Annotated in this window: 106 protein-coding genes (2 of these 106 running past the window's edge); 40 read left to right on the forward strand and 66 right to left on the reverse strand. The window is 69.3% G+C overall.

Annotated features, from left to right (window positions below; translation table 11 throughout):
- Positions 1–685 carry the 3' portion of an alpha-amylase gene (locus C8D87_RS06825; protein ID WP_112225934.1) on the forward strand. Its footprint begins 680 nt before the window's first position, so only the last 685 of its 1,365 coding nucleotides appear in the window; the start codon falls outside the window, past its left edge; its stop codon occupies positions 683–685.
- Positions 686–692: 7 nt separating this feature from the next.
- Here C8D87_RS06825 and C8D87_RS06830 read toward each other — a convergent pair whose 3' ends face one another.
- Together C8D87_RS06830 and C8D87_RS06835 are read right to left on the reverse strand one after the other, a co-directional pair.
- Complete coding sequence (locus C8D87_RS06830) at positions 693–1,124, reverse strand: MarR family winged helix-turn-helix transcriptional regulator (RefSeq protein WP_112225935.1); 432 nt, start codon at positions 1,122–1,124, stop codon at positions 693–695.
- A gap of 68 nt (positions 1,125–1,192) precedes the next feature.
- Positions 1,193–1,729: a class I SAM-dependent methyltransferase gene (locus C8D87_RS06835; RefSeq protein WP_233441934.1), complete on the reverse strand. Its 537-nt coding sequence runs from the start codon at positions 1,727–1,729 to the stop codon at positions 1,193–1,195.
- Between the two features lie 67 nt (positions 1,730–1,796).
- On the opposite strand from C8D87_RS06835, the gene C8D87_RS06840 reads away from it, so the two are divergent.
- On the forward strand, positions 1,797–2,972 hold the full coding sequence (locus C8D87_RS06840) for an SGNH/GDSL hydrolase family protein (RefSeq protein ID WP_112225937.1): 1,176 nt from the start codon (positions 1,797–1,799) through the stop codon (positions 2,970–2,972).
- A 164-nt stretch (positions 2,973–3,136) separates the two neighbouring features.
- Here the strand turns inward: C8D87_RS06840 and C8D87_RS06845 are convergent, their stop codons facing one another.
- The 12 genes from C8D87_RS06845 to C8D87_RS06900 all read right to left on the reverse strand — a co-directional run bounded on the left by C8D87_RS06845 (position 3,137) and on the right by C8D87_RS06900 (position 16,781).
- The gene (locus C8D87_RS06845) at positions 3,137–4,000 is read right to left on the reverse strand and encodes a hypothetical protein (RefSeq protein ID WP_112225938.1); all 864 of its coding nucleotides are present in this window, start codon (positions 3,998–4,000) and stop codon (positions 3,137–3,139) included.
- Positions 3,997–6,039 carry a PQQ-dependent sugar dehydrogenase gene (locus C8D87_RS06850; protein WP_233441936.1) on the reverse strand — a complete coding sequence of 681 codons (2,043 nt, stop codon included), beginning with the start codon at positions 6,037–6,039 and terminating at the stop codon, positions 3,997–3,999. Before C8D87_RS06850 ends, C8D87_RS06845 begins: the two co-directional genes overlap by 4 nt.
- 125 nt (positions 6,040–6,164) lie before the next feature.
- Positions 6,165–7,103: a LamG-like jellyroll fold domain-containing protein gene (locus C8D87_RS06855; protein ID WP_112225940.1), complete on the reverse strand. Its 939-nt coding sequence runs from the start codon at positions 7,101–7,103 to the stop codon at positions 6,165–6,167.
- Complete coding sequence (locus C8D87_RS06860) at positions 7,103–9,133, reverse strand: PQQ-dependent sugar dehydrogenase (protein ID WP_112225941.1); 2,031 nt, start codon at positions 9,131–9,133, stop codon at positions 7,103–7,105. The genes C8D87_RS06855 and C8D87_RS06860 overlap by 1 nt, the downstream gene beginning before the upstream one ends.
- A 188-nt stretch (positions 9,134–9,321) precedes the next feature.
- Positions 9,322–10,101, reverse strand: coding sequence for an ABC transporter ATP-binding protein (locus C8D87_RS06865; protein ID WP_233439454.1), 780 nt, complete (start codon positions 10,099–10,101; stop codon positions 9,322–9,324).
- A 23-nt stretch (positions 10,102–10,124) separates the two neighbouring features.
- Entirely contained in the window at positions 10,125–11,132 is a 1,008-nt protein-coding gene (locus C8D87_RS06870) for an ABC transporter substrate-binding protein (protein WP_112225942.1), read from the reverse strand.
- On the reverse strand, positions 11,129–11,950 hold the full coding sequence (locus C8D87_RS06875; protein WP_233441940.1) for an ABC transporter permease: 822 nt from the start codon (positions 11,948–11,950) through the stop codon (positions 11,129–11,131). The genes C8D87_RS06870 and C8D87_RS06875 overlap by 4 nt, the downstream gene beginning before the upstream one ends.
- A gap of 100 nt (positions 11,951–12,050) precedes the next feature.
- Complete coding sequence (locus C8D87_RS06880) at positions 12,051–12,737, reverse strand: phytanoyl-CoA dioxygenase family protein (protein WP_112225944.1); 687 nt, start codon at positions 12,735–12,737, stop codon at positions 12,051–12,053.
- Positions 12,738–12,741: 4 nt separating this feature from the next.
- The gene (locus C8D87_RS06885; RefSeq protein ID WP_112225945.1) at positions 12,742–13,725 is read right to left on the reverse strand and encodes an ABC transporter ATP-binding protein; all 984 of its coding nucleotides are present in this window, start codon (positions 13,723–13,725) and stop codon (positions 12,742–12,744) included.
- Entirely contained in the window at positions 13,725–14,546 is an 822-nt protein-coding gene (locus tag C8D87_RS06890) for a carbohydrate ABC transporter permease (protein ID WP_109636105.1), read from the reverse strand. The genes C8D87_RS06885 and C8D87_RS06890 overlap by 1 nt, the downstream gene beginning before the upstream one ends.
- A complete protein-coding gene (locus C8D87_RS06895; RefSeq protein WP_112225946.1) occupies positions 14,543–15,409 on the reverse strand; it encodes a carbohydrate ABC transporter permease in 867 nt (288 codons plus the stop codon). Before C8D87_RS06895 ends, C8D87_RS06890 begins: the two co-directional genes overlap by 4 nt.
- Positions 15,402–16,781 (reverse strand): extracellular solute-binding protein, encoded by a 1,380-nt coding sequence (locus C8D87_RS06900; protein ID WP_112226311.1) that lies wholly within the window; start codon positions 16,779–16,781, stop codon positions 15,402–15,404. The genes C8D87_RS06895 and C8D87_RS06900 overlap by 8 nt, the downstream gene beginning before the upstream one ends.
- A 134-nt stretch (positions 16,782–16,915) precedes the next feature.
- Here C8D87_RS06900 and C8D87_RS06905 point away from each other — a divergent pair, with 134 nt between their 5' ends.
- Positions 16,916–18,034, forward strand: a complete 1,119-nt coding sequence (locus C8D87_RS06905) for an alpha/beta hydrolase family protein (RefSeq protein ID WP_170166332.1) — start codon at positions 16,916–16,918, stop codon at positions 18,032–18,034.
- 77 nt (positions 18,035–18,111) lie between these two features.
- The gene (gene bla / locus C8D87_RS06910; protein WP_112226312.1) at positions 18,112–18,972 is read left to right on the forward strand and encodes a class A beta-lactamase; all 861 of its coding nucleotides are present in this window, start codon (positions 18,112–18,114) and stop codon (positions 18,970–18,972) included.
- Here bla and C8D87_RS06915 read toward each other — a convergent pair.
- The 19 genes from C8D87_RS06915 to C8D87_RS07005 all read right to left on the reverse strand — a co-directional run bounded on the left by C8D87_RS06915 (position 18,965) and on the right by C8D87_RS07005 (position 47,792).
- Positions 18,965–19,366: an ATP-binding protein gene (locus tag C8D87_RS06915; RefSeq protein ID WP_146771643.1), complete on the reverse strand. Its 402-nt coding sequence runs from the start codon at positions 19,364–19,366 to the stop codon at positions 18,965–18,967. The genes bla and C8D87_RS06915 overlap by 8 nt on opposite strands.
- 82 nt (positions 19,367–19,448) lie before the next feature.
- A complete protein-coding gene (locus C8D87_RS06920) occupies positions 19,449–19,844 on the reverse strand; it encodes an ATP-binding protein (protein ID WP_109636094.1) in 396 nt (131 codons plus the stop codon).
- A 67-nt stretch (positions 19,845–19,911) separates the two neighbouring features.
- Positions 19,912–25,953 (reverse strand): AMP-binding protein, encoded by a 6,042-nt coding sequence (locus C8D87_RS06925; RefSeq protein WP_233441942.1) that lies wholly within the window; start codon positions 25,951–25,953, stop codon positions 19,912–19,914.
- Between the two features lie 12 nt (positions 25,954–25,965).
- Entirely contained in the window at positions 25,966–27,093 is a 1,128-nt protein-coding gene (locus C8D87_RS06930) for a cytochrome P450 (RefSeq protein ID WP_112225949.1), read from the reverse strand.
- Positions 27,090–28,466, reverse strand: coding sequence for a (2,3-dihydroxybenzoyl)adenylate synthase (locus C8D87_RS06935; RefSeq protein ID WP_112225950.1), 1,377 nt, complete (start codon positions 28,464–28,466; stop codon positions 27,090–27,092). The genes C8D87_RS06930 and C8D87_RS06935 overlap by 4 nt, the downstream gene beginning before the upstream one ends.
- On the reverse strand, positions 28,463–29,593 hold the full coding sequence (locus C8D87_RS06940) for a class I SAM-dependent methyltransferase (protein ID WP_112225951.1): 1,131 nt from the start codon (positions 29,591–29,593) through the stop codon (positions 28,463–28,465). Before C8D87_RS06940 ends, C8D87_RS06935 begins: the two co-directional genes overlap by 4 nt.
- Positions 29,590–30,417, reverse strand: a complete 828-nt coding sequence (locus C8D87_RS06945) for a class I SAM-dependent methyltransferase (protein WP_112225952.1) — start codon at positions 30,415–30,417, stop codon at positions 29,590–29,592. The genes C8D87_RS06940 and C8D87_RS06945 overlap by 4 nt, the downstream gene beginning before the upstream one ends.
- Positions 30,414–31,454: a saccharopine dehydrogenase family protein gene (locus C8D87_RS06950; RefSeq protein WP_112225953.1), complete on the reverse strand. Its 1,041-nt coding sequence runs from the start codon at positions 31,452–31,454 to the stop codon at positions 30,414–30,416. Before C8D87_RS06950 ends, C8D87_RS06945 begins: the two co-directional genes overlap by 4 nt.
- The gene (locus tag C8D87_RS06955) at positions 31,451–33,160 is read right to left on the reverse strand and encodes an ABC transporter ATP-binding protein (RefSeq protein ID WP_112226313.1); all 1,710 of its coding nucleotides are present in this window, start codon (positions 33,158–33,160) and stop codon (positions 31,451–31,453) included. Before C8D87_RS06955 ends, C8D87_RS06950 begins: the two co-directional genes overlap by 4 nt.
- The gene (locus C8D87_RS06960) at positions 33,157–34,839 is read right to left on the reverse strand and encodes an ABC transporter ATP-binding protein (protein ID WP_233441947.1); all 1,683 of its coding nucleotides are present in this window, start codon (positions 34,837–34,839) and stop codon (positions 33,157–33,159) included. The genes C8D87_RS06955 and C8D87_RS06960 overlap by 4 nt, the downstream gene beginning before the upstream one ends.
- Complete coding sequence (locus C8D87_RS06965; RefSeq protein ID WP_112225954.1) at positions 34,836–39,875, reverse strand: non-ribosomal peptide synthetase; 5,040 nt, start codon at positions 39,873–39,875, stop codon at positions 34,836–34,838. The genes C8D87_RS06960 and C8D87_RS06965 overlap by 4 nt, the downstream gene beginning before the upstream one ends.
- Complete coding sequence (locus tag C8D87_RS06970; RefSeq protein ID WP_112225955.1) at positions 39,872–41,050, reverse strand: ABC transporter ATP-binding protein; 1,179 nt, start codon at positions 41,048–41,050, stop codon at positions 39,872–39,874. Before C8D87_RS06970 ends, C8D87_RS06965 begins: the two co-directional genes overlap by 4 nt.
- Positions 41,047–41,835, reverse strand: a complete 789-nt coding sequence (locus C8D87_RS06975) for an ABC transporter permease (protein WP_233441949.1) — start codon at positions 41,833–41,835, stop codon at positions 41,047–41,049. Before C8D87_RS06975 ends, C8D87_RS06970 begins: the two co-directional genes overlap by 4 nt.
- A complete protein-coding gene (locus C8D87_RS06980; protein WP_112225956.1) occupies positions 41,832–42,755 on the reverse strand; it encodes an ABC transporter permease in 924 nt (307 codons plus the stop codon). Before C8D87_RS06980 ends, C8D87_RS06975 begins: the two co-directional genes overlap by 4 nt.
- Positions 42,752–44,260: an ABC transporter substrate-binding protein gene (locus tag C8D87_RS06985; RefSeq protein WP_112225957.1), complete on the reverse strand. Its 1,509-nt coding sequence runs from the start codon at positions 44,258–44,260 to the stop codon at positions 42,752–42,754. The genes C8D87_RS06980 and C8D87_RS06985 overlap by 4 nt, the downstream gene beginning before the upstream one ends.
- Entirely contained in the window at positions 44,260–44,898 is a 639-nt protein-coding gene (locus tag C8D87_RS06990; protein ID WP_112225958.1) for a VOC family protein, read from the reverse strand. The genes C8D87_RS06985 and C8D87_RS06990 overlap by 1 nt, the downstream gene beginning before the upstream one ends.
- Positions 44,895–45,890 carry a Gfo/Idh/MocA family oxidoreductase gene (locus C8D87_RS06995; RefSeq protein ID WP_112225959.1) on the reverse strand — a complete coding sequence of 332 codons (996 nt, stop codon included), beginning with the start codon at positions 45,888–45,890 and terminating at the stop codon, positions 44,895–44,897. Before C8D87_RS06995 ends, C8D87_RS06990 begins: the two co-directional genes overlap by 4 nt.
- Positions 45,881–47,065 carry a salicylate synthase gene (locus tag C8D87_RS07000; protein WP_112225960.1) on the reverse strand — a complete coding sequence of 395 codons (1,185 nt, stop codon included), beginning with the start codon at positions 47,063–47,065 and terminating at the stop codon, positions 45,881–45,883. The genes C8D87_RS06995 and C8D87_RS07000 overlap by 10 nt, the downstream gene beginning before the upstream one ends.
- On the reverse strand, positions 47,052–47,792 hold the full coding sequence (locus tag C8D87_RS07005; protein WP_233441950.1) for a thioesterase II family protein: 741 nt from the start codon (positions 47,790–47,792) through the stop codon (positions 47,052–47,054). Before C8D87_RS07005 ends, C8D87_RS07000 begins: the two co-directional genes overlap by 14 nt.
- Before the next feature lie 152 nt (positions 47,793–47,944).
- On the opposite strand from C8D87_RS07005, the gene C8D87_RS07010 reads away from it, so the two are divergent.
- Together C8D87_RS07010 and C8D87_RS07015 are read left to right on the forward strand one after the other, a co-directional pair.
- The gene (locus C8D87_RS07010; RefSeq protein WP_146771644.1) at positions 47,945–49,132 is read left to right on the forward strand and encodes an MFS transporter; all 1,188 of its coding nucleotides are present in this window, start codon (positions 47,945–47,947) and stop codon (positions 49,130–49,132) included.
- Entirely contained in the window at positions 49,129–49,629 is a 501-nt protein-coding gene (locus tag C8D87_RS07015; RefSeq protein ID WP_112225963.1) for a 2'-5' RNA ligase family protein, read from the forward strand. The genes C8D87_RS07010 and C8D87_RS07015 overlap by 4 nt, the downstream gene beginning before the upstream one ends.
- Here the strand turns inward: C8D87_RS07015 and C8D87_RS07020 are convergent.
- Positions 49,570–50,079 (reverse strand): sigma-70 family RNA polymerase sigma factor, encoded by a 510-nt coding sequence (locus C8D87_RS07020; protein WP_112225964.1) that lies wholly within the window; start codon positions 50,077–50,079, stop codon positions 49,570–49,572. The two genes, C8D87_RS07015 and C8D87_RS07020, sit on opposite strands and share 60 nt — an antisense overlap.
- A gap of 95 nt (positions 50,080–50,174) precedes the next feature.
- Between C8D87_RS07020 and C8D87_RS07025 the strand changes: the two genes are divergently transcribed.
- Complete coding sequence (locus C8D87_RS07025; protein WP_170166333.1) at positions 50,175–50,717, forward strand: copper resistance CopC family protein; 543 nt, start codon at positions 50,175–50,177, stop codon at positions 50,715–50,717.
- Here the strand turns inward: C8D87_RS07025 and C8D87_RS07030 are convergent.
- The gene (locus C8D87_RS07030; protein ID WP_112225966.1) at positions 50,628–51,851 is read right to left on the reverse strand and encodes an RNA polymerase sigma factor; all 1,224 of its coding nucleotides are present in this window, start codon (positions 51,849–51,851) and stop codon (positions 50,628–50,630) included. The genes C8D87_RS07025 and C8D87_RS07030 overlap by 90 nt on opposite strands.
- Entirely contained in the window at positions 51,851–52,198 is a 348-nt protein-coding gene (locus C8D87_RS07035; protein WP_109636473.1) for a YciI family protein, read from the reverse strand. The genes C8D87_RS07030 and C8D87_RS07035 overlap by 1 nt, the downstream gene beginning before the upstream one ends.
- 60 nt (positions 52,199–52,258) lie before the next feature.
- Between C8D87_RS07035 and C8D87_RS07040 the strand changes: the two genes are divergently transcribed.
- Positions 52,259–54,487: a PEP/pyruvate-binding domain-containing protein gene (locus tag C8D87_RS07040; protein ID WP_112225967.1), complete on the forward strand. Its 2,229-nt coding sequence runs from the start codon at positions 52,259–52,261 to the stop codon at positions 54,485–54,487.
- 45 nt (positions 54,488–54,532) lie between these two features.
- Here the strand turns inward: C8D87_RS07040 and C8D87_RS07045 are convergent, their stop codons facing one another.
- Positions 54,533–54,826, reverse strand: a complete 294-nt coding sequence (locus C8D87_RS07045; protein ID WP_112225968.1) for an HPF/RaiA family ribosome-associated protein — start codon at positions 54,824–54,826, stop codon at positions 54,533–54,535.
- A 144-nt stretch (positions 54,827–54,970) separates the two neighbouring features.
- Complete coding sequence (locus C8D87_RS07050) at positions 54,971–55,438, reverse strand: TlpA family protein disulfide reductase (protein ID WP_112225969.1); 468 nt, start codon at positions 55,436–55,438, stop codon at positions 54,971–54,973.
- Between the two features lie 302 nt (positions 55,439–55,740).
- On the opposite strand from C8D87_RS07050, the gene C8D87_RS07055 reads away from it, so the two are divergent.
- Positions 55,741–56,253, forward strand: a complete 513-nt coding sequence (locus C8D87_RS07055) for a lytic polysaccharide monooxygenase auxiliary activity family 9 protein (protein ID WP_109636068.1) — start codon at positions 55,741–55,743, stop codon at positions 56,251–56,253.
- On the opposite strand, the gene C8D87_RS07060 is transcribed toward C8D87_RS07055, so the two are convergent.
- The 6 genes from C8D87_RS07060 to C8D87_RS07085 all read right to left on the reverse strand — a co-directional run bounded on the left by C8D87_RS07060 (position 56,254) and on the right by C8D87_RS07085 (position 61,138).
- The gene (locus tag C8D87_RS07060) at positions 56,254–56,664 is read right to left on the reverse strand and encodes a DnaJ family domain-containing protein (protein ID WP_109636065.1); all 411 of its coding nucleotides are present in this window, start codon (positions 56,662–56,664) and stop codon (positions 56,254–56,256) included.
- On the reverse strand, positions 56,661–57,581 hold the full coding sequence (gene pip, locus C8D87_RS07065; RefSeq protein ID WP_112225970.1) for a prolyl aminopeptidase: 921 nt from the start codon (positions 57,579–57,581) through the stop codon (positions 56,661–56,663). Before pip ends, C8D87_RS07060 begins: the two co-directional genes overlap by 4 nt.
- 14 nt (positions 57,582–57,595) lie before the next feature.
- Entirely contained in the window at positions 57,596–58,561 is a 966-nt protein-coding gene (locus C8D87_RS07070) for a hypothetical protein (protein ID WP_112225971.1), read from the reverse strand.
- Between the two features lie 51 nt (positions 58,562–58,612).
- A complete protein-coding gene (locus tag C8D87_RS07075; RefSeq protein WP_170166334.1) occupies positions 58,613–59,809 on the reverse strand; it encodes an MFS transporter in 1,197 nt (398 codons plus the stop codon).
- A 123-nt stretch (positions 59,810–59,932) separates the two neighbouring features.
- Positions 59,933–60,082, reverse strand: coding sequence for a LuxR C-terminal-related transcriptional regulator (locus tag C8D87_RS07080; protein WP_112225973.1), 150 nt, complete (start codon positions 60,080–60,082; stop codon positions 59,933–59,935).
- Between the two features lie 66 nt (positions 60,083–60,148).
- Positions 60,149–61,138: an ABC transporter substrate-binding protein gene (locus C8D87_RS07085; RefSeq protein ID WP_112225974.1), complete on the reverse strand. Its 990-nt coding sequence runs from the start codon at positions 61,136–61,138 to the stop codon at positions 60,149–60,151.
- Positions 61,139–61,217: 79 nt separating this feature from the next.
- Here C8D87_RS07085 and C8D87_RS07090 point away from each other — a divergent pair, with 79 nt between their 5' ends.
- The 7 genes from C8D87_RS07090 to C8D87_RS07115 all read left to right on the forward strand — a co-directional run bounded on the left by C8D87_RS07090 (position 61,218) and on the right by C8D87_RS07115 (position 66,711).
- The gene (locus tag C8D87_RS07090; RefSeq protein ID WP_146771645.1) at positions 61,218–61,565 is read left to right on the forward strand and encodes a hypothetical protein; all 348 of its coding nucleotides are present in this window, start codon (positions 61,218–61,220) and stop codon (positions 61,563–61,565) included.
- A gap of 99 nt (positions 61,566–61,664) precedes the next feature.
- On the forward strand, positions 61,665–62,732 hold the full coding sequence (locus C8D87_RS07095) for a PLP-dependent cysteine synthase family protein (protein WP_112225976.1): 1,068 nt from the start codon (positions 61,665–61,667) through the stop codon (positions 62,730–62,732).
- On the forward strand, positions 62,729–63,919 hold the full coding sequence (locus C8D87_RS07100) for an MFS transporter (protein WP_233441951.1): 1,191 nt from the start codon (positions 62,729–62,731) through the stop codon (positions 63,917–63,919). Before C8D87_RS07095 ends, C8D87_RS07100 begins: the two co-directional genes overlap by 4 nt.
- Before the next feature lie 32 nt (positions 63,920–63,951).
- Complete coding sequence (locus tag C8D87_RS07105; RefSeq protein ID WP_109636044.1) at positions 63,952–64,269, forward strand: hypothetical protein; 318 nt, start codon at positions 63,952–63,954, stop codon at positions 64,267–64,269.
- Between the two features lie 50 nt (positions 64,270–64,319).
- On the forward strand, positions 64,320–64,466 hold the full coding sequence (locus C8D87_RS45730) for a hypothetical protein (protein WP_170154894.1): 147 nt from the start codon (positions 64,320–64,322) through the stop codon (positions 64,464–64,466).
- 64 nt (positions 64,467–64,530) lie between these two features.
- The gene (locus C8D87_RS07110) at positions 64,531–65,502 is read left to right on the forward strand and encodes a C40 family peptidase (protein ID WP_233441952.1); all 972 of its coding nucleotides are present in this window, start codon (positions 64,531–64,533) and stop codon (positions 65,500–65,502) included.
- Positions 65,503–65,766: 264 nt separating this feature from the next.
- On the forward strand, positions 65,767–66,711 hold the full coding sequence (locus tag C8D87_RS07115) for a C40 family peptidase (protein WP_233441953.1): 945 nt from the start codon (positions 65,767–65,769) through the stop codon (positions 66,709–66,711).
- 454 nt (positions 66,712–67,165) lie between these two features.
- On the opposite strand, the gene C8D87_RS07120 is transcribed toward C8D87_RS07115, so the two are convergent.
- From C8D87_RS07120 to C8D87_RS07130, 3 genes are all read right to left on the reverse strand, one after another.
- Positions 67,166–67,468, reverse strand: a complete 303-nt coding sequence (locus C8D87_RS07120; protein ID WP_109636039.1) for an iron-sulfur cluster biosynthesis protein — start codon at positions 67,466–67,468, stop codon at positions 67,166–67,168.
- Between the two features lie 92 nt (positions 67,469–67,560).
- Positions 67,561–68,205 carry a hypothetical protein gene (locus tag C8D87_RS07125; RefSeq protein ID WP_211337275.1) on the reverse strand — a complete coding sequence of 215 codons (645 nt, stop codon included), beginning with the start codon at positions 68,203–68,205 and terminating at the stop codon, positions 67,561–67,563.
- A gap of 98 nt (positions 68,206–68,303) precedes the next feature.
- Positions 68,304–69,263 carry a zinc-binding alcohol dehydrogenase family protein gene (locus C8D87_RS07130; protein ID WP_233441954.1) on the reverse strand — a complete coding sequence of 320 codons (960 nt, stop codon included), beginning with the start codon at positions 69,261–69,263 and terminating at the stop codon, positions 68,304–68,306.
- A 23-nt stretch (positions 69,264–69,286) separates the two neighbouring features.
- Between C8D87_RS07130 and C8D87_RS07135 the strand changes: the two genes are divergently transcribed.
- Genes C8D87_RS07135 through C8D87_RS07150 form a run of 4 tightly spaced genes read left to right on the forward strand, consistent with a single transcriptional unit; the run spans position 69,287 to position 73,240 of the window.
- Positions 69,287–69,988: a VIT1/CCC1 transporter family protein gene (locus C8D87_RS07135; RefSeq protein ID WP_112225979.1), complete on the forward strand. Its 702-nt coding sequence runs from the start codon at positions 69,287–69,289 to the stop codon at positions 69,986–69,988.
- Positions 69,989–70,012: 24 nt separating this feature from the next.
- On the forward strand, positions 70,013–70,234 hold the full coding sequence (locus tag C8D87_RS07140; RefSeq protein ID WP_109636027.1) for a hypothetical protein: 222 nt from the start codon (positions 70,013–70,015) through the stop codon (positions 70,232–70,234).
- 7 nt (positions 70,235–70,241) lie between these two features.
- Positions 70,242–70,919 carry an HAD family hydrolase gene (locus tag C8D87_RS07145; RefSeq protein WP_112225980.1) on the forward strand — a complete coding sequence of 226 codons (678 nt, stop codon included), beginning with the start codon at positions 70,242–70,244 and terminating at the stop codon, positions 70,917–70,919.
- The gene (locus tag C8D87_RS07150; RefSeq protein ID WP_112225981.1) at positions 70,916–73,240 is read left to right on the forward strand and encodes a glycoside hydrolase family 65 protein; all 2,325 of its coding nucleotides are present in this window, start codon (positions 70,916–70,918) and stop codon (positions 73,238–73,240) included. Before C8D87_RS07145 ends, C8D87_RS07150 begins: the two co-directional genes overlap by 4 nt.
- Here the strand turns inward: C8D87_RS07150 and C8D87_RS07155 are convergent.
- Positions 73,237–74,211 (reverse strand): alcohol dehydrogenase catalytic domain-containing protein, encoded by a 975-nt coding sequence (locus tag C8D87_RS07155; RefSeq protein WP_112226318.1) that lies wholly within the window; start codon positions 74,209–74,211, stop codon positions 73,237–73,239. The two genes, C8D87_RS07150 and C8D87_RS07155, sit on opposite strands and share 4 nt — an antisense overlap.
- Positions 74,212–74,357: 146 nt before the next feature.
- Here C8D87_RS07155 and C8D87_RS07160 point away from each other — a divergent pair, with 146 nt between their 5' ends.
- The 4 genes from C8D87_RS07160 (at position 74,358) to C8D87_RS07175 (ending at position 78,631) form a co-directional block, all read left to right on the forward strand.
- Entirely contained in the window at positions 74,358–75,461 is a 1,104-nt protein-coding gene (locus tag C8D87_RS07160; RefSeq protein WP_233441955.1) for a beta-1,3-glucanase family protein, read from the forward strand.
- 82 nt (positions 75,462–75,543) lie between these two features.
- Positions 75,544–76,215, forward strand: a complete 672-nt coding sequence (locus C8D87_RS07165; RefSeq protein ID WP_112225983.1) for a response regulator transcription factor — start codon at positions 75,544–75,546, stop codon at positions 76,213–76,215.
- Positions 76,212–77,537: a sensor histidine kinase gene (locus C8D87_RS07170; protein ID WP_112225984.1), complete on the forward strand. Its 1,326-nt coding sequence runs from the start codon at positions 76,212–76,214 to the stop codon at positions 77,535–77,537. Before C8D87_RS07165 ends, C8D87_RS07170 begins: the two co-directional genes overlap by 4 nt.
- Before the next feature lie 53 nt (positions 77,538–77,590).
- A complete protein-coding gene (locus tag C8D87_RS07175; protein WP_112225985.1) occupies positions 77,591–78,631 on the forward strand; it encodes an NAD-dependent epimerase/dehydratase family protein in 1,041 nt (346 codons plus the stop codon).
- Here the strand turns inward: C8D87_RS07175 and C8D87_RS07180 are convergent.
- Positions 78,618–79,913: a hypothetical protein gene (locus C8D87_RS07180; RefSeq protein ID WP_411711348.1), complete on the reverse strand. Its 1,296-nt coding sequence runs from the start codon at positions 79,911–79,913 to the stop codon at positions 78,618–78,620. The genes C8D87_RS07175 and C8D87_RS07180 overlap by 14 nt on opposite strands.
- Positions 79,914–79,929: 16 nt before the next feature.
- On the opposite strand from C8D87_RS07180, the gene C8D87_RS07185 reads away from it, so the two are divergent.
- The 4 genes from C8D87_RS07185 to C8D87_RS07200 are packed head-to-tail and all read left to right on the forward strand — an operon-like array spanning position 79,930 to position 82,848.
- Positions 79,930–80,568 carry a glycosyltransferase family 2 protein gene (locus C8D87_RS07185; RefSeq protein ID WP_112225986.1) on the forward strand — a complete coding sequence of 213 codons (639 nt, stop codon included), beginning with the start codon at positions 79,930–79,932 and terminating at the stop codon, positions 80,566–80,568.
- Positions 80,565–81,200, forward strand: coding sequence for a TIGR04282 family arsenosugar biosynthesis glycosyltransferase (locus C8D87_RS07190; RefSeq protein ID WP_112225987.1), 636 nt, complete (start codon positions 80,565–80,567; stop codon positions 81,198–81,200). Before C8D87_RS07185 ends, C8D87_RS07190 begins: the two co-directional genes overlap by 4 nt.
- A complete protein-coding gene (locus C8D87_RS07195) occupies positions 81,197–81,796 on the forward strand; it encodes a methyltransferase (RefSeq protein WP_112225988.1) in 600 nt (199 codons plus the stop codon). The genes C8D87_RS07190 and C8D87_RS07195 overlap by 4 nt, the downstream gene beginning before the upstream one ends.
- Positions 81,793–82,848 carry a molybdopterin-dependent oxidoreductase gene (locus C8D87_RS07200; RefSeq protein WP_112226320.1) on the forward strand — a complete coding sequence of 352 codons (1,056 nt, stop codon included), beginning with the start codon at positions 81,793–81,795 and terminating at the stop codon, positions 82,846–82,848. Before C8D87_RS07195 ends, C8D87_RS07200 begins: the two co-directional genes overlap by 4 nt.
- A gap of 326 nt (positions 82,849–83,174) precedes the next feature.
- On the opposite strand, the gene C8D87_RS07210 is transcribed toward C8D87_RS07200, so the two are convergent.
- Complete coding sequence (locus C8D87_RS07210; protein WP_112225989.1) at positions 83,175–83,990, reverse strand: ABC-2 transporter permease; 816 nt, start codon at positions 83,988–83,990, stop codon at positions 83,175–83,177.
- Complete coding sequence (locus C8D87_RS07215) at positions 83,990–84,850, reverse strand: ABC transporter ATP-binding protein (protein WP_112225990.1); 861 nt, start codon at positions 84,848–84,850, stop codon at positions 83,990–83,992. The genes C8D87_RS07210 and C8D87_RS07215 overlap by 1 nt, the downstream gene beginning before the upstream one ends.
- A gap of 99 nt (positions 84,851–84,949) precedes the next feature.
- On the opposite strand from C8D87_RS07215, the gene C8D87_RS07220 reads away from it, so the two are divergent.
- Together C8D87_RS07220 and C8D87_RS07225 are read left to right on the forward strand one after the other, a co-directional pair.
- Entirely contained in the window at positions 84,950–86,008 is a 1,059-nt protein-coding gene (locus C8D87_RS07220) for a sensor histidine kinase (RefSeq protein WP_170166336.1), read from the forward strand.
- A complete protein-coding gene (locus C8D87_RS07225; protein ID WP_109635989.1) occupies positions 86,005–86,649 on the forward strand; it encodes a response regulator in 645 nt (214 codons plus the stop codon). Before C8D87_RS07220 ends, C8D87_RS07225 begins: the two co-directional genes overlap by 4 nt.
- On the opposite strand, the gene C8D87_RS07230 is transcribed toward C8D87_RS07225, so the two are convergent.
- Both C8D87_RS07230 and C8D87_RS07235 read right to left on the reverse strand, forming a co-directional pair.
- Complete coding sequence (locus tag C8D87_RS07230) at positions 86,635–87,255, reverse strand: DJ-1/PfpI family protein (protein ID WP_109635987.1); 621 nt, start codon at positions 87,253–87,255, stop codon at positions 86,635–86,637. The genes C8D87_RS07225 and C8D87_RS07230 overlap by 15 nt on opposite strands.
- Positions 87,255–88,217 (reverse strand): GlxA family transcriptional regulator, encoded by a 963-nt coding sequence (locus tag C8D87_RS07235; RefSeq protein WP_233441956.1) that lies wholly within the window; start codon positions 88,215–88,217, stop codon positions 87,255–87,257. The genes C8D87_RS07230 and C8D87_RS07235 overlap by 1 nt, the downstream gene beginning before the upstream one ends.
- 81 nt (positions 88,218–88,298) lie before the next feature.
- On the opposite strand from C8D87_RS07235, the gene C8D87_RS07240 reads away from it, so the two are divergent.
- Positions 88,299–89,297, forward strand: coding sequence for a GDSL-type esterase/lipase family protein (locus C8D87_RS07240; RefSeq protein WP_112225993.1), 999 nt, complete (start codon positions 88,299–88,301; stop codon positions 89,295–89,297).
- Here the strand turns inward: C8D87_RS07240 and C8D87_RS07245 are convergent.
- From C8D87_RS07245 to C8D87_RS07260, 4 genes are all read right to left on the reverse strand, one after another.
- Entirely contained in the window at positions 89,281–90,147 is an 867-nt protein-coding gene (locus C8D87_RS07245) for a carboxylesterase family protein (protein ID WP_215732205.1), read from the reverse strand. The genes C8D87_RS07240 and C8D87_RS07245 overlap by 17 nt on opposite strands.
- Positions 90,144–92,570: a hypothetical protein gene (locus C8D87_RS46815; protein WP_211337274.1), complete on the reverse strand. Its 2,427-nt coding sequence runs from the start codon at positions 92,568–92,570 to the stop codon at positions 90,144–90,146. The genes C8D87_RS07245 and C8D87_RS46815 overlap by 4 nt, the downstream gene beginning before the upstream one ends.
- Before the next feature lie 119 nt (positions 92,571–92,689).
- Positions 92,690–93,367 carry a hypothetical protein gene (locus C8D87_RS07255; protein WP_112225995.1) on the reverse strand — a complete coding sequence of 226 codons (678 nt, stop codon included), beginning with the start codon at positions 93,365–93,367 and terminating at the stop codon, positions 92,690–92,692.
- The gene (locus C8D87_RS07260) at positions 93,367–93,738 is read right to left on the reverse strand and encodes a YchJ family protein (protein ID WP_407656898.1); all 372 of its coding nucleotides are present in this window, start codon (positions 93,736–93,738) and stop codon (positions 93,367–93,369) included. The genes C8D87_RS07255 and C8D87_RS07260 overlap by 1 nt, the downstream gene beginning before the upstream one ends.
- A gap of 90 nt (positions 93,739–93,828) precedes the next feature.
- Here C8D87_RS07260 and C8D87_RS07265 point away from each other — a divergent pair, with 90 nt between their 5' ends.
- Both C8D87_RS07265 and C8D87_RS07270 read left to right on the forward strand, forming a co-directional pair.
- Positions 93,829–94,380, forward strand: coding sequence for a DivIVA domain-containing protein (locus C8D87_RS07265; RefSeq protein WP_170166337.1), 552 nt, complete (start codon positions 93,829–93,831; stop codon positions 94,378–94,380).
- A gap of 252 nt (positions 94,381–94,632) precedes the next feature.
- Positions 94,633–95,406: an MHYT domain-containing protein gene (locus C8D87_RS07270; RefSeq protein WP_170166338.1), complete on the forward strand. Its 774-nt coding sequence runs from the start codon at positions 94,633–94,635 to the stop codon at positions 95,404–95,406.
- 1 nt (position 95,407) lies between these two features.
- Here C8D87_RS07270 and C8D87_RS07275 read toward each other — a convergent pair whose 3' ends face one another.
- From C8D87_RS07275 to C8D87_RS07290, 4 genes are all read right to left on the reverse strand, one after another.
- Positions 95,408–95,920: a GNAT family N-acetyltransferase gene (locus C8D87_RS07275; protein WP_112225998.1), complete on the reverse strand. Its 513-nt coding sequence runs from the start codon at positions 95,918–95,920 to the stop codon at positions 95,408–95,410.
- The gene (locus C8D87_RS07280; RefSeq protein WP_112225999.1) at positions 95,921–98,401 is read right to left on the reverse strand and encodes a DNA gyrase/topoisomerase IV subunit A; all 2,481 of its coding nucleotides are present in this window, start codon (positions 98,399–98,401) and stop codon (positions 95,921–95,923) included.
- A 23-nt stretch (positions 98,402–98,424) separates the two neighbouring features.
- Positions 98,425–100,476 (reverse strand): DNA gyrase/topoisomerase IV subunit B, encoded by a 2,052-nt coding sequence (locus C8D87_RS07285; protein WP_109635964.1) that lies wholly within the window; start codon positions 100,474–100,476, stop codon positions 98,425–98,427.
- Between the two features lie 76 nt (positions 100,477–100,552).
- Positions 100,553–101,860: a hypothetical protein gene (locus C8D87_RS07290; protein ID WP_233441957.1), complete on the reverse strand. Its 1,308-nt coding sequence runs from the start codon at positions 101,858–101,860 to the stop codon at positions 100,553–100,555.
- A gap of 199 nt (positions 101,861–102,059) precedes the next feature.
- On the opposite strand from C8D87_RS07290, the gene C8D87_RS07295 reads away from it, so the two are divergent.
- From C8D87_RS07295 to C8D87_RS07310, 4 genes are read left to right on the forward strand one after another with little or no spacing between them, the layout of a single operon-like run.
- Positions 102,060–103,229, forward strand: coding sequence for a pyridoxal phosphate-dependent aminotransferase (locus C8D87_RS07295; protein ID WP_112226322.1), 1,170 nt, complete (start codon positions 102,060–102,062; stop codon positions 103,227–103,229).
- A 29-nt stretch (positions 103,230–103,258) separates the two neighbouring features.
- Positions 103,259–104,857, forward strand: a complete 1,599-nt coding sequence (locus tag C8D87_RS07300) for a DUF4331 domain-containing protein (protein ID WP_109635959.1) — start codon at positions 103,259–103,261, stop codon at positions 104,855–104,857.
- Between the two features lie 8 nt (positions 104,858–104,865).
- The gene (locus C8D87_RS07305) at positions 104,866–106,152 is read left to right on the forward strand and encodes a tetratricopeptide repeat protein (protein WP_112226001.1); all 1,287 of its coding nucleotides are present in this window, start codon (positions 104,866–104,868) and stop codon (positions 106,150–106,152) included.
- Positions 106,149–107,582 carry a nickel/cobalt transporter gene (locus C8D87_RS07310; RefSeq protein WP_233441958.1) on the forward strand — a complete coding sequence of 478 codons (1,434 nt, stop codon included), beginning with the start codon at positions 106,149–106,151 and terminating at the stop codon, positions 107,580–107,582. Before C8D87_RS07305 ends, C8D87_RS07310 begins: the two co-directional genes overlap by 4 nt.
- 62 nt (positions 107,583–107,644) lie before the next feature.
- Here C8D87_RS07310 and C8D87_RS07315 read toward each other — a convergent pair whose 3' ends face one another.
- A complete protein-coding gene (locus C8D87_RS07315) occupies positions 107,645–108,409 on the reverse strand; it encodes an anti-sigma factor family protein (protein ID WP_109635946.1) in 765 nt (254 codons plus the stop codon).
- A 206-nt stretch (positions 108,410–108,615) separates the two neighbouring features.
- The gene (locus C8D87_RS07320) at positions 108,616–109,368 is read right to left on the reverse strand and encodes a TetR/AcrR family transcriptional regulator (RefSeq protein ID WP_170166339.1); all 753 of its coding nucleotides are present in this window, start codon (positions 109,366–109,368) and stop codon (positions 108,616–108,618) included.
- Between the two features lie 101 nt (positions 109,369–109,469).
- Between C8D87_RS07320 and C8D87_RS07325 the strand changes: the two genes are divergently transcribed.
- Complete coding sequence (locus tag C8D87_RS07325; protein WP_112226003.1) at positions 109,470–110,408, forward strand: ATP-binding cassette domain-containing protein; 939 nt, start codon at positions 109,470–109,472, stop codon at positions 110,406–110,408.
- Complete coding sequence (locus C8D87_RS07330; protein WP_109635937.1) at positions 110,405–111,193, forward strand: ABC transporter permease; 789 nt, start codon at positions 110,405–110,407, stop codon at positions 111,191–111,193. The genes C8D87_RS07325 and C8D87_RS07330 overlap by 4 nt, the downstream gene beginning before the upstream one ends.
- Here the strand turns inward: C8D87_RS07330 and C8D87_RS07335 are convergent.
- Positions 111,110–111,850: a lipopolysaccharide core heptose(II) kinase RfaY gene (locus C8D87_RS07335; protein ID WP_170166340.1), complete on the reverse strand. Its 741-nt coding sequence runs from the start codon at positions 111,848–111,850 to the stop codon at positions 111,110–111,112. The genes C8D87_RS07330 and C8D87_RS07335 overlap by 84 nt on opposite strands.
- Positions 111,851–112,019: 169 nt before the next feature.
- Between C8D87_RS07335 and C8D87_RS07340 the strand changes: the two genes are divergently transcribed.
- Entirely contained in the window at positions 112,020–113,468 is a 1,449-nt protein-coding gene (locus tag C8D87_RS07340; protein ID WP_233441959.1) for a M28 family metallopeptidase, read from the forward strand.
- Here C8D87_RS07340 and C8D87_RS07345 read toward each other — a convergent pair.
- Both C8D87_RS07345 and C8D87_RS07350 read right to left on the reverse strand, forming a co-directional pair.
- Entirely contained in the window at positions 113,465–114,907 is a 1,443-nt protein-coding gene (locus C8D87_RS07345; RefSeq protein ID WP_112226006.1) for a carboxylesterase/lipase family protein, read from the reverse strand. The genes C8D87_RS07340 and C8D87_RS07345 overlap by 4 nt on opposite strands.
- 34 nt (positions 114,908–114,941) lie before the next feature.
- Positions 114,942–115,343, reverse strand: partial view of a bile acid:sodium symporter family protein gene (locus tag C8D87_RS07350; RefSeq protein ID WP_233439442.1) — the 3' portion only. The gene runs 465 nt beyond the window's last position; only the last 402 of its 867 coding nucleotides appear in the window; its start codon lies off the right edge, out of view; its stop codon occupies positions 114,942–114,944.

Below are 115,343 nucleotides of genomic sequence, written 5' to 3' on the forward strand. Positions count from 1 at the left end.
GGTGCACGAGGTCATCTACGGCGCCGGCGAAGCGGTTCAGCCCGGTGAGTACACCGGCTCCGGTGACGTGGACGAGTTCCGCTACGCCTACGACCTCAAGCGGATCTTCCAGTACGAGAACCTGGCCTACCTGCGCACGTTCGGCCAGTCGTGGGGCTTCCTGCCCAGCGGCCAGGCTCGGCCGTTCGTCGACAACTGGGACACCGAACGCAACGGTTCCACGCTGTCCTACAAGGACAACTCCACCTACACACTGGCGAACGTGTTCATGCTCGCATGGAACTACGGTGCGCCCCAGGTGTATTCGGGCTACGAGTTCAGCGACAAGGACGCGGGCCCGCCCGGCAGCTCCGTCTGCTTCAGCGGCTGGAAGTGCCAGCACCTGTGGACCCAGATCGCGAACATGGTCGCCTTCCGCAACACCGTCGCCGGCACCGGCGTGAACAACTGGTGGGACAACGGCTACGACGCCATCGCGTTCGGCCGCGGTGACAAGGGGTTCGTCGCGATCAACCGCGAGACCTTCCCGGTGACGCACACGTTCCAGACCTCGCTGCCCGCCGGTACGTACTGCAACGTCCAGGAGAACGGCTGCGTGCGCGTCACCGTCGACTCGGCGGGCGGGTTCACCGCCACGCTGGGTGCGGGCACCGCGCTCGCGCTGCACGTCAACGCGAGGGGGTGACCGGGTCTCAGCGCGCTGAGCGGCCGCCGGCGAGTGTGGCGAGCGAACGCAGGAACGGATCGCGGTCGGCTTCCGGCAGCCGGGCCAGCACCTCGTCGTAGAGGACGGCCAGCGCGTGCTCGGTGGACGCGACGAGCTCGCGTCCCTCGTCGGTCACCTCGACGACGCGGGCACGACGGTCCTTTTGCGACGGTTTGCGTGTGGCGAGACCGTCCTTCTCCAGCGCGTCGACGGTGTGCACCATCGTGGACTTGTCGAGGCAGGCGAGGTCGGCGATCTCGCCCTGCGTCTTCTCGCCCTCGTCCGCGCACATCAGCACGCTGACCGCCCGCAACGACGTGCCCGTCCCCTCCAGCCGCTGAGCCGCCATCAGGTCGATGTCGCGGCTCAGCAGCTGGAGCTGGACGATCAGCTCGCTCGTGGTTCGGGCGGGGTCCATACCCCGAGCCTACTGGCCGGTTCGGTAGTCCAGGTCGGTGTCGCTGCCGGGCCGGAACGCCCGCACCGTCAGCTCATACCCATGTGCACGGACACCGCGTAGTTCCCGTCCCGGAACTCTTCCCGGTCCCACGTGGCGAACCGCTCGACGAGCCTCAGCCCGGCCAGCGCGCAGTGCTCGTCGTACTCCTCGGCCGTGTAGCCGCGATCGAGGCTGAACCCGGCGACCAGCACGCCGCCCACGTGCCGCGCCACGCCCGCGACCAGCTTGTCCTGCGTACCGGGCGCGGTGAACAGCGGCACGTTGCCCGCCATGATCACGACGTCGAACGTGCGCCCCAGGTCGAGTTCGGCCAGGTCGGACCGCACCCACGTGATGCCGGGCGCCGTCTGCCGCGCATGGGCGAGCATCGACTCGTCCAGGTCCGCGCCGACGACCTCGATGCCGTGCCTGGCCAGTTCGATCGCGACCCGCCCGGTGCCGCATCCCGCGTCCAGCACGGTCTTCGGCTCGTAGGCGCGCACGAACTTCGCCTCGCCGTGCACGTCCATCCCCGACTCGGCGAGCGAGTCGAACCTGCGCTGGTACTCAGCCCCGTTCCACACGCGTCCCAGCATAGATCCGAAGATCGGCGGATACCGCACCTGCGAGAGCGCTGCCAAGGTCGAGTGCATGACGCGCTTTCTGCTGGCAGTGGCGTTGTTGGTGGCGGCGGCCTCACCTGCCCAGGCCGCACCGGCCCGATGGGTCGGCACCTGGGCCACCGCACCGTCTTCCGCCGTCCCCGGAACCGAGAACGGCTACCCGAACCACACCATGCGCAACATCGTGCACGTCAGCGCGGGCGGCAAGGAGATCCGCGTCCGCCTCTCCAACGCCTACGGCCGCACGCCGATCCTGTTCGGCCAGGTGACCGTGGCCCGCGCGGCCGGCCCGGACACACCGCTCGCGTTGCCCGGCACCATGCGCACCCTGACGTTCGGCGGCTCCCAGTCGATCACCGCCCCGGCCGGCGCCGACGTGATCAGCGACGGCGTGGCCCTGAACGTCCCGGCCGACTCCGACCTCCTGGTCAGCGTCTTCACCCCGTCGCCAGGCGGCCCGGTGACCCACCACCAGCTCACGATGCAGAACTCCTACTTCACCCGCGACGGCAACCACGCGGCCGACGAGTCCGCCGCGGCCTTCCGCGAACGCACCACCAACTGGCACTACGTCTCGGGCGTGGACGTCCGCTCGTCCACCCTGCGCGGCAGCGTCGTGGCGCTCGGCGACTCGATCACCGACGGCGCCAACTCGACCTGGGGCGCCAACCTCCGCTGGCCCGACCAGCTCGCCGACCGCGTCAACACCCGCCTGGGCGTGCTCAACGCGGGCATCAGCGGCAACCGCCTCCTGCGCGACGGCGACTGGGCCGGCCCCAACGCCCTGGCGCGTCTCAACCGCGACGTGCTGACCCAGTCCGGCGTCCGCACGGTCATCGTCCTCGAGGGCATCAACGACATCCAGCAGACCCCGCACGAGACCGACCCCGCCAAGATCATCGCCGCGCTGAAGCAGATCGCGTCCCGTTCCCACGACCGCGGCCTGCGCGTCATCGGCGCCACCATCACGCCGTTCAAGGGCTGGCGCAGCTACACCGAGGAGCTCGAGTCGGTGCGGCAGGCCGTGAACGCGTTCATCCGCACCAGCCCCGACTTCGACGCCGTCGTGGACTTCGACCAGGTCATCCGGGATCCGGCGGACCCGCAGCGGATCCGGCCCGACTACGACCAGGGAGATCACCTGCACCCCGGTGACAAGGGGTTCGAGGCGATGGCGAAGGCGGTCCGGATCGCCACGTTGTGAGCTGGTCGAGTGCGCCCGGCCGATGATCTTCGTGGCCCTCGTCCGCTGACGGGCGAGGGCCACGGCGCCGTGATTCCACGCGGGACAGAATGTGAGTGATCAGCCCTTCATCCAGCGGTACTGCAGGTGCACCTCCCACGGCTTCACGACGCGATCGAGGAACATCAGGCTGTCCATCCGGCAGTTGCAGGCGTTGCCCTCACGAGTGTTCTGCGGGTAGCTGCCCCCGATCTTGATCCCACGCGGATCCGTGGCGACGCCAGATCCGGCTCCGGCTCACCTGCCAGCTTCCACGGGTCACCCGCCACGACGTACTTGCCCGTCAGCGGCTTTCCGTTGCGGTACAACGCCATCGCGCCCGTGTCGAAGTCGAACGTCGCCGCGAGGAACACCCACTCGTTCTGAGGCAGCAGCTTCTTCCAGTCTTCCGTCGCCGCGAACGTTTGCGACTCACCGCCGTCGATCCGCCGCGCCAGTGCGACGAGCTTCAGTTCGCCGTCGACCCCGATCAGCTCCAGCAGCGCGCGCACCGCGTGGCCGTTGGAGTCGCCGGAGAGCACACCCGCGAGGCCGACAGCGCCGTAGAAGTCGTCCGGGTTGGCCGAGTTGGAGTTCGGGGCCGGGTTCTGGCCCGTCATCTTCACCCAGCCCATGATCGACGCCTGGCGCGTGCCGTTGAACGCCCGCAGGCTCGGCACGCCGGTTTCGTTGTAAAGGCCGGCCTTCCAGTCGTCGTTGCCGGCGGCAGCGGGGTTGATCTGCTTGAGCTGCATCGACGTGCGGCTGTGCCGGAACGCTCCGTCTCGTACGCGCATGCCGGCGCCACCGTTGATCAACGACAGCTGTGTGCCCGAGCGGCCTCTGTCCTGTTCCAGGGCCTTGTCGCCACGCACCGGGTGTTCGAAGTCGTAGTACGACACCAGGTTGCGCGACAGCGTGGGCAGGACGGTGCCGAACGTGGCCTGTGCCGGGGTGGCCAGGCTGACGCAGAACGCGGTGACCAGCCCGGTCACGAACAGTCGCCTCATCGGTCCACTCCGGTTCCTCGCACGCGCAGGTCGCGCAGTCTGCCGATGTTGTCGAACGAGCCGAAGCCGACGCGGCCGGACGAGAACGTCTTGTCCACGGCGGTCATCAGCGGGTAGGGCGAACCGTCCACGTACACGGCGATCTCCCCGGTTCCGCTGCAGTGCTTGACTCGCACGCGATGCCACGCCGTGTCCGACACCGCGGGCGGGGCACCGACGGAACGTGCGGCGTCCCATTGGTGATCGAGGCGCAGCCGGTCCGCGTGGTTGACGACGAAGATCCCGTTGTGCGGGTAGATCTTGTTGTCCGACGACAGATGCGCGTAGTAGAACTCGCTGTCCGAGCGGTGGCCGAACACGATGATCACGTCGCGGTTGGACTCCGACACCGGGGTGTCGAGCCGCACGGACGCGTCGAACTGCACCGACCCGAACGCCGGGCCCTTCTTCAGCACCGCGTACTCGAACGGCCGGCGCGGGCCCGGACGCGCGATTCCCGGTTGTGCCAGCACTACTTCACGGCCGGGGAACTGCCACAGCGCAGGCGTGACCGGCTCCCACCACCGTGCGGACGTGGCACCGGCGACGAAGTCGTGGCCCGCGCGGCAGGAGGCGAAGGTGCGGGCACCCGTCACCTTCCAGATCTTGCCGTTCGCCTTGGCCAGCACGTAGAGCTCGCCGGCCGCGTCCTGGCCGAAGCGGAGGTCGACGCGGTTCGGGTCGTTCACGAGTGCCTTGAGCGTGGTCAGCCGGCCATACGCGTAGACCATCATCTCGCGCGTCGCGGCCATCGGCCGGCCCAGCCGCATCTCGCGTTCCTCGGCGTAGTAGATGAGGCCTTTCACGCCCTCGCCATAGATGTACTTGCCGCGCAACGAAGGGATCTTGGAGCCGCGGTAGACGAAGCCGCCCATCAACGCGTTTCCGCTGTCCGCGCAGGGCCGCGAGGAGGCGAGCCGGTTGTGGTCGAACGCCGCGACGGGATAGGTGTAGCCGTACTTCGCGTCGTCGGCGGGCAGCGGGAACACACCGCAGGACGGGTCGCCGCGCCGGAACTCCCAGATGCCCTCGCGTTCGCTCCAGCCCAGGTTGGCACCCTTGCGCACCTCGTACACGGAGTCGACGGCCTTCTCGCCGATGTGGCCGAGGAACATCCTGTGCGAGCCGCCCGCGTCCCAGCTGAAGCGGTACGGATCGCGCATGCCGTAGGCGTAGATCTCACCCAGCGCACCGGCACGGGACAGGAACGGGTTCGACCGCGGGATGCCGTACTGACCGTTCACTCCGTTGCGACCGGCCGGGTCGATGCGCAGGATCTTGCCCTGCGGCAGCCCCAGATCCTGCGGCACCGTCGACGACACCCCGATACCGCCGTCACCCGACGCGATGTACAGCAGGCCGTGGTCCTCGTTCCACCAGCGCGCGGTCGGGTTGAAGCCGATCTCCTGGAAGCCGTGGATGAACGTGGCGTAGCCGACGCGCAGGATCTCGCGGCGGGGGCCGGAGAAGACGTCGGCGCGAGGGTCTGACGCGGTCCACTCGGTGATCACGCCGTGCACCTGCATGCCGGCCGGTGAAGGCAGATCCGGCTTCTTCGTCGTCAGCGCGGCACCGGTTTCGGTGTGCACGGTGTAGAACTTGCCGTTGCGCTTGAAGTTCGGGTGGAACGCCGCGAAGCCGAACCCGCTGCCCAGACCGCGATGGGTGTGGAAGTCCGGGCCCACCGCCGCGCCCAGATCGAGGTACGCGTGCTGAACCCCGTTGTCCAGCAGGTAGAGCTTGCCGTTCATGTCGGGCACGAACAGGCGGCCCGAGCCGTCGGGCACCTCGCCGAGGTGGTTGATCCGGTTGTGGCGGCGCAGGCGGGCATCGGTCGGCGGCGGCACGGGCCTGGACTCCGGCAGCTGCGCGACCTCGGTCAGCTCCAGGCCGATGCCCGACGTTCCCGGCGTGGGCAACGGGTCGGCGATCGGCGCGCCGGGCTGGGCCGACGCGATGGGCACGAACAACGCTGAGAGCACGAATGTTGTGGCAGCCAAGCGAGACAACCGTCTGGACATCCCCACCACCCTGTGGGTCAGGCCGTGGCAGCACGGCAGCGGAAAGCGCTTTCCAATGCAGCGGCACCCGGAATCTACCCAGCCAGCAGGGTGGTTACAACCCCTCACCTCCGACCTTTGATCACCCACTCGTACTGCGCGCGAACCTCGTCGGCGGTCAGCGCGCGGTCCAGGAACAGGAGCCCGTCCAGACGGCAGTTGCAGGCGTTGACCTCGCGGTTGTTCTGCGGGTGACTGCCACCGATCTTGATGCCGCGCGGGTTCGCGGCCGAGGTCGTGTCGGGCTCGGGAGGTCCGATGACCTTCCACGGATCGCCCTTGACCGCGTACGAACCTTCAACCGGCTTGCCGTCGACGTACAGGCCGATCGTGCCGTTGTCGAAGTCGAACGTGCCCGCGAGAAAGACCCACTTCCCTTGGGGCATCAGCGTTTTCCAATCGGCGTTCGACACCCAGAACTGCTTGCCGGAGCCGTCCACCCTGCGCCCCAACGCGATCAGCCGCATCGCGCCGTTGTGGTTCTCCGTCTCCAGCAACGCGCGAGCGGCGTGACCGTCGGAGTCACCCGACAGCACGCCCGCGAACCCGATCGCGCCGTAGAAGTCGCCGGTGCCTGAGCTGTTCGAGTTCCGCGCCGGCGCCTCTCCGGTGATCTTCACCCAGGTCATGATCGACATGCCGCGCGCCTTGCTGAACGCCTTCATCGACGCGACACCGGAAGAGCTGTGCACGCCCGCTTTCCAGTCGTCGTTGCTCTTGCCGTTCGGCCGCACCTGCTTGAGCTGCAACGACGTTTTCGAGCCGGGGAACGCGCCGTCCGCGACCCGCATCGCCGCGCCGCCGTTGACGAGTGAGATCGGCGTGCGCGAGTCGGCGCGGCCGATGTCGTCCTCCTTCTCGGGATCACCGGCCAGCGGGTGTTCGAAGTCGTAGTGGTGCACGACCGCGGCCGCGATGCCGGGGAACACCTCCGAAGGCGGCTGAGCCTGCGCCGGTGCGGTGAGCGCGAGCACCAGGCAGAGTCCCGGCAAAGCTTTCCTCATCACTGTCCCTTCCCGGTGATCCGGAGGTCGGCGACGCGACCGATGTTGTCGAAGGAACCGAAGCCGACCCGCCCGGACCTGAGCACCGTGTTCGTCGCCGTCATCAGCGGCTGCGACGAGCCGTCCACGTACACCGCGATCACGCCTGTGTCCGCGCAGTGGGTGACGCGGACGCGGTGCCACTTCATGTCGGTCACGGCGGGTGGCGCGCCGACCGAGCCGTTCCACTGGTCGTCGATGCGCAGCCGGTCGGCGTTGTCGACGAGGAAGATCCCGTTGTGCGGGTAGATCTTGTTGTCCGACGACAGGTGCACGTAGTAGAAGCGCGTGTCCGACTGGTGGCCGAACACGATCACGACGTCGCGGTCCTTCTGCGAGACCGGCGTGTCCAGCCGCACCTGCGCGTCGATCGTGACGTTGCCGAACGCCGGCCCCTTGGTGACGACGGCGTACTCGTTGGGACGCCGCGGACCGGGCCTCGCCGCGCCCGCCTTGGACAGCACCACTTCGGTGCCGGGGAAACGCCAGCGCGAGGCGGTGACGGGCTTCCAGTCGCTCGCGGCCGTGACACCGCTGACCACGTCACTGCCGGAAGCGCAGGCCTCGAGCGTCTGGACGGTGCCGGTGACCTTCCAGATCTTGCCGTTCGCCTTGGCCAGCACGTAGAGCTCACCCGAGGCGTCCGTGCCGAACCGCAGGTCGACGCGGCTCTTACCGGCCAGTGTCCGCATCGTCGTGCGCTTGCCGGCCGAGTCGTACACCGCGAGCTCGAACGTCTTCGCGATCGAGGCACCGGCCCGCATGTCCTTCTCTTCCGCGAAGTACAGCAGGCCTTTCACGCCCTCGCCGTAGACGTACTTGCCCTGCAACGCCGGAATCGCCGTGCCGCGGTAGACGAACCCGCCGATCAACGCGTTGCCGCTGTCCCCGCAGCCGCCGTTGGGCCTGTTGTGGTCGAATCCCGCGACCGGATACGTGTAGCCGAACTTCGCGTCGTCGGCCGGCAACGGGTAGAGCTGGCACTTGGGATCGTTGCGACGGTAGGTCAGGTGACCTTCCCGTTGCCCCCAGCCGAGGTTCGCGCCGGGCTTCACCTCGTACACCGACTCGACGACCTTCTCGCCGATGTGCCCGAGGAACATCTTGTGCGTGCCACCGGAGTCCCAGCTGAACCGGTACGGATCGCGCAGGCCGATCGCGTACAGCTCGGCGAGCGCGCCAGGCCTGCCCAGGAACGGGTTCGACGGCGGGATCCCGTACTTCTTGTTGCCGCTGTTGGATCCCGCCGGGTCGATGCGCAGGATCTTGCCCTGCGGCACCTTCACGTCCTGCGGCACATCGGATCGGTAACCGATGCCACCGTCGCCGACGGCCAGGTACAGCAGGCCGTCCGGGCCGAAGCCGATCTCCTGGAACCCGTGCAGGTACATGGCGAACCCGACGCGCAGCAGCTCGCGCCGGGTACCGGCGAACGTCGCGGCCTTCGGGTTGGTGGCGGTCCACTCGGTGATCACGCCGTGCACCACCGCGTCCGAGGGCGACGGAAGATCCGGCTTGCGGTTCTTCAGGGCGTCCTTCGCCTCGGTGTGGGCGGTGTAGAACTTGCCGTTGGCCGCGAACTGCGGGTGGAACGCGGCGAACCCGAACCCGCTGCCGAGTCCCTGGTGGTTGTGGAAGTTCCCGCCGATCGTGGCGCGGACGTCGAGATACGCGCGCTGCCCGCTGCCGTCGCGGTTCAGGGTGTAGAGCTTGCCGTTCATGTCCGGCACGAAGAACCGGCCGGAGCCGTCCGGAATTTCGCCGAGGTAGTTGACCCGGTTGTACTGCTTGAGTCTGCTGTCACCGGCGGCGGGCGTGGTCGACGACTGCGGCAGCCGCGCGATCTCCTGCAGCCTGACACCGATGCCGGACGGTGCGGGCGCCGGCAGCGGGTCCGCGACAGGGCCGGGCTGGGCGGCGGCCTGGGGAACCAGGGAAGCCGCGGTCAGGGCAAACGCGGCGAACACGACCGCGAGCGGTCTCACTGACATCGCACCACCTCGTGGATCAGCTTCGGAAAGCGCTTACCACGCGGCGGCTTGCCAGACTTTACCCACGATTCCCGCTGGATCACAAGAGGACGTGTCAAGTCCTGTCATGCACCGGCGGTGTCACGGCGGCCATGCCGAGCACCTCACGGTCTCCCAGTCGGTGCCCGGCCGCAGGCGCTCGACACCGGTCAATCGTGCCCTGTCGCGGCTCCCAGCAGTTCCCGGATGTGCGCGGTCACCGCCGCGAACTCCGGGCGCGCCATCGTCGCGGAGTAGTCCCGCTCGGACGGCAGGTCCACGTCGATGACCTCCTTGACCACCGCGGGCCGTCGCGTCAGCACGATCACCCGGTTCGCCAGGTACACCGACTCCGCGATCGAGTGCGTCACGAGCAGCACCGTCGTGCCGGTCTCCCGCCACACCCGGTGCAGCTCGACGTTCATCTGCTCGCGCGTCAACGCGTCCAGCGCGCCGAAGGGTTCGTCCATCAGCAGCACCCGCGGCTCATGCAGCAGCGCCCGGCACAACGCCACACGCTGCTGCATGCCACCGGACAACTCGTGCGGCAAAGCGTTCTCGAACCCCGAGAGCCCGGTCATCTCGATCAGCTCGTCGGCCCGCCTGCCCGCCTCCACCGAGCTCATGCCGCGCATCTCGGCCTGCAGCAGGATGTTGCGCCGCGCGGAACGCCATTCCAGCAACGCCGCCCGCTGGAACACGAACCCGATGTCGTGCCGCGGCCCGCGCACCTGTTCGCCGAGCAGCGTCACCGAGCCCGAGGACGGCTGGAGCAGCCCGGACACCAGCTTCAGCAGCGTCGACTTGCCGCACCCGGACGGTCCGACGATGGACACGAACTCGCCGGGTGCGACGTCGAGCGAAACCCGCTCGATCGCGGTCGTCTCCGCGCGCTTCGACTGGAAGCGCACGGAGACGTCGTCGATCGCGACGGCGGAGGTGGCAATCACACCAGAGCTCATCCCTGTTGTGCTCATCCTTTCGGGGCAACGCTTTCTTCCCAGTAGGCCGACGGCTCCGAGGCCTGCTTGATGATGCCGGTCTGCTGGAACGTGTCGATGGTCTTCTTCCAGTCGTCCACGGTGTTGACGCCCGGCGCCTTGTCCTTCGTGGCATCGGTGTGCAGCAACGTCAGCGTCGTCTTGAACTGCTCCAGCACGACCGTGGGCGACGGCAGCTGCTCCGCGGCGCCCTTCATCGACTCGGCCGCGGCCTCCGGTGCCTTCTCGGCCGCGCTCCAGGCCTCCTGAGTGGCCGCCACCATCTTCTTCACCAGCTCGGGATCCTTCTGCAGCATGGCCTTGCTGGTGAGCAGGCCGTTGCTGAAGTAGTTCAGCCCGAACTCGGAGAACCGGAGGTAGCCCACGTCCTTGCCGGACTTCTCCTTGATCGTCGGCCCCTGGTCGGACGCGAAGCCCAGCAACACGTCCGTACGGCCGGAGATCACCGCGGCCATCTTGCCCGCAGGGTCGATGTTCTGGATGGAGACGTCGGACTCCTGCATGCCGTTGCGCTTGAGGAAGGCGGGGAACGTCTTGGTCAGCGCGTCACCCGCGGTCGTGGCGACCGACCTGCCCTTGAGGTCCTCCGGCTTCTTGATGTTCTTCTCGCTGAAGAACTGCACGGACGCGGGCGTGGTCTGCAGGTACACGCCGACGCTCTTCACCGGCACGCCCTGCTCCACGGCGGTGGCGAGCGCGGACGTGTCGGCCCAGCCGAAGTCGGTCTGCCCCGCACCCGTCGCCTGCACGGTCTTGCCGGAGCCCTGGCCCGCCTCGATCTTCAGCTTGATGCCGTGCTTCTCGAAGATGCCCTGCTTGACTCCGTAGTAGAACGGCGCGTGTTCGCCGTACGGGTACCAGTTGAGGGTGAGTGTGACGTCCTTGGCCTCACCACCGGGCTGCGCCGGGCTGCCGCCGCCACCACCGCAGGCTGCAACCACCAGCATCGCGGGGAGAAGACCTGCGAGCAGTTTCCTCATGTTCCGCCTTTCGCTAGAAGGGTTGTGACGGCGGCGCCACGCCTGCTGGAGTGCCACGGGAGCATCAGCTGTTCGGCGAGGTCGAGCAGGAGGAAGAGCAGGATGCCGACCACCGAGATGACGATCAGGCCTGCGAACAGCATCGGGGTGTCCATGTTGCCGTTGGCCTGCAGGATGACGTACCCGAGGCCTTCGTTGGAACCGACGAACTCGCCGACCACGGCACCGGTGACGGCCAGCGTCACGGCGACCTTCAGGCCGGCGAAGAGGTGCGGCAGCGCGGCCGGGAAGCGGATCTTCACGAACGTCTTGACCGGGCCGCCGCCCATCGTGGCCGCGAGCTCGAGCATCTCGGTGTCGACCGACTTCAGGCCGGTGACTGTGGAGATGACGACCGGGAAGAACGCCATCAGCACGGCGACGATCACCTTGGGCTCGAAGCCGAAGCCGAGCCACACGACGAACAGCGGCGCGACGGCGATCTTCGGGATGACCTGCGCGAACAGCAGGATCGGGTAGGCCGTGCTCTCGATGGTCCGCGAGTACACCATCGCCACGGCCATCAGGACGCCGAGTACGCCCGCGATGACGAAGCCGAGGATCGTCTCATAGGTGGTCACCCACGTGTGCCCCCAAAGGTAGGACCACTTGTCCACGAGCAGGTCGAACGTCTTGCCCGGCGACGGCACCAGATAGGCCTCGACGAGGCCGGTGACGGTGATGAGGTGCCAGATCACGAGGCAGGCGGCGAGCAGTGCGGCGGGACGCCACGATCGCTCGGCCACACCACGCCAGCGGTCCCCCGGAACCGGTTTCACGGAGCCCCCTCGGTCGGAAAGCGCTTTCCCGTACGCTATGGCCGCCTCGCTGACCGGTCAAGGTGGAGGATCGATCAAGCTGGACCAGACCACCGACGAATCACGGCACCGGGGCGTAGACGTTGCCCGCGTGGTCCCGGCCGCGCGCGAGATAGATCCGATGATCTTCGGCCTTTAGGAACCGAACGGTTGTCGGCATGTACCGCATGGTGTAGCCGCACCGCCGCAGCGAACTCCGGTTCGGCGGACTGCCGTGCACCAGCATTGCCGAGTGGATGCTGCACGCGCCGCGCTCCAGCTCCACGTCGACGGCGAGCGACTCGTCGACGGAGGTTTCCTGGTTGAAGAAGGAGTCGTCGTTGCCCCGGTGGGAGACGACCGCGAGGTGGCTGCCGGGGATCACGCGCAGGCAGCCGTTCTCCGCGGTGGACGGGTCGATGGCCAGCCACACCGTGATGGCGTCGCCCGCCGGGTCGATCGTGTCGCGCCAGAAGTGCGCGTCCTGGTGCCACGGCACGGGTTTGCCGTCGCCTGCGGGTTTGCAGATGAAGTGCGACGAGAACAACGCGATGTCCGGGCCGATCAGCGACTCGACGAGATCCAGCACGTCCGGGTCCAGCAGCCACTCGAACAGCGCCGGGTCGGTCAGGTGCGGCACGTCCATGTGCTCGGGCCGCTGACCCTCCGGCAGTGCGGCGAGCTTGGCCTCGAAGTGCCGGGCCAGTCCCTCGAACTTCGAAGGAGTAAGCACGCCGGCGTGCGTCTCGTAGCCGTCGGTCTGGAACATCGGGTCACCTCACGAGTAGGCCGGTCTCCTTGTCATAGCGCAGAACGCGTGCGGGCGGGGCGTCCACGGTCACCGCGGTGCCGATGGCGGGCTCGGCGTCCTCCGGCACGATGTAGCCGATCTGGTCCTCGCCGCAGTCCAGCGTCACCAGCGACGTCACACCGAGGTTCTCCACAATGGACACCGAGCCGGTGAACAATCCCGAGGCTGAGGGCGTCAGGTACTCGGGGCGCACGCCGATGATCTCGGAGCCGCGCGGCACCAGGTTCATCGGCGTCGAGCCGATGAAGTTCGCGACGAACGTGTCCGCGGGGCGCTGGAACACCTCGCGCGGCGTGCCGAGCTGCCGGATCCGGCCGGCGTCCATCACCGCGATCCGGTCGGCCAGCGCCAGCGCCTCTGCCTGGTCGTGCGTCACGAACACCGTCGTCAGCTCCAGCTCACGCTGCAGCTTCTTCAGGAACGTCCGTGCTTCCAGCCGCAGCCGTGCATCCAGATTGGACAGAGGCTCGTCCAGCAGCAGGACCTCGGCGGACGCGGCGACGGCACGAGCCAGTGCAGCTCGTTGCTGCTGGCCACCGGAGAGCTGGCCCGGCCGCCGGTCCAGCAGCGCCCCCAGGCTCAGCCCACCCGCCGTGCGCACCGCGGTCTCCTGCTGCACGGACTTCGCGACACCCCGCACCCGCAGCGGATAGGCGATGTTCTCCGCCACCGTCATGTGCGGGAACAGCGCGTAGTCCTGGAACACCATCGCGACCCGGCGGTCACCTGGCTGCAGCCGGGTGACCTCGCGCGGGCCGATCGACACCGCTCCCTCGGAGGCGCCCTCGAGGCCCGCGATGGTGCGCAGCAACGTGGTCTTGCCGCAGCCCGACGGGCCGAGGAGGGCGAACAGCTCGCCGTCGGAGATCTCCAGATCCAGCTCGTCCACCGCCCGCACCCCGTTGGGGTACACGGTGGACAGACCGGCGATCGTGATGCCCGCCATCAGCTCTTGATGCCTCCGTGGAATCGGAACCCGTACCGCTTGCTCACGAACAGGTACAGCACGACCACCGGGATCGAGTACAGCAACGAGAACACCGGGATCACCGTCAGGTTGGCGCTGCCGCCCTCGTCGTACAGAGTGCGCAGCAACACCGCCGCCGGCTGCTGGCCGACGTCGCGCAGCAGCAGGAACGGCAGCAGGAAGTTGCCCCAGGCGTTGACGAACGCCCAGACGAAGATCGTGGCCACGCCGGGTCGCGCGACGGGCAGCACGACGTGGCTCAGCATCTGGCGGGGCGAGGCGCCGAACACCCGCGCCGACTCCTCGTAGGAGCGCGGCACGGCGTCCATGAAGTCCTTCAGGATGAAGATGGCCGCGGGCAGCATGCCGCCCGCGATCACCAGCGCGGTGCCGAAGTGCGAGTTGATCAAGCCGAGCTGCAGCATCATCACGAAGATCGGCACCATCGCCGCCGTGCCGGTCACCACCGACGACAGCAGCAACAGCAGGTACAGCAACAGATCCCGCCCGGGGATCCGCACCCGCGACAACGCGTAGGCCGCCAGGGCCGCCAGCACCGTCGTCACGACCGTGGCGATCGCGCACAGGATCAACGAGTTCACCAGCGAGGACAACGTGAACGGGTGGTCGAAGGTCGCCGCGACGTTCGACAGCGTCCAGTCCGGCCACCGCAGCCCGAGACCGGGCTTCGAGTCGAACGGCGCCGACGCCAGCCACAGCATCGGCACGGCGAAGAACGCCAGCACCACGGTGATCAGCACGTAGAAGCCGATCCGCCGGACCATCCACAGAGGACTCATGCCCGCCTCCGCAGGAGCCTCAGGTACACCAGCGCGATCGCCAGGTTGCCCACCAGCAGCAGCAACGACATCGCCGACGCGTAGCCGAGCTGCCCGCTCTCCAGCGCCTGCCGGTAGATCAGCACAGGCAGCACCTCGGACTGGTGGTTCGGGCCGCCGGAGGTCAGCAGGAACGGCGTGAAGTCGTTGGCCGTCCACAGGCTGATCAGCAACGTGTTCGTCAGCACGTGCCCGCGGATGTGCGGGAACACCACGTCCCGCACGGTCTGCCGGCCCGACGCACCCACCAGCCGCGCCGTTTCCAGCTGCGACGGCGGCACCGCGGCCAGGGCCGAGGTGTAGAGCAGCATCGAGAACGCCGTGCCGCGCCAGATGTTGAAGATGATCAGGCTGGTCATCGGGTACTGCACCAGCCACGACGTCTCCGGTGAGCCGAGCAGCAGCCCCAGGGTTCCCGTGTCCCTGCTGAGCACCGCGAACCACAGGAACGCCACGACCGTGCTGGGCAGGATCCACGAGAGCAGCACCAGGCCCTCGATCGTGCGCCGCAGCCACGGGCTGGTCGACCGCAGCAGCCACGCCAGCGCGAAGCCGAGCACGTTCTGCCCGATGACCGCGGAGAACAGCACGAACAACGCCGTCAGCCACACCGAGTTGGTGAACAGCGGGTCGCGCACGGCCTCCACGACGTTGTCCAGCCCGACCACCTGCGGGTTCGCCGACGCGGGCCCGGTGAGCTGGTAGTTCGTGATGCCGATGTAGAGCGTCCACAGCGCGGGGAAGACCAGGAAGATCCCGATCAGCACCAGCGCCGGCGCGACGAACGCCAGACCGCGCCGGACGCCGAGACCGGAGCTATCCAATGTTCTCCTCGCCGACCGCCTTCACCAGCGCCTCGCGGTACGCGCGAGCAGCGTCGTCAGGACTCTTGCCGGACACCACGTCCGCGGTCGCCTGCTGCAGCGCCGCCGACACCCTGGGGTAGTTCGCGAGTCCCGGCCGGTAGCGCGTGATCGGCAGGACCTTCTCCGCGACGAACGACAGCATCGGGTCGCCGGACAGCACCTGGTCGTTGACGTCCTGCCGTTGCGTCAGCTGCGCGGTGCCCGCGAGCGACTCCTTCACCGCCTCGGCGGAGTTGAGGAACTGCACGAACTCCCACGCCTGCTTCGGGAACTTCGTGTTCGGGTTGATCACCCGCACGCCACCGCCGGACATGCTCACGAAGTCCTGCCCGCCCACGCCCGCACCGGCCTGTTTCGCGGGAACGAGTGCCCAGCCCACCGCGGCGTCCCGGTCGGCCATCTTCGCCACGCCGTTCTTCGGCTCCACCACGGAACGCCAGAAGTAGTCGCTCTCCAGCAGGATGCCGATCTTGTTCTCGCTGAACAGCTGGAACGAGCGCTGCCTGCCGTTGGCCTCCTGCTGCAGCACGGGATCGCCGAGCCCGCCGCCGTAGATCTTCTGGTACAGGCCCAGAACGTCCTTGAGCTGAGCAGAGTCCCCTTGCCACTTGCCGTTGTCGTAGACGGGCTTGCCGGTGCCGACGAGTACGGGCAGCACGCCCTGCATGGTCGTGGCCTCGCCCATCGCGGTGCCGGCGTTGAGCTGGATCGGCGTGACACCGGCCAGCGACTTCAGCTTCGCGCCCGCGTCGAGCACGTCCTGCCACGACCTGGGCTGCCACTCGGCAGGCAGTCCGGCCTGCGCGAACAGCTTCTTGTTGAAGAACAGCACGCGCCCGTCGGTGCCCATCGGCACGCCGTACCGCTTGTTCTCGAACTCGCCGAGCCCTTGCACGGCCTCGGGGATCTGGTTCCAGCCGTCCCAGTCCGTGCTGCCGACCACGTCGTCCAGGGGCTTGATCTGGCCGGCCTGCGCGAACTCGCCGAGCCAGATGCCGTCGATCTCGATGATGTCGCCACCACCGCCGGTCTTCAGGTCGAGCGCGACCTTGGTCTTGTAGTCCTCGTCGCCGGTGCCGTTCTGCTCGAACTTGATCGTGGCGGTGACACCCTTGGCCTTCTGCTGCTCGGTGAACTTCGGGACCACCCAGTTCTGCAGCCAGTTCGCCCCGCGCGCGTTCTTCCCGCCCGCCGCCGCGTTGGCGACGATCGTCAGCGTGATCTCCTTGGCGTCGGCGTTGCGCGCCTGATCACCCTGCTGTGACTGCCCCAGGCAGCCCGCGAGCAACCCGCACGCCGCCAGCAGCCCGAACCCCGTTGTCCGCCGCATCCGTGATCTCCCCACCCAGAGGACCAGCTGGTACGTCAGCACCCAACATGGCACTGGATCATCGCGGCCACAAGCTCTCAGCCCCCTCTCAGCGCGCGCCTGGGAGGCTCACGCGTGAAGGGGGTAGATCAACAATGCACCTGCTTCCGGCGGCCGTCCTGGCTGCCTCCGCACTCGTGACGCCACAGCTCAGCGGCCCGTTCCCGGTCGGAACGTTCGACGCTCACCTGGTCGATTCCACACGGCTCGACCCGTTCCAACCGTCGAAGAACCGGGAACTGATGGTGACCATCAGCTACCCGGCCAAGCGCACGGGAACACGGGCGCCGTGGCTGAGCCCCGGCTTCGCGGAGGTCATCGACCCGATCATCTCCAGCCCTGCCTACCTCGACATCCCTGCGGGGACGGTCGACTGGGCGGGCACGCCGCGACAGGCCCGTGTGGACGCCGCCGCGGTGCCGGGCAGGTGGCCGGTGGTGCTGTTCTCGCCAGGTCTTCAGACGCCGCGCGAGTTCTACGCGGGCGCCGCCGACGATCTGGCGAGCCGCGGCTACGTCGTGGTGACCGTGAGCCACACCCACGAGACGGTGGCCGTGGAGTTCCCGGGCAACCGCGTCGAGCGGGGCCTGATGCAGGACGGCAAGCCCGAAACGATGAAGAAGGCCATCGACGCGCGGGTGGCCGACATGCGGTTCGTGCTGACGCGACTGCCGCGACTGCACAAGTGGGCGGACACGAGCCGAGTCGGGATCGCCGGGCACTCCTACGGCGGCTACACGGCGGGCGAGACGATGGCGCACGACCGCAGGTTCGACGCGGGCATCAACATCGACGGCGCGATGGAGCACACCGGCGAGGGCGGCACCTACGCCCCCGGTGACGTCGTCACCAAGGGTCTGGACCGGCCGTTCCTGCTGTTCGGCGGCGACCTCGGCGAACGGGAACTGTCGCACGTCGACACGAGCCTGACCAGGACGTGGGCCGACTTCTGGCCCAACCAGCGCGGGTGGAAGCGGGACGTGCACCTCGACAACGGCGCGCATCTCGGCTTCAGCGACCTGCAGTGGTCGGTGCCGCAGATCGCGCAGATCTCCCCGGAACGCCGCGCGGGTCTCGTCGGCACGATCAACCCCGAGGACGCGCTCAAAGCCCAGCACGACCACGTGGCCGCGTTCTTCGACCTCCACCTCAAGCACCGGAACACGACGCTGTTCGACCGGCCACGCCATCCGGGGATCCGCCTGGTGCAGTGACGCGAAACCCGCTCGGACGACCTCCCGAGATCAAATACCGTGGAGGGGTGACCGCTCGACGCACCCTGCTCAAGACGATGACCCTGCTCCCCCTCGCCGGATGCGCGGCCACCCCGGCCACGCCGACGACTGCCGCTTCACCGACGACAACGACCAGCGCGGCGCCCGTCCGGCACGACGCGCTGGTCGAGCTGGAGAAGAAGTACGACGCGCGGCTGGGCGTCTACGCGGCCGGCGTCGGCACGATCGAGCACCGCGCGGACGAGCGGTTCGCGTTCTGCTCGACGTTCAAGGGCCTGGCCGCGGCAGCCGTGCTGCACCGCAACCCGATGACGCATCTGGACAAGGTCGTCACCTACACCGAGGCCGACCTGATGAAGAGCTCGGCCATCACCAAACGGCACGTCCAGACCGGCATGAAGCTGCGCGACCTGTGCGACGCCGCCGTCCGGTTCAGCGACGGCACGGCCGGCAACCTGCTGCTCCGTGAACTCGGCGGCCCTGCCGAGCTCACGAAGTACCTGCGCGAGCTCGGCGACGACGTGACCCGCATGGACCGGATCGAGCCCGCCATCACCGAGGCCACGCCCGGCGACCCGCGCGACACCGCCACTCCGCGCTCACTCGGCACGGACTACCAGCGACTCGTCCTCGGCAACACCCTTGACCAGGAGAAACGCGGCTTCCTCACGGATCTGCTGGAGCGCTCGGTGACCGGAGCCAAGCGCATCCGGGCGGGTGTGCCGCAGGGCAGCAGGGTCGCGAGCAAGACCGGCACCGGCGACTACGGCACGGCCAACGACATCGCCGTCGTGTGGCAGCCGAATCGGGAGCCGATCCTGATCGCGATCATGTCCAGCAGGTCCGCCGCGGACGCCAAGTACGACGAGGCGCTCATCGCCGAAGCCGCCGCCTACGTCACCAAGACCCTCACCTGACCGACGACACGTCCGCCCACACGGTCTTCGAGTCCGGGTACCGGTTGTGTCCCCACACCTGCGCCAGACCGTTGACCAGCAACAACCCTCGCTGCCGTCGCCCGAGGAACCCCATCCGTCCCAGCTGCGGGAACCGGCCTGGCGTTCCGTCGTCGACCTCCACCCGCACAACTTCACGTTCCGGCAGGCGGAGGATGCGGGCACGGCGCGGCGGGGCGGCGTGGTGGTAGGCGTTGCTCACGAGCTCCGTGGCCACGACCATCACGTCGACCACGACGTTCTCGTGCATCCCCAGCAGGAGGCGGCGGATCTCCGCCCGCACGTTCGCGAGCGGCAGCATTCCCTCCGGTAGGACGAGGTCCAGGCGTTCGCTGGACCGTCCTGCAATACCCATCAGCATCTCCCCGCGCCCTGTTCGCTCAAGGCAGGAGGATCCGTACCCAGACGTGCGTACATCGAAACCCACCGAACTTCGTTCACAACTCTCGGGGCAGATCCGCCCACACCACGGTGCCGCCGCGAGCACGGTCGACACCCCAGCGATCGGACAGTCGCGCGACCAGAACCAGGCCGTACCCGCGCTGCGGCCGGGAGACCTTCCGCAGCGGCGGGTTGGCACGGGCGTCGTGCTCGATCTCGATGCGGATCTTGGACTTCTCCACGACCACTCGCAGGAACGACGGTTCGGACGTGTACCGGTACGCGTTGCTGACCAGTTCGTTCACCACCAGCAGCACGTCGGCGACGCAGTCGGCGTCCTCGCCGGTCAGCTCCACCCGGACCCAGCGCCGGACGGTCGCGAGAGTCGGCCGTTGCCTGCCCAGGGGCAGATGAGCCGGCTCACCCGTCCTCGCTGCCTGGTCGCGCGCCAAACCGCTCCTCGAGGTCTGTTGATCAGTTCTGGCGCGGAGTACCCGACTGCATCAGCCACCAAACCAACTACAGGACGCCCTCCTCGACGTCCGCGTCGAGCGCTTCCGCGACCGCAGCGACGGTAGGTGCGGCGAAGAACGATCGCAAGGAGACGATCGGCCCGTGTTTTCCACGCAGGACCTCGACGAACCTGGTGGCCTTGAGGCTGTCGCCACCAAGTGTGAAGAAGTTCTGGGTACGGCCGATCTCGTCGAGCCCGAGCAGGTCCGCCCACAGTGCGGCGATCTCGGTTTCCAGTTCTCCTTGTGGCGCCGCTGATTCCGTGCGAGGTGTGACGAGTGCCGCAACGGCTTGGCGGTCGACCTTGCCGTTGGCGCTCAACGGGATCTCGTCGAGCAGTTCGACGTGGTCCGGAATCATGTGTGCGGGCAGGCGTTCGGCGACGATGGCCGCGTCCACTTCGGACCCGGTCACCGCCGCGACGAGCCGTCCCTGCGACACCGCAGCCACTGCCTGCGTGACACCGGGTGAGGCCAGCAGTGCGGCCTCGACCTCGCCCAGTTCGACGCGGTGACCGCGAATCTTCACCTGCTGGTCGGCGCGGCCGAGGAACTCCAGCGTGCCGTCCGGCCAGTACCTGCCCAGGTCGCCGGTGCGGTACCAGCCGCCGGTGAACTTCTCCGCGGTGCGTGCGGGGTCGTCGCGGTAGCCGCGCGCCACCCCCGCGCCACCGATCCACAGCTCCCCTGCGACCCGGTCCGGACAGTCCCTGCCGGCACTGTCGACCACGCGGAACCGCTGGTTGCGCAGCGGGGTGCCGTACGGGATCGAGCGCCAGCCGGGTTCTGGCCTGCGCAGTTCGACGTAGTTCGACCAGATCGACGCCTCGGTCGCGCCACCCATGGCGACGAACCTGGCTTCCGGGAAGCGTTCCGGCAAGTCGAGGCCGACCCAGTCGCCGGAGACGAGGACCAGCCGCAGCTTGGTGTCACCGACGATCGACAGCATTTCCGCCAGCGCCGGCACGGTGTTCCACACGGTCACACCGAAGCGCTCGACCAGCTCGTGCCACCGTTCCGCGTCGCGGCGCTCGTCCTCGGTGATGGTGACGACCGTGCCGCCCGCGCCGAGCAGGCCGAAGATGTCGTACACGCTGAGGTCGAAGTCCAATGCGGACACCGCGAGCACCCGGTCGTCCGCCGTGACGGCGAACTTCTCGTTGATGTCGTCGATCGTGTTCAGCGCGGCCCGGTGGGTGATCTCCACGCCCTTCGGCTCGCCGGTCGAGCCGGACGTGAAGATGACGTACGCCAGCGAGTCCGGGTCGGCATGCACCACTTCCGCGGGGTGGGCGGCGAGGTCGAGCCGCGTGACGACCTGGCTGATGCCGCGCAGCATGCGTTCGCGGCGTGCGGGTGGCTGGTCGACGCCGATCGGCACGTAGGCCCGGCCCGCCGCCAGCACACCGAGCACCGCCGCGATCTGGTCGGGGCCCTTGGGCAACGACACCGCGACCGGTTCCTCGCCAGGGCCGATCACTGCTGCCGTGCGGAGTGCGCGGTCGGCCAGTTCGCCGTACGTGAGCCGGCCGCCCTCCCACACGATGGCCACGCGGTCAGGCGTTTCCGCGGCGTGCCGGAAGAAGTCGGCGTGCAGCGTGCGGTCCGGTACAGGCCCGTCGGTGGCGTTGACCTGTTCGCGCACCTGCCGTTGCGCGGCGGGCAACAGGTCGGGGATCTCCGCCCAGTCACCGGTCGCCAGATGGTCCACAAGGGACAGGTAGGCCGCGAACATGTCGTCCAGAACGCCGTCGGGGAACAGCTCGTCGACCGCGTCCCAGTTCAGCTCGACACCGCCGGCCGACTCGGTGACCTGGTGGTCGAGCCACACCTGCGGGGTCTGCGACACGCCCCAGACCTGCTGGTCGAACAAGGTGCTCGGTTGTTCGACGCCGACGCCCAGGGCGCTGGTGAACACGACCGGCATGCCTTCCGGCAGCGACCGCATGACCCGCACGGCCGAGACGTCGCGGTGGTCGATGGCCTGCCAGAGCCGTTCGTGCGCGAACTTCGCCCGGTCCAGCCAGGTCTCGCCCTCGCCGCACGCCACCAGCAGCAACGACGTGAAGTCGCCCATCACGCTGGTGATGTCCGGATGAACCTCGGCGCGGTCGAACAGCGTGACGTTCAGCGTGAGGTCACCGCGCCCGCTCCACCGGCCGAGAACCTCGGCGAACGCGGCCATCAGCACCGCGGACGGCGTCAGCCCGTGCTCGCGTGCCCGCTCCACGACGGACTTCCAGCGGCCGGAGTCGACGTGTGCGGTGCGGCGGCTGAAGACCGGGGTGACGTCGGCAGGGTCCTTGGCCAGCGGCAGTTTCGGTGCCGGCGGCAGCTCCAGCGCGTCCCAGTAGTCCTGTGAGGACGGTTCCGGCAGGCTCAGGACGTAGTCTCGGAACGACACCCCGATCGGCGGCAGCACGGTGTCCGGGCAGTCGTAGAGCGTGCCCAGCTCGGCGTAGAAGATGAGGATGCTGAGCGCGTCCAGGATGAGGTTGTCGATGCCGATCGCGACCCGGTTGCCGTCGACGGCGACCGAGAACAGCGGCCACTGCTCCGGGTCGAACACCGTGCGCGACTGCGTTTCCCGGTCGAAGCCGCGCTGGACCTCGAATTTCGGAACGCTTTCCAGGATCCGCTGGTCACCGTTCTCGTCGAAGACCGCACGCAGCATCTCGTGGCGGGCGATCAGGGCGTTGACGGCGTTCTCGAGCCGCTCGACGTCGAGGTCGGCGACCTCGTACTCGCGGTAGAAGTGGCAGCCGACGCCGCCGAGCGTGAACGACTCGTCGCGGCCGAGCCAGTACGCGCGCTGCACGTCGGTCGGCGGGAACGGCTCGTGGCGTTGTTCCGGGGCCGCTTCGAGCTGCCACGGGGCTGTTGTCCCGCCGGTCACGAGGGTGGCGGCGAAGTCTTTCAGCACCGGGTTGGCGAACAGGGCGCTGAGCGACATCCCGTCCAGGCCTGCCTCGCGCAGCCGGACGATCAGCCGCGTCGCCAGGAGGGAGTCGCCGCCCAGGGTGAAGAAGTCGTGTTCACGGCCCACTTCCTGGACGTTGAGCAGAGCGGACCAGGCGGCCGCGACCTGACGTTCGGTCTCGGTCGCGGGTGGGGTGACCCGGAGCTGGGCGGATCCGCGCAGCTCGGCGGCGAGGCGCTTGCGGTCGATCTTGCCGTTGGCGGTGAGAGGGAGGGACGGGAGCACGGTCACGGTGTCGGGGACCATGGCGGGCGGAAGGCGATCGCGGAGGAAATCCAGCACATCCTCGGCATTGCCCGTGATCGCCGCAGCGAGCTTTCCCTCCTGCGTCACCACAACAACTCCGCTGCGCACAGCCGGATGCGAGGTCAGCGCCGCCTCGATCTCCCCCAGCTCGACCCGGTGCCCGCGGATCTTCACCTGGTGGTCCGCCCGCCCGAGGAACTCCAGCGTGCCGTCCGGCCAGTACCGCGCACGGTCCCCGGTCCGGTACCACCCGTCCACGAACTTCGCCGCCGTGCGCTCGGGATCGCCCCGATAACCGCGCGCGACGCCCGCACCGCCGATCCACAGCTCACCGGGCACGTGGTCCGGGCAGTCCCGGCCGAGCGCGTCGGCCACCCGGCACCGGACGTTCCCGAGCGGCGTCCCGTACGGCACGGAGGTCCACTGTGGATCGACGGTGACCACCTCGCAGACCGTCGAGTGGATCGCGGTCTCCGTCGTGCCGCCCAACCCGACGAACCTGCACCCGGCCGCACGCTCCCACAGCCGTCCGGGCAGATCTGTCGTCACCCAGTCACCGCCGAGCAGCACCAGCCGCAGCGGCAGGTCCTCCTCCGCGACCGTCAGCACCATGTCCAGCAACGCGGGGACGCAGTTCAGCACCGTCGCCCGGTGCCGCACCAGCAGTTCGACCCACTTCGTGGCGTCACGGCGTCCGGTGTCGCGAACGCAGACCACGGCGCCACCGACGGCCAGAGGCCCGAACATGTCGTACACGCTGAGGTCGAACTCCAGCGCGGACAACGCCAGCGTCCGGTCGTCCGGCCCGATCGCGAAGCGTTCGTTCAGGTCGTCGATCGTGTTGACGGCGGCGGAGTGGGTGATCTCCACGCCCTTGGGCTCGCCGGTCGAGCCGGACGTGTAGAGGACGTAGGCGAGATCGCCACCGGGCACCGGGTCGATCGGGTCGCCGAAGACCAGCTCGCCGAGCACGTGTGCGACACCCGCGGTGGCGAGGATGCGGTCCTTGCGGGCCTGCGGCTGCGTGCCGAGCGGCAGATAGGCGGCACCGGCGGCGAGCACGCCGAGCACCGCGACGACCTGCTCAGGACCCTTCGGCAGGTCGATCGCGACCAGGTCGCCGGGCTGAACCCCTTGCTGTCGCAGCTGTCCGGCGATTCTCCTGGCCCGGTCGGCGAGTTCGCCGTACGACACGACCTCGTCGGACAGCAGCGCCGGTGCGTGCGGAGTCTTCGCGGCCTGGGCGAAGAACGGGTCGTGCAGGCCGCGGGGCTCGCGGCGGACGGCCGTGTCGTTGACCTGGAACCGGATCTCCTGCTGCTCCACGGGAAGCAGTGCCGGCACGGGCGTGGTCCACGCGTCCGGGGTGACGAGCAGCCAGTCGAGCAGACCGGCGTAGGCGTTGAACATCGCGTCCGGCACGCCGGGGGTGAAGGCGTCCTCGCGGATGTCCCAGTTGACCAGCAGACCGCCGTTCAGCTCGGTGACCTGCGCGTCCAGCCACACCTGCGGGCCCTGCGAGATGATCCAGGACGCCTCGCCGAAGCAGCCCTTGACCTCGTCGGAGAACAGCTCGCCCAGGCCCAGCGCACTCGTGTACACGACCGGCGCGAGCACGCGTTCGCCGTGCAGCCTCGACAGGTCCCGCAGCACCTCGACGCCGGAGTACGCGCTGTGCGCCACGTCGGCGTGGAACTGTTCCTGGAGCCTGAGCGCGCGCTCGGCGAAGGTACCCGGCAGACCGCCTTCCCAGGCCAGCAGGATCGACGAGGTGAAGTCGCCGACCAGTTCGTCGACGTCGGCGTGCAGCGGTTCGCGGTCGAACAGCGGCAGGTTCAGCAGGAAGCGCGGCTCGGCGCTCCACGCGGTCAGGGTCTCGGCGAAGACGGCCGCGAGCGCCATCGCGGGCGTGAGGCCGTGGCGTGCGGCGTTCGTCTCCAGGGCGCGTACCTCGTCGGGGGCGAGCCAGCGGTGCCTGCGCAGCACGACGGCCGTGTCCGCGCCGGTCACCGGCAGCTCGGGCGCGCCGGGCAGCTCGGCGAGGCGCTGCCGCCAGTACTCGACGTCCTGCTCACCCGCGGTGTGCGAGCGTTCCGCGAGGTAGCGCGGGAAGCTGTAGTCCAGCGGCCGCAGCTCCGCGCCCTGGTACGCGCGGGCGAGGTCGCCGAGCAGGCCGCGCAGGCTCAGCGCGTCGGCGGCGATCATGTCGAGGTTGACGTGTACGCGGGTCCGGCCGTCGCCGAGCAGGGACAGCTGAACGTCGAACACCTCGCCGTTCGCGATGTCCATGTTGCGGTGCGACAATGTCCGGCGCAGTTCGTCCACATCGGACTGCGTGTGGACGGTCAGGCCCGGCCAGCGGTCGTCGACGATGACCTGGGTGCCGTCGTCGAGCACGCGTACGCGCAGCATGCCGTGCCGGGCGATCACCGCCCGCACCGCGCGTTCGAGGCGTTCCGGATCGACGCCGGTGCCGTCGAACTCGTGGTAGAAGTGCGCGGCCACCCCGCCGAGCTGCTGGCCGGGTGCGCGGCCGACCCAGTAGGCGTGCTGCATCAACGCCAGCGGGAACGGTGCGGTCTCGTCGATGTCCACCCGGCGGACATCGTTCTGGGTCGTTGCACCGAGCAGCGACTGCCACGCGCGGAGCGTCGGATTGGCGACGAGGTCGGCGAACTTGACGCCGACGCCTTCCTTCCGCCACGCCCCGGCCAGGCGCATCATCGTGATCGAGTCCATGCCCAGCTCGATCAGGTTGTCGTCGGCGCCGACGTCGTCGAGGCCGAGCAGGTCCGCGATCCGTGCGGGAAGGTCGTTGTGCACAGCGAGTTCCTTCTAGAAAGAGACGGGCACGGACAGCGGGCCGCGGAAGAACGTGTGCGTCTTCCACTGGACGTCACCGGCGAGACGCAGGGACGGCGCGCGAGTCACCAGGCCGCGCAACGCCTCCTGCAGCTCGAGCCGGCCGAGCGCCGATCCGACGCAGTGGTGCAGGCCGTAGCCGAACGCGAGGTGTCCCTGCGCGTCCCGGCAGACGTCGAGGTGGCCGGGTTTGCCGAACCGGGTCCCGTCGTGGTTGGCCGCGCCGATCGACACGAGCACCGGATCGCCTTCGCGCACGAGGTGATCGCCGACCTGGACGTCTTCCATCGCGTAGTGGGCGAACATCGCGCTGGACGCGAGCGGCACGAATCGCAGCAGCTCCTCCACGGCGTTGTCGACGAGCGACGGGTCCTCGACGAGCCGCGCGAACTGCACCGGGTGGTCGAGCAGCGTGATCAGGAAGTTCGGGATCTGCGCCGACGTCGCCTCGTAGCCGGCGACGAGGATCGCGATGCACAGCAACACGAGCTGCTGCGGCGGCAGGCCGCTCTCCGCGAACGAGCTGAGCAGGTCGTCCTTCGGGTGCTGCACCCGTTGCCCGATGAGCCCGCCGATGTACTGGGCGAGATCCTGGATCTCACGGGCCGAGTCGGTCGACATCAGGGCGTCGTTCCAGGCGCGGAACTGCTCCTGGTCCTCGACCGGCACGCCGAGCAGCTCGCAGATCACCGACACCGGGATGGGCAACGCGAAGTCCGTGACCAGGTCCGGGTCGTCCTTCTGGCGCATCTCGTCGATCAGCTGGTTCACGAGCTGCCGGACGTGCGGGCGCAGGCCTTCGACCCGGCGCGCGGTGAAGGCCTTGGCCGCGACCGAGCGGATCGCCGTGAGCTGTGGCGGGTCCATCGACACGATGCCGGCCGGCACGCGGTCGAACACCCTGGGCGCGTCCCGTTCGTGGGCGAGCGCGCGGCTGAACCGCCTGTCCCCCAGCACGAGCCGGGCTTCGGCGTGCCGGGTGACGAGCCAGGCGGGTTCGCCGTGCGGGAGCTCGACGCGGGTGAGGCCGTCGGCGTGCAGCGCCTCGGTGTACTCGGGCGCCAGGTCGAGGTTCGTGAACTCGTTGAACGGATACTTCACAGTGCTTTCCTGTCGACTTTGCCGACCGCTGTGCGGGGGAACTCGGCGACGATCCGCACCCGGTCGGGAAGCTTGAAGTCGGCCACGCCGAGGGCCTGCAGGTGTTCGACAAGATCCCGCCTGGTCGGCGCGGTGCCGTGCGGGATGACGACCGCGCAGGTGCGTTCGCCGAGGTAGGCGTCCGGCACGCCGACGATCGCGACGTCGTGCACCTGCGGGTGACCGAGCAGGAGGTTCTCGACCTCCTCGACGGGAATCTTGTCGCCGCCGCGGTTGATGACGTCCTTCTTGCGGCCGTCGACGACGAGGTTGTCGCCGACGAACTTCACGAGGTCACCGGTCCGGTAGAAACCGTCCTCGGTGAACGAGCCGTGCTCGCCGTCGAAGTACGTCGTGATCGTGTACGGGCCCTTCACCTGGAGTTCCCCGTCCACGACACGGATCTCGTCGTCCGGCGACATCGGCCGGCCCTGCGTGGTGACCTTGTCCTCCTCCGGATCGTCGAGCCTGGTGAAGTTCAGCAGCCCCTCGGCCATGCCGTAGACCTGCTGGAGGTCGCAGCCGAGTTCCGGCCTGATCCGGCGCGCGGCCTCCTCCTTGAGCCGCGAGCCGCCGACCTGCATCAGCTTCAGGCCGGTGAGCCCGCCGTGGTCCAGCCAGACCAGCGCGAGCGGCGGCACCAGCGCGGTCATCGTGACGCGTTCCCGTTCGATCAGCGGGAACGCGGTCTCGGGGTCCGCGCTGGTGGTGAGCACGACAGTGCCACCGGCGTGGAAGGTGCCGAGAACGCCGGGGCACGCCAGCGCGAAGTTGTGCGCGACGGGCAGCGCGGCCAGGTAGACGGTGTTCTCGTCGAGCCCGCAGAGCTCGGCGCTGGCCCGCAGGTTGTAGTCGTAGTCGTTGTGGGTGCGGGGAATCAGTTTCGGCAGGCCGGTCGTGCCGCCGGACAGCAGCATCAGCGCGACATCGTCCGGCTCCGGGCCTTCCAGGGCGACGGGATCGGCGCCGGGGACGTCCTCGACGCTCCCGAAGTACCGGGAAGGCTGGGCGACTTCGGTGAGGTGCTCGATCTCGGTCGTCCGGTGCTGCGGCAACGCGTAGACCGGGACAGCGCCGACGCGGAACAGGCCGAACGACAGCGCGACGAACTCCGCGATGTTCGGCAGGTGCACGATCACCCGGTCGTTCTTGCCGATTCCGTTGCCGTGCAGCCCGGCCGCGACCAGGTCCGCCCACTTGTCCAGTTCGGCGTAGGTCCACCTCCGGTCGCCGTCGACGAGTGCCGTGCGCTCCGGCCACTTCCGGGCGCTCTCGGTGAGCAGCTGCCCGAGCGTGCGGTCCCGCCAGTAGCCCTTGGCGCGGTAGTCGGTCATCGGCTGTCCTTCCTCGCGACGAACACGCGGTGGCCCAGCGCGTGCAACGGGTGGCCCTCGTGCGGCAGGTCGAGCACGAGCTCGAACTGGTTCTCCAGCGCCGCACGCCACTGGTCGTGGGTGAGGAACGTGCTGGTCTTGCGCGCGTCCGCCGGTTTCGCCATCAGGAACGCCTGCGACATCAGCACCCACGGCTCCTCGACCGTCGGCTCGCTGATGACCAACCAGCCGCCGTCGGCCAGCAGGTCCTTGAGGCGCCTGAGGGACGCGTCGGTGTCCTTGGCCGCGTTCAGCACGCCGCCCGCGATCACCACGTCGAACTCGCCGGGGTCCTGCCCGTCCGCGTCGATGTCGAACGTGCCGTACCTGTTGCCGGGAAAGCGTTTCTGCGCCTGGTCGACGAAGTACCTGGACACGTCGGTGATCAGGTAGTCGGTGAGCGGGTGGAGGTTCGGCAGCACGTGTTCCGTCGTGGCTCCGGTGCCCGCACCGATCTCGATGATCCGCAGCGGCCGGTCCAGTGCGTGCACGACCGCCGCGACGGTGGCGTGCTGGTAGCGCCCCATGACGTTCTCGCGGTACAGCGCGTCCGCGAGGTCCATCCGGCCTTCGGGGAACATCAGCGTCGTCGGATCGACCTCACCGCTGAACAGCTGCGGCAGGTGGTCGGCGCACCTCCTGGCGTAGTCGATGGTGCCGGTGCCGCCGGTGGCCGCCTGCCACGCCTCCTCCGCCTCGTCCCACGTGGCGCCTTCAGGCCTTTCGAGCGCGCGGTGCCACCGTTCGAGGACGTGTTCGTGGCGCGGCAGCACGGTCTCGATGTGCGGCAACGCTTCCCGCATCGCTCTCAGCGCCGCGTGGCTGAACGTCCTGACCGCTTCGACCGCCTTCGTCCAGTCCTGTTCCGCCGTGTGCGGTACGGGTGGTGCCTCTGTCGCATGGACGAGCTCGATCGGTGGCCACTCGATGCCGAGCTTCTCGCCGTAGTAGCGGACGCGTTCCAGGTTGCCGAGATCGGTCAGCAGTGCGTTCGGGTCGTCCGGCAGGGCTTTCAGAACCGTTGCCGGGAGGGTGATTGCCCTTGTGCGCTCGCGTTCGAGGTGGGCGAGGACCTTGGCCGGGTTCATGCGCTCCTCCTCGCGACGAACAGCTGCTGGCCGGACTCGTCCGGTGAGCTCGGCTCGGTGTCGAAACCGGCGGCCGTGAGCTCCGCGCGCCACTCGTCGGCGGTCAGGAAGATCCGTTCGCGGGTGGTCGGCGGGCCGAGCAGGAACTGCATGCCGGTCAACGTGACCGCACTGTCCTTCGTGGACTCGGTGAACAGCAGGAGGTCCGCCGCCCGGTGGATGCGTTCGAGGGTTTTGCCGATGTGGGTGGCGTTGTGCAGGACGTTACCCGCGATCACCACGTCCGCTCGTTCGGCGAAGTCCTCGTTGATGTCGAGGATCGCGGTCTGCACGCCGAACTTCTGCTCGGCGGCTCTCGTGAAGACCGTCGAGACGTCCGTGAACAGGTAGCCGCTCCGGAGGGCCTTGGCTGTCGTCAGTCCGGCTCCGCCGCCCAGTTCGAGGACGGTGGCTCCCTGCGGGATGTTGTCGGCGATCTGCTGGTTGAGGCGGTCGGTGAACACGTTGGTCTGGTAGGCGGCCAGCGCGGCCAGGACGTCGCCGTCGTGGAACAGCAGCTGCTGCACCGGGAGTTCCGCTCGGAGCAGTTGCGGCAGCTTCGCCAGGGCCTGGCGGTGGAAGCGGGCCATTCTGGGCGGGAAGCCGAGGTCGTCGTACGCCTCCTCGAACTCCAGGCCTGGTGGTGTCGGGCGTCGCCCGGACGGTCCGGTGATCGCGTTCCAGCGGTCGAGGAGCCAGCGGTACTGCGGGGCGGGGTTCTCGAACGGCAGGTGGGCCGCGATGGCTTCGGTGCAGATCTCCTCGAGGATCTGGAGCGGGGTCACAGCACGCCCTCCACCAGTTCCTCGTACGGATGGAGTTGCTCGACGATCCGCGGGTTCAGCGCTTCGGCGGCGAAGTGGCAGCCTGGTGGGATTTGGTTTTCCGCGACGGCCTTGACGGCGTGGGCCAGGACTGTGCCGGTCAGTTCGCCGTTGCCTCGGCCCTTGGCCACGACGGTGCGGTCTTCGGTCTCGACAGCCACGAGGGCGAAGGGTTCGCGGCCGGCCAGGTCCAGGCGGCTTGCCCGGCACAGGGTTTCGATCGCTTCCGGTTCGGGGAGGGTGTGGACGCGGTCGAAGGCTTTGAGAACGTGGTCGCCGGAGATCGCGCTGTACCAGTCGCCGTGGTCGAGGCCGAGGGCTTCGGCGGTGCGGCAGGCTTCCTCGTCCAGGTACGGCAGGAGGGTGACTTCGCCGGGGAGGAACGGGAGGTCGGCTCGGCGGCGGGTCGCGGCGCGGGGTTGTGGGCCGTTGCGCCAGGCGGCCAGCGGTTCGTTGGTGCCCTGGAGGAAGTCGGCAGCCGCGGTCGGGGTGAAGTGGTCGAGCACGGCCAGATAGACCGACATCGAGGTCGGGCCGCCGTCCGCGCCGTTCAGCGAGCCGATCTTGTCGGTGCTGCTGGGTAAACTGAAGATCTGGGGGTCCCCCAGGCCAGGGGACGCCTGCGAAAGCGCGCCATCGGCTTCACCGGCCTCAGACAGCCCGCACGCCCACCGCGGCAGCAGACCGGTCAGCCCGGGTTGCAACCCCGCCCCAACCACCGCGACGCGCGAGGTCTCCCAAATCGCGCCGGACGCGTCCACGTAGTCCGCCCCGGCCCGCTCCGCCGCCCGCAGCACCCGATCACCGATCGCAACCGACGGCCCGGCGCAGTTCACCACGATCCGGCACGCACGGGCGAACCCGTCCAGCGAAGCCGAGTCGCGGTAGTCCACCCCCGTCCGCCGCCCGGCGAGCAGCAACGGCCCCAACCCGAGCTCCTCCAGCACCCGGACCGCGTGCCGCCCGACATCCCCGAACGCACCCAGCACCCCGATCACGAGACCAGCCGCCAGCCCTGAGTCCGCTGCCGCTCCGTCCAGAACGCCGTGTACCGGCCACCGGCGGCCAGCAGCGACTCGTGCGTCCCGCGCTCGGCGACCCCGCCGCCGTCCAGCACGAGGATCTCGTCCGCGGCCACCACCGTCGGCAGCCGGTGCGCGATCACCAGCAGCGTCGACCGCTCGCGGAGGTTCTGCAGCGCGCCCTGCACGAACCGCTCGTTCTCCGGGTCCAGCGCCGCCGTCGCCTCGTCCAGGATCACGATCGGCGCGTCCTTCAGCACCGCCCGCGCCACGGACACCCGCTGCCGCTCACCACCGGACAGTGCCGCGCCGCCCTCGCCGACGTGCGTCTCCCAGCCTCGTGGCAGCCGCGCGACGATCTCGTCGACGCCCGCGATCCTGGCGGCTTCCCGCACCTCGTCGTCGGTCGCGTCCGGTCGGCCGACGCGGATGTTGGCCTCCAGGGTGTCCGCGAACAGGTAGACGTCCTGCATCACGATCGACAGCTGCGCCATCAGGTCCTCGGTGGACAGTGAGCGCACGTCGACGCCGCCCACCGAGACCGAGCCGCCGGAGACGTCGAAGAACCGCATGATCAGCCGGGTGATCGTGGTCTTGCCGGAACCGGACGGCCCGACGATCGCCGTCATCGTGCGCGGCGGCACGACGAAGGACACGTCCGAGAGCACCGGAGCGGTCCCGTACGCGAAGTCGACGTCGGTGAACTCGATCGAGCCCGGCGTTCGCACCGGCAAGGACGAAGGCGGCTCCGGCAAGGGCTTCTCGTCGAACAACGCGGCCAACCGGCGCAGGTCGTTGGCCGCCATCCGCAACATGCCGCTCTGCCCGGCCAGCTCCGCGAGCGGGCCGGTGAACCGCGCGACCAGCGCCAGCAGGGCGACGACCAGCACCGGTTCCAGCGGCAGCGACAGGGCGAAGAAGATCAGTGCGACGAACGCCAGCTGCACCGACAGTCCACCGGCCAGCAACCGGGGCGCGGACGACCACAGCATCGAGCCCCACGCGCGGCTCTGCTCTTCGATCGCGTCCTCCAGTGGCGGGTAGCCGTCGGTGGTGCGGCCGAACGCGCGCAGCACCTGCTGGTTCCGGGCGAACTCCACGACGCGGTTGCCGGCGAGCACGGTGGCGTCGTGCGTGCGCGTCTCGCCGATGCCGACCCAGCGCGCGGCCCAGCGGTGCACGAGCCACAGCACGGGAGCGCACAACAGCAACCCGAGGCCGAGCCGCCAGTCGAACCAGAGCACGGCCAGCGCGACGGTCAGCGGGGTCACCACGCCGGTCACGACGGGCGTGAGCATGTGCGCGGTGACGTTGGTGACCATCAACGTGCCGGAGGTCGCGCTGCGCGAGAGCTTGCCGACCTTCTCCGACGAGAACCAGCCGAGCGGCAGCCGCGCCACGTGGTCACCGAGCCGGGTGTGCAGGCTGGTGAGCGTCACCAGCGCCAGCGCGAAGCCCTTCATCGTCTGCACGTACCGGGCGACGCAGGCCAGCACGACCACCACAGCCGTGGTGATCAGCCACGACGAAACCGCTTGCCCCGTCAGCAAAGCGGTCAGCAACGGCACCAGCAACGCCATCGCCACGCCCTGCAGCACGGCGTACAGGACCAGCCAGGCCAGGTACGTCCAGACGGACCGGCGGTGCTCCGGCCCCATGATCGTCATCAGGTCCCTGATCACAGCGCCACCTCCGCGGACGCCTGCCACATGCGGGCGTACCGGCCGTCGAGAGCCAGAAGTTCCGAGTGCGTGCCGAGTTCCGCCACCCGTCCGTCGGCGAGCACGGCGATCTGCTGCGCGCCGGAAATCGTGGCGAGGCGGTGCGCGATCACGAGCACCGTACGGCCGCGGCACAACACCGACAGAGCGTCCTGAATGGACGCCTCCGACTCGGGGTCGGCGTACGCGGTGGCCTCGTCGAGCACGAGGACCGGGGTGTCGGCGAGCAACGCGCGGGCGATCGAGACGCGCTGCGCCTCACCGCCGGAGAACACCGGGTCGACCGTCTCGTACCCGTCGGGCAACGAGAGGATCTTCTCGTGGATCCGTGCGGCGACGGCGGCGGCGACCACGTCCTCCGCCGACGCGTCAGGCCGCCCGAGCCGGATGTTCTCGAAAACGGTGCCGTGCAACAGCTGCACGTCCTGCAGCACGAAACCGACCTTGCGGTACAGCACGTCCGGGGCGATGTCGCGGACGTCGACGCCACCGATCCGCACTGCGCCGGCGGAGACGTCGTAGAACCGCGGCACCAGCTTCGCGAGTGTCGACTTGCCCGCACCCGAGCCGCCCACCAGCGCGGTCACCGTGCCGGGCTCGCACACCAGCGAAACGCCGTCCAGCACCGAAGTGGACCCGTCATAGCTGAACGAGACGTCGTCGAACTCGACCAGGTGCCCGTCAGGCTCCACCGCGACAGCCGGCAACGGCAGTTCAGGCGTGTCGAGCAGGGCGACGATCCGCTCGGCGGCGGCCACGGCCCGGCGTTGCGCGGTCAGGCCGTTGTTCAACGTCAGCAGGGTGGTCGGGATGACCATCGCGACGAGCACTTCGGCGAGCAGGTCGATCGGGTCGACGGCCAGCGCGACACCACCTGCCAGGCTCACCAGCGCCACCACCGGAGCGGCCAGCGCCATGGAGGTCAGAGCTTCGAGCCGCAGGATCGGCCGAACCCAGCCCGCGTAACGGTTCCCGTACTCCCCCACGGCCTTCAGGTAACCCCGGTGTGCGCGGTTGGCCTGCCCGAACGCCTTCACGACGGCGATGCCGTGCACGAACTCCACGATCGCCGCGCTGACCTTCGCGAACCCGGAGTCGAGCTCCCGCATCTTCCCGGCGAAGCCGCGCATCATGAACGCGTAGGCGGCGAGGTAGATCGGCAGGGTGGCGACGGCCAGCAGCGCCAGCCGCCAGTCCAGCCACACCAGGTACGCGATGCCGCCCAACGGCAGCACGACCGCGCCCGTGACCTCGACGTCGTGGTGCGCCACGAGGTGATGCAGGTCCTCGATGTCGTCCTGGGCGGCCTTCCGCACGGCACCGGAGGTCGTGTCGGAGTACCAGCCGAGCGGGACCTTGCCGAGCCGCGCCACGATCCGGCGCCGCAGCAACGCCTGCAGCCGGGCGTCGGCGACGTGGGTGAGCGCCAACGCGCCGCCGTTGCAGAGGAAGCCGACGACCAGGGCCACCGCGATGATCACCGCGACACCGGTGGCGTCCTGTCCGTTGATCAGGCGGCGGCCGAGCTCGGCGATGCCGATGAACGGCACCAGGGTGGTCAGCGCGCCGACCGCGCCGAGCACCACGCCTGCCCGCGTCCACCAGACCACGGGTTTGCGGAGTTCCTGCAGAGCACTCACTGAAGTCCCTCCGCCAGATGCGCCGCGACGACGTCGACGTGCGGCGGTTCGATGACGCTGAAGTGGTTGCCCGGCACGTCGATCACCTCGAACGCGCCGACGCACGTCTGCTCCCAGAACGGCGCGGCCAGGTGCCCCACACCGGCGGTGATGCCGAAGTCCTGCTCCTCGGTGCAGCGCAGGAACTTCATGTCGCCCGCGTACGGTTCGGGGTCGAAGCGCGCGGCCTGCATGCTGTGCCGGCACACCCGGAACAGCGACGGGATCAGCTCCGGCCCGACCGGCAGCCCGGCCTGCTGAGCCGCCAGCGCCGTGTACTCGGCCAGGCGCTCGTCCTGGGTCAGCGAGTGCCGTCGGCGCACCGCTTCGGCGACCGGCGCGAACTCGCCGGTCAGCGCGGCCATCGCACCGGCCGGGACGTTGCGGTCGTGGTCTGCCATGAGCTTCTCGATGGCCCGGTATACCAGGCCGGCGTCCACATCGGACCCGAACACCGCGGCCACCGGGTCGAGGCCGAGGTTCGGGGCGAAGATCGCCTCGAACGCCAGCTCCTCGCCGGTTTCGATGAACATCGGGATGCTGTCGACGAGGGTCAGGTCAGCGACGTCGACGCCGCGTTCCAGCAGCCGCCGCGCGACCTCGGTGGCGAGCAGGCCGCCGAGGCAGTAGCCGACGAGCTGGAACCGGGTGTGGCCCTCGTCGAGGAGACGTTGCGCGTACTCGTCGGCGATGCGCGGGATGAGCTCCCGTGGCGCGATCTTGAGGTACTCCTCGGCGTCCGCGACCGCGACGCCGATGACCGGGCCGAGGTTCTGCGCGGCCAGTGCGTTGCCCAGCGAGTGGAAGTAGTCCATGGTGCCGAGCGCCGCGTGGAACATCACCCGCGTGGTCTCGCCCTCGCCGCCGAACGGCACGAGCAGCGTGTTTCCCCGTTGCACGGCAACGGGTTCTTCCTCGACCGCGGTGCGCAGGGCACGGGCCAGCGCGGACACAGTCGGCTCGTTGAGCATCTGGCGCAGCAGCGTGTCGTAGGCGAACGGTGCCGCTTCCGGGACCTCCTCGCGAAGTTTGCCCGCGACGCGCGCCAGGATCAGCGAGTCGGCGCCGCGGTCGTAGAAGTTGTCGTCACGGCCGATGCTCGCGAGTCCGAGCGCATCGGCCCACAGTGCGCACAGCCTGCCTTCCAGCTCGTCCGGAGCACTGGACACCGCTTCCGCTTCGGGCTGCGTGACCTGCCACCGCACGAGCTCCTTGCGGTCGACCTTGCCGTTCCCCGTGAGCGGCAACGCGTCCACGATCTGCACGACCGGCACCATGTGGCCGGGCAGGCGGTCCGCGACGAACCTCGTCAGCTCGTCGGCCCGCACCGGCTTGCGGTCGGTCTTGAAGCGCGCGGCGAACACGTGCATGTCGTGCGGCGCCAGGACGTGGTCCGGTTCTGGCAGGCACAGCACCTCGTGACCGCCGGCCGCGTCGATGATCTCCAGCCATTCCGCGCGGGTCGTGAACGACCTGGGCTGCATCATGAAACCCTGCGTGAGCAGGATGTGCGGCAGGTCGGCCGTGGGCTCGGTGAAGATCAGCCAGCCGCCGGGCGCGAGCAGGTCGACGGCGGTGCGCAGCGCCTCCGCCGGCTCCCGGGTCGAGTTGAGGACGCCCGCGCACAGGACGACGTCGAACGAGTTCGGCGCGAGGCCCTGGGCGCGGTGGTCCTGGTCGATGTCGAACACCGCGAACCGCGCCTCGAACCGCTGTTTGGCCTCGGCGAGGAAGAACGGCGTGACGTCGGTGTAGAGGTAGTCGACGTCGAACCCGGCCAGCAGCGGCTGCACGGCCTCCGTCGTCGAGCCGGTGCCCGCGCCGACCTCCAGAACCCGCAACGTGCCCTCGTGGGCGGCGGCGATGCGGTTCATCAGCGCGGCGACGGAGTGGTTGAGGTAGCGGGAGATCTCGTCGTCGCGGTAGATCGCGCGAGCGGTGTCCAGGCCGCCCTCGGGGAACAGCAGCTCGAACGGGTTCTGCTCGCCGTTCAGCAGCGCGTGGATCCGTTCGACGTGGTCCAGGTGGTAGCGGACGAACGCCTCGGACGCCTTGACGTCGTCCCAAGTCGCGTCGCCACCGGCCAGCGCGTGCCATTTGCGCACGAGCCAGCGGTGGCGTTCGTGCACACCCGGCAGGATCTCTTCGAGCGAGCCGCCGCGTTCCTCCAGCGCGAGGCGCATCGACGCCCTGGCGGCGGCGTGCAGGGCGACCGGGTCGCTGCTGCCGTCGACCTGGCGTTCGGCGAAGCGCTTCACCGGTTCGACGTTGAGCGGTTCCGGCGCGGTGGTGCGGGCCGTCTCGACGAAGCCGAGCAGCGCGTCACCCGCGACCACGACGGCCGCGCCACCCACGCTCGGGTGGCCGGCCAGCGTCGCCTCGATCTCACCCAGCTCGACGCGATGGCCGCGGATCTTGACCTGGGTGTCCTCGCGGCCGAGGAACTCGATCTCGCCGCCGGGCAGGTAACGGCCGAGGTCACCGGTGCGGTAGAGCCGTTCGCCGCCAACCGTCACGAACTTGCGCGCGGTCAGCTCCTCGTCGCCGAAGTAGCCGGTGGCGAGGCCGGCGCCGCTGATGCACAGCGAGCCCGATGTCCACACGGGACAGTCTTCGTCCTGCTCGTCGAGCACGCGGAAGCCCTGGTTGGTGAGCGGGCGGCCGTACGGGATGCTGACCCAGTCCGGTGCCACGCGCTCGATCCGGTGGTAGATGGACCAGATCGCGGCTTCGGTCGCACCACCGAGGCTGATCAGCTCCGCGTCCGGTGCCAGCGGCTTCAGCTGCGCGGGCAGGGTGACCGGGATCCAGTCGCCGGACAGCAGCACCAGGCGCAGCGACGTCAGGTCGCCCTTCTCGGACTCCAGGTAGTTCGCGACCATCTGCAGCTGGGCGGGCACCGAGTTCCACACCGTGACGCCGTGGTCGTGGACCAGCTCTGCCCAGTGCGACGGGTCGCCCGGCCGGTCGGCACGCGGCATCACGAGAGTGCCACCCGCCGCGAGCACGCCGAAGACGTCGTAGACGCTCAGATCGAAACCCAGTTGCGCCAACGCGAGCACGCGGTCGTTCCCGGTGACCGCGAACCTGCGGTTGATGTCCTCGATGGTGTTCTGGGCGGCCCGGTGCGTGATCATCACGCCCTTCGGGTCGCCGGTCGAACCGGACGTGTAGATCACGTACGCCAGCTGGTCCGGATCGCCTTCGACGGCAGGGACTTCGGCTTCCGGCACGTCGGTCAGCCAGTCCGCGTCGATCACCGTGCGGATGCCGGAGAGCATCTTCTCCCGGCGTGGCAACGGTTGGGTGGTGTCGACCGGCACGTACGCACCACCCGCGAGCAGGATGCCGAGCACCGCGACAACCTGGTCCGGGCCCTTGTCCAGCACCACAGCGACGCGTTCGGCGGGTTCGACGGTGAGCTTGGCCGCGACGCCGGCGGCGCGGCGGGCGAGTTCGCCGTAGGTGTGGCTGCCGGCGATGGCTTCCTTCTCCGGGATGCGTTGCGCCTGGGCGAAGAAACCCTCGTGCAGCAACGCGTCGGACAGTGGTGCCCTGGTGTCGTTGACGCGGGCGCGTTCCTCGGCCTGGTGCCGGGGCAGCGGAACCGGGCTGGTGCTCTGCCAGGCCTCGTCGGTGGTCGCCAGCTCGGTGAGCAGCGTGGTGAAGGCCTGGAACATGTCCTCGACGAGGCCGTCCGGGTAGATGCCCTCGCGGACGTCCCAGTTGATCTGCAGGCCGTCCGGGCCGTCGGTGACCTGGCAGTCCAGGAACACCTGCGGGGTCTGCGTGATTCCCTCCCCCGCCTGGCGGCCGCCGAGGCCGATGCCGCTGGTGAACACGACGGGCATGAGCGCGGCGTCGCGACCCTTGCGGCGGGCGATCTCGCGGACCACCTCGACGCCGGAGAACAGCCGGTGGTCGAGGTCGTCGAACAGCTGCGCCCCGATCTGCTTCGCCTGCTCGGCGAACGTGCCCCGCTGGGTGACCGCGAGGAGGCTGACGCTGGTGAAGTCGCCGACGAGCCGGTCGACCTGAGGGTGCAGCGGTGTGCGGTTGAGCAGGGTCAGGTTGATGCTGAACTCGCTCTTGCGGGACCACTTGCGCAGCACTGCGGCGTAGGCGGCGAGCACGGCGGACGATGGCGTGACGCCGTGCCACGTCGTGCGGCTGGTGAACTCGTCCCAGTCGCGCAGCGTGGTGCTGAGGCGGCGGAATCTCGGCGGGCCAGGGGTTTCCTTCGTCGGCAGGTCGGGTGCGGCGGGCAGCGCGTCGAGGCGGCCGAGCCAGTACTCGCGGTCGCGGCGGTAGCGGCTGGTGTCGCGCAGGCCGCGTTCGGCGAGCAGGTAGTCCCGGAAGGTGATGTCCAGCGGCTCCAGGGGTTCGTCGTTCAGGAGCGCGTCGAGCTCGGTGAGCAGAACCGTGGCGCTGGCCCAGTCGGCGATCAGCGAGTCCATCGAGATGTGCAACTTGTTCTCGCTGACCCGCAGGTCGTGCAACGGCCACTGATCCGTCTCGTACGTGCGGTGCGCCATCTCCGCGCGGGCCGTTTCCACGTCCGTCTCGCGGACCCGCAGCCGGGGCGCCTCGGGGAGGACGTGCTGATAGCCGTCGCGTTCGACGACAGCACGGAGCATGTCGTGGCGCTCGATCAGCTGGTTCCAGGCGTCCTCGATCCGCCGCGCCTCGACGCCCGGCATCTCGACCTCGAGGTAGCCGTGGCAGCCGACACCGCCGTAGCCGAACTCGTTGTTGCGGCCCAGCAGGTACGCGGTCTGCACGTCGGTGAGCGGGAACGGCTCGTGGCGGTTCTCCGGGTCGGGCTTGACCTCCGGCTGAGCGAGCAGCTCGATGATCCCGGCCTTGTTCGCCTTGAGGGCCTGCTTGTGTTCCTCGGTGAGCACGCCGCGCGGCGCGCGGAACCGCAGCTGCCCGTCCTCGGTCCACAGCTCGACCCCGAGCTCGCGGAGACGCGCGACGATCTCGTGTGTGCTCATTTCGCTCCCAGCTCGAAGACTCTGTCCGAAGTGGACTCGACCACGCCGGCGTCGTGCGTGATCAGCACGACCGCGAGGCCGAGTTCCGCGCGCAGTTCGTTGATCAGCCCGAGGACCTGCGCCTGCGTGCCCGCGTCCAGCGCCGACGTGACCTCGTCGCAGATGACGACGTCCGGCCGCGCCGCGAGCGCCCGCGCCAGCGCCACCCGCTGCCGCTGCCCGCCGGAGAGCTGGTGCGGATACCGTTCCGCGATCCCGGGTTCCAGCCGCACCGCTGCCAGCGCTTCCTCGACGTCCGGCCCGCACCGGCTGATCGAGGCGCGGACGGTGTGCATCGGGTGCAGCGCCTCGGCGGGGTTCTGCGCGACCCAGCCGATGCTGCCGTTGATCTCGATCCGGCCGCCGCTCGGCTGGTGCAGGCCGACGAGGCACCGGGCCAGCGTGCTCTTGCCGGCCCCGGACGGCCCGACCACCGCGAGGCACTCGGACCTGCGGACGTCGAAGTCGATCGCGTCGATGATCGTGCGCTTGCCGTGCCTGGCGGTGAGGTTCGTGGCCCGCAGCACCACGTCACCGATCTCGATGCGCGGCCTGCTCAGCTCCGGCACCTGCGTGTCGGCGAGCGTGATCACCCTGTCCACCAACGGCTTCACCGTGTCGACGTCGTGACTGATCCACAGCAGCGCCACCCCCTGCTCCCGGATCCGCTCGATCTCCCCGAGCACCTCGGCCTTCGCCCGCGGATCCAGCGCCGTCGTCGGCTCGTCCAGCACGAGCAGCTTCGGGTCGCGCGCGAGGGCGATCGCGAGCACCACCCGTTGCTGCTGCCCGCCCGACAGCTGATGCGGGTACCGGCTGCCGAGCTCATCCGGCAGCCCGACCCGGCGCAGCAGATCCGCGCTGACGACCTTGCCGATCCTCCGGTACGGGTTGAGCGCGACACCGGGATCCTGACCGACGTACCCGGCCACGCCGTTGAGCGCGACCCGGCCGGACTCCCGGGTGACGCCCGGCCTCAGGTGCCCGAGCACGGACAGCGCCAGCGTCGTCTTGCCGCACCCGGACGGCCCGACGAGCGCCACGGCCTCGCCTTCCGCGATGCTGAGGTGCGCGTCCTCGACGACCCTGCGCCCACCGGCGACCAGGGTCAGTCCTTCGATCTCGACGAGTGTCATGCCCGCCCCCGGACGCGGTCGGCGAAGATGTTGGCGGACACGGCGATCAGCGCGATCCCGATGACGGGAGCCAGCAACGCCACCGGTTGCAGGGCGGCGCCCGGAAGGGCTTCGACCACGAGCAGCCCCCAGTCGGACGACGTGGTGCTGAGCCCGAGGAACCCCGCGGCCGCCACGAGGTAGACCGCCATGACGAACCGGAGCCCCAGATCCGCGAGCACGGTCGTGCCGATCAACGGCAGCACCTCGCGGCTGAGGATCCAGGCCGTGGTCTCGCCGCGAACCTTCGCGTGCTCGACGTGAGCCTTGCCGATCACCTGGGCCGCGGCGGCGTGCACGACACGCGCCGACAGCGGCACGCTCGCGAGCGCCACCGCGAGGACGATCCCGGCCCGGTTGGGCATCGCGGTCAGGATGAGCAGCAGGACGAGGATGCTCGGTACGGCGGCGACCGCGTCCCACGGCCGCATGACGAACGGGCGCCACCAGGCCGCGATCAGGCCGATCACCGTGCCGATGCCGGTGCCGAGCGCGGCCGCGGCGAGGCTGGTGAGGACCATCGGACGGCCACCGTGCAGGAGGCGGGAGAGGACGTCCCGGCCCAGGTGGTCGGTCCCGAACAGGCCTTGGGAGGAGTAGGGAAGCCCGACCACGTCCGTTGCGGCGTGAGGTGCCAGTTCTGGTGCGATCAGGATGAGGGCGAGGAGGCCGAGCAACCACCACCGGCCGAGGCCACGCGCCAGCCAACGCCGCCGTGACACCGTGGCCTGCCCGTCCCGGCTCACCGCGCCACCCGCAACCGCGGCGTCAGCACCACGACCGCCCAGTCCGCGAGCACCAGCGCGGCCAGCATCGCCGCCCCGATGATGAGCACCAGCGCCTGCACCACCGGCAGGTCACCGGTCTGCACCGACGACACCAGCAACTCCCCGATCCCCGGATACCCGAACACCTTTTCCACCAGCACCGCCCCGCCCACGAACCCGACGCCGGTCACCAGCCACACCTGCACCGCCACCGGCAGCACCGCGGGCAGCACGGCCTGCCGCAGCACGAGACCCGGCGAAGCACCGTTGAGCCGCATGAACTCCACGTGCGGCGAGGCCAGCACCCCGATCGCCGACGAACGGATCACCCGCACCGCGTAGGCGAGTCCGACCAGCAGCAACGACAACACCGGCAGCACCAGCACCGAAGGCGTCGACAGCGGTGAAGCACCAACCGGCACCAGCGACACGGCAGGCAGCCACCGCAACGACACCGCGAACACCAGCACCAGCAACCCGGCGACCACGAACTCGGGCACCGACACCAGCAGCAACGCCCCGAGAGAGATCACCCGGTCCGCCGAACGGCGCCAGGCCGCCCACACCGCGAGCCCGAACGACAACGGCACCAGCAACACCAGCGTCACAAGGCTGAGCAACACCGAGTTGCCGACCCGGTCGGACAGCATGTCGGTCACCGGCCGGCCAGAGGCCGAAACCCCGAGATCGCCTTGCACCACACCGAGAACCCACGAGCCGTAGCGCTCCAGCACCGGCCGGTCCAGGCCGAGGTGTGCGCGCACCTCGGCGATCCGCGCGGGCGAGGCGGTGGCCCCGAGCCGCGCGGTGACCGGGTCGCCCGGCAGCAGGTCGACGCCGACGAACACGGCGAACGACAGCAGCACCAGCAACCCCAGGCTGGACAGCAGCTTTCTCACGCCAGACCGGCCTTGCCCAGGTAGGGGTACTTGGGCTGGTCCCGCACGTCGACGCCCGCGACCTCACGGCGCGCCAGCGACAGCACGTCGGCCAGGCCCCAGACCACGGTGTTGCCGCGGTCGTACATGACGTTCTGCGCGGTCTCCCAGGCAGACGCGCGCTCGGCCTCGGACGCGGAGGCGATCGCGCGACCGAACGCCTCGTCGAACTCCTTGTCCCCCAGCGCAAGCGGCGGGAAGCCGCTGATCCGGCCGTAGATCACGGCCAGCGCCGAGGGCCCGCTGGAGAACGCCACCGCGTCCGCAGCCGCCACCGCGGCGGGCTCGAAGAACTCCGCCGGCCCCACGATCTGCGGCTTGACCGTCAGCCCGATCTCCTTGAGCTGCTCGGCGACGAGCTGCGTCGAGGCGTTGTAGCCGATCTCCCACTCCGCCGACCGGAACGTCACGGAAGCACCGGACAAACCTGCCTCGGACAGCAGTTTGCGCGCCTGGTCGACATCGCGCTTCAACGGCTCACGTGCCGTGAAGTACTTGGCACCGGCGCACAACAGGTCGTTGCCCACCGCGCCGTACCCGAGCAGCACCGAGTTGACCAACGCGGAACGGTCGATGCCGAGCCGCACCGCGCGACGAGCCCGCGGGTCGTTGAACGGCGCCTTGGTCGCGTTCAGCACGAACCCGAAGCTGGTGCGGGCGGCGGGACCCGCGGTCCGCACCTCGAAGCCAGGCACGCCCGTCTTGGCCGTGGTGAACGGGATGTCGCCCGCGAAGTCCGCCTGCCCGGTCGACACCGCGTTCACCTTCGCGGCCGGATCGCTCAACGACAGCAGCACCAGCGAGTCCGCGGGCGACGACCCGCCCCAGTGCCCGTCGAACCGCTCCAGCCGCGCTTCCCGCCCGGCCTCGAACGCGGTCACCCGGAACGGGCCGGTGCCGACGGCGGAGGCACCGGTGAAGCCGCTGGGCACGATCTTCGCGGGGAAGGCGGCGAGGAACAGCGCCGGATCCCCGACGGCCCGGGTCGTGGGCACCACCAGGGTCAGCGGATCGACGACCCGGACGTTCGCGACGTCGAAGAAGGCACCGAGCTGCGTCGGATACGGCCGGTCCGGCGAGCACATGTACTTCAGGCTGTACTCGACATCGGACGCCGTGAACGCCTTGCCGTCGTGCCACTTCACGTCCGGCCGCAGCTTCAGCTCGAACGACGACGGGCCCGGCGTGGCCGACAACGCCAGCGCGGGCTCGACCGCGGCACCGCGCAGTGCGAACAGCGCGTCGTAGATCACGTCGTTGCGCACGAAGTCCACCGGCGAGCCGCCCGCGAACGGGTCGATGCTCTCGGCGGCCCCGCCACCGGTGAAGACAGCGCGCAGAACACCGCCACGCCTGGCTTCCACCACGGCGTTCTGGACGGGAGCCGCACCGGGCGCGCCACCGCAGGCGGTCAGCAGGGCACCGACGCCGGCCAGGCGCAGCACGTCACGACGGTTGAGCGACATCACAGGTCCTCGTCTTCGGCCAGCACGGTGATGCCGTGCAACAGGGATGGGTCAAGGGGGCGAGCAAGCCCGGCCAGGCGGATCGCGCGCACCCGCGTCACCGGTCCGGGAGAAACCTCGAACACCGGGTCACCGGCGACGATCCGGTCGAACACCGGGCGATCGGCCGGTGCCACGTCCATCACCACGCGCACCAGCTCGGACGCGCCGTTCGGGTGCGAGATCGACGCCGGGTGCTGCGGCGGGTCGTACGGCGTCACCAGGAACGGCACGGACGGGTTGCGCGGATAGGCGAACGAGAACCGGATCCCGTCCCGTTCCCACGGCACCACCTTCCCGATCGGCACCCCGACCGACGAAGGCTGGTCCACGAGCACAGCGACGTCGCAGAACCCCTCACCGGCCACCGCCCAGCCCGCCATGCGCGTCCCGGAGCCCTTGCCCCAGAACAGGTTCAGCGGAACCCGCGAGAACCGGGCACCGGCGGGCGTGGTCACCAGCTCGATGATCGGCCCCTTGGCGAACCACACGTGGGCGTGGCGCGCCGAAGCGGGCTTCACCTCGAAGCCCAGCGCGCGGAAGTCGGCCGCGGCGCGATCGAGCGACGCCACCTTCACCAGCACATGACTGCAGCTCACGACACCGCCAAGATCTCGTCGAGGGGAATGACTCCGGGTTCGGACGGCCTGATCAGGGCAGGCATGCCGAGCAGAGCGCTCAGCTCCCGCCACGCGGTCGACACGCTCAGCGCCCACTGCCGTCCCGCCGGGTTGTGCAGGTCTGCCAGCGCCCGCGAAACAGCCTCCGGCCACAACTTCGCGAACACGTCCACATAGGACACTGCGTTACCGAGCACGACCACGTTCGGCGTCGCCAGCCGCGGGTCGTCCATGATCAGCCGACCGGCGGAGTCGCGCGGCGAGTGCAGCCGCGGGTTCCACAGCACCGGCCCGTGCGTGTCGGCGAGCTCCAGCACCCCGCCCTCGCAGCCGATCGTGATGCGGTGCAGGAAGAACGAGTGGTTGTCCGGATCCTCCGGATGCACCTCGTTCTGCACCCGCAACGTCAGCGGGATGCCGCCGATCCGCCCGTGCAGGCTCACGAACGGCCCGCCGGAGGACACCGGCCCGAACTCCCACGGCCGCAACCCGGCGATCCGGCCGAGCACGTCGATCAACGGGTACAGCACCTGGCTGTTGCAGGCCGCGTCGATGAACTCGATCCGCTGGTGCTTCTGCAGCACCTCGGCCACCGCGAGGAACTTCCGCACCGGCCCCAGGTTCGGGTACAGCGTGTTCACCGCGTAGGAAACTCCGGCGGTGCGGGCCTCGCGCAACAACGAAGCGATCTCGTCCGCGTGCACCGGATGCTCCTGCAACACGTGCACGCCACGCTTCAGGAACGACCGCGCGATCTCCGTCCCCGGCCCGCCCAACGCCCCGGACTTCAGGACCACGCAGGCGACATCGACGTCCGGAACCTCGTCGACCGAGGTATACAGCGGTACTCCACGAGCAGCGGCGAGCTGCTCCGAGTACGCACTCCCCCGCGCCAGGATCCCCACGAGATCGGAACCCACCGCATCCAGGTAGATGCGGCCGAAAGACGTACCGGCGACGACTACGCGCACGACGGCACCAGGAACCGGGAGACGCTGCGCAGCTTCTCGACCGTCTCCTCCAGCTCGCGCTCGGGCGTCGACTGCGCCACGATCCCCGCGCCCGCCCGCAACCACGTCTCACCATCGCGCCGGAACACGCTGCGCAGCACCAGAGCCGCGTCCAGCGACCCGTCCGCGTCGATCCGCACCACCGCGCCGCTGTAGAGCCCGCGCTCCGGTTCGACCCTGCCGATCAACGAGCACGCCTCGGCCTTCGGGATGCCCGACGCCGTCACCGCGGGGAACAACGCGGCCAGCGCGTCCCACGGCGAACGGCCCGGTGCCAGCAGCCCGGTGACCTCGGACGCGAGGTGCTGCACGCTGCCGCGTTCCTTGACGGACATGAAGTCCGCGACCTTCACCGACCCGTGCCCGCACACGCCCGTCAGCTCGGCGGCCGCGAGCCGCACGGAGATCGCGTGCTCGAAGACCTCCTTGGCGTCGCGGTAGAGCTCCTCACGCCGCGCCACGTCGAACACCGCGTCGTTCACCAACGCCCGAGTGCCGGCCAGCGGTTGCGTGATCACCTCACCGAGGCCGTCGACACTGGCCACGACCTCGGGACTGAAGCCGAGCGCCTCCCAGCCGCCGAGCCGCAGCAGGAACGACCGCGCCGGGTCGTTGCCGCGCCGGCCCGCCAGGTAGGTCGCGGGGAAGTCGAGGTCGGCGGGCAGCGGCACGACCCGTGACAGGATCACCTTCTCCAGCAGCCCGGCCCGGATGTCCGCGACGGCGGCGGCGACAGCGGCCCGGTAGTCGTCGGCGCCGCACGTCTCGATCGGCGCCTGCACCCGTTCCCCGCCGACGACCAGCGGCGCGACGGAAGCGAGGCGTTTCTCCAGCAGCAGAAGGGATTCCTCGTCCACCGAGCGCAGCAACGCGCTGCCGTCGCCGAACCGGATCTCGTCCCGCGGCACCGCGAGGTAGCCGGTGCGCTCGAACGTGACCCACCCGTAGGCCGTGCGCCCGTGGAACGCGGCCAGCTCGCCGAACCCGCCGGAGACGGTCTCCGCCTCACCTTCGGCGAACCACACCGCACCCCGGTCCTCGTAGACCACGTGCGGCTCGACACTCGCGCGCGCCAGCGCCGCGGCTGTCTCCAGCGGGTCGGCCGTCCAGGGGACGCGCCGCTCAGACGTTCTCAAGGTCCCTCATCTCCAGGGTGGCTGCAACGATGCTCAACAGAGCGTCCACTTCGGACACCAGGTAGAAGTGCCCGCCGGGCAGCACGTGCCGCGCGAACGGACCGGACGTGAACCGCGCCCAGTCACCGGCCTGCTCGGGCGTCACCTCGCTGTCGGCCGAACCGAGCACCGCGGTGATCGGACAGCTCGGCAACGGGCCGGAGCGGTACGCGTAGGTCTCGGCGATGCGGAAGTCCGCGCGAATCGGTGGCAGAAACACAGATCGGGCCTCGGGTTCGGCCAGCAGCGCGCCGTCCGTGCCGCCCAGCCGCACGATCTCGCCGACGAGCTCGGCGTCCGGAAGCTGGTGCACCCGGCCGTTCTCGCGGCCGTCCGGCGCCTGCCTGCCGGAAACGATCAGGTGAACGGGCGGTGTCCCGTAGCGGTGTTCCAGCACGCGCGCCGCCTCGAACGCGGTGATCGCCCCGAGGGAGTGCCCGAACAGGACCAGCGGCTTGTCCTTCGGCACCGCTTCCGCCACGGCCCGAGCCAGTTCCGGAACGCTTGCGGCACAAGGATCTCCGATGCGATCAGCGCGGCCGGGGTACTGCACGGCGTGCACCTCGGCCGGCAACGCGCCCCACCCGTGGAAGAAGCTCGCCGATCCTCCGGCGTGTGGCAGGCACACGATCCGCACTGCGGCGCGCGGCCGAGGCGCGCGGCAACGCAGCCAGGTTTCACTCTTCACGAAACAGCCCCCACTTGCCTCACCCGATAGAGTCATCGTGGGCACTACTGACAATGATTGTCAACGTCGCATAGGACCAACCACCCCCGTTTGGTCAAGTTAGGCTAACCTAACTCAACGGTCAATCGCGCGTCTCAACTCGAGGGGAACCAGTGCGCAAGTCCTTGGCGCCATTGCTGATCACCGTTCTGGTGATGTACTCGGCGCAGCAGTTGCTCACCCCGATCCTCGCCCCGCTCTCCCGTGAGCTGACTCTCACCGAGACGCAGCTGGGGCTGGTGATCACGATCGCCGCGGCGGCGCTCACCGTGTCGAGCCCGCTCTGGGGCCGCGCGCTCGACACGATCGGGCTACGCCGCGTGCTGCTCGCCGGGCTCGCCCTGTGCGTCACGGGACTGGCCGGATTCGCGGTGGTGTCCAGCCTGGGCCTCGACGAGACGCTGACGCCCGGCCCGATCTTCACGCTCATGCTCGTGTTCCGGAGCGTCATCTTCGGCGCAGGTCTCGCCGCACTGCCCGTCGCGGCGCTCGCCGTCGCCGGCACGGCCACGACCGACGAGGCCGAACGCACCAAGGCCGTAGGGCTGGTCGGTGCGGCGCAAGGACTTTCCATCGTCATCGGCCCGGCCGCCGGTGGCGCGCTCGCCGTCTTCTCGTTGCTGCTGCCGCTCTACCTCGCACCCGTCATCGCCGCACTGCTCGCGCTCTGGGTCGGCATCGCGGTGAAGCCGGCAGCCGTCGAACGTCCACAGCAGACGGTCCGATCCCGGCCGTGGGAGTTGTGGCCGGTGTTCGGCGTCGGGTTCCTGATGTACCTGTCACTCGGCCTCGTGCAGGTGATCGTCGGGTTCCTCGTCGCTGACCGGCTGCACCTCGATTCCCGCGCCACCGCGGGAGCTGTCGGCGTGGTGTTGTTCGTCGCGGGCATCGGGCTCGTCGCCACGCAGGGTGCGCTCGTGCCGAAGCTGCGCTGGCCGGCCGCCAGACTGATGCGCGTCGGCGCGCCGATCGCGTTGGCGGGCTACGGAATTCTCACGTTCGCCTCGTCGCTGTGGTTGATGGCCGCGGCGTTCCTCGTGACCTCCGTCGGCCTCGGCCTGGCGGTGGCGGGCTTCGCCGCCGCGGCCTCACTCGGTGTCGGCCCCGAGCACCAGGGCTCGATCGCCGGGCTCATCAACGCCACCACCGGGCTGACGTTCATCCTCGGACCGCTGCTGAGCACCGCGCTCTACGAGGTTGAGCCGGTCGTGCCGGTGATCGCCGCCGCGGTGGCCGCCGCGCTCGCCTTCGGTCTGTCGCTGCGAAAAGTCACGCCGCGCACGCCACAATCGGTGGCGTGAGGCTGTCCGTCGCGATCTGGCCGCCGCCGGAGATCGTCGCGGTGCTCGGTGCGCTCCACCGGGCACCGGGCGTGCGGTGGTCGGCGCCCGAACAGTGGCTCGTCAAGGTGCGGCCGCTCGGCACCGTGCCCGAACGGGTCGTGCCCGGCCTCGTCGAGGCGCTGGCCGAGGAACTCGACGGCGCACCGGCGGCCAGGTGCGTGCTCGGCCCGCGCACCCGTCCGATCGGGCAATGGCTCGGCGTGCCGGTGTCCGGTCTCGACGAGCTCGCGGCAGCGGTGTTCGGCGCGACCGCGCCCATCGTTCCCGTGACGCATCCTCAGCCGTTCCAGGCCGATGTGGTCGTCGCGCGCGGCCGGGTGCCCGCGTCGGTGGCGGGTGAGGCGATCAGTGGCGAGTGGATCGCCGACAGGATCGCGTTGGTGGCCGATCGAAGCTCACCCGGCAGAACGCGGTTCGAGGATCTGGCTCGCTTCGAGCTGGAACGCCCGGCGTAGCTCGCACAACGCGTAGTGCGTGCGGGACTTCACCGTCCCCGTCGGCACGCCCAGACACACAGCAGCCTCGGTGTAGGTGCGGTCGTTGTAGTAGAGCTCGGTCAGCACGCGACGGTGTTCATAGGACAGAGATGCGAGCACCGCCTCCATCAACAGCGCGTCGACGACACGCTGGGCGTGATCCGGAACTGGTTCCGGTTCGTGTTCTGCGGTCTCGTGCGGCCGCACCGTCCTCGCCCGCACCCGGTCGATGACGACGTTGCGCGCCACCGTGATCAGCCAGCCGCGAGCGGAGGATCCGTCGGCGAACGACTCGGGATGCCGCCAGGCCCGCAGGAAGGTCTCCTGCACGACGTCCTCGGCGGCCGCGCGGTCTCCGGTCAGCCGGGTCGCGAAGTTCAGCAGACAGTGGTGATGATCCTCGTAGAGCACGCGTAGGAAGTCGTGCATGCGGGTCAGTGAAATCGACCCCCGCCCGACGGACAACGAACCTGTCTGATCCGATAGGGAACCCCGTACAGCAAGTGTGCCATTACGCTGCGCACGTGAGGCGTTACTTCAGCGCGCTCGTGCTGGCACTGCTCGCCGCGACGGTTGTGGCCGTCCCCGCGCAGGCCCACGCCGAGCTCAAGAGCAGCAATCCGGCGTCCGGCGCGGCACTCGACGCGCCGCCCCAGCAGATCGAGCTGACGTTCAGCGACGTCATCAGCCTGCCCGACGGTGACGCGGTCACCGTGACAGGGCCCGACGGTGCCAAGTGGCCCGTCACGCAGACCCACGCCGCCGACAGGACGATCACGGCGAAGGTCGACGCCGCCGCGGCGAAAGCGGGTGCTCACACGCTCGAGTGGCGAGCCACGGCCGACGACGGTGACGTCATCAGCGGCAGGTTCACCTTCACACTGAACGTGGCCGCGCCGACCTCCGAAGCGCCGACGTCGTCCGTGACGATGAGCGCACCGGTGTCGAACGCTCCCCCGGCGACCACGCCGGCCGAGTCAGGTGGCGTGCCCGCCTGGCTGTGGGTCGTGGTCGGGCTGATCGCGGTCGTCGGCGCGATCCTGCTGGTCCGCCGTCGCAAGACCTAGTCGTCGCGAGATGAGGTCGCGTTCGGCCGGGTGCTCCGCCCGTTCGAGCGCGGCCTTCAGCGCCGCAGACGGGTCTTCGCCGAGCCGTTTCAGCAGATCAGCGCGGACGGCGTGGAACAGGTGGTAGCGGTCGAGGTCGAGCGCGTCGACTTCTTGCAAGGCCGCGGCCGGTCCCTCGACCTCGGCGAGGGCGACGGCGCGATGCAGGGCCACGACCGGGCTGGGCATGATCGCCAGCAACTGGTCGTAGAGCGCCAAGACCTGATGCCAGTCGGTCGGCGGATCGCTGTGCACGGCGTTGATGGCGGCCTGGATCTGGTACGGCCCCGGCCGGTTCCAGCGCAGGCAGCGCCGCACGATGTCCTGGCCCTCCGCTATCAGCTCCGCGTCCCACCGCGACCGGTCCTGGTCCTCGAGCAGCACCAGCGAACCGTCCACGACGCGAGCCTCCTGGCGTGAGGCGACGAGCAGCATCAACGCGAGCAGCCCCCACACCTCTGGTTCGTCCGGCATGAGCTGGGCCAGCACGCGCCCGAGCCGGATCGCCTCCCCTGTGAGCTCGGCCTTGTCCAGGTAGCCCTCGTTGAAGATCAGGTAGATGACCGCGAGCACTGCCTTCAGGCGTTCGGGCAGGTCGGCGTCACGCGGCACCCGGTACGGGATGCGGGCCGCGCGGATCTTGCCCTTCGCGCGCACGATCCGTTGCGCCATCGTGGGTTCGGGCACCAGGAACGCCCTGGCGATCTCCGCCGTGGTGAGACCGCCGAGCAGCTTCAGCGTCAGCGCGACCTGGGCCTGCAGCGCGAGCGACGGGTGGCAACAGGTGAAGATCAGCCGCAGGCGGTCGTCCGGCACGTCTCCCACCTCCTCCTCCGGTTCGTGCTGCAGCAGCGCTGCCTGCGCGTGCTTCTCGCGGCCCTTGGTCTCGCGGCGCAGCCTGTCGATGGCGCGGTTGCGGGCGGTGGTGATGATCCAGCCCGCTGGTGCCGGCGGGACGCCCTTGACCGGCCACTGTTCGGCGGCCGTGGCGAAGGCGTCCTGCACCGCCTCCTCGGCGAGGTCGAGGTCGCCGAGGACGCGGGTCAGGACGGACACGGCGCGGCCGTACTCCGCACGGAAGATCTGCTCGATCATCAGTAGGCGATGGGCCTGACCTCGATCGACAGCGGGGCCAGCACGGTGGCGAGCTTGCGGCCCCACTCCAGTGCCTCGTCGAGGTCAGCGGCCTGGATGACCGTGAAGCCGCCGATGTGCTCCTTGCCCTCGGTGAACGGGCCGTCGGTCATCAGCACGTCGTCGTCCTTCGCCCTGAGCACGGTCGCGGTCGACGGCGGGTGCAGGCCGACCGCGAAAACCCACGCGCCCTTGGCCTGCATCTCCTCGTTCAACGCGGCCAGGTTCGCCATGATCGGGTCGAGCACCTCGGGCGGCGGGACCTCACCGTCGGGCTGGTAGATGCTGAGCAGGTACTTCTGGGTCATGGTGGTCTCCTTTCGCCCTTTGTACGAACGCGGCCCGCCGGTTTCGACAACCATGGCGACATGATCCCGTTGATCCTCCCGCTCGACGACTCGGCCGCAGGCCTCGCGACGGCCGGGGGCAAGGGCTCCTCGCTCGCGAGGCTCGTCCGGGCAGGGCTGCCGGTCCCCGCGGGGTTCTGCCTCACCACCCGCGCCTACCGGGAACGGTCGATGGAGGGCGTGCTGGAGGCGTTCCGGGAACTCGGCGGGCCGGTGGCGGTGCGGTCGTCGGCGACCGCGGAGGACCTGCCGGGGCTGTCGTTCGCCGGGCAGCACGACACGGTGCTGAACGTGACCGAGGACAACCTCTTCGACGCGATCCTGCAGTGCTGGGACTCGCTGCGGTCTGACCGCGCCGTCGCCTACCGCGAGCGCAACGGGATCGAGTCCGCCGAGATGGCCGTCGTCGTGCAACGGATGGTGCCCGCGGACGTGTCCGGCGTGCTGTTCACGGCGGATCCGGTGACCGGGCGGGCGGAGCCGGTGATCAACGCGGTGCGCGGGCTCGGTGAGGCGCTGGTCAGCGGCGAGGCGGACACCGAGGAGCTGCTCGACGACGCCCGGAAGCGCGAGCTGATCGCGTTCGGCGAGCGGATCGAGGCGCTGCACGGGACACCGATGGACGTCGAGTGGGCGTTGGCCGGCGGCGAGTTCCAGATCCTGCAGGCACGGCCCATCACGTCGTTGCGGGTGGAGTGGAACGACACCCTCGACGGCGACTACCTGTGGTCCAACGGCAACGTCGGCGAAGCGATCCCCGAGGTCATGACGCCGGTGACGTGGTCGCTGGTGAAGGTGCTGTCGAGCATGACGATCGGGCCGCACCGGATCTCCGGCAACATCGGCGGCCGCTTCTACCTCAACCTCAGCACCTACACCGCGCTCGGCACGGCCATCGGCAAGGCCGACGAGATGATGCGGTCGGGCGCGGAGACGTTCGGGCGCATCCCGGCCGGGGTGACCGTGCCGCCGCTGCCGATGTCCCGGCTCGCGATCATCGGCGCGGTGCTGCGGTCCGCCGGTGAGCCGCTCAAGCAGCAGATCCTCTACCGGACACGGCTGCCCCGGCTCGTCCGCGACAACCCCGCCCGGTGCGCCGCCGCGCACCAGGCGATCGCGGGGTGCACGACGCCGGCCGCCTTGCTCGACCTGTGGCGTCGCGACCTCGACCAGCTGTTGCGGTTCGTCTGCCCGGTCCTCGACGCCGGTGCGCGGATGATCTCCGGCGGACCGGCGGCGTTCCGGCGCGAGCTCGGCGAGCTGGTCGGCGAGGAGGACGCGGCGACGTTGCTGACCGGGTTCCACGACGGCACCGGGCTCGCGAGCGTCGGGCCTCTGGTCGGGCTCGCCCGGTTGCGGTCGGGAGAGATCGACCGGGACGAGTTCGCCCGGACCTGGGGTCACCGCTGTTCCAGCGAGTTCGAGATCTCCGCGCCGCGTCCGGCAGAGGATCCGGAGTGGATCTCGCGGCAGCTGGAGACGCTGGCGGATCCCGAGGCGTTGCTGGAGCGTCAGGCTTCCGCGCGTGCGGCCGCGTGGGATCGGCTGGTGGCCGCGTATCCCGCGAAGGCTGCCGGGATCCGCAGGCAGCTCGGCCGGATCGGGGCGGGCGCGCGGGCACGGGAGCAGGCGCGGTCGGAGATGGTGCGGGCGTTCTGGGTCATGCGGGCGTTCGTCCTGCGAGCCGGCGAGCTGACGTCGTCCGGTGACGACCTGTTCTTCCTGCCGATCGACGACGTGCTGCGCGTCCTGGACGGTGAGACGTCGTTGTTGGACCGGGTGCGCGCGCAACGGCAGGCTTACGAGCGGTATCGCGCGCTGCCGCCGTATCCGGCGGTGATCCGCGGCCGGTTCGATCCGGAGTCGTGGGCGGCCTCACCGAACCGCCGAGCCGACCTCTACGACGCGAGGACCGACGTGCCGATGCCGTCGGACGTCACGGGTTTCCCGGGCTCGGCGGGTGTGGTCGAGGGTGTCGCCAGGGTGCTGGCCAGGGTCGAGGACGGTGAATCGTTGCAGCAGGGCGAGATTCTCGTGACCACGGTGACGAACATCGGCTGGACGCCGCTGTTCACCCGTGTCGCGGCGGTCGTGACGGACGTGGGTGCGCCTCTCTCGCACGCGGCGATCGTGGCGCGGGAGCTGGGGATTCCGGCGGTGGTCGGGTGCGGCAACGCCACGACGAGGATCGCGACCGGAGATCGGGTCGAGGTCGACGGGGCACGGGGCACCGTGCGGAAGGTGTGCTGAACCCACCACCCGTCCGCCGCCGGGTGGTGGTTCGGCACACCGAGGTCAGTTGTGCACGGGCACGCAGCTGTGCATCGAGACGAGCTGACGCCGCATGCGTTCCCGCAGCAGGTCGATCACCTCGGTGACCGTGTCCGCCTCCGCGTACGCCTGCACCTCGACCCACTTCAGGTCGAGCCGGGCGTGCGCGTGGATGACGGACTTGTCCGAAGTCAGGTTGACCCAGGCGAAGTCGACCCGGTCGGGCGCGTACCGGTCGAGCGAACCGATCCGCGCAGACGCGTAGTCCCTGGCCTGCTCGGGAATGGACTCCGCGAGCGAGACCTGGATGTAGTCCATCGACACCTGCCTCCTCAAGGCAACGCGGCATCGTCGCGTGGCCTGTTCGACGGTACGAAAGCGATCGCAACGCCGAACGGGGCGTTGGTCCCGACAGCGCAGGGTCTTTCTCCTGGAATGGCGCGGCCGGTGGACCTGGGGATGTCACTGGACCAATGCAGAGACCCGCTGGTCGAGCTGTTCTTCGGTGGGGGCGCCGGTGAGCAGTTCCACCGAGCCGTCACTGCGGACGAACGCGAACGTCGGCTGAGCGGTCACCCCGAACCGCTTCCACACGGAGCCGTCGAGGTCGGCCAGATGCGGGAACCCGGTCATCCGGTGGTCGGACACGAACTTCTTCATCGCGTCGAGCTGGTCCTCCGCCGCCACGCCGACGAACTGGACCTTGTTGTGGCGCTCGGCGATCTCGGCGACCTTCTCCGCCTCCGCGTTGCACGACGGGCACCACGGCGTCCAGAACCACAGCACGGCGGGCTGGCCGACGAGCTTGTCACCGCGGAACTCCGCTCCCTCCAGCGTCCTCGCGGTGAACTGGAACTTCTCCGGGGCGGGCGCCTTCTCCGCGCACCCGGCGAGCAGCAGGACTCCCAGCAGTACTCCGAGGATGCGCATGGGCTCCTCACCTCCTGTCTGGGCGTACGGCCTTGCGCCTCCTCCGGTTCAGCCACCACGCGCCCCCGATGACCAGGACCACCGCGAACGGCCACGGGCCCAGCGCCCCGACCCCCGAGGCGGCGGCACACGTCCTGGGTCGCCCCAATTTCGGTGTTGTACAAAGCTGAGCGGTCGTCGCTCACCCGACCGATCTGTCAGACACACCTTGTGGCTCCCCGATTACGCGCGGTATGGTCTAGACCTTCAACCGCCGCCGCGATGTAACGCATGCAAAGCAACATCAAGGCAAAGGAAGTCACATGAAGAATCGACCCAGGCTTGCTGCCGCATTGGCAGGTGTTCTGGCTGCACCGTTGGTCCTCGTGGCTCTCCCCACCGGTACGGCGTTCGCGCACGGCTACGTGTCGTCGCCGGCCAGCCGCCAGGCGCAGTGCGCGAGTCGCACGATCTCCTGCGGCGCCATCCAGTACGAGCCCCAGTCGGTCGAGGGGCCGAAGGGCCTCAAGAGCTGCCACGCCAACCTGCAGCAGTTCGCCGAGCTCAGCAACGACAACAAGGGCTGGCGGGTCCACAACGTCGGCTCCACGGTGACGTTCAACTGGACGTTCACCGCACGGCACCGCACGCGCGACTACGACTACTTCGTCGACGGCAGGAAGGTCGCGAACTTCAGCGGCAACAACCAGCAGCCGCCCGCGACGGTGTCGCACAAGGTCAACGTGCCGAAGGGCAAGCACAAGGTGCTCGCCGTGTGGAACATCGGCGACACCGCGATGGCGTTCTACTCCTGCATCGACGTCAACGTGAGCTGATCACCGATCGGTGCGCGAGGTCCCCTTCCGCTCACGCACCACCGCGTCGGCGTCGAACGGCATGAGGTTCAACGGCGGGCCGGACAACGGTTTCCGCAACGCGTCGAGGATCTTCGCGTTCATCGCCTCGATGATCGCGCGCGCCTCGGTGTCGGTCTCGGCCGCCAGGGCACGGGCCTTGGCGGTCTCGGCCTCCCTGCGCAGGACCAGGGAAGGGGGCAACCCTGTCGTGCCCTCTTCCTCCCGCACCTTCTTCCTGATCCACCAGTCTTCTTCCAGCGGCTCACCCGCGCCGGGCAACGGTTTGCCCGCGCTCGGCAGGCCGTCGAACTCACCGCGTTCCTGGGCTTCGCGGATCTGCCTGTCGATCCACGACTCGAAGTCCATGCCGTGCGGTTTCCGTTGTGTCATGGGGAAAACCTCCTGACCGCGGTGTGGACCGCCTCGACGAACGCGGGGCTGCCCTTGTGGCCGGCGTCGTCCACAAGGGTCAGTTCGGCGTCCGGCCACGCCCGCGCCAGCGCGTACGCGGTGTCCGCCGGGCAGCTCAGGTCGCGCCGGCCGTGGATCAACGCGGCCGGGATGCCCGCGAGCTTGCCGGCGTCGCGCAGCAGATCGTCGACGAATCCGAGATTCGCGTAGTAGTGCGCGATGATCCGCACCATCGCGATCACGTCGTCACCCACGTGGCTGCTGAAGACGTCCGGCTTTCCGTGGTTCTCCAACGACAGCACGGTGTCCTCCCACCGGCACCACTCGGCGGCAGCCTGCTCGCGGACCGCTCGATCCGGGTCCTCCATGAGGTCCGCGTACGCACGCACGACGTCCGGCGCGTTGCCGACGTGTGCGCTGAACCTCTCCCACGCCTCGGGGAAGAACCGGGAAACGCCCTTGTACAGCCAATCCAGCTCACGGGCAGACGCGAGGGTGACCGCGATGAGGATCATCTCGGAGACGCGTTCCGGGTGGCGCTGCGCGTAGGCGACGCCGAGCGTGGTGCCCCACGAGCCGCCGAACACGAGCCACTTCTCGACACCGAGATGCTCGCGGAGCTTCTCCATGTCGGCGATGAGGTGCTCGGTCGTGTTGACGCTCATGTCCGCGGCCGGGTCGCTCGCGTGCGGCAGGCTCCGGCCGCAGCCGCGCTGGTCGAAGAGCACCAGCCGGTACCGGCCCTCGGCGAGTGCCTTCCTCGCGTTGACCGAGCAGCCCGCGCCGGGCCCGCCGTGCAGGTACACGGCGGGCTTGCCGTCAGGATCACCCACGACCTCCCAGTAGACCCGGTTGCCGTCACCGGTGTCGAGAAGGCCGTGGTCCAGAAGCTCCATGATCTTCAGGGTAGCTAGATCTTCAGGAGCTTCCAGTTCAGTCCGGCGTCATCGGTCCGGTACACCTCGGCGAACTCCTGACCAGGACCACCGCGCACGAGGGCGGCGTGCCGCGCGTCGGAGAACGCCAGGTCCTCGAACGGCGGTCCGCCGAGCGTGAGCAGCGTGTCCCACTTCTCGCCGGGACCGCGGTGGACGAACGACCAGTCGCGCCCGGTCGCGGCCACCAGCGCCGCTTCCGGTGAGATGGCGAAGCCCGTCGTAATGCCCTCGCGTGGCGGCACGCTGATCGTCCTGAACGGCCCGCCCTCCGACTTGCGCAGCTCCTTGGTCATGTTCCCGAAGCCGGGATCGAAGCTGCACAACGCGTACCGGTCGGTGCCGACCGTGCCGAGCCGGGTGGCCGACACGTCCGTGCACGGCGCGGGCTCCTCCATCCAGCCCGACGGCGACCGGGTCCAGTACCGGTTCTCCTCGCCGACCCGCGCCAGCGACACGTGGCCCGGCGCGATGTCACCGAACGCCCGGCCCTTGACCTCGATTCCCGGCACCGGCTGCCACGAGCCGAACCACAGCTCGCGGTGGAACAGCCTGCTGGACGTGCCGTCGTAGATCACCGCCAGGAACCCGGAGGCGTCGAACCCCAGGGCTCCAACGGTTCCCTTGACGCCGGACGGCTCCCAGCGGGTGCCGCCGTTGCTGGTGACGAACAGCTGCTCGCCGTCGGTCACCATGCCGGCGGGGTCGTTCACGAAGAGCACTCGCAGCCGGTCCGACTCCGGGACCGACAGCGCCGGTGTCTTCACCCGAGTCCACGACGAGCCGCCGTCGAGCGTACGGACGAGCTGCGGGCATTTCGCGGTCTGGCACAGGGTGTCGAGGCCCAGCACCCAGCCGCGGTCAGCGGACACCCACGACGTCGACGCGGGGACGACCCCGGTGCCCGCGTGCGCGACGGAAGCGGTCAGTCCGGTCAGCAACAGTGAAACGACAAGGACAGCAATGCGTTTCCCCCACATCGCCTTCTCCCCTCAAGAGGCTGATTCCCACCCAACACCTCTTGCGCGTGAAGCGGCAACCACCCATCCCGCCACCAGCACACCCGCGCCACCGCTGAGCACGAACGTCAGCTCGGGACCGACCGCGTCCAGCAGCAGTCCACCGCCGATGTACGAAATCGCCGCAGCCACACCGATTCCGCCGTAGAAGTTCGCGAACACCCTGCCCGCCCGGTCAGCCGGGGTGAGCTTCTGGATCAGCGTGCTGTGCGCGATGTCCATCGCCGCGATGCCCAGCCCTCTGACCGCCTGCAGCACGAACGCCGACGCCACACCCCACGCCAGGCCGGTGAACAGGTTGCCCGCACTGCTGACGACGAACCCGGTGACCAGCAAGGTGATCATGCTCAACTTCGTGTTCCTGCCCAGCAGCGCGAACCCGGCCAGCAGACCAATGCCCACCGCGCCGAGGATGACGCCCGCGGCGCTGTCGGAGGCGTGGAACACGTTCTTGGTCAGCTGCAACACCGCGACGTCGTCGATCGCCGTGCACGCCACAACCCCGCAGAAGCCGAGGAAGATGATCCTGAGGGGCCGGTTGCCCCAGATCTCCTTCAGACCTTCCTTCGCGTCCATGAAGACCGTGCCGTTGGTCTCTGCCGGCAGTTTCAGTCTCGGCAGCCTCAGCAACAACAACGCCGACACCCCGAAGCTCACGGCGTCCACGAGCAGCACGCCCCTGGTGTCCATGAACGTCAGCAGCAGCGCGGCCAGGAGCGGCCCGATCACGTCCGCGCTGTTGGCGCCGAGACCCAGCGCGGCGTTCGCTTCCCCGAGCTGCCGGGGTTCGACAAGACTCGGCACCGCCGCCCGCGAGGCCGGGATGAAGATCTGTCCGAGCACCGCCCTGACGCCGACCAGCACGAGCAGGACGGGCAACGGCGGCAGGGTGAACGCGATGACCGCCAGCAGCACCCCTTGAGCCGCCTCGCACGCGATCATGACCGTGCGCCGGTCGAACCTGTCGCTGATGACACCCGTGAACGGGCTGAGCAACGACGGCGCGAAGTCGCCCACGAGCAGCAGCGCCGCCACCGCGACGGCCTTCCCCAGCACGGACTGCACGTGCAGCATCAGCGTGACGAGGCTGAGCGCGTCCCCAACGACAGAAACGACCCGCGCGGTGCTGAGCACACGCAACGGGCCGTTGTGTTTGAGGAGGGTCAGCACACGGCCATGATGTCCGCGCCTCGGTTGCCCCGCCATCGAGTTTCAACGACGGGTGGAAGCCCCCGGCGAGACTCGGTTTGAGCCGCGGACGCGGTCACGAGCAGAAGGTGTACCGCGAAAGTTTCAGCTGCCCGGTTTCAGCAGGCCGGACTCGCGGGCGGCGGCCACGACCTGAGTGCGCGACGACAGCCCGAGCTTGGCCATCGCGCGGTTGAGGTGCATCTTGACGGTGGCTTCCGAGAGTGGCCGGGCGGCCAGGCGTGCCGAGATCACTCACACGATTGTCCGGCAGCCCGGTCCGCACGACCGTCCCAACAGGATCGAATCACCCGGAGATGGCTACTTCAGCACGGCCTCCAGCTGGTCCGCCAGCTTGTTCATGATCTTGGCGTAGGAGGCGTGGCTCAGCGGGGCCACCGCGTTCCACTCCACGAACCGGCCGGCCTGCACGGCGGGCAGCGCCTGGAAGACCGGGTGGCCCTCCTTCATCTGCTCCGGGTTGAGGACGTGCTGACGGGTGTCCCACATGATCACGTGCTCTTTGTACGTGCCGGAGTTCTCCCACGACAGCGACTGGAAGTAGCCACCGCCCTCGGCATCCGGCTTGTCCGGCGTGAGCAGCGGCAGGCCGAGCTCCTTCGAGTACCAGTCGAGGTCGGGGTTGCGGGCGGGCACCGCGACGTAGAAGAGCTTCGGGTCCGCGCCGACGACCTGGATCTTCTGGTTGGCGGCCGTCATCTTCCTGCCGATCGCCCTGAGCCGGTCCGCGGCCTTGGTGAACGCCTCCTCGTCCGCCTTCACCTTGGCCGACTCGGTGTCGGCGCCCAGCGCCTTCGCGAGCTCGCGGAAGCGCTTGATGCCGTCAGGCAGCTGGATCTTCGACTGTCCGATGCCGACGGTCGGGGCGACCTTGAGGACCTTCTCCTCGAACTCGGCCGTGAGGTGCCAGAGACCGGTGACCTCGGGGTAGTGGCCGGCCACGACCAGGTCGGCGTTCAGCGCGGCGAACTTCTCGAAGTCGATCTCGCCGTAGCCGGGGCCGGTGATGTCGGTGACCTGGCCCGGGTCGATGCTGCCCGCCTCCGGGTCGGTGCTGCCGTCAGAACGCTTGAGCGGCCCGAACGTGCCGACGACGTTGATCCCGTAGTCCTTGAGCGCGCCGGCGGCGGACACCTGCGCGACCACGCGCTCCGGCCGCTTCGGCGCGGTGACCTCGTTGCCGCGGTCGTCCTTGAACGACCACTGGCCACCCGACTGCTCCGTTGGAGCGTTCCCACCGCACCCGGCCACTAGGCCGAGCAGCAGAACCGCGGCGACTGTTCTGCGCACCTGTCCACCTCCTGAGTTTAGCCTTACCTAACCTAGCAAGAGGCTTTACAAGATCCGCGACACCGGTAGGTTGGTCACCGTGCGGAACGAACTGACGACAGTGCGCCGTACTGCCGTCGCCATCGCGCTCGCGTTGCTCGCCGTTTTCGCGCTGCACCCGGCCTGCCCGCCCGAGCCCGCCCACCACGGCGCGTTCACGCCCGGCATCTCCGGCGAGTTCTGCCACCACGGCGACGCCCATCACCTGTCCGCCGCCGCACCCGCCCAGGCCGCCGTTCAGGCGAGCGCCGCCTCCCTCACCGCGCCGGAGGCGGACGTCGTGCCCGTCACGCGTCCCACCGCCGCGGCGCAGTCGTGCCCGTGGCGCGCCGAGCCCTCCCGCTCCGGGCGGACACTGCTGCTCGACCTCGGCATCTCCCGGACGTAGGCCGGCCGTCTTCCGCGTGCCCCGGCAGGACCTTCCGCGGTCCTGCCGCGCTGCCGCGCGCTCTCCCGACGGCCTGTCACCTTCTTCCGAGGGACTCCCATGTCTGTTCCGGTTCTGGACCGCAACACGCCCGCCGGCATCGTCGGCAACACGCCCGTGCTGTGGATCGACGAACTCTCCCGCACGTCCTCGTCCGGCTTCTGGGCGAAGCTCGAAAGCGCCAACCCCGGCGGTGGCATGAAGGACCGCGCCGCCCTGCACATGATCGGCCGCGCCCTGGAGCGCGGTGATCTCCTTCCCGGCGGCCACATCGTCGAGTCGACCAGCGGCACGCTCGGCCTCGGCCTGGCGCTCGCCGGGGTCGTGCACGACATCCCGGTCACGCTGGTGACCGATCCCGGCCTCGAACCGATCATCCGGCGGATGCTGCGCGCCTACGGGGCCACCGTGGACCTCGTGGAGAGCCCGCATCCGACCGGTGGCTGGCAGGAGGCGCGGCGCGAACGCGTGGCCGCCCTGCTGTCCGCGTTGCCCGGCGCCTACTGCCCCGACCAGTACAACAACCCGGACAACGTGGCCGGGTACGCACCGCTCGCCCACGAGCTGGCCGCGCAGCTCGGTCACGTCGACGTGCTGGTGTGCGCGGTCGGCACCGGAGGCCACTCCGCCGGCGTGGCCTCGGTGCTGCGCACGCACTTCCCGTCGTTGCGGCTGGTGGGAGTCGACACGATCGGCTCGACGATCTTCGGCCAGCCGGCGCGGACCCGGCTGATGCGCGGGCTCGGGTCGAGCATCTTCCCGCGCAACGTCGACTACCCGGCGTTCGACCAGGTGCACTGGGTCAATCCCGGCGAGGCCGTGTGGGCCTGCCGGACACTGGCTTCACGGCACTACGCGAGCGGTGGCTGGAGCGTTGGCGCCGTTGCACTTGTGGCGTCCTGGTTGGCGCGGACCTCGGCCGCCGCGACGCGGATCGCCGCCGTGTTCCCCGATGGCCCGCAGCGGTACTTCGACACCGTCTTCAGCGACGAGTACTGCGCCGGTCACGGGTTGCTGGACGTGGTTCCCGCCACGGACCCGCTGGAGATCTCTTCGCCGGGAGAGCGTGAAGTGCTGTCGTGGACAATGTGCCGGTCCGTTGTGGACCCGCTGGCGGTGACGGCGTGATCACACAGTTCCGGTCGTTCGACCGCAGCGTGCAGTTGTTGCTGCTCAACCAGTTCAGCATCAACGTGGGCTTCTACATGTTGATGCCGTACCTCGCGTCGCACCTGTCGGTGACGCTGGCGCTGGCCGGGTGGGCCGTCGGGCTCGTGCTGGGAGTGCGGAACTTCGCACAGCAGGGCATGTTCCTGATCGGTGGCACGCTGGCGGATCGCCTGGGGTACAAACCGTTGATCGTGGCGGGCTGTGCGCTGCGGACCGGCGGGTTCGCGTTGCTCGGGCTCGTGGACGGGTTGCCGGCGCTGGTGATCGCCTCGGCGGCCACCGGGTTCGCCGGGGCGTTGTTCAACCCGGCCGTGCGCGCGTACGTGGCCGCGGACGCGGGCGAACGGCGGGTCGAGGCGTTCGCGCTGTTCAACGTCTTCTACCAGACCGGGATCCTGGTGGGCCCGTTGATCGGGCTCGCGCTGACCGCGGTGGACTTCCGGCTGACGTGCCTGGTGGCGGCCTTCGTGTTCCTGGTGCTGACCGTCTTGCAGTGGCGGTCGCTGCCGGCGCGCGCCGGTACGGCTTCCGGCTCGGTGCTCGCGGACTGGCGGGCGGTGTCGGGCAACCGGCGGTTCGTGCTGTTCGCGCTGGCGATGACCGGGTCCTACGTGCTGTCGTTCCAGGTCTACCTGGCGCTGCCGCTGGCTTCCGGGTCGGCGGTGCTGACGGCCGTGCTGTTCGCCGTGTCGGGCGTGCTGGCGGCTGTGGGCCAGATACGGGTCACGGCGTGGGCTCGCGTGCGGTTCGGCCCGGACCGGTCGCTCGCGATCGGGATGCTGGTGCTCGGGCTGGCGTTCCTGCCCGCGATCTTCGGCGGCTGGGCGGGGCTGGTGCCGTGCGCGGCACTGCTCGCGCTGGGCACGATGGTGGTCTTCCCGTTCGAGATGGACAAGATCGTCTCGCTGGCGGACAACCGGCTCGTGGCCACGCACTACGGCCTCTACAACACCGTTGTGGGCGTCGGGATCCTGCTCGGCAATCTGCTCACCGGAATTGCGTTCGACGCCGCTGCGCGCGCGGGTGTGCCGTGGGTTCCCTGGCTCGCTCTCACGTCGGTGGGACTCGGATGCGCGTGGGCGCTGAAAAAACTGGCGTCCCGTGTCGATTCCGATGTCGATTCCGGGCTCGCTCACTCGACGTAGAGGCAGAGGCAGGTAACGGATCGGAGGACGCCATGATCGCCAATCTCATCGCGACGCTGGTCGAGGAAGACCTCGCGGAGGACGACGGCGTGCTGGCGCCCGACGACCGCCTGACCTGCCACGTGCACGGGAGATGGATCCACCAGTGCGTCTCGTCGCCCGTGCACGTCAACCCGGTCACGCGACACCGCTGGTGCCGCGGCTGCGACGCCGAGCTGGGCGTGGTGGTCGACGAGCTGGCCGGCGTTGTCGCGATGCGCTGCCCCCGCTGTGGGCGCGGGGGCAGCGCCGCCACCGCCCGCCTGATCGCCGCCTGCCGTGCCTCGATCGAGGCACGGCGGGCCGCCTGATCGGGTAGTTCTCGATCTTGCGGGCGGTTGGTCCGGTTAGGTTGGTTTGCGTGATTTCCCGCATCGCCGCTGCCGTCGCCGCGGCTCTCGTGACCGCCACGCCCGCCTCCGCTTCCGAGCTCGTGGACGTGGAGGTGGAGGCGTTCAACGACACGACCCTCGTCGAGGGGCCACTGGTGGCGACACCTGAAAGGTGAACCCCGTCGGCTGTTCGGCCGTACGCCTCCTCAGAAGTTGTTCCCGACTCTCTGAGGAGGCCGCGTGCCCGGCCGACGTGCTGCAAGGACGACCGCTCTGGCCGCCGTAGTCGCCGCGACGGTGGTGTCGATGCCTTCGGCACACGCTCAGCCCGCCGCTGACGCGCTGAAGGAGTACACGGAGCTGACGCATCACGCCGAGAAGCTCACCCAGGACCACCTCAAGGCCACGGGTGACCTCGCGAAGGCGAACGCGATCGTCGGCATCGCGACGGAGGCGGAGAAGAAGGCCCTGGCCGAGTCCGAGCAGTTCCGCGGCCAGGTCGACCTGCTGACCGAGGCGACGTTCGAGGGTGCGCGGTTCAACGACCTGTCGGCGTTGCTGACCAGTTCGTCCCAGCAGGACTTCCTGAACCGGATGCAGGCGCTGAACATGATCGCCGCCGACCAGAACGAGGCGGTGTCGCGTCTGGACGCCACCCTGTCGGCGGCCAGGAAGGCGCGGGCAGATGCCACCGCCGCCGCGAACGCCGCGGACAAGCTGGTCAAGGACGTGACGGTCCGCAAGACGGCGATGGACCAGCAGGTGGCGACCGCACGGTCCAAGTACCAGTCGTTGTCCGTGCCGCAGAGGCAGACGCTGGCGGCCACCGGCCCCAAGGTCACCGCGCCGGTACCGGCGGGCGCGGCCGGGGTGGCGCTGAACTTCGCACTGGGAGAGCAGGGCAAGCCGTACGTGTTCGGTTCGAACGGACCCGGCTCGTGGGACTGCTCGTCGCTGATGCAGGCCGCGTACCGGGCGGCCGGAGTGTCCATTCCGCGCGTCACCTACGACCAGGCGAAGGTAGGCCGCGCAGTGGGTCGCGGCGAGGTCGCGCCGGGAGACCTCATCATCTACTACGCAGGTCAGTCGCATGTGGCCATGGCCGTGGACGGTGTTCGCGCGGTGCACGCGTCCACTGAGGGCGTGCCGGTGAAGGTGGCGAACATCGACTCCATCGGACCCATTTCGGTGATCCGCCGGGTTGTCGGGTGACGCTTCTCTCCCACCCCGCGATAAACCAACGTGAGCGACTGTGAGAACGTGCTGACCGGTGAACTGTTGAGGACCCGGCGGTAGACGAACACAAGGTCGTTCCGTAACCTGTCCGAGACCTTCGGCCCAGCAGTTAACCCACTCGGGGCACACGCCAAGGTTGCCGCCTCACGCGCAGTAGTTCTCGCGGGGCGGCTGCCAGGAAAAAGGAGGAACCGCGACGTGGTGTCGCACCCCTCACGCCGTACCGTGCGTGGAGCGCTTGTGGCGACGGCGGCTGTCGTCGCGGCCGCACTCCCCACGACCCCGGCCACCGCACAGCCTTCTGCCGCGGACGCGCTCGCGAAGTACAACGAGCTGTCCGAGAAGGCCTCCAAGCTCAACCAGGACCACCTGAAGGCCCAGGGCGACCTCGCGGCCAAGCAGGGTGAACTGGACAAGGCCAAGGGCGACCTCGCCAACGCCCAGAAGGCCGAGGAGTCCCTCCGCGGTCAGGTGGACCTCCTCACCGAGGCCACGTTCGACGGCGCGCGCTTCAACCAGATCTCCGCGCTGCTCGTGAGCGACTCGCAGCAGGACTTCCTCAACCGCATGTCGGCCATCAACATCCTCGCGGCCGACAACGCGGACGCGCTGAAGAAGCTGCAGGAGGCGGTCGACGCCGCCGACAACGCGACGAAGACGGCCAACGAGGCCACTGAGACCTCGAAGAAGCTGCTCGGCGAGATCGAGCAGAAGAAGGCCGACCTCGACAAGCAGCTCGCGGAAGCCAAGGCTCAGTACCAGTCGCTGAGCGCGTCCGTCCGCAACCAGCTGAGCCAGGTCGGCGACATGTCGAAGATCTCGGTTCCGGCCGGCACCGCGGGCAAGGCGCTCGAGTTCGCCCTGCAGCAGCGCGGCAAGCAGTACGTCTACGGCTCCAACGGCCCGGACACCTGGGACTGCTCCTCGCTGATCCAGGCCGCGTACCGCTACGCGGGCGTGTCCATCGGCCGCACCAGCTACGCCCAGGCGGCCGCCGGTCGCCCGGTCAGCGTCAGTGAGATCAAGGCCGGCGACATCATCGTGTACTACTCCAGCCAGTCCCACGTGGCCATGGCGGTGGACGGCGTTCGTGCGGTGCACGCGTCCACGGAGGGTGTGCCGGTGCGCATCGCCGACATCCAGTCGATCGGTCCCATCAGCGTCGTCCGTCGTATCGAGGGCTGACACTGCGCTTGTGTGAGCGCCCCCTTCCCGGTTCGGGGAGGGGGCGTTTCGCGTGACGGCGGCCAGAACTTCTGGCTTCGTCGAGGAAGGACTCGGCCGCACCGCGCGGCACAGCCAGACGTGGTACGGCTACGAGACTGGACGCGCCTCGGGAGGCGTGCGCTGGAGCGGTGGACGCCCCCGGAGCCAACCCGCTGAAGGGCAGTCTGGCGCGGCCGGTGTTGCCCCGTCGATCTCCCGGAAGCACAATCCAGCCGTCGTCTGAGCGGCTCCGAGCCGAGCGGTCAGGCGCTGCACGTCCCCTGACGGCAGCAGCACGAATCGGGCCGGACCTCTCCCCTGCGAGAAGCCCGGCCCGATTCGCGGTGAGACCGCTTCCGGCGCACGACACAGCCCCGCCCGAGCGCGGGGCGGGAGAGCCGGAGAGGACTCGCGCCGGCAGCGGCGCGGAAGGTCAGGCCGTGGGATCCTGGCGCGCGATGGCGAAGGCCGGGTTGCCCTCAGCGTCCTGGCGCACGTCGAGGACCTTGTCCTCCAGGTACTGGGCGGCAGCCGGTTCCATGATGACCTTGGCGCCCGCGTCGGCCGTGACCACCTGGTCGCCGTCCGCCGCCTCGCTCAGCGACAGCTCCAGCGCTGCCTGGCTGTTGTGGTCAGCGGCCAGGGCGAAACGCAGGCCGACGTCGTCGGTGGTGCCCTCTGACTGCGACGTCAGCTCGTTGATGACCTCGGCAGCCATCGGCGTCACTTCGAGCATGTCGGACCCTTCAGCAGGAAACAAGAAACTCGTCCCGTGTTCCCTGCACTCGCCGGCTTCAACCACCATTCACCGAAGACGCAGGTGAACACCTACGCAACTCGATGGGCCGGGCGTGTCACCTCGTTTCGGACATGGCCGCACGCCGAGCACACGCGCGGTACCGGGATCAGTTCGGCGACCAGGCGCCACGAGTCCGCGAACGACGGGGCCTCCTGGCCCGGCACCAGCAGGCTGTCGAGCACCTCCTGGCGGCGCCGGCCCTTCTCGCGGCTGCGTTCCACCGGGTCGCGGCGGTGGGCCAGAGCGCGCGACTCGGCCCGCGCGCGCTCGCCCTCCGACGTCAGCGCGCTGCGGGAGCGCGGCGCGTGCAGAGCGGCGTTGCGACGGTTCACGCGGTACCACTCGCCCAGCGACACACCGGCTAAAGGCGGGCGGGCGAGGCGCGCGCCGTCCGCCGTCCACACCATCAGGCGCGCTCGCAGGAACTCGTGGGCCACCTGCGAGCGGGAGCGAGGCCTGCCCTGGCGCGTGCCGTCCGGGCGGGTGTCGACGGCCACCAGCAGGGCGTCGACGCTCCAGCCCGCCTTGAACCACGGCTCCAGCAGGCGGCGGATCCACCGGCGGTCCGCATCCGGCCACGAGGCTCGCACGCACAAGGATTCGACCGCGATGTCGACGTCGGCATTGGTCGACGGCACCACGCGGCCCGGCCAGCGACTGGGATCGATCTGCATCTGAACTGACCTCCTATAGCACACACGAACACCTGTTCGACATGGTGCCACGCAGGTCTGACAAAAACTGAATACCTGACCTCTGACCAGGCAAAACATCAGGCCACCAACACCGCTGCACCCGTCACCCTGCCCGCGCGGAGGTCCGACAGGGCCAGGTTCGCCTCGGACAGCGCGTACGGCTGGACGGCCACCGACAGCCGGTGCGAGGCGCAGAACGACAGGAACTCGGCAGCGTCGGCACGCGTGTTCGCGGTGACCGACCGGACCTGCCGCTCCTGGAACAGGTGTCGCTCGTACGACAGCACCGGCACGTCGGACAGGTGGATCCCGGCGATCGCCAGCGTCCCGCCGCGGTCCAGCGCCTCAAGGGCAGGCGGCACCAACGTGCCCACCGGCGCGAACAGCACCGCCGAGTCCAGCGGCACCGGAGGCACGTCCGCGGAGGCCGACGCCGCCCCCAGCGACAGGGCCAGGTCGCGAGCGGCCGCGGACCGGGTCACCACGTGCACCTCGTACCCGCGCGCGACGGCGACCTGCGCGGCCAGGTGCGCGGACCCGCCGAACCCGTAGATCCCCAGCCGCCCGCCGTCAGGAACCTCAGCCCGCTTCAACGCCCGATAGCCGATGATCCCCGCACACAACAACGGCGCCAGAGACTCGTTCGAATACCCGGTGGGCAACCGAAGTGCATAAGCAGCGGGAACGACCGCATAAGACGCATAGCCACCGTCAGCGTCCCACCCGGTGTACAGCGACGACGGGCACAGGTTCTCTGCACCGCGCAAACAGAACCGGCAAGAGCCACACGTGTGCCGCAGCCAGGCGATGCCGACCCGCTCCCCCACGACGAAACCGCCAGAAGCGACGACAACCTCACCCACGACCTGATGCCCCGGCACGACCGATGGCCGATGTACGGGCAGATCTCCGTCCACCACGTGCAGATCGGTCCGGCACACCCCGCAGGCGAGCACCCGCACCAGCAACTCCCCCGGAGCGGGTGACGGCACCGGCACGTCCACGGGCCGCAGCGGCGTGGTCTGCCACGAAAGCACGACTCCCAGGTTAGCCTGCGGAAATGGTGCACGACGAGCCTCACGACGAGGTCACCGGTGATCGGATGAACTGGCTGCGCGCGGGAGTTCTCGGCGCGAACGACGGCATCGTCTCGACCGCCAGCCTCGTCGTGGGTGTCGCCGGCGCCACCACGGAAAAGGCTCAGATCCTCGTCGCCGGCCTCGCCGGACTCTTCGCGGGCGCGATGTCCATGGCGTCCGGCGAGTACGTGTCGGTCAGCAGCCAGCGCGACGCCGAACGCGCCCTCCTCGCCAAGGAGCGCCAGGAGCTGAAGGAAACGCCGGAGGAGGAGCTCGAGGAACTGGCCGACATCTACGAGGGGAAGGGCCTCGACCCGGACACCGCGCAGGAGGTCGCCGAACAGCTCACCAAGCACGACGCACTGGCCGCCCACGCCGAGGCCGAGCTCGGCATCGACCCGGAGGAGCTCACCAACCCCTGGGGTGCCGCCATCGCGAGCTTCATCTCGTTCACCGTCGGCGCCCTGCTCCCGCTGGCGGCGATCATCCTGAGCCCCACCAGCCTCCGCGTCCCGATCACCGTCGTCGCCGCCATCGCGACCCTCGCGCTGACCGGCTTCATCAGCGCCAGGCTGAGCGGGGCACCGCGGCAGCGCGCGATCGTCCGCAACGTCGTGGGTGGACTGATCGCCATGGGCGTCACCTACGCGATCGGCTCGCTCGTCGGCCAAAGCATCGGATGACGCCGAACTGGGTACTGCCCAGACATGAGTGAAGAACGCGGCGCCTACGTCCCGGAAGACCTCGACTACGAAGGCCTCGACGAGGACAACCTCGAGAAGGACCCGCTGGAGGAGGGCATGGACCCGCCGGAGGGCTGGGCCGAGTCCGACAAGTACGGGATGACCGAGTACGAGCAGGCCCACCCCCGGCCGCTCGACGAACGTCTCAAAGAAGAACGCGGCGAGGACGACGAGACGGGTGCATGATCGAAGGATGAGCCTCGGTATCCCGGAGAAGATCACGGCGTTGCTGTTCGACCTCGACGGCGTGCTCACCAGTACCGCGGTCCTGCACCGCAAGGCGTGGAAGCAGACGTTCGAGGGCATGGGCCAGCCGTTCAGCGAGCAGGACTACCTCGCCTACGTCGACGGCAAGCCGCGCTACGACGGAGTCCGCAGCTTCCTCGCGTCCCGCGGCCTCACGCCGTCGGAGGACGAGATCCGGCGCATCGGCGATCAGAAGAACGACCTGGTCAACCTGATCATCGACGAGGAGGGCATCACGCCCTATCCCGCTTCCGTCCGCTACCTGCAGGCCGCGCGCGAGGCCGGCGTTCCCATCGGCGTGGTCACGTCATCGGCCAACGCCCTGCGCGTGCTGCGCGCGGGGAACCTGCTGGACTACGTCGACGCCCTCGTGGACGGCAACGTGATCGTCACGTCGAACCTGCGCGGCAAACCGGAACCGGACTCCTTCATCGAAGGCGCGAGAAGGCTCAAAACCTCACCGGAGAACGCCGCCGTCTACGAGGACGCGCTCGCGGGAGTCGCGGCGGGACACAAGGGCGGCTTCGGGTTCGTCGTCGGTGTCGACCGCGGCAACCAGGCGGCAGCGCTCAAGACCAACGGCGCCGACGTGGTGGTCAACGAGCTCGACGAGCTGCTGTCATGAGCTACGCGATCGAACCGTGGCAGCTGCGCTGGCAGGGACTCGCGGTGGACCAGCTGCACCGCACCGAGTCGACGTTCGCCCTGTCGAACGGCCACATCGGTTTGCGCGGCACTCTCGACGAGGGTGAGCCGCGCGGCCTGCCCGGCACGTACCTCAACGGCTACTACGAGGAACACCAGCTGCCGTACGGGGAAGCGGGCTACGGCTACCCGGAGGCCGGCCAGACCGTCGTCAACGTGACCGACGGCAAGATCATCCGGCTGCTGGTCGAGGACGAGCCGCTGGACATGCGCTACGGCAACGCGATCGAGCACGAACGCGTCCTCGACTTCCGCTCCGGCACACTGCGCCGCCGCACGCTCTGGGAGTCGCCGACCGGCCGGCGCGTGATCGTGCGCAGCGAGCGGCTCGTGTCGTTCACGCAACGCGCGGTCGCCGCGATCCGGTACGAGGTCGAGCCGATGGACGACGTGCAGCTCGTCGTCCAGTCCGACCTGCTGGCCAACGAGCCGACGATCCACCGCACCAACGATCCCCGCGTCGCCGCCGCGCTGGAGTCGCCGCTGGTCAACGACTTCACGATGGCCGAGAAGACGCGGGCCGTGCTGTGCCACCACACCAAGGTGTCCGGTCTGCGCATGGCCGCCGCGATGGACCACGAGGTCGACATCGCGGGAGGGCCGGACATCCGCACGGACATCCGGGCAGAAGCCGATCTCGCCCGCTTCACCGCGGCCGTCGACGTGAGCGCGGGCAGCTGCCTGAAGCTCTCCAAGTACCTCGGTTACGGCTGGTCCGGCAAACGCTCCACACCCGCGCTGCGCGCCCAGGTCGAAGCAGCCCTCGCGGGAGCGCTGCAGACCGGCTGGGAGGGGCTGCTGAAGGAGCAGCGGGACTTCCTCGACGACTTCTGGCAGGTCGCCGACATCGAGATCGAGGGCGACGACGAGCTGCAGCAGGCGATCAGGTTCGCGTTGTTCCACATCCTGCAGGCGGGTGCGCGCGGTGAAACCCGTGCCATCCCGGGGAAAGGCCTCACCGGGCCCGGCTACGACGGCCACGCCTTCTGGGACACCGAGATGTTCGTGCTCCCGGTCCTCACCTACACGGTGCCCGACGCGGCCCGCGACGCGCTGCGGTGGCGGCACTCCACATTGGACAAGGCTCGCGACCGCGCGAAGGTGCTGGGGCTCAAGGGCGCCGCGTTCCCGTGGCGTTCGATCAACGGCGCCGAGTGCTCGGCCTACTGGCCGGCGGGCACGGCGGCCTTCCACGTCTCCGGCGACGTCGCCTACGCCACCCAGCAGTACCTCAACGCCACCGGCGACGAGGACTTCGCCCACGACGAGGCCACCGAGATCCTGGTGGAGACAGCACGTCTGTGGACTTCGCTCGGACACCACGACCGGCACGACGGGTTCCGCATCGACGGCGTCACCGGCCCGGACGAGTACTCGGCGATCGTCGACAACAACGTCTACACCAACCTGATCGCCCAGCAGAACCTGCGCGCCGCCGCCGACGCCGCGGAACGCCACCCGGACAAGGCGAACGCCACCGAGGACGAGATCGCGGCCTGGCGCCGCGCCGCCGACGCGATGGCGATTCCCTACGACGAGATGCTCGAGGTGCATCCGCAGGCGGACAACTGGACCAAGCACGCGGAGTGGGACTTCGAGAACACCCCGCAGGACAAGTACCCGCTGCTGCTGCACTTCCCGTACTTCGACCTGTACCGCCGCCAAGTGGTGAAGCAGGCGGACCTCGTGCTCGCCATGCACGTGCGCGGCGACGTGTTCACCGCGGAGGAGAAGGCCCGCAACTTCGCCTACTACGAGGCCCGCACCGTGCGCGACTCGTCGTTGTCGGCGGGCACGCAGGCCGTGCTGGCCGCGGAGGTCGGCCACCTGGACCTCGCGTACGACTACCTCGTCGAGGCCGCGTTCACCGACCTGCACGACCTGCACGAGAACGTCAACAACGGCCTGCACATGGCGTCGCTGGCGGGCGCGTGGATGGCTTTGGTGGCCGGGTTCGGCGGCATGCGCGACCACGGCGGCGAGCTCACGTTCGCGCCACGGCTGCCGGCCTCGCTCACCCGGTTCTCGTTCCGGATGGCGTTCCGGGGCACCAGGATCTCCATCGACGTGTGCGAGACCGAGGCCACCTACCGGATCGTGGACGGCACCGAGCTCAGGACCAGGCATCACGGCGAGCCGATCACGATCACGGCGGGCAACGCGGTGACCATGCCGATCCCGAAGGCTCCCGAGCTCGACCGGCCGGAGCTGCCGTTCGGCCGGGAGCCGCGCAGGCACTAACCGAGTTCCAGCACCACCTTCACGTCGCCGGGCCGCTGCTCGAACGCCTCCGCGTACGACTCCAGCGGCACCCGGCGAGTGATCATCGCCGACAGCCAGGCGTCGTCCGCTCGCTCCAGCACCGCCGACGCCTCCCGGTAGTGCCGCACGTTCGCGTTGACGGTGCCGAACACGATCCCGTTGCGCAGCACCATGTCCCGGTTCGCCTGCCCGATGTCCGCCGAGACGACCTCCGTGGACGGAACACCGGTCAGGCACACCAGCTCCCGCCCGAGCAGCCGCGCGACCAGCGAGGGCGCCCCGGTCGCCTCGATCACGACCTGGTGATCGGGCAGGGAGCGGTGGTAGGTGGCGCCCAGCGACTCCACCAGTTCCGGTTTCGGGCCGTCGGCGGCCAGGTCGAACACGTGCACGTCGAGCCCGCGCTGCACGCCGATCAGCGCCGCCAGCAACCCGATCGGGCCCGCACCCGTCACCAGCACGCTCTCGAACGGCACCAGCGCCAGCCGGTCCAGCCGTTCCCACGCCTTCACGACCACCGAAGCCGGTTCGACGAGCACGCCGGTCGAAGAGCTGACACCGACGGCATAGGAGGCAGGCACTGTCCACAACGTCGAGCCGTAGCCGTCGAGGCCGGTGATCCCACGCTCGGTGTACTGCCCGTTGCGGCACATGTCGAACTCCCCGCGCGCACATGCCGCGCACGGCACCGGATCCGGCCGCCGCACCACCCCGGCCACCAGGGAGCCGGGCTCGAACCCCGGCCCGCTGATCACCCGTCCCAGCGACTCGTGTCCGATCACGAGAGTCCCGCCGGTGCCGAACTCGCCGCGCATGATCTCGCGGTCCGTCCCGCAGATGCCGATCGCGACACCCTCGACCAGCAACTCCTCTGGTCCAGGCACCGGATCGGGTAGTTCGGTCAACGACAGGGAACCGGCTCGTGCAAGATCCACCGTAAGCGCGCGCATGAGAACCATTCTTGACATATCAACACGATCACGCTGACCATGGGAGCGCTCTCACGAACCCTGTCTCAGTGAGGAGATAGTCGATGCGCAAGCTCCTGTGGCTGGCAGCATCGGCCCTATTAGGGCTGACAACGTTGTCTGCACCCGTGCAAGCAGCTCCACCCAACCTGCTCCCGCTCACCGTCACGAACAGCTCCGGCCGCGGCGACGCGGTTCACCTGTACGTGTTCGGCGAGATGGGCGGCCGGCTCGGCTACGTGAACGCCAGCGGGCAGTTCACCCCCTGGTCCGGCGGGACGATCCCCCCATCGCCCGCACCGGACGTCTCGATTCCCGGCCCCGGCAACGGTGGTAGCCGGACCCTGCAGATCCCGATCAACCTCGCCGGTGGCCGCCTCTACATGTCCTTCCGGGACAAGCTGAAGTTCTTCCTGGTGCCGGGAGGCCTGGTGCAGCCGGCGCCGTGGGCGGCGGGCGACCCGAACCGCGACATCCTGTTCGACTGGAGCGAGTTCACCTACAACGGCGGCGGGTTGTGGCTGAACAGCTCCCAGGTGGACATGTTCTCGGTTCCGCACGCGGTCGAGGCGACGTCCCAGGCGGGTGCCACCAAGCGGACCGGCCAGCTCGTCTCCGGCGGCCGCAACCGCATCTTCGACCAGCACCAGCAGCTGGGCGGCGACTGGGCGCGGTTGATCTACACGAGGCCTGACGGCACGCGGCTGCGCGTGTTGAACCCGAGCAAGGGCCTCGACGCGGGCGTGTTCTCGAGCTCGTACTTCCAGAACTACGTCAGCAGCACGTGGTCGACCTACGCGAACACGCCGCTGACCGTCGTTCCGTACCGCAACGAGCCGAACCGGAAGTTCACCGGCCGCACCAGTGGTGGCGTCCTCAACTTCACCAACACGGCCGGCCAGCAGGTCGCGTCGTTCCAGCAGCCGTCGACGCGGGACATCTTCAACTGCGACGGACGGCTCGCGGCCCCGAACAACGACGTCGGCGCGATCTCGCGCTCGCTGTGCGCCGCGCTCAACCGCTCGACGCTCGGGTACCTCCACACCCAGCCGACGTACAACGCCGCCGAGTTCTACACCCGCTCGACCACCAACCACTACTCGAAGATCGTGCACGCCAACATGGTCGACGGGAAGGCGTACGGGTTCGCGTTCGACGACGTCGGCGCGTTCGAGTCACTTGTCCACGAACCCAACCCGCGTTCGGCAAAAGTCACGCTAACCGCATTCTGAACCGAACCATTCTTGCTTTTGATCGACTTTCACTCCACTGTGTGAGGCGCCGTCGCCGCGGCTCTCACACAGTGGAGTCGTTGTGTGCGTACGGGTCCTGCTGGTCGAAGACGACGAGCGAATCCGGCAGGCGCTGAGCCTCGCCTTGTCCGACGAGGGTTTCACGATTGACGAGGCGGGTTCGGGTGAAGAGGCGTTACCGCGTTTGGAGACCGAGCGGTTCGACGTGGTGCTGGTCGACCTCACATTGCCGGGTGTCGACGGCCTGGAGGTCGTGCGGACCCTCAGGGCACGCGGTGACCTGCCCATCATCGTGGTCACAGCCCGCACGGACGCCCGTGACGTGATCGCCGGGCTGGAGGCCGGTGCGGACGACTACGTCACGAAACCGTTGATGGCGAGCGTTCTCGCGGCGCGGATCCGCGCGTTGTTGCGCAGGCGCCGACCAGGGCGGGAAACAGTTCGGATCGGCGATCTGGAAATCCGTCCGCAGGAAGGCCTTGTGCACCGAGCGGGGGAACGCGTTCACCTCACCAGGACGGAATTCCGGCTGCTGCTGGAACTCGCTGGTGCGGGCGGCCGAATCGTCACCAGGGAGCAGTTGCTGCAAAAGGTTTGGGGATATGACTACTTTGGTGACACTCGACTGCTCGACGTGCACATAAGGAGACTGCGGCGCAAGGTCGAAGCCAATCCGGACGACCCGGCTCTGGTGCTCACCGTGCGCGGTGCCGGCTATCGGATCCGCTCGTGAGACTCACGCTGCGCTGCCGGGTGACCCTCGCGTTCGGCTTCGGCCTGCTGGTCGTGACGAGCGTGCTGGCGTTCGCGACGTGGAACCTCGCCTCCGGCTACATGCTGCGGCAGCGGGAGGCGAGCGCGACGCGCCAGGCAGAGGTGAACGTGCGGCTGGTCGAGAAGTCGCTGTCCTCGCCGGGACTCGACGAGCTGCTCACCGGGCTCACCACGGGCCCCGACTCGTCGATCCTGGTGCTGAGCCCCGATGGTCAGGTGACCGCGGGCCGCAAGGTCGAACCGTCGCAGCTGCCCCCCGAGCTCGTGCGGCACCCACCCGGCCGCGCGCGGCTCACCGTGGACGGCCAGCCCGTCATCGCGGTGGCGAGGCCCGTGGCGGGCAACGCGGTCTACGTCGAGCTGTTCCCGCTGCAGCAGCTCGACCGCACGTCCGGGTTCCTCAGCGCGGTGCTGATCGCGGGCACGATCGGGTCAGCGCTGCTCGGCGCCGCGCTGGGCTCGTGGGCGTCGAAACGGGCCCTGAAACCGCTGGCGGAGCTCAGCTCCGCCGCGGGCAGGATCGCCGGTGGCGATCTCCGCGCCCGGCTGCCCGACCAGGACGACCCGGATCTGGCGGCACTGGCGGCGAAGTTCAACTCGACGGCGAGCGCGCTGGAGCAACGGGCGTTGCGGGACGCCCGGTTCGCCTCGGACGTGTCGCACGAGCTTCGCTCTCCGCTGACGACGATGGTCAACGCGGGCGCGGTGCTCCGCAGGCGGCGCGAGCACCTGCCGGGAACCGCGGGAACCGCCCTGGAGCTGCTCACCTCCGAGGTCGACAGGTTCGCGCGCATGGTCGTGGACCTGCTGGAGATCTCGCGGGACGACCAGACCGACGACTACGAACCCGAGGAGCTCGACCTGAGCGCCCTGGTGCGCAACGTGGTCGCCACGCGCCGGCGGGCGGTGCCGGTGTCGGCGTCCCCAGTGCGGGTGCGAGGTGACCGTCGGCGGCTGGACCGCGTGCTGGCCAACCTGATGGAGAACGCCGAACGGCACGCGGACGGAGCGACGTGCGTGGCGGTGCGCCAGTCCGGCGACATGGCGCGCGTCGAGGTCGAGGACGACGGTCCCGGCGTGCCGGAGGCGTTGCGGGAGCAGATCTTCGAGCGGTTCGCGCGGGGCAGGCCCGGTAGCCGTGGCGGCGACACGGGCAGCGGACTCGGGCTCGCCCTGGTCCGCGAGCACGTGCACCGCCACCACGGCCGCGTCTGGGTGGAGGACCGCTTCCCGCGTGGAGCACGGTTCGTGGTGGAACTTCCAGCTATTACGAAGTCCTGACGTCATCGCCCTCGGCAGCGCGCTGACCCTGCGCGTGGTCCTACGGTCGAGAGATGCGAGTACTGATCACCGGCGGAGCCGGGTTCATCGGGTCGCACGTCGCGGACGAGCTGGCCGCGCAGGGCCACGAATGCGTGCTGCTGGACGCGTTGCTGCCCGAGGCCCACGGCATTGTTCCCACGTTGGACCACGAACTTGTCATCGGCGATGTGACCTCACCTCACGTGCTGCGGCCACTGCTGTCCACTGTGGACGCCGTGTGCCACCAGGCGGCGATGGTCGGGCACGGCGTCGATCCGTTCGACGCGCCTTCCTACGCGCGCCACAACGACCTCGGCACGGCGGTGTTGCTGGCCGAGATGTACAGAGCGAAGGTGTCGCGGCTGGTGCTGGCGTCGTCGATGGTCGTGTACGGCGAGGGGAGGTACCGCTGCCTGTCGCACGGCGTCGTACGAGCCGAGCGCACGGCGGCCGACCTCGCCCGCGGTGCCTACGAACCGCGGTGTTTCTGCGGCGACTTCGTCGTGTCGGAGCTGGTGCCGGAGGACGCTCCGCTGGAGCCGCGCAGCACCTACGCCGCGACGAAGCTGGCGCAGGAACACCTGGCGGCGGCGTGGGCGCGGCAGACCGGCGGCAGCGTGTGGGCGTTGCGGTACCACAACGTCTACGGCCCTCGGATGCCGCGCGACACCCCTTACGCCGGTGTGGCGTCGATCTTCCGCTCCGCGTTGCAGAACGGCTTGGCGCCGCGCGTGATGGAGGACGGGAGGCAGCGCCGTGACTTCGTGCACGTCACCGATGTGGCGCGAGCCAACGTCCTGGCGCTGGAGTCGCCGCGGCCGGGGTTCGAGGCCGTGAACGTGTGCTCCGGCTCGCCGCACACGATCGGCGAGCTGGCCTTCGCGCTGGCCGACGCGTGCGACGGACCGACGCCGGAGATCGTCGGCGGTGCCCGGCCCGGCGACGTGCGGCACGTCGTCGCGTCGCCGGCCAAGGCGCTGGACGTGCTGGGCTTCGAGGCCGAGGTGGACTTCGCCACGGGTGTGCGGGCGTTCGCGTCCGCGTCGCAGCGGGAGTCCATCACCAGTTCGTGAGCACGAGGTGGTTCACCGCCAGTGCTGTGACGGCCTGCGCGGTGAGCCACCTCCTGTCGAGCTTCGCGGTGCCGGCGAGGAGCCAGACCGCGAACGGCAGCCAGATCCGTTCGGTCTCGGCCTTGCTCAGCCCGGACAGGTCGGCGGCCAGGATCGCGATGCCCGCCGCGATGATCCACTTGTCCTTGCGCAGCCCCCTGACTCCGGCGGGGCCGATGACCAGTGCCAGTGCCGCGAGGTTCGCCCACACCCAGTACCAGTACGGCCGGACGTCACCGATGCCCTGGTAGTAGCGGATCTTGACGAGCTCGTAGCCGTCGAGCCACCAGAAGCCGCTCACCGCGAACGCCGCCACGACCGCGAGCGCGCCCGCGAGAGCCCAGCCGATCCGGCGGCCGATGACCCCGAACCGGTCGCCCTGACGCCAGAGCGCGGCGATCGCGAGCGGGGCGAGCAGCACCAGGCCGTACGACAGGAAGAGACACCAGCCCAGCACGATGCCACCCAGCAGCGGCCACCTGGTGAGCAGGTAGATCCCGACGGCCGCGACGCCCATGAACATGCCGTCCGCCGACGCTCCCACCCAGATCGCGCCGGGGAACAGCACCAGGAACGGCAGCACGGCGTTGTCGCCGATGGCTTTGGGAATCGCGACGACGGCGAGCGATCCGACCAGGACGCAGAAGATCGACGCCGCCGCTCCTCCCCCGAGCCCGACGCGGTCGAGCGCGACGAACGTGAGCAGCGCGCCGGGCGGGTGCCCGGAGACGTGCGTGGTCCACGAGTCCGGCTGGAAGTCCAGGATGCGCTGGGTGAACCCGGTGACCATGGCGGGGATGTCGGTGACGCCGGGAACCTCGTGCAGGTACTCGTCCACGGTGGTGAGCCTGGTGACGAACCTGTCCCAGCCGTCGATCATCGCGAGCGAGAAGGTCCACAGCGTTGCCGTCACGTACGCGATCGGCAGCGCGAACCGGTGCCGGGCGAGCTCGGGTCCTTTGGCGATGACCAGGAACGCGATCAGGAGCGCGGCGGGAGTGCCGGGGCCGGCGTGCGGCTGCCAGTCACCGAAGATCGGTGCCGCGGAGGCGAAGAGGAGGCCCGGGTTCTGGGCGTTGACGATCAGGCCGGCGATGACGGCTGCCGCGACGAGCAGCCCGGCGATGGCTATACGCACCGCGCCCAACCTAGGGGTTCTCACGGGCGTACGCAGACCACGCAAGGCAATCGTAAGAACTCTTTCGTGCGTCACAATTCCGTAAGCACCACAACACTTTCCCATGGTCCAGGGTGGACACATGGATGTCGTGTTGCCCTGCCTGGACGAGGCCGCCGCACTACCCGCGGTCCTCGCCTCCCTGCCTCGCGGATACCGCGCGATCGTCGTCGACAACGGCTCGACCGACGGCTCTCCTTCAGTGGCCGAGTCCTGTGGCGCCCTGGTCGTGCACGAGCCACGACGCGGCTACGGCGCCGCCGTGCACACCGGCTTGCTCGCGGCCACTTCCGATCTCGTGGCGTTCGCGGACGCCGACGGCTCACTCGACCTGGGTGAGCTGCCGACGATGGCGGCGCTGATGCCCGGCGCCGACCTGGTGGTGGGCCGGCGGGTGCCGGTCAACGCGGGCGTGTGGCCTTGGCACGCGCGGGCCGGCAACGCCGTGATCGCCGGCTTGTTGCGCCGCCGCGGCCTCGACGTGCACGACATCGCGCCACTGCGGGTGTGCCGGCGCTCGGCGTTGCTGGAGTTGAACGTGCAGGACCGGGCGTTCGGCTATCCGCTGGAACTGCTGGTCCGCGCCGCGTCGTCCGGCTGGCGCGTGCGCGAGGTCGCCGTGACCTACGGACCCCGGGCGGCCGGGACGCGGTCCAAGGTGTCGGGTTCGGTGCGCGGCACGCTGCGGGCGGCCCGCGACATGGCGGGGGTGCTGCGATGAGGTTCTGCCTGCTGGTCATGGCCAAGTCACCGGTGCCCGGCCAGGTGAAGACACGGCTGTGCCCGCCCCTGACGCCGGAGGAAGCAGCGGACGTGGCGGCGGCGTCGTTGCTCGACACGCTCTCGGCCGCGCTGGCCACACCCGGCGCGGTGCCGGTGGTGGCGCTGGCGGGCTCGGTGCGGCGCGACGACGTCCGTGACGCGCTGGCGGAGTGCGTGGTCATCCCGCAGCGGGGCTGGACGTTCGCGGATCGCCTGGTGCACGCACACGCGGACGTCGCGCGGTTCGGGCTGCCGGTGCTGCAGATCGGGATGGACACACCGCAGGTGACGCCGTCGCTGCTGGAGTCGTGCGCGGAGTTCGAGGAGGCGGCGCTCGGGTTCGCGCTGGACGGCGGATGGTGGGCGCTCGGGTTGCGGGACCCGCTGCGGGCGGAGGTGCTGCGGGACGTGCCGATGTCGCGGACGGACACGGGCGTGCGAACGCTGACCGCGCTGCTGGGGATGAAGGTGCGGACGCTGCCGATTCTGTCCGATGTGGACACGATGGTGGATGCTCGCGCGGTCGCCGCTCAGGTACCGGGTGGGCGGTTCGCCGCGACGCTGACCGAGATCGCGGCGGTGCGCCGATGATGTTCGACCAGGCCCTGCAAGGTCACCCCAGCTGGCTCGACCTCGCCGGCACCAGCCCCCGCGAGCTCTCCGTCGCCCGCTGGCAGGCCGACGCCGACGAGGGCGACGAGATCCTCCTCGACGCCTGCACCGGCCCCACCCTCGACGTCGGCTGCGGCCCCGGCCGCCTCGTCGCCGCCCTCCTCGCCCGCAACGTCCAGGCGCTCGGCATCGACGTCTCCCCCGTCGCCATCCGCCGCACCACCGAACGCGGCGGCGTCGCCATCCGCCGCGACGTGTTCGACCTCCTGCCCGGCGAAGGCCGCTGGCACCACCTGCTGCTCGCCGACGGCAACATCGGCATCGGCGGCAATCCGGCCGCACTCCTGCGTCGCGCCAGGCAACTGTTGCGCCCCAGCGGAACCGTCGTCGTCGAGGTCGAGCAGCCGGGCTCCGGCCTCACGATCGGCCAGGCCCGGGTGCGCACCGGGGGCACGCTGGGCAAGTGGTTCCCGTGGGCCTGGAGCGACGCGGAGTCCCTCACCGCCGACGGGTTCTTCCTGCTGTGGCAGGCCGAACGCGCCGGCCGCTGGTTCGCGTGCTGGGAGCGGCTGTGAAACTTCCCGACAAAGCACCGACGTTCAAGGCACCCGCCCACCACACCGGCGTGACCAGCCGAGTGGGTACATGGCTCGGCATCACGTTCGGACTGTGCTTCGTCACCGGGCTGCTCAGCCACGGCGTGCAGCACGACTGGCCGTGGCCGACCCGGCCGGTCGACCTCTACCGGGTCACGCAGGGCGTGCACGTGATCTCCGGGGTCGCGTCGATCCCGTTGCTGCTGGCCAAGTTGTGGAGCGTCTACCCGAAGCTGTTCGAGCGGCCGCTGGTGAAGAACGTGCCGCACGCGCTGGAACGCGGCTCGATCTTCGTGCTGATCGCGGCCTCGTTCTTCGAGCTGGTGACCGGGCTGTTCAACGCGGCGCAGAACTACCCGTGGTCGTTCTACTTCCCCACCGCGCACTACGCGGTCGCGTGGATCGCCATCGGTGCCCTGCTTCTCCACATCGCGGTGAAGATCCCCGTCGTCCGGCGCTCGCTCGAACCGGAGTCCACCGAGAAGACGATCCTGTCCCGCCGGGCTTTCCTGCGCGCCACCGCGTTGACCACGGGTGTCGCGGTCGTCGCGACGGCAGGTGTCACGGTGCCGTGGCTGCGCAAGATCTCAGTGCTGGCCTGGCGATCGGACGGCGAGCTCCCGGTCAACCGGACGGCGAAGGCCGCGAACATCGTGGTGCCACCGGACTGGCGACTGAAGGTGAACGACAAGAGCTACTCGCTGGCGGAGCTCAGAGCGATGCCGCAGACCACCGTCGAGCTGCCCATCGCGTGCGTCGAGGGGTGGAGCCAGAACGCCACGTGGACCGGCGTGCGGATCTCCGAGCTGGTGACGGGAGGTGACGTGCGGGTGGAGTCGTTGGAGAAGGACGGGCTGTACCGGGCGACCACGCTGCCCGAGGCGTTCGCCCGGGACCCGCTGACGTTGCTCGCGCTGAGGCTCGACGGTGAGGAGCTCACCCCGGACCACGGTTATCCCTGCCGGCTCATCGCACCGAACCGGCCTGGCGTGCTGCAGACGAAGTGGGTCACGTCGTTGGAGGTCCTGTGAGAATCCTGCTGGGCGCAACAGGCGTAGGGCTGGCCGCGTGGGGCGCCTGGCTCCTGCTCCCCCAGATCACCGTCGAACTGCTGATCTGGCTCGGCGGCGGCGTCGTCCTCCACGACTTCCTCATCGCCCCGCTGGTCGGCGCCTCCGGACTGATCGTCAAACGAGCGTCCATCGGCATCGGCCTCACGATCTCCGGCGTCGTCACGCTGCTCGCGGTCCCGTTGTTGTGGCGCGCGCAAAGCGGGCCGGTCAACCCCGGCCTGCACGACCGCGACTACCCCACCGGAGTCGCGGTCGTGCTGGCCGTCACCTGGGCCGTCGTGGCCCTATACGAGGTCGCGGCGCACCTTCAGCAGCGTCGCCGCTCCCAGGAACACCACCACGTAGCCAACGAGGAACAGCGCAGCGGTGGTTCCACCGAGGTCGGTCAGCACGCCGGGAGCACCGGATCCGCCGACCGCGCCGGCCAGGTTGCCGGCCGAGCCACCGGGCAGGACCTTCGTCAGCGACTCGACCGGCCCGAGCAGCGAGCCGACACCGCGCAGCAGGTTCTCGGTGACGATCGCCCACATCAGCCCGAGGCCGACGGCCAGCGCGGGGCCCTTGGTGACCACGCCGAGGAACACGCCGAACCCCGTCCACATGGCGGCGATCAGCAGTGACGCGGCCAGCGGCTCCAGCACACCGGCGCCCGGCAGGCTCCAGTCCCAGCCCTCCACCGAGGCCACCGTGATCGCCGCGCCGAGGTTGACGACGAACGTCAAGGCGACCAGCAGCACCACGATGATCGCCAGCGCACCCAGCGTGCCCGCCATCGCGGAGATCCGGCGGGGACCGGCGGTCAGAGTCGTCTTCCAGGTGCCCCAGCCGTATCCGCTGCCCACCGCCAGAGCGGCGAGCACCAGGATGATCGCGCCACCGAACATCGGCAGGCCGCGCACGACGGCCGCGCCCACGTTCTCCGGCTGCATCGCGCTGATCAGCTGTTGCTGCGAAAGATCACGGGTGTTCGTGCCGCCGTTCAGAGCCAGGTAGTTGAACAGGTAGCCGAACGTCAGCGTCATCACCAGCCAGACGCCGATCAGCACCCACGTCGCCGGCCACTTCCACAGCCGCAGCAGCTCCGCTTTGACGCTGCCCATCACGCCACTCCCGTCATCTCGAAGAAGACCTCTTCCAGCGTCCGGCGCAGCGGCCGAACCTCCTGCACGTCCACGTCGGCGTGGACGAGCGTGCGCACCAGCGAACCGGCGTCCGTCTCGCGCACGTGCAACACATCGCCGTGCAACGAGCTGCCTTCGATCAGCACGTGCGCCTTCTCGATCGGGTCGGCACGGATCAGCAGCACGGTGTCGCCGCGCAGCTGCTCGACCGTGCTCTCGGCGACCAGCCGGCCCTGGGAGATCACGCCGACCCGGTCGCAGATCTCCTCGACCTCGCCGAGCAGGTGGCTCGACAGCAGCACCGTCTGGCCCTGGGACGCGAGCGCGCGCACCAGATCGCGCATGTCGGCCATGCCCGCCGGATCGAGGCCGTTGGTCGGCTCGTCCAGGATCAGCAGCTCCGGCTGGCCGAGCAGCGCCGCGGCGACGCCCAGCCGTTGCTTCATGCCGAGCGAGTACCGGCGGAACTTCTCGTTCGCGGCGCCCACGAGGTCGACCTGTTCCAGCGCGGCCTCGACGTGCGGCCTGCCCACGCCGCGGCGAGCCGCGTGCACGCGCAGGTTGTCGCGGCCGGACAGGTACGGGTAGAAACCCGGTCCCTCGATCAGGGAACCGACCTTCAGCAACGCCCTGGGGGTGCCCGGCGCCTCGCCGAGCACGGAGGCGGTGCCGCTGGTGGGCCGCACGAGCCCCAGCAGCATGCGGATCGTGGTCGTCTTGCCCGCGCCGTTGGGACCGAGGAACCCGTAGACCTCGCCCCGCCGCACGGACAGACTGACCTCGTCCACCACGGCGCGGTCGCCGTAGCGCTTCGTCAGCTTCTCCGTCGTCACGATCATGGCTTCAACACTGGGCCGTGGAGAGCGCCGGGTCGTCCGCTGCGGAGCGTCATGAAGATACGCACATCTGCGTACGCCCCCGGTCGTATCGTCGGCACCATGCAGTTCAGGATCAAGTGGCAGGACGTGGCGCTGACGGTGGCGCTGCTGTTCTTCGGTCTCGCGGGCACGAGGTTCGCCGCGCGACTGCAGGACGGAGCACCGCTCGACGTCTTCGCCCACCTGCTCATCACGCTGGCGGCCACGGGCCTGCTGTTCCGCTCGGTCCGTCCGCTGTGGACGTTCGCGATGACGACCGCCGCCATCGCGGTGTACCTGGCGCTGGGTTACCCGTTCGGGCCGATCCTGGTCAGCGGTGTCGCCGCCATGTACGCGGTGGCGATGTACGCGAGCATCGAGCTGGCCGCCGGGTGCGCCCTGCTGTACGCGCTGGTCATCCTGCCGTGGTGGAACGACTCGGTGACGTCGTGGATCACCTGGTCGGCCGGCTGGATCCTGCTGCCCGCCGCGGCGGGTGTGCTGATGAAGCTGCGCAGGAAGTCCGTTGTGGACGTTCGTGAGCGGGCGGTCATCTCCGAACGGCTGCGGCTCGCGCAGGAGGTCCACGACGTCGTCGGCCACGGGCTGTCCGTCATCGCGATGCAGGCGGGCGTGGCGTTGTACGTGCTGGACTCCGATCCCGCGAAGGCGCGCGCCTCACTGGAGGCGATCCGCGACACGTCGAGGGAAGCGCTCGACGGCCTGCGGTCCGAACTGGACACCCTGCGCGGCTCGGCTCCGCTGCGGCCCACGATCTCGCTCGCCGACGTCCCTGCGCTGGCGGCGCGGATGCGCGAGGCGGGGCTCGAGGTCTCGGTCGAGCTCGACGACGTCGAGCTGCCCGGCAACCTGCAGCTGGGCGTCTACCGGATCGTGCAGGAGTCGCTGACCAACGTGCTGCGCCACGCCTCCCCCGGCGTCACCGCGTCCGTGCGGGTGTACGCCGTGCGTGGCGAGCTGGTCGTCGAGATCGCCGACACCGGCACACCGGGTCCGCTCACCGAAGGCCACGGCATCACCGGCATGCGGATGCGCGCCGAGTCGTTCGGCGGCACCCTGGAGGCAGGTCCGCGAAACGACGGATTCGCGGTGATCGCCCGGATACCGTTGCCGTCATGATTCGCGTGGTGGTGGCCGACGACCAGCCGCTGGTCCGGATGGGACTGCGGACGTTGATCGAGACCGAGGACGGCGTGCAGTTCGCCGGCGAGGCCGCCGACGGGCGTGAGGCGCTGTCGCTGATCCAGTCCATCAAGCCGGAAGTGGTGTTCCTCGACATCCGGATGCCGCTGATGGACGGGCTCGAAGTGCTGCGCCGCGTCTCGGCCGATCCCGCCTGCGCGGAGGTCAGGATCGTCATGCTCACGACGTTCGACCTCGACGAGTACGTCTTCGAGGCGCTGCGGACCGGCGCGTCCGGGTTCCTGGTGAAGGACTCCGACCCGACCGACCTGCTGCGCGCCGTGCACGTGGTGGCCGACGGCGGATCGCTGCTCTCGCCGTCCGTGACGCGCCGGGTGATCGACCGGTTCGCGTCCGGCGCGTCGGCGAGGCCCGTACCGCACCTCGACAAGCTGACCGAACGCGAGCGGGAGATCATGCGGCACGTCGCGTCCGGTGCCTCCAACGACGAGATCGCCGCGACGCTGGTGATCTCGCCCGCGACCGTGCGGACGCACGTGTCGCGGGCGATGGTGAAGCTGGGCGCGCGAGACCGCGCCCAGCTCGTCGTCTTCGCCGTCCAGTCAGGCCTGACGTGACTCGAACGCGGCCTTGAGGCCCTGCGCCACCGAGTCCGGGATCGAGTCGTAGTCGCGCGGCGGCTGCGGGTCGTACTCGATGCCGACCTGCACCGCCTGCGCGGCCATCTCGCCGAACTCGGCCTCGACCAGCCGCAGCGCCATGTCGATGCCCGCCGACACGCCCGCCCCGCTCACGACCTTGCCGTCGAACACCACCCGATCGGTCGACACCTCTACGCCGCGCACCTCCAGGTCCTCGCGGGCGGCCCAGTGCGTCGTCGCCTTCGACACCAGCCCGGCCTCCGCGAGCAACGTCGACCCCGTGCACACCGACGTCGTCCACTTCGTGGTCGGGTGCACCTCGCGCAGCCACTCGACGATGCCGCCGGAGTCCTTCAGCAGCTCACGCCAGTGGCTGGAGCCCGGCACCACCACGATGTCCGTCGACTTCAGCGTGTCGAACGTGTCGGTCGGCACCACGGACAGCCCGTTGTCCGACTTCACCGGGCCGAGCGTCGCGGCGACGAACCGCGGCGAGACGCCCGGCATCGAGGCGAGCACGTCGTACGGGCCGACGAAGTCGAGCGCGGTCATGTTCGGGTAGAGCACGAAAGTGACGTCCATCAGGCAACCCCAGTTGTCCGGAAACGGGCGCGGTAGCTGCCCGGCGACACGCCGAGCACGCGCAGGAAGGCCCGGCGCAGGGTCTCGGCGGAGCCGAACCCCGATTCGCGGGCGACGAGGTCCAACGAGTCGCCGGTGCTCGCCAGCCGGTCGGCTGCGGCCTCGACGCGGGCTCGTTCGACGTACTGAGCGGGCGAGATCCCCACGTTGCGCGAGAAGACGCGCGCGAAGTGCCGCACGCTCATCATCGCCTTGCGCGCCATCACGGGCACCGTCCACTCACGGGTCGGATCGGCGTGGATGTCGTCGAGCAACGCCCTCAGGGAGCCGTCCGACACCGGCCGCGACCGGGTGTGCACGCTGAACTGCGACTGGCCGCCCGAACGCTGCAGGAAGACGACCAGGTACTGCGCGATCCTGCGGGCGAGCGCCGGGCCGTGGTCCTGCTCGACCATGGCGAGCGAGAGGTCGATACCCGCCGTCACGCCCGCCGACGTGGCGACCTGCCCGTCGCAGACGAAGATCGCGTCCGGCTCGACCTCGACCCCGCGGTTCTCCAGCTCACCGGTGAACGCCCAGTGCGTGGTCGCCTTCTTGCCCTTGAGCAGCCCCGCGCCGGCCAGCACCACGGCACCCGTGCACACACCCGCGACGCGCCGCGACTTGAGCGCGAGCCGCCGCAGGTTGGTCGTGAGCACCGCGTCCGCCGCGGCCTCGTCGTACCCCCAGCCGCCGACGACCAGCAGCGTGTCGATCTCGCGGTCGAGCGTGCGCAGGTCCGCTCCCGCCTCGATCCGCACCCCAGCGGTCGCGGTGAACGGGCCGCCCCCGAGCGTGGCCAGCGTGACGCGGTACCGCTCGCGGCCGTGGTTCGCTGCTTGGAACACCTCTACGGGCCCCGCCAGATCCAGCAACGCCGTGCGGTCGTAACCGACCACAACAATTTCCCTCAGATTCCCCACACCTCCACTTTCCTCATCCGCGCTGGTGGCGGCAACGCCAGATCCCCCTCGCATTCGGCCACGCCGGTAAAGTGGCCCGCGATGCGCAAAGTTCTGCCCCTCGCGGTGATCGGCCTGCTCACGATCCTGCTGGTCGTGAGCGACCACCCGTTCCCACCGCCCTCAGACCCGGATCGCGAGTCCAGGACCGCGGTCGTGGCGCTCGGCGACAGCACGATGTCCGGCGAGGGCGCCGGCAGCTACGAACCCGGCACCAACGGCGAGGACGGCGGCAACTGGTGCCACCGCTCGACCGAGGCGTCGATCATGAAGGCCAGGATCGAGGCGGACCAGAAGATCAACCTGGCCTGTTCCGGCGCGAACTCGGACAAGCTGCGCAACGAGCAGCTGCCCCGGCTGCGCAGGATCGCCGGAGCGAACCGGGTCACCGCGATCGTCGTGGCCATCGGCGCGAACGACGACCCGCGCTTCTCCGAGATTCTCAACAAGTGCTTCGAGGCATGGGGCAAGCGCAGCGACTGCACGTCGGCCGCGGCGCCGGAGTGGACCAAGCGCGTGCGGCGGATGGTGCCCAAGGTCGAGAACACGCTCAGCGCCATCCGCCAGACGATGCGCGACTCCGGCTACCTCGACTCCGACTACCAGCTGGTCGTGCAGTCGTACGCGGCGCCGGTCACGCCGAAGATGCCCCGCTCGCTGCAGAACCTCTCCGGCTGCCCGCTGCGCACCAGCGACCTGGAGTGGGTCGTCGAGGAGGCGGTGCCGGAGCTGTCGAACGGGCTGCGCACCGCCGCGGAGAAGGTCAACGCCCGGTTCCTGGACCTGTCGCGCGCCGGTGAGGGGCACGAGGCGTGCGCGGCCAAGCCGGAGACCGAGTGGTTCACGCGGCTGACGGTCGACTGGGACGGCTTGAAGAACGAGAAGCGTTCCTCACACGCGCTGCAGGAGTCGTTCCACCCCAACGCCCTCGGTCACCAGCAGTTCGGCCGGTGCCTCACCGAGTTCCTCGCGACGGACAAGCGCGACGGCGCGTGCGTGCCGCGGCTGGACGGGTCGCTCGGCCTCAGCACGGAGAGCTGAGCCAGCGCTTCACCTCGGACCGCGGCCAGCCGGGATCACCGTCGTGCGCGAACCTCGCCCACGCGCACGCGATGTCGCCGCGGAACATGTCGGGGACGTCCGCGCCGTGATGCGCCGGCGTCCGGGCGTAGATCGACCGGAACGCCCGCCCGTGCTCGTCCGCCAGCCGCGTCGTGGGCCGCTGGAACAGCTCGGGGTCCTCGTCCGCCGTGTGGCACACCAGCAGATCCACGTCGTACGGGCCTTCCAGCGGTGAACGCGGCAGCGTGTCCCCGTCCACGATCGGCTGGTACAGCACGACTTCCGGCTCCGCGGCCCGCTGCACCTCGACGGCTTCGCCGGGGGTGAAGAACCGCCCGGCCAGGCTGTGCGCGATCGCCTTGTGGAACAGGCCTTTCGCCGCCGGCATCACCATCAGGCTCGCGACGGTCTGCGCCCCCGACGACTGCCCGGCGACCGTGACGTTGCCCGGATCTCCGCCGTACCGCGCGATGTTGCGCTGGATCCACCTCAGCGCCGACACGACGTCGAGCAGCCCGCGGTTGTGCGGAAACCCCTCCAGGGCGCCGTAGCCGTCGACCGCGAGCCGGTAGTTGCAGCTGACGAAGACGATGCCGTGGCGCGCGAGGACGTCACCCGCGTACTCCGGCTGCGCCGATGAGCCGACGGTGTTCGCACCACCGTGGACCCACAGGAGAACCGGCGCTCCGAACTCCACCGTGGACCACACGTTCAGGGTGTGCGAGTCGCCGAACTCGCCGGCCGGCTCGCCGTCGCAGTCCACCGGTGGGCAGAAGCGCAGCGAGCCGGTCGCGGGTTCGGCGTAACGGATGCCGAGGTGAGGCCTCAAGCCTCCACCGACACCTGGTGCGATGGCAGGACCCGCAGGTTCGCCGCCGCCCGTTCGAGCTGTGAGAGAACGCTCGGCCGCAGCGCCGCGATCTCCTGGTCCGCCGCGGCACCGGCCATCTCCTGCATCAGCACCTGCTGCGGGTGATCACCCTCGGCCTCGGCGACCGCCAGCACGCGGAAAGCCGTGCCGGGCGGGAAGAGCACGCGTTCCTCGGTGGCCACGGCGACGCGGTCGGCCACCTCGACCCGGCGGCCGGTGACCGACCACAGCAGGTACTCGGTGGCGCCCTCGATGCGCTGGACCGGGTTCGCGATGGCGTCGAGCAGGCCGTGCTCCACCAGCACGTCGCCGGAGCGATAGCGGCGAGGGCCGGTCGGGCCGCTGGCGCCCCACACCGTCGCCACGCCGTTGTGCACCGGCAGGCGGTTCAGGCCCGACACGATGCACGCCACGTACGGGCGAAGGCGGCCGAGGCGGCCCATGCGGAGCGTGTCGACGACCATTTCCTCGTCCTGCGACACGCACGCCAGCAACGCGGTGAGGTCGGTGACCATGGCCTCGAACGCGGCCGGGTCCTCCTCCGCGTCCGGACGCTGCGCGAGCAGGCGGCAGACGGTCGCCGCGTGCACGCCGTAACGCTCGCCCAGTGCCCGCCGGACGGCGTCGCGTTCCATGTCCGAGCTCGCGTGGTCCGGGAGGACCGTCTCGCGCTCTCCGTTGCTCTGAGCCGGAACCTCCCAGGAGGCCAGCGGCTGCGGCGGCAACGGGCCGTCCACCCGGAACCGGACGGCGGCCGCGTCCGGGTCGGACGACGGGAACGCCGCCTCTTCGGCGTCCGCCACGTCCTGCGCCGACACCGTGACGGTGGCGGGCTCGGCGGGCGGCATGCCGGCGTAGGCGGGCTCGGGCTCGACCGGGGTGACAGCGGTGAAGAAGCCGGTGCCGTTGTCCGACGAGTCCCGCGCCGACAACGCCTGCGCGGCCGCACCCAGTGCCGCCGCGATCGCCGCCGGGTTGCCGGTCGTCTGCGTGCCGAACGAAGGCGCGGCGTGGGCGGGTGCGGCGTGCTGAGGAGCAGGCGGAGGCGGTGGCGTGGGCGGCGACACCGTGGCGTCGCAGAACACGACACGCAGCAACTTGCGCACCTCGGGCTCAAGGCGTTCCACAAGAGCAGCGCCGTGCACCGCAACCGCACCGGGCGTGGTGCGGCCAGGCGTGCCCACGGTCAGACGCGCCCACTCCGGGTCAACGGGCTGAGAGCGCACCTCGGCCGCGTTGTACGGCTCGTCGTGCTCACGCACCCACAAACCGGAGGGCACGACCTCGAGCACAACACCGTCGCCGAGAGAGAACACACCGGGCTCGACTTCGGAGAGCCCCTGCACGGGCGAGCGGTAGCCGGAAACGGCGGGCACCGTCTCGTGCGGCGAGCACTGCACCTCGGTCACGAACGGCCGCCACGTCTGCTGCCCGCGCGGGTCGACCGCGATCACCGCGGGCCCGCCCGTGCGCAGGTTGCCCACCGGCAGGCCGGTGAACATCGAGATCGGCTCGCCCAGCTGGTCGGCGACGAGCTGCCCGAGACCGGCGTCGACGCCGTACGGCACCAGCCGCACGCGCGACCTGGCCGCCTGCGGCAGCGCGGTCAGCAACCGGCACACCTCGTCCGTCGGGATCGACGACTGGCCGGGGCCACCGACGACGACGGTCAGCACGTTCTCGCGGCACGGCAGCGCCACGATCGGACGCGAGTCCTGGGCTGCCGGATCGAACGGCGGCTGCTGAGCGCGCAGCCACAACCCGGCGGGAATCGGCTCGGAGATGCCGATCTCGCCGGTCGGCCACGGCGAGTTCGGGTCCATCGCCTCCCACTGCGGCACCGGGAAGCGGCGGCCGAACGGCATCGGCGACGCGTTCGGCTGGAACCGCACCCAGCTGCCGTAGCCCTGGGTGCCCACCACGAACGCGGCGCCCGGCACGGTGGTCAGCACGCCGTCCGGCGCCACGACCTCGGCCTGGAGCTGCTCGGCCAGCCACTGCGCGGGCGCGGTGGGGCGCATCGTGCCCGCGTGCGACACCGCGAGCCGGATCGGGCCGCGACCGCCGAGAGCGGTCACGACGTGAGGCCAGAAAGTGCTCTGGTCGCCGCTCGGGAAGTCGACCACGACCACGGTGCGGCCTCGGTCGACCGGAAGGGTGCGGGCGAGGCCGGACGCGGCCTGGCTCGGTCCTTCCGGAGCGGACACGACGAGCGTCGCGCCGACGAAGTTCGCCGCGAACGGCGTTCTCTGCGGCAATGGCTCCGGCGGCGGCGATGCTGCCGGGGGCTGCTCGACGGGTTGCAGAGCCGTGTTCGTGGAGTGCCCCGAACTCTGGGTCTGCGTTTGCTGGTCGCCGTGGGCGGCGGCACGTCGGCCCATCAAGCGCCTGATCACCTCCGTGCCATCCCGTTCACTCGCCCTTTCGGCTTAATCGGGCAACGGTCGTGCACGCTATCAAGGCGCAGCGCACGCGTGTCACCCAGTCGGGTTATTTGGCGTCATCCGATCGAGACCCATACGGCGCGCGCTCGTCCGCACACTCCGTCAGGACCGATGATCGCGGACGCGGAGTATGCCTTGCGTCCGTCACGGCCAAGTTCCCACGCCATGAGCACGTGGTCCACGCCCAGTTCCACCGGCTGCTCCAACTGGGTGACAAACGTGCCCAGCACGAACGCCGGACCGCCGTCGGGGGCGACCGGCTGCGCCGATGGGCAGTCCAACGCCGCCCAGACGATCTCCGGCAGCACGTGCACCCCGTCGTTCGGCAGCACGCCCGCCGGCCGCCAGACGCCGGCCCACTCCTTCCTGCCGTCCAGCGGGCCGAGCAGCGCGGCGATGCCGTCCTCCCGGCCGGGCCCGCAGCCGAAGCACGTCGGGAACGGGTGCTTGTCGCGCCACGGCACCTTCGCGGCGGCCGCGCGGGCCTCGTCCAGCGTCGGAGTCGCGGGTACGCCGAGGTCGAGCGTGGCCGGCTCGGCGGACGCGATCAGGGTCTCGCCGTCGTAAAGCTCACCGCCGCGGACCTCCATCTCGTGGTCGAGCGGCACGGGCTTGCGCAAACGGACACTCACGACCGGCGAGTCGACGTGCGCGGCGAGCAGACCGGCGGAGTAACCGCCGTTGCCCATCCCGGGCGGGCCGTTGAACCGGCTTTCGACCTTCAGAGTGCTCATCACAGGGCCTCCGCGTAGACCCACTGGCCGTTCTCCCTGATGAACCGGCTCCGCTCGTGCACGACGCCACCGACGTAGTGCGCGCGGAACTCGACGACGCCCTCGTTCTGGAGAAGTCCGCCGTTCTCAGTTGCCAGTATTTCGAGCTTCAACCAGCGGTCGGTCGCGTCGATCCCCGCGCTCGCGGGACGGTGTTTCGCGGCCCACGTGCGCAGCAGGTAGTCCTCATCGGACACGGCGAAAGCGCTGTAGCGCGAACGCATCAGCTGCTCGGCGGTGGCGGCGGTGCGGGCACCGGCGTGCAGCGCGCCGCAACAGTCCACATAGGACTGGCCGGTACCGCAGGGGCACAGTTTGTTGTTCACGCACACATTGTGCCTGGTGAACCCGTTAGAACCGATGCCGCACCACGTACGTACACCTTGTCAAGACTGACTCGCGGGAGGCAGAGGAGACGGCAAGTGAGTGTGGAGAGCAGGACTGAGCTCGTACCGCTGCGCACGTGGTTCGGGTTGCGCTGGCGCGGTTACGACCGCGACGAGGTGGACGACTACGTCGCCGAACTGGAAGCGGAGCTTCGCCTGGTGACTGCGGACCGGGACGCGTCAGAAGCCCGTGCCGATGCCCTGGCCAGCAGGTTGATGTCCGTCCAGGAGGAGAACGCCGCCCTTCAGGACGGCCTGCACCGCATCTGCCTGACCCCGATCGACCCGAAGGGCCTGCCGGAACGGCTCGCCCGCATGGTCGCCCTGGCCGAGGAGGAACGCTGTGAGGTCATCAGGGACGCCCAGCTCAAGGCGCTGATGATCGTCGGAGAGGCGGAGCAGCGCGCCCGCAAGCTCGACGAGGAGGCAGCGAACAAGCGCGAGGAGATCCGCGAGGACTTCCGGCTCGCCATGTCGGCCCGCCGCGCGGAAGCGATGCGAGCCCTCGCGGAACTGCGCAACGTCGCCCTCGACGAAGCCGAACGCATCATCGCGGAGGCGAAGGTGCAGAGCGCCAGGGTCGATTAGCGGGCCCCTGCGCCCAGATTTCAACGCGCAGGTCACACCTTTCGCAGCGCTGATGCGAAATTGAGTTCTGTCCTGCGCTTCAGAGCGCTGAGCAGCACAGATCGGAGCGCTCCACCAGCGCCTGATTCGATGAAGAAGACCGGGCGGAGATACCCGAAGAATCTCCGCCCGGTTCCACCTATTCAACAGTCCTATTCGTCCAAAATGGGTCTTGCATTCCATTGAGACGGAATGTTTCCTTCTCCTATGGACATGGGGACAGTCACACCGATCACCGCCTATCTCATCGCGTTCGTGGGCTCCGCTCTCGGCCTGTTGTCGAGTGAACGCGCCCGCAACGCGACGGGGGCGTCACGGAACGGGTGGCTGGCGGTGGCCGCGGTGTCGATCGGCGGGCTGGGTATCTGGGGCATGCACTTCACCGCGATGCTCGGCACCTGGATGGGCGCGAACGTCGCCTACGACATCCCCGTCACGTTGCTGAGCATGGTGGTGGCCATCGTGGTCGTCGCCATCGGACTGGTCGTGGCCCTCAGGCACGACGGCGACGAGCGCTTCTGGCCACTGGCAGCCGGCGGACTGGTCACCGGCCTCGGCGTCGCCGCGATGCACTACACCGGCATGTCGGCGATCGTGATCAATGCCGAGATCACCTACAACCCCGGCATCGTGGCACTCTCCGTCGCGATCGCCGTCGTCGCCTCGATCGTCGCGCTGTGGTTCACGAGAGAGGTCACCGGCCCGCTCACCGTCCTCGGCGCCTCCCTGGTCATGGGACTCGCCGTCACCGGCATGCACTACACCGGCATGCACGCCATGAGCGTCACGGTCGACCAGCGCGCCGCGATCATCACGGGGAACTCCGAGGAGCTGATCATGTCGCTGATCATCGCCGGCGCCGGGTTCAGCGTGATCATCACCTTCCTGCTCGCCCTCACGTCGCCCGACGAGGAACGGCGAGAAGAAGCCGAGGTGCTCGAGCGGGTGCTGCAACGGACCGAGTCACGCCGGCTCGGCCAGCGCTGACTCATTCGTCGTGGAAGTCCGGCACGGTGGTCTCACCGGTCTGCCAGTCACGCCGGATGATCGCGTAGCCCACGGAGTCGTGGCGGTGGCCGGACGCGTCCGGCCACGCCCTGCGGTAGTGCGCTTCCTTCACGTACCCGCAGCGCCGGAACACCCGCCGCATCGCCGCGTTGTCCTGCCTCGTCGTGCCCTCGATGCGCTCGACGTGCGGGAACTCGCTGAAGAGCCGGTCGGTCAGCCACCGCACGACTGCCCGGCCGAGGCCCTTCCCGCGGTGCCGCGCGCTGATCCGCAGGTCGAACATCGGCGTCTCGTCCTCGAGGTCGAAGAGCCGCACGATCCCGGCGCGTTCGCCGTCGACCTCGATCCAGTACGTCTCGTCGTAGTGGTTCTCGGCGACGCGCTTGAGCACGTCAGCCCGGTCGACCCGCGCCTGGACGTGAAACGGCCAGGGCTCGCCGGCGAGGAAGTCGGCCAACGCCTCCGCCTCGCCGGCGACAAACCTGACGAACAACTAGTCCCTCTCGATCAAGTGCCCGATGACGTCCGGACCGGGGTGCGCGTGACCCGAGCCGTCGCGCCGCGGGTCGACGGCGGGCAGCTCGACCGGCGTGCCCTTGTCGTCCGCACCGGCAGGCCTGCTGCCGATCCACGCCAGCACGAGGCGCGACTCGCCCTTGAGGAACCGCTGCGACCGCACACCGCCCGTGGCACGGCCCTTCGCCGGGTACTCGCTGAACGGCGTGACCTTGACGCTCTGCCCCGACGAGGTGACGACCATCGGCTCACCGTGCTCGTCGTCGTCCGTGCGGATCGCCCCGAAGAACACCACGTGCGCGTCGCCGCTCAGGTTGATACCGGCCATGCCGCCACCCTTGAGGCCCTGCGGCCGCACCAGCTTCGCGTCGTAGCGCAGCAACGAGGAGTCACTGCTGACGAAAGCAAGCGTCTCGCTGCCGTCCGTGAGCCACGTGGCACCGACGACCTCGTCGCCGTCCTTGAGCGTGATGACCTCGAACTCGTCCGACCGCACCGGCCACTCCGGCGAGCACACCTTGACCGTGCCGAGCTTCGTGCCGAGCGCGATACCCGGAGACTCCTTCGGGTCGAGCGGCGCGATGCCGACGACCTTCTCGCCCTTGTCCAGCGGCACCAGCTCACTGGCCGCCATGCCGCCGCGCAGACTCACCGTGCCGCTCTGCTCAGGCAGCACCGGCAACGGCAGCACGTCGGTCTTGAACGCGCGGCCCAGGTTCGTGATCAGGATTACCTGGCCACGCGCCGTGGAGTGCACCACCGCCGACACGGCGTCGTGCTTCACCCGGCCCGCCCGCCGCTTGCCCTCGGACACCTCCTCCGACTCGGCCGCGGTGCGCGCGACGAGCCCGGTGGCGCTGAGGATGACCTGGCACGGGTCGTCCGCGACCTCCAGCGGCCCTGCGGGCTTGGACGCCGCCAGCACCTCCTTGAGGTCACCGTCGATGAGGCTGGTCCTGCGGTCCCCGCCGAGCTCCTTGGCCACCGCCGCGAGCTCGGTCGACACGAGCTTCTTCAGCACGCTCTCGTCCTCGAGGATCGCGGTCAGCTCCGCGATCTCCTTGGTGAGCTTGTCCTGCTCGTTCTCCAGCTCGAGCTTGTCGTACCTGGTGAGACGACGCAGCGGCGTGTCGAGGATGTACGAGGCCTGGATCTCCGACAGCTTGAACTGCTTCATCAGGCCGTCCTTGGCGGCAGCGGCGTTCTCGCTGCCCCGGATCAGCTTGATGACCTTGTCGATGTCGAGCAGGGCCTTCAGCAGACCCTCGACCAGGTGCAGCCGCTCCTCACGCTTGCGGCGCCGGAACTTCGTACGCCGCGTGACGACCTCGTACCGGTGCTTGAGGAAGACCTCCAGCAGCTCCTTGAGGCCGAGCGTCTGCGGCTGCCCGTCGACCAGCACCAGGTTGTTGATGCCGAACGACTGCTCCATCGGCGTCAGCCGGTAGAGGTCGGCGAGCAGCGCCTGCGGGTTGACGCCGACCTTGCACTCGATGACGAGCCGGATGCCGTTCTCACGGTCGGTGAGGTCCTTGACGTCCGCGATGCCGGTGAGCCGCTTGGACTTGTTGACCTCGTCGGTGATCTTCTCGACGATCCGCTCCGCACCCACGCCGTACGGCAGCTGCGTGACCGTGATCGCCTGCCGCCCCCTGCTGCCCTCGAGCAGGCCGATCTCGACCTTCGCGCGCATCCTGACCACACCGCGCCCGGTCTCGTAGGCCTTCCTGACCTCGTCGAGCCCCAGCAGCATGCCGCCGGTAGGCAGGTCGGGCCCCGGCACGAACTCCATGAGCTTGTCGAGGCTCGCGTCCGGGTGCGTGATCAGCCACCGCGCCGCCCCGACGACCTCGCGCAGGTTGTGCGGGATCATGTTCGTCGCCATGCCGACCGCAATGCCGGACGTGCCGTTGACCAGCAGGTTCGGGAACGCCGCCGGCAGCACCGACGGCTCCTCCAGCGAACCGTCGTAGTTCGGCCGGAAGTCGACGGTCTCCTCGTTCAGCTCACCGACGAGCTGCATGGCGACCGGCGACATGCGGCACTCGGTGTAGCGCGCCGCGGCCGGCCCGTCGTCCGGTGATCCGAAGTTGCCATGACCGTCAATGAGCGGTTCGTTGAGGCTGAAGTCCTGCGCGAGACGGACCAACGCGTCGTAGATCGCGCTATCGCCGTGAGGATGGTACTTGCCCATGCAGTCCCCCGTGACACGGGCGGACTTCACGTACGCGTGGCTCGGCCGGTACCCCTGCTCGTGCATCGAGTACAGGATGCGGCGGTGCACCGGCTTGAGGCCGTCCCGCGCGTCCGGCAGTGCCCGCGAATGGATGACCGAGTACGCGTACTCCAGGTACGAGTCCTCGATCTCGGTCTTCAGCGAGTTGTCGAGAACCTTCGCACCGGCCCGGTCGAACGCGGCGGGGTCGACCTTGGTCGTGGGTCCCTTGCGGCGTGCCACTTGGTAACTCTTTCTCTTCGGGCTTAGAGGTCGATGGCGGACTGGTCGACCCGTGCGGCGGACTCGACGAGCCAGTTGCGGCGCGGCTCGACCTTCTCGCCCATCAGCAGTTCCAGCGCGGTCTCGGCGGCGTCGACGTCGTCCATGGTGATGCGGCGGACCGAGCGGGTGGCCGGGTTCATCGTGGTCTCCCACAACTCGTCCGCGTCCATCTCGCCCAGGCCCTTGAACCGCGGCACCGGCGTGACGACCTGCTTGCCCGCCTTCTCCAGCTGCGCGACCTTCTGCTCCATCTGGCGCTGGGTGAAGGTGAAGTGCGTTTCGGGGTTGCGCCCGCGGGTCATCACCTTGTGCAGCGGCGGCATGGCGGCGTAGAGCCGTCCGTCCTCGATCACCGGCCGCATGTACTTGGCGAACAACGTGATCAGCAACGTGCGGATGTGGCTGCCGTCGACGTCCGCGTCGGCCATCAGGATCACGCGGCCGTACCGCATCTGCGAGATGTCGAACGTGCGGCCCGTGCCGGCGCCGAGCACCTGGACGATGGAAGCGATCTCGGCGTTGCGCAGGGTGTCCGCGAGTGAGGCCTTCTGGACGTTGAGAATCTTGCCGCGCAACGGAAGCAGCGCCTGGTACTCGGAGACGCGAGCCATTCTGGCCGAGCCGAGGGCGCTGTCGCCTTCCACGAGGAACAGCTCACTGCGCGAAACACCCGTCGTGCGGCAGTCGACCAGCTTCGCCGGCATCGCCGCACCCTCGAGCGCCGTCTTCCGCCGCGCCGCGTCCTTCTGCTGCTTCTGCGTCAGCCGCACGCGCGAGGCGTCGACGACCTTCTGCAGCACGGTCTTGGCCTCGACCTTGGTCTTGCGGTCCTCGGTCCAGGCGCGGATCTGCTGGTCGACGATGCCCTGCAGGACCTTGGTGATGCCCGCGGTGGACAGCTCGTCCTTGGTCTGCGAGGTGAACTGCGGCTCCGGGATGCGGACGTGGATGACCGCGGTCATGCCCTCCAGCACGTCGTCGAGGGTCGGCATCTCCTCCTTGGGCTTCAACAGCCCGCGGGTCTTGGAGATGGCGTCCTGCACGGACTTCAGCACGGCGCGGTCGAAGCCGCGGCGGTGGGTGCCGCCGTGCACGTTGCGGATGGTGTTCGTGAAGCACTCGACGGTGCGTTCGTAGCCGGTGCCCCAGCGGAGTGCGACCTCGACCTCGGCCTGACGCTCCACTTTGGACCGCATCACGCCGTTCTCGTCGGCGGCGTTCTCGAAGTAGGTGCCGGAGCCGGTGATCACCAGGGTGCCCGAGACCGCGCGGTCGCCGGACGGTGCGAGGAACTCGACCATGTCCGTCAAACCGTTGGGATAGTGGAAGACCTCTTCGGAGATCGAGTCTTCCAGCGCGGTCTTCAGCACGTAGGTGACGCCCGGCACGAGGAAGGCCGTGTTGCGCAGCTTCATGCGGACGGTCTCGACGTCGAGCGCGGCGCCGTTCTCGAAGTAGCGGGCGTCGTACCAGTAGCGGATCGACGTGCCGGTCGACTCGTTGCGCTTCATCTTGCCGACGACGTTCAGGCCGTTCTGGCGCGTGAACTTCGCTTTGGGGCCCGGGCCGTCGAAGACGCCGGGAACGCCGTGGGCGAACGACATCTCGTGCACCTTGCCGCCACGCCGCACGGTGACGTCGAACCGGTGGGAGAGCGCGTTGACGGCCGAGGCGCCGACGCCGTGCAGGCCGCCGGAGGTCTTGTAGCCGGAGCCGCCGAACTTGCCGCCGGCGTGCAGCTTGGTCAGCACCAGCTCCACACCGGACAGACCGGACTTGGCGTGCACGTCGGTCGGGATGCCGCGGCCGTCGTCGTCGACCTGGACGCTGCCGTCGGCGTGCAGGGTGACCACGACCTTGGTCGCGTGCCCTGCGACGCCCTCGTCCGTCGAGTTGTCGACGATCTCGCTGAAGAGGTGGTTGATGCCCCGGCTGTCGGTCGACCCGATGTACATGCCTGGCCGCTTGCGGACGGCCTCCAGACCCTCGAGGTGCGTGAGGTCGTCGGCCCCGTACAGGGTCTCTGCGGTCACGGGTGTAGCTCCCTGGTTGTGTGCGGACTGCCTGCAGGGTATCCGCCCGCACTGACAATTCTTCGCAGGACGCCCGTCATGGACGTGGAAACCGCCCTGGGTGGTGCGTCACAAAGCCCGGCGCCACGATCTCCGTGCGGGGTGGAGTCGTGGTCCAGTCCTGGAGTACCCGCATCTCAGGGCCGTACTGACCGGCCAGACCGTTCAGATCCGCGACTGGCCAGTGCCCGGAGGAGATCCGGTGCTCCAGGACACGCAGGGCCACGAGCTCTTCGGCCGCCGTGTGCATGCAATGTCCGGCGCGGTTGACGTAGAGCCGGCGGACGTCACGCGCGCGGTACGCGCCTGCGTGCTCCACGCCGGTCGGGTCGCCGAGTGCGTGCAGCGTCACCACGGGTGCCTTCGCGTGGCCGGTCGGGTCCCCGTACTCGTGCAGCCAGCGCACGGCCTTCGCCTCCGATTCCACTCGTGGTGCCGCGGCGAGTGCCCGCAGGTCTTCTTCCACCGGCACTCCCGCGTCTCGGTACGCCGCCCGCACCAGGTCCTTCTGGGCGGACCGTTCGAGCAGCACCCGGTAGTCCACACCCGTGTTCCAGCTCGGGTTGCCGCCGGCGCGGGTCTCGATGTCGGCCCGGCCGCTTCCCCACGCGAGCGATCGCGCCAGCGTTCGGTCGTGAACGGCTGCCTGCGTCACGGCCGTCACGACGTCGGTCGGCCGCGTTTCGTGCACCCTGGACCAGGCGGGGATACCCGCGACGGCGTTCGCCAGAGCCAGCCGCGCCCGTCCGTGAGCGGTCGTCAACGCGGAGTCGATCGCCGTGACCGCCCGTTTCTCGTTCACCGGGACGTCCGTGATCCGGGTGAGCTCCAGCGAGGGCTCCAGCAGGGTGCGGAACACGAAGCCCAGGTCGAGGAGCTGGTTGGAGCGCATCACGGCACCGCCCAGCGCCCCGCACAGGGCGAGGACGCCGTCGAACCGCGACCGCTCCCCCAGCATCACCGAGGTCAGGCCGCCCAGCGACGATCCCCACGCGATGACCCGCCGGGGCTTCGCGACCTCCCTGCTGAACCAGGACACGAGCGCGGGCTGGTCACGCAGCGCGTCCGGTACGGCGTGGCCGTGCGGCACCCGGTACCTCGAGGCCGCGAGGGCGTAGCCGCGGGCCAGCAGCTCGTCCCGCGCCGCCGGTCGTGACGCCATCTCGACGGGCGGGTTGTAGCCGGCGGGATAGGTGCCGTGGCTGTACAGCAAAAGCGTGCCGTTCCAACGGGACGGCACCTCGACGCGATACTCCGCGCCGTCTGTCTGTCCGGTGTGGACGGTCAGCGGCGATGGCTCCACCGGCATCATCAGCGACACCGCGAGCAGCAACTTTCCCAGCATCGAAATCTCCTCTCGGCGATCAGACCGGTAACAGCCTCTCGATCACCGGGAGCAAGCGCGTCCGACGAGACGATGCATCGGAGTACGCGGGGTTGCGTACGTGACCCGGTCGAGACCTTCCCGAAATTGACCCGTGAACCGGGATGAACACCGGCACGTATGCCCCGATGTCAACAACGGACGACGGGACGGAGTGATCGTGCGCCATGGTGTGGACTCGGCGGGTCTTTTCCAGCAGACCGCGCACAGCCCGTCCTACTTCGAGCTGACGCGGACCGGTGCCGGGGAACTCGTCGACTTCTGCATCCCGTGCAACCCGTACTTCCCGACTCCGGAGATGTTCGAGGAGCTCTCGAAGAACCTCGAATCGATCCTGAAGTTCTACCCCAGCGACTCGTCCAAGATCGCTCAGCAGCTCTCCGCGGTGCTGGGACTCAACCCGGCCACGATCGCCATGTCGAACGGGTCCACCGAGCTCATCACGTGGATGGACCACATGTGGATCCACGACAGCATCGCGATCCCGATCCCCACCTTCGGCAGGTGGACAGACCAGCCGATGGAGAGCAACAAGCGGGTCGACATGTTCCTGCTCCAGGAGAGCAACAACTTCGAGCTCGACATCGACGAGTACATCAAGTTCATCCGCACCCGCGGCAGCAGGGTCGCGGTCCTCTGCAACCCGAACAACCCCGACGGCGGCTACCTGCCACGCCGGGAGATCGTCCGGTTCATGGACGAGCTCGCCGACCTGGACCTCATCGTCATCGACGAGTCGTTCATCGACTTCGTCGAGGTCGAGCGCAACCCGTCCGTCGCAGCGGAGGCGTCCATCCGGCCCAACGCGGTCGTGCTGAAGAGCCTCGGCAAGAACTTCGGCCTGCACGGCATCCGGTTCGGCTACCTGGTCGCGAACCCCGGGCTCGCCGGCAAGATGCGGCAGACGCTGCCGAAGTGGAATCTCAACTCTCTCGCGGAAACCGTCGTGTTCATGCTGGCCGAGCACGAGGGCGAGTACGCGGAGAGCCTGCGACTGCTCAGCCGCGACCGCTACCGCATGGGCATGGAGCTGTCGCGCATCCCCGATCTCACCGTGTACTCGTCGCAGGCCAACTTCCTGCTGGTCAAGCTCGGCGGCGGGGTCGACGGCCGCGAGCTGCGCGACCACCTGCTGTCCCGCCACCAGGTCTTCATCCGCGAGTGCGGCAACAAGCTCGGCATGAGCAGCCGTTTCGCGCGCCTGGTGGTGCGGCCGGAGCGGGACGTCGACCGGCTGGTCGAAGGCATCCGCGACTTCACCCAAGCGAGGTGGGCGACCGAACACCCCAGTCACTCCAGCGAACCGTCGCTGTTGATGCACAGCGCCTGAGTCCAAGAAACCGAAAGGCAGACCCGGAAATGTCATCACCGCACGTCCTCAGCGGTCGGCGCGGCCAGGTGGCTGCGGCCGCGCTGGTGGCCGCCACACTGCTCAACGCGGCCATGTTCGGCGGTACCAACGCCACCGCCTCGTCACACCGAGAGGCCCCGCTCATCGCGGGCGACCCGGCCGTGGACAACACGGACCTCTACGCCTTCGTCAGTCCCGACCACAAGGACACCGTGACGCTGGTCGGCAACTGGTCCGGTTTCCAGGAACCCAACGGCGGTCCCAACTTCTTCCCGTTCGCCCAGGACGCGCAGTACGACTTCAACATCGACAACGACGGTGACGCCAAGCCCGACATCGTCCTGCGCTGGCAGTTCCACAACGACGACCGCCGCAAGAACAACACGTTCCTCTACACCAACGGCGCCGTCGAGTCGCTGGACGACGAGAACCTGCTGTTCCGCCAGCGCTACAACCTGGAGGCGATCTACGAGAACGGCCAGAAGGTCAAGCTCGCCAACAACGCCCCGGTCGCGCCGTCGCCCAACGGCCCGGCTTCCATGCCGGACTTCAAGAAGCTGCGCGACCAGGCGATCGTGCAGATCCCCGGTGGCGGCAAGGTCTACGTCGGCCCGTCCGAGGACGCGTTCTTCGCCGACCTGAGGGTGTTCGACCTGCTCTACGGCGGCAACCTGAGCGAGGTCGGCCAGGACACGCTGCGCGGCTACAACGTCAACACCATCGCGATCCAGCTGCCCAAGCAGGCGCTCGCGCTGAAGAACGACGCGAACCGCAACCCGAACATCGGCATCTGGAGCACCACGCAGCGCCGCACGATGAAGCTCTCGCCCGGCAAGGCGGAGGCGGTCGGTGACTTCGTGCAGGTCTCCCGTCTGGGCAACCCGCTGGTGAACGAGGTCGTGGCGCCCGCGGGCCTCAAGGACGCGTTCAACGGCCTGCGTCCCGAGCAGGACGCCGGTGTCAAGGAGCTCGTCGACCGGGTCGTGAACCCCGAGCTGCCGAAGCTGATCGAGGCCATCTACAAGATCCCGGCGCCGAAGGGCCAGCGCGACGACCTGGCCGAGATCTTCCTGACCGGCATCAGCACCAAGATCGGCGCTCAGATCAACGCCGACCTGAACTCGCAGATCAACAACGCGGACGTCGACAAGAACAGGTTCCGCCCTGCCGAGATGCTGCGGCTGAACATGTCGATCAACCCCAACGCGAACCCGAACCGTCTCGGCCTGCTCGCCGGTGACACGCAGGGCTTCCCCAACGGCCGCCGTCTCGCCGACGACGTGGTGGACATCGCCGTCCAGGCGATGGAGGGTGCCGCGGCGTCCGGCAAGATCGTCGACGCGCTCGCCACGGGTGACAAGGTCGACGCGAACGACCAGGCGTTCGAGGCGAACTTCCCGTACGTGGCACTGCCTCGCAACGGCACCGCCGTCAACGCCAACGGCAACACGGCGAACGTCGCGGTGAACCCGGTGGGCCAGATCGGCAGCCTGGACCCGATGGCGATGACCACCGCGGTCGGTTCCGCGTTCGTGTTCGGTGCGGGCTTCTGGTTGTTCCGCAAGCGCCAGCAGCAGATCCGCAAGTACGGGTCGCACTCGAAGTGAAGTACCAAATGAGGCAAGCGGTCGCGGTGGGTCTCCTGGCCACCGCGGTGCTTGTCCACCTCGCCGCCTCCGGTCCTGCCGACAGCAGGGCCGGAGGCGCGCAATCCGAACCCGTTCCGGTTGTCGCGCAGCAGAACCACATGCACCGCGTGGTGCACCAGCTGCAGCAGCGACTGCACCGCGTGCCCGACGACACCGCGTCGTGGGCCCAGCTCGGTGCGTCCTATGTGGAACTGGCGCGCGTCACGGCCGATCCCGCGTACTACGCGAAAGCCGAAGGCGCCCTGAAGAACGCGGGCGACACGGGCCTGGCCGCCATCGGCATGGGCACGCTGGCCAACGCCCGCCACGACTTCCACGCCGCCCGCGACTGGGCGGCGAAGGCGATCGCCGCGCTTCCGCACTCCGCGGAGGCGTACGGCGTGCTGGCCGACGCGTTGACGCAGCTCGGCGACGACGCGGGTGCCCAGAACGCGGTGCAGAAGATGCTGGACCTCAAGCCCAACACGGCATCGTTCGCCCGCGCTTCCTTCCACCTGGAGCTCCACGGCGACGTCGACGGTGCCCGCGACGCGATGACGCGCGCGCTCACCGCCGCCTCGACGCCGGAGGAGATCGCGTTCTGCCGCTACCGGCTGGGCGAACTCGCGTTCGACCACAACCGGCTCGACGAAGCCGCGCAGCACTACGAGCAGGGACTGGCGGCGAGAGGAGACGACATGACTCTCACTCAGGGCAAGGCGAAGGTCGCGGCGGCACGGGGTGAGACCCCGGTGGCGCTCGACGCCTACCGCAAGCTCGTGGCCCGCGCTCCCCTCCCCCAGTACCTGCAGGAGTACGCGGAGCTGCTGGAGGCCAGCGGCAAGCCGGAGGAGGCGGCCAGGCAGTACGACGTGCTGACCGAGCAGCAGCGGCTGATGGAGTCGCAGGGCGCTTCCGACGATCTGGCCGCGGCTCTCGTGGCCGCCGACCGGGGCGACGGCGTGCAGGCGCTGCGCCGGGCGGAGTCGGAGTGGAGCAAGCGGCAGAGCGTGTTCGTGGCCGACGCGATGGCGTGGGCGCTGCACATGAACGGCCGCGACGCCGAAGCGCTGGAGTACTCGGACAAGGCCAACGCCCTGGGCTGGCAGAACGCCACGTTCTCCTACCACCGCGGCATGATCCTCGCCGCGCTCGGCCGGGTCGCCGAGGCCCAGGAGGCGTTGGTGCAGGCGTTGCGGCTGAACGCGAACTTCTCCCCGCTGCAGGCGCTGAAGGCGGGCCGCAAGCTCGCCGAGCTGCGAGGCGGCAGGTGAGCCTGTCCAGCTGGGTCGTGCGGCCCGTCCTGGTCTTGGCTCTCCTGCTGGCGGGCATCTTCTTCATCAACGGCGAAGCGTCCGCGCACCCGCTGGGCAACTTCAGCGTCAACCACTACCACGGCCTGCACCTGCACCCGGACCGCATCGACCTCAGATCCGTGGTCGACGTGGCGGAGATCCCGACACTGCAGGAGAACCTGAAGGCCCGGGACGCGAAGCAGTGGTGCGACGAGGTCTCCAGGACCGACCAGTCCACGGTGGACGGCCGGCGCATCACCTGGACGCTCGCCAGTTCCACCAAGGAACACCCGGTGGGCCAGGCCGATCTCATCACGACCAGGCTGGTCTGCGAGTTCACCGCCAGGGTCGACCTCGACCGGCCGGCCCGGCTGGAGTTCCGCGACGAGTCGAACGTCGACCGGGTCGGCTGGCGCGAGATCACGGCTGCCGGCACCGGGATCAGGCTGACGGACTCGAAGGTTCCGTCCGAGAGCATCAGCAACGAGCTCAGGACGTATCCGGAGGACCTGCTCAGCAACCCGATGGACGTCCGGTCCGTCACGTTCAACGCCGAGCCGGGCGGCGGGTCCGAGCCGAAGCAGGCCGACAGCGCTCCCGGCGGCTCCCCGATCCAGTCGTTGAGCGTCACCGCGTCCGCCCTGAACGACATCCTGGGCAGCGACGACCTCACGCCGTGGCTCGGGTTCCTCGCTCTGCTGTTGTCGCTGGTGCTCGGCGCGTCGCACGCGGCGTTGCCCGGTCACGGCAAGACGCTCATCGCCGCGTACCTCGCCGGCCGTCAGGGCAGGCCGAGGGACGCGTTCATCGTCGGTGCCTCGGTGACCGCCACGCACACCGGTGGCGTCCTGGTGCTCGGCCTGGTCATCAGTGCCTCGTCGGCGCTGGCAGGTGAGCAGGTGCTGCGCTGGCTCGGGCTGGTCAGCGGTGTGCTGATCACGGTGATCGGCGTGATGCTGCTGCGCTCGGCCACCACCCGGGAACCCGCGCTCGCCCTCGCCGGGGTCGGCCACGGTCACGGGCACGGCCACGGACATGGGCACGGTCACGGACATGGGCACGGTCACGGACATGGGCACGGAACCGGGCACGGTCACGGGTACAGCCGGGCAAGCCTGATCGGCATGGGCGCGGCCAACGGCCTCGTTCCGTCACCCTCCGCGCTCGTCGTTCTCCTCGGAGCCATGGCCTTGGGCCGAACGTGGTTCGGCGTCCTGCTGGTCCTCGGTTACGGATTCGGCATGGCCGCGACTCTCACGGCTGTCGGATTGCTGCTGGTGAAAGCCCGTGAACGCATCGAGAAAGTCCTGGACGGCCGTGCCACCCGCGTGCTCTCGCATTACGCACCCGTCGGCACAGCCGCGATGGTGATCGTGGTGGGAGCATGGCTCACATTGCAGGCTGTCTGAATTACACCAATGTAAGAAGGGCCCGGATTCCACTGGAATCCGGGCCCTTGTCCGTTCTGCCCCTACTTCTGCAGGTTCGCCGCCACGAACGTCTTGCCCTCGGCGTTCTCGACCACGACCGACTTCACCTGGTCGGGCGGCACACTCACCAGACCCGACACCTTGGCACCCTCGACCCTGCCCTTCTCGGACGAGGTCCAGACGTGAGCCTCGGTCTTCGTGCCGTCCGTCCCGACCACGATCAGCTTGCACCTCTGCGCGGCCGGCAGGCCGTTGATCTCGGCCTTGACCAGGTAGCGGTCCTGCGACGACTGCGTCATCTCCGCCACCAGCCTGATCCCGCCGGCCGCTGTCGCCTCGCCCGTGTAGGACGCGGCGGTGCTCGATCCAGGTGACTGGTTCTGCATGAACACAGCACCACCCCCGAACGCGACCACCGCGGCGACAGCCGCGGCGGCGAGGTAGCCCGGCCAGCGCCGGGGCTTGGCGTGCTGCGGTTCGGGTAGTTCCTCCACCGGCCGCGGACTGGCTCTGGGACGAGACTCCGCGACCCGCTGCTGCGGGACGGCGGACTCGTTCCTGATCTGCCGCAGCGCACGCTGCAGCACCAGGTCCGACGGCTTGGGCAGGTCGGCTTCGAGCTCGTGCAGAAATGCCTCACGAGGCACCTCGTCGAGCACCTTGCGGATCCGATGGAAGTCGGCGACCTGCGCACGGCAGGACGGACAGCCCCTCAGATGCTGCTCCACGCCAAGACTCTCGTGCGCGTCCAGAACGCCGAGCGCGTAGCAGCCAAGGGTGACCGCGTCGTGCGCGCCAGCTGTCATACGACCTCCTCGTCGTCCCGATTCGACCCCCGCGGCGAAACGGTGTCACAAGGGAAAACGCGGAGATAGGAGTGGTTGGTTCAGGTCGCGAACGAGTTCATTCTGATTGCTCATAACAATGGCATTACGTAACCGCGCCACTACGGTTCATGGGCTGTCTGAGCTGCGCATTTCACTCGATCGGCGGCTCAAGTCGTCTCGAATGGCTACAGGCACGTCTCTCGACGAACCAGCGGTCGATCCTCTGACTCGATGAACACCGCGAGCCCGTCCAGCACCCGCGCGAGACCGAACTCGAACTCGTCCAGCGGCCGTTCGAACCCACCCGTGGTCCAAATGTGCGTCATCATCGGCAGCCGTTCGGGGGTGAAGTGCGCCCACAGCGCGTCCTGGCCGTCCCACCAGGCCTCCTCGGTCATGCCGGTCTCCCGCTCGGCCTTCACCCGGTCCGCCATCGTCCGGCCGACGCCGTCGACGAAATGACCGACGGCGGTCACCACCGCGACCATCTCCTCCGCCGTCAACCCCAGCTCGGAGACCACCGCGAGAGCCGCGTCGAAGCTCGCCATCGTGCGCGGGCCCGGGGTTCGCCGCGAGTGCGGGAGCTGCAGGATCCACGGGTGTGCGCGGTACATCTGCCACATCTGACGTGCGTAGAACTCCAGCCCCTCGCGCCACGGCCCCTTCGGCACGCAGGCGGTCTCGCCCCACGCCGCGTCGACCATCAGGTCCAGCAGCTCGGACTTGCCCGGCACGTGCCGGTACAGCGACATCGTGGTGAAGCCCAGCGTCTCGGCGACCCGGCGCATGGTCAGCGCCTCGACACCCTCGGCGTCGGCCACCTTCATGGCCGCCTCGACCACGCGCGACTGGCTGAGCGCGGCCTTGGGTCCCCTGGTCGGCTCGGCCGGCGGCTCCCACAGGAGTCGGACCGCCCGGTCCCGGTCGCTCTGCTTCAACCAAGCCCCCTCTGCGCCACTCGCTTGCATGTGAATCCTAAAACCGTGTACAACGTACACCCAGTGTACGACGTAAGCAGTTAAGCCACGGGGGTGAAGTCGTGGGACACGCGGTGCTCGCGGAAGGCCTGCGGAAGAGATACGACAAGAAGGCGGCGCTGGACGGGTTCGACCTGGCCGTGCCGGCCGGAACGGTGTGCGGGCTGCTCGGCCCGAACGGCGCGGGCAAGACGACCGCGGTGCGCATCCTGGCCACATTGCTGCGCCTGGACGGCGGCCGCGCGGAGGTGGCGGGCTTCGACGTGGCGCGGGAGGCGCCGCAGGTGCGCAGGCAGGTGGCGTTGAACGGTCAGCAGTCGACGGTCGACGACGTGCTGACCGGCAAGGAGAACCTGGTGATGTGGGGGCGGCTCTACCACCTCTCGCGGCGCCAGGCGGAGTCGCGCGCGGACGAGCTGCTGGAGCAGTTCGGCCTCACCGACGCGGCGGACAAGCGGGCCAAGCACTACTCGGGCGGCATGCGGCGTCGCCTCGACCTGGCGTCGAGCTTCATCATGCGGCCGTCGGTGCTGTTCCTCGACGAACCGACGACCGGCCTCGACCCGCGCAACCGCGGCGAGGTGTGGCGGGAGGTGAAGCGGGTCGTCGCCGAGGGGACGACGGTCCTGCTCACCACCCAGTACCTGGACGAGGCCGACCAGCTGGCGGACCAGATCGTCGTGCTCGACACCGGCCGGGTGGTCGCGCAGGGAACTCCGGACCAGCTCAAGTCCAAGCTCGGCGGTGACCGGATCGAGGTCGTCGTGCGCACTTCCGAGGAGCTGCCGGTCGTCCGGGACGTGCTCGGGCCGGACGCCGAGGTCGATCCCGACGGGTTCAGGGTGAGCGCGGCGGTGGCCGACCGGGTGGCGGCGCTGACGCGGATCACGTCGGCACTGGCGGCCAAGGGTGTGGAAGCGGAGGACATCGCACTGCGGCGACCAACCCTGGACGAGGTTTTCCTTGCCATCACCGGACACAAAGCAGAGGAGCGGGCGTGAGCGCGGTCAGGTTTGCCGTGGTGGACTCGTGGGTGGTCGCCAAGCGCGACCTGATCCACTGGCTGCGCGAACCGGTCAGGGTGTTCGCGAACCTGGCCTACCCGATCATCTCGGTGCTGATCTTCGGGCTGGTGTTCGGCAGCGCGATGAACGTCTTCGGCGGCGGTGACTACATCGAGTTCCTGCTGCCGGGCATGTTCGGTCAGACCATCGCGTTCGGCGTCGGCACCACGCTGATGATGGTGTCGATGGACGCCGATCGCGGCGTGACGGACCGGTTCCGCGCCTCGCCGATGTCGCAGACCGGCGTGGTGGCCGGGCGCAGCATCGCCGACCTGGTCAACTCCTCGCTGGAGCTGCTGGTGCTGGCGTTGTGCGGCCTGGTGATCGGCTGGTCGTTCCACGACGGGCTGTTCAACGCGCTGCTGGCGTTCGCACTGTTCCTGTGGCTGCGGTTCGCGCTGGTGTGGATCGGCATCTACCTCGGTCTGCTGGTCAAACCCGAGGCCGCGCAGGCGTCGTGGATGTTCCTGTTCCCGCTGACGATGTTCGCGAACACGTTCGTCTCGCCGGAGCTCATGCCGGGCTGGCTGCGCGTGGTGGCCGAGTGGAACCCGCTGTCGTCGACGGTGGCGGCGGCGCGGGAGCTGTTCGGCAACCCCGGTGTCGGCGGCGACTCGTGGGCGGCCCAGCACTCGCTGCTACTGGCCGTGCTGTGGCCCGCGTTGTTCGTGGCGATCTTCTGGCCGCTTTCCGTGCTGAAGTACCGCAACCTCAGCCGCTAGGAGGTCGGTCCGGAGCTGGTCGGCCAGCCACTGCGCGAGCAGCTTCCGCCAGTTCCGGACCCTCTCCAGCAGTTCCGGCCGCAGCGACCGGTCGTCCTCCCACTCCCGCCAGTCCTCGCTCGCGAGCCATCCGATGCAGCCCGCGATCCGGTGCACGCGCAACAGGTTCAGGTCCGGGGTGTGGCCGTAGCCGGCCCAGAACGCCTGCGGCAGCACGGTTCCGTGCAGGTAGAGGTGTTCCTCGAACGCCGCGAGCTCGTCGAGCGGGTTGCCCTGGCCCGGGTTGTCCCAGTCGATCAGCGTGGCCCGGTGCTCGCTGACGATGATGTTGTAGAGGTTCACGTCGTTGTGCAGCAGGCCGGCCCGGTGGACCTTCCGGAACGCCTCGCCGATGCTCCGCCAGAGCTCGTCGGACACCGGCAGCGCGTCCGCCAGCGTCACGCCCTCGACGTACTCGACGAGCACGTCGCCGCGACCGTTGTGCGCGAGGACCTCCGGCGCGCCGGGCACCACGAACTTCGGCAGGTCGCGCGCGATCTTCGGTTGCCGCAGCACGGCCTTGCGCCCGTCGGCCAGCGTCACGAGGTGCAGGACGTTGGTGAGACCGTCTCCTTTCAGGGGTTCGATGCGGATGGCGGTCTCCAGCAACCGGAACAAACACCCACCTCCAGTAGCAAAGGTGTAACACAGGACACATCGGACGACGAGAAACCTCAGGGGATGCATTCGGCGGCGATGTACGCATGGAGGCAGACCGATGGTTCAACGAACTCGGCGCAGATGTCTCGCGCTCCTCTCGACAGTGGCCCTGGTACTGCCACTCGCCGTGACCAGCCAAGCACTCGCTGATCCCAACAACAACTCACCGGCCAAGATTGCCAAGGCCGTCACGCTGAACAACGTGCTCCGGCACCTCGACGCGTTCCAGGCGATCGCCGACACCCACGGCGACCGTGCGGCCGGACGTCCTGGATACCAGGCGTCGGTGAACTACGTGGTCAACCGGCTCAACGCCGCCGGCTACACACCGACGGTGCAGGAGTTCCAGTTCGAATACCTCGAGGACAACTCGGTGCTCGACGTACTGGCGCCGGCCCCGATCTCGTACCGCAAGGACCTCGACTTCACCTACACCGGCTTCGTACCCAGGGCGGAAGGGGACGTCACCGGGCCTCTCCAGGCGGTCGACCTGGTCCTGCCTCCCGGCCCGGCGGCCAACACGAGCTCGAGCGGCTGCGAGGCGGCCGACTTCGCCGGGTTCGCGGCCGGCAGCATCGCGCTGATCCAGCGCGGCAGCTGCAACTTCACCGTCAAGGCGCTCAACGCCCAGGCTGCGGGGGCGTCGGCGGTCGTGCTGTTCAACGAGGGACAGCCCGGCCGCACCGGGCTCGTCTTCCCGACCGGTGACGCGACGGGCCTGACGATTCCGGTCGTGTCGGCGACGTTCGCCGTCGGCGAGCAGCTCGCCTCGATGCCGTTCGCCACAGTCCGCGTGAAGGTCGACGTCAACACGGACACGCGCACCGCGTGGAACGTGTTCGCGGAGTCGCGGCACGGCGACGCGAACAACGTCGTGATGGCGGGCGCGCACCTCGACAGCGTCCAGAACGGACCCGGCATCAACGACAACGGCAGCGGTTCGGGCGCGTTGCTGGAGACCGCGATCCAGATGTCGAAGGTCAAGACCAACGCCAAGGTCCGCTTCGCGTGGTGGGGTGCCGAGGAGCTGGGCCTGCTCGGGTCCGAGCACTACATCGCCACGCTGTCGCAGGAGGAGCAGGACAAGATCGCGCTGTACCTGAACTTCGACATGGTCGGCTCGCCGAACCACTTCTTCGGCATCTACGACGGTGACGACTCGAGCGGCACCGCGCCGGTCCCGATTCCGCCGGGTTCGGCGGAGATCGAGGACGTGTTCGAGAAGTTCTACGCCGACCGCGGCCTGCCGTCCGAGGACACCGAGTTCTCCGGGCGCTCGGACTACGGCCCGTTCATCGCCGTCAACATTCCCGCAGGCGGCCTGTTCACCGGCGCGGAAGGCGTGAAGACGCCCGAGCAGCAGGCCCGCTACGGCGGTACCGCGGGCATCGCCTACGACCCGTGCTACCACCAGCCGTGCGACGACAGGTCGAACCTGAACCTGTTCGCCCTCGACACGAACTCCGACGCCATCGCGGTCGCGGTGATCACGTTCGCGTTCGACACGTCGACGGTGAACGGCGTGCGCGCGCCCGGCAAGTCGCACGGACGCGCGCCGCGAGGCGTGCTGTCCTAGGAGGACCAGAGGTCGCACCGGTGGTCCGCCGGTGCGACCTGCTCGGTCGCGAACAGCCGGACATCCTGGCGTGACCAGCCGGGATGTCCGGTCCTCGCGAACCGCGTCCACGCCCTGACCATCTCGTCGGACAGCCTCCGCTGCCCGGCGCCGAGCGTTGCGCCGCCGTACCTCAGCAGGAACGGCAGCTCCGAGCCGTGGTAGGCGCCGTACGGGAACTCCGGCATGCCGGGGAAGATCATCGGCGGCTCCGGCTCCGCGAACTCATAACCGAACGCGTTGGTCTGGCTCCTGAGCTCGTCGGTCGTGCACGCCGACGTCATCGCGGTGAGCGCCTTCGAGAGCTGCACCCGCTCGTCGCCGCCCTTCGGCGGGTAGTGCTCCACGATCCGCTTCGCCTTGGCCGCCCCGAAGCCTTCGACGAGGGCTTGTTCGTACCCGCCGGCGTCGAGCCGCGGGTAGTACATCGCCACGAACACCGTCAGCTCATCGCGCGTGGTGCCGGTGAGGACGGGGATCCGGTGGAAGCGACCTTGTCGTAGCGCCGTGATCGGGTTGTCCGGCAACGCTTCCGTGTCGTACGCGGGCGCGGAGAACAACGGCGTCAGCGCCTTGACCTGCTGGACGCTCAGCTGCCGCAGACACGCGATGTCCGTGCAGCCGTGCGATGCCTTCGCGCCGGCCTGTTCGACGTCCGCGCGAGCGGCCCACGTGTGGTGGACCTGGTTCTCCCCCGCCGGAATCCCCAGCTGGCACGGTCCACTCTGGATGATCGCCCGGTGGAACAGGCCGCGCGTCCTGGGCGAGGTCAGCTGCGCGCACGTCGACAGCCCGCCCGCCGACGCCCCGAAGAGCGTGACGTTGCGCGGGTTGCCGCCGAACTGCCTGATGTTGCGCTGGACCCACTCGAGGGCCTTCTGCTGGTCCTTCAGCCCGAACGCACCGGATCCCGCCAGGCCCGGGAACCCGAAGTACCCGAACGCGCCGAGCCGGTAGTTGATGGTGACGACGACAGAACCGTTGCGCACCAACTGGTCCACGCCGTAGTCGGACCCGGCCCCGCTGGTGAAGCTGCCGCCGTGGATCCAGACCATGACCGGCCGGTTCACGGCGTTGGGCGGTGTGGTGACGTTGAGGTACAGGCAGTCCTCGGCGTCGCTGGCCGGGCTGCCGAGCCCTTCGTCCTGCGCGCAACGCGGCCCTGGCCGCGTGGCTTGGCGGACGCCCTGCCAGGGCTTCGCGGGCTGCGGATCGCGCCAGCGGTTCTCACCGGTGGGCGGCGCGGCGAAGGGGATGCCCTGGAAGGTGCGCTGGGCGTTGGTGATGGTTCCCGACACGAATCCGGTGTCGGTGCGGACGGTGGTTCCCGCGGCATGGGCGGGAACGGCGCTTGCGGCAACGAAGACGGCCGCTGTCAAAAGGGTTGTGGTTGAACGCATGTCGCTGATCAACCTAACTGCATGCGCAACCGCTTTAGACAGCCAGCTTCTTCCGGGACAACAAACGCGCCGCCACAGCTGCCGGCAGGTACATCAGCACACCGTAGACCGCGGGCGGAATCGCCATCGTCTCGTCGTTGAGCACCGTCAGCGCCAACGTGATCGCGATCGTGGCGTTGTGGATGCCGATCTCCATCGCCGACGCGATGGCCTCCTTCTCGTTGACCCGGAACGCCCGCGGCACGTAGTACCCGATGAGCAGGCTGAGGATCGACAACAGCAACGCCACCGGCCCCAGCGTCCCGATGTTGTCGACCAGCTGCTGGAACGCCGACGCGATCGCCGCCAGGATCACCAGCACCAGCACCACGACCGACGCGATCCGCACGGCCCGCTCCATCTTGAGCGCCCACGCCTCGAACCGCCGGCGCACCCA

Origin of the sequence: Lentzea atacamensis (assembly GCF_003269295.1) — a bacterium.
GTDB classification, from domain to species: domain Bacteria; phylum Actinomycetota; class Actinomycetes; order Mycobacteriales; family Pseudonocardiaceae; genus Lentzea; species Lentzea atacamensis.

What these genes read in the sequence shown, in the direction of transcription:
- C8D87_RS06830 (WP_112225935.1), bottom strand. Translation starts at nt 1,124, where the DNA reads ATGGACCCCGCCCGAACCACGAGCGAGCTGATCGTCCAGCTCCAGCTG.
- C8D87_RS06840 (WP_112225937.1), top strand. Translation starts at nt 1,797, where the DNA reads ATGACGCGCTTTCTGCTGGCAGTGGCGTTGTTGGTGGCGGCGGCCTCA.
- C8D87_RS06845 (WP_112225938.1), bottom strand. Translation starts at nt 4,000, where the DNA reads ATGAGGCGACTGTTCGTGACCGGGCTGGTCACCGCGTTCTGCGTCAGC.
- C8D87_RS06855 (WP_112225940.1), bottom strand. Translation starts at nt 7,103, where the DNA reads ATGAGGAAAGCTTTGCCGGGACTCTGCCTGGTGCTCGCGCTCACCGCA.
- C8D87_RS06860 (WP_112225941.1), bottom strand. Translation starts at nt 9,133, where the DNA reads ATGTCAGTGAGACCGCTCGCGGTCGTGTTCGCCGCGTTTGCCCTGACC.
- C8D87_RS06870 (WP_112225942.1), bottom strand. Translation starts at nt 11,132, where the DNA reads ATGAGGAAACTGCTCGCAGGTCTTCTCCCCGCGATGCTGGTGGTTGCA.
- C8D87_RS06880 (WP_112225944.1), bottom strand. Translation starts at nt 12,737, where the DNA reads ATGTTCCAGACCGACGGCTACGAGACGCACGCCGGCGTGCTTACTCCT.
- C8D87_RS06885 (WP_112225945.1), bottom strand. Translation starts at nt 13,725, where the DNA reads ATGGCGGGCATCACGATCGCCGGTCTGTCCACCGTGTACCCCAACGGG.
- C8D87_RS06890 (WP_109636105.1), bottom strand. Translation starts at nt 14,546, where the DNA reads ATGAGTCCTCTGTGGATGGTCCGGCGGATCGGCTTCTACGTGCTGATC.
- C8D87_RS06900 (WP_112226311.1), bottom strand. Translation starts at nt 16,781, where the DNA reads ATGCGGCGGACAACGGGGTTCGGGCTGCTGGCGGCGTGCGGGTTGCTC.
- C8D87_RS06905 (WP_170166332.1), top strand. Translation starts at nt 16,916, where the DNA reads ATGCACCTGCTTCCGGCGGCCGTCCTGGCTGCCTCCGCACTCGTGACG.
- bla (WP_112226312.1), top strand. Translation starts at nt 18,112, where the DNA reads ATGACCCTGCTCCCCCTCGCCGGATGCGCGGCCACCCCGGCCACGCCG.
- C8D87_RS06915 (WP_146771643.1), bottom strand. Translation starts at nt 19,366, where the DNA reads ATGGGTATTGCAGGACGGTCCAGCGAACGCCTGGACCTCGTCCTACCG.
- C8D87_RS06935 (WP_112225950.1), bottom strand. Translation starts at nt 28,466, where the DNA reads ATGACCGACTACCGCGCCAAGGGCTACTGGCGGGACCGCACGCTCGGG.
- C8D87_RS06940 (WP_112225951.1), bottom strand. Translation starts at nt 29,593, where the DNA reads ATGAACCCGGCCAAGGTCCTCGCCCACCTCGAACGCGAGCGCACAAGG.
- C8D87_RS06965 (WP_112225954.1), bottom strand. Translation starts at nt 39,875, where the DNA reads ATGAGCACACACGAGATCGTCGCGCGTCTCCGCGAGCTCGGGGTCGAG.
- C8D87_RS06970 (WP_112225955.1), bottom strand. Translation starts at nt 41,050, where the DNA reads ATGACACTCGTCGAGATCGAAGGACTGACCCTGGTCGCCGGTGGGCGC.
- C8D87_RS06985 (WP_112225957.1), bottom strand. Translation starts at nt 44,260, where the DNA reads ATGTCGCTCAACCGTCGTGACGTGCTGCGCCTGGCCGGCGTCGGTGCC.
- C8D87_RS07020 (WP_112225964.1), bottom strand. Translation starts at nt 50,079, where the DNA reads ATGCACGACTTCCTACGCGTGCTCTACGAGGATCATCACCACTGTCTG.
- C8D87_RS07030 (WP_112225966.1), bottom strand. Translation starts at nt 51,851, where the DNA reads ATGATCGAGCAGATCTTCCGTGCGGAGTACGGCCGCGCCGTGTCCGTC.
- C8D87_RS07035 (WP_109636473.1), bottom strand. Translation starts at nt 52,198, where the DNA reads ATGACCCAGAAGTACCTGCTCAGCATCTACCAGCCCGACGGTGAGGTC.
- C8D87_RS07040 (WP_112225967.1), top strand. Translation starts at nt 52,259, where the DNA reads ATGATCCCGTTGATCCTCCCGCTCGACGACTCGGCCGCAGGCCTCGCG.
- C8D87_RS07045 (WP_112225968.1), bottom strand. Translation starts at nt 54,826, where the DNA reads ATGGACTACATCCAGGTCTCGCTCGCGGAGTCCATTCCCGAGCAGGCC.
- C8D87_RS07050 (WP_112225969.1), bottom strand. Translation starts at nt 55,438, where the DNA reads ATGCGCATCCTCGGAGTACTGCTGGGAGTCCTGCTGCTCGCCGGGTGC.
- C8D87_RS07055 (WP_109636068.1), top strand. Translation starts at nt 55,741, where the DNA reads ATGAAGAATCGACCCAGGCTTGCTGCCGCATTGGCAGGTGTTCTGGCT.
- C8D87_RS07060 (WP_109636065.1), bottom strand. Translation starts at nt 56,664, where the DNA reads ATGACACAACGGAAACCGCACGGCATGGACTTCGAGTCGTGGATCGAC.
- pip (WP_112225970.1), bottom strand. Translation starts at nt 57,581, where the DNA reads ATGGAGCTTCTGGACCACGGCCTTCTCGACACCGGTGACGGCAACCGG.
- C8D87_RS07095 (WP_112225976.1), top strand. Translation starts at nt 61,665, where the DNA reads ATGTCTGTTCCGGTTCTGGACCGCAACACGCCCGCCGGCATCGTCGGC.
- C8D87_RS07105 (WP_109636044.1), top strand. Translation starts at nt 63,952, where the DNA reads ATGATCGCCAATCTCATCGCGACGCTGGTCGAGGAAGACCTCGCGGAG.
- C8D87_RS07120 (WP_109636039.1), bottom strand. Translation starts at nt 67,468, where the DNA reads ATGCTCGAAGTGACGCCGATGGCTGCCGAGGTCATCAACGAGCTGACG.
- C8D87_RS07125 (WP_211337275.1), bottom strand. Translation starts at nt 68,205, where the DNA reads ATGCAGATCGATCCCAGTCGCTGGCCGGGCCGCGTGGTGCCGTCGACC.
- C8D87_RS07135 (WP_112225979.1), top strand. Translation starts at nt 69,287, where the DNA reads ATGGTGCACGACGAGCCTCACGACGAGGTCACCGGTGATCGGATGAAC.
- C8D87_RS07140 (WP_109636027.1), top strand. Translation starts at nt 70,013, where the DNA reads ATGAGTGAAGAACGCGGCGCCTACGTCCCGGAAGACCTCGACTACGAA.
- C8D87_RS07145 (WP_112225980.1), top strand. Translation starts at nt 70,242, where the DNA reads ATGAGCCTCGGTATCCCGGAGAAGATCACGGCGTTGCTGTTCGACCTC.
- C8D87_RS07150 (WP_112225981.1), top strand. Translation starts at nt 70,916, where the DNA reads ATGAGCTACGCGATCGAACCGTGGCAGCTGCGCTGGCAGGGACTCGCG.
- C8D87_RS07155 (WP_112226318.1), bottom strand. Translation starts at nt 74,211, where the DNA reads ATGCGCGCGCTTACGGTGGATCTTGCACGAGCCGGTTCCCTGTCGTTG.
- C8D87_RS07175 (WP_112225985.1), top strand. Translation starts at nt 77,591, where the DNA reads ATGCGAGTACTGATCACCGGCGGAGCCGGGTTCATCGGGTCGCACGTC.
- C8D87_RS07180 (WP_411711348.1), bottom strand. Translation starts at nt 79,913, where the DNA reads ATGGGAAAGTGTTGTGGTGCTTACGGAATTGTGACGCACGAAAGAGTT.
- C8D87_RS07185 (WP_112225986.1), top strand. Translation starts at nt 79,930, where the DNA reads ATGGATGTCGTGTTGCCCTGCCTGGACGAGGCCGCCGCACTACCCGCG.
- C8D87_RS07190 (WP_112225987.1), top strand. Translation starts at nt 80,565, where the DNA reads ATGAGGTTCTGCCTGCTGGTCATGGCCAAGTCACCGGTGCCCGGCCAG.
- C8D87_RS07195 (WP_112225988.1), top strand. Translation starts at nt 81,197, where the DNA reads ATGATGTTCGACCAGGCCCTGCAAGGTCACCCCAGCTGGCTCGACCTC.
- C8D87_RS07210 (WP_112225989.1), bottom strand. Translation starts at nt 83,990, where the DNA reads ATGGGCAGCGTCAAAGCGGAGCTGCTGCGGCTGTGGAAGTGGCCGGCG.
- C8D87_RS07215 (WP_112225990.1), bottom strand. Translation starts at nt 84,850, where the DNA reads ATGATCGTGACGACGGAGAAGCTGACGAAGCGCTACGGCGACCGCGCC.
- C8D87_RS07220 (WP_170166336.1), top strand. Translation starts at nt 84,950, where the DNA reads ATGCAGTTCAGGATCAAGTGGCAGGACGTGGCGCTGACGGTGGCGCTG.
- C8D87_RS07225 (WP_109635989.1), top strand. Translation starts at nt 86,005, where the DNA reads ATGATTCGCGTGGTGGTGGCCGACGACCAGCCGCTGGTCCGGATGGGA.
- C8D87_RS07230 (WP_109635987.1), bottom strand. Translation starts at nt 87,255, where the DNA reads ATGGACGTCACTTTCGTGCTCTACCCGAACATGACCGCGCTCGACTTC.
- C8D87_RS07240 (WP_112225993.1), top strand. Translation starts at nt 88,299, where the DNA reads ATGCGCAAAGTTCTGCCCCTCGCGGTGATCGGCCTGCTCACGATCCTG.
- C8D87_RS46815 (WP_211337274.1), bottom strand. Translation starts at nt 92,570, where the DNA reads ATGGGCCGACGTGCCGCCGCCCACGGCGACCAGCAAACGCAGACCCAG.
- C8D87_RS07255 (WP_112225995.1), bottom strand. Translation starts at nt 93,367, where the DNA reads ATGAGCACTCTGAAGGTCGAAAGCCGGTTCAACGGCCCGCCCGGGATG.
- C8D87_RS07270 (WP_170166338.1), top strand. Translation starts at nt 94,633, where the DNA reads ATGGGGACAGTCACACCGATCACCGCCTATCTCATCGCGTTCGTGGGC.
- C8D87_RS07290 (WP_233441957.1), bottom strand. Translation starts at nt 101,860, where the DNA reads ATGCTGGGAAAGTTGCTGCTCGCGGTGTCGCTGATGATGCCGGTGGAG.
- C8D87_RS07300 (WP_109635959.1), top strand. Translation starts at nt 103,259, where the DNA reads ATGTCATCACCGCACGTCCTCAGCGGTCGGCGCGGCCAGGTGGCTGCG.
- C8D87_RS07305 (WP_112226001.1), top strand. Translation starts at nt 104,866, where the DNA reads ATGAGGCAAGCGGTCGCGGTGGGTCTCCTGGCCACCGCGGTGCTTGTC.
- C8D87_RS07315 (WP_109635946.1), bottom strand. Translation starts at nt 108,409, where the DNA reads ATGACAGCTGGCGCGCACGACGCGGTCACCCTTGGCTGCTACGCGCTC.
- C8D87_RS07345 (WP_112226006.1), bottom strand. Translation starts at nt 114,907, where the DNA reads ATGCGTTCAACCACAACCCTTTTGACAGCGGCCGTCTTCGTTGCCGCA.